The sequence below is a fragment of the Nocardiopsis sp. KDC1DS13DA1 genome (assembly GCF_055632325.1).
The window spans coordinates 1-114755 of sequence record NZ_JBVMUY010000025.1 but is presented as its reverse complement, the minus strand read 5'-3'; the positions used below and the strand labels follow the sequence as shown (position 1 = coordinate 114755).

Annotated in this window: 102 protein-coding genes and 2 tRNA genes (1 of these 104 running past the window's edge); 59 read left to right on the top strand and 45 right to left on the bottom strand. The window is 71.8% G+C overall.

Annotation, left to right across the window (positions count from 1 at the left end):
• A protein-coding gene (locus tag ACTVAJ_RS16700; RefSeq protein WP_470389088.1) for a tyrosine-type recombinase/integrase crosses the window boundary here: on the top strand, positions 1 to 577 show its end. 629 nt of this gene lie to the left of the window's left edge; 577 of the gene's 1206 nt are visible here — the last part of the coding sequence; its start codon lies beyond the left edge, outside the window; it ends in the stop codon at positions 575 to 577.
• Between the two features lie 142 nt (positions 578 to 719).
• On the opposite strand, the gene ACTVAJ_RS16695 is transcribed toward ACTVAJ_RS16700, so the two are convergent.
• The 4 genes from ACTVAJ_RS16695 to ACTVAJ_RS16680 form a co-directional block, all read right to left on the bottom strand.
• A tRNA-Ser gene (locus ACTVAJ_RS16695) sits at positions 720 to 804 on the bottom strand.
• A 10-nt stretch (positions 805 to 814) separates the two neighbouring features.
• Positions 815 to 1297 (bottom strand): nucleoside deaminase, encoded by a 483-nt coding sequence (locus ACTVAJ_RS16690; RefSeq protein ID WP_470389087.1) that lies wholly within the window; start codon positions 1295 to 1297, stop codon positions 815 to 817.
• A gap of 4 nt (positions 1298 to 1301) precedes the next feature.
• Positions 1302 to 1787 (bottom strand): tRNA adenosine deaminase-associated protein, encoded by a 486-nt coding sequence (locus tag ACTVAJ_RS16685; protein ID WP_470389086.1) that lies wholly within the window; start codon positions 1785 to 1787, stop codon positions 1302 to 1304.
• Positions 1788 to 1829: 42 nt separating this feature from the next.
• Positions 1830 to 2330, bottom strand: a complete 501-nt coding sequence (locus ACTVAJ_RS16680; protein WP_470389085.1) for a tRNA adenosine deaminase-associated protein — start codon at positions 2328 to 2330, stop codon at positions 1830 to 1832.
• A 325-nt stretch (positions 2331 to 2655) separates the two neighbouring features.
• On the opposite strand from ACTVAJ_RS16680, the gene upp reads away from it, so the two are divergent.
• From upp to abc-f, 6 genes are all read left to right on the top strand, one after another.
• Positions 2656 to 3309, top strand: coding sequence for a uracil phosphoribosyltransferase (upp, locus tag ACTVAJ_RS16675; RefSeq protein WP_470389084.1), 654 nt, complete (start codon positions 2656 to 2658; stop codon positions 3307 to 3309).
• A gap of 414 nt (positions 3310 to 3723) precedes the next feature.
• Positions 3724 to 3966, top strand: a complete 243-nt coding sequence (locus tag ACTVAJ_RS16670) for a hypothetical protein (protein WP_470389083.1) — start codon at positions 3724 to 3726, stop codon at positions 3964 to 3966.
• Positions 3967 to 4180: 214 nt separating this feature from the next.
• The gene (locus ACTVAJ_RS16665) at positions 4181 to 4345 is read left to right on the top strand and encodes a hypothetical protein (RefSeq protein ID WP_170293704.1); all 165 of its coding nucleotides are present in this window, start codon (positions 4181 to 4183) and stop codon (positions 4343 to 4345) included.
• Positions 4346 to 4366: 21 nt separating this feature from the next.
• The gene (locus ACTVAJ_RS16660; protein ID WP_470389082.1) at positions 4367 to 4876 is read left to right on the top strand and encodes a PH domain-containing protein; all 510 of its coding nucleotides are present in this window, start codon (positions 4367 to 4369) and stop codon (positions 4874 to 4876) included.
• 360 nt (positions 4877 to 5236) lie between these two features.
• The gene (locus ACTVAJ_RS16655) at positions 5237 to 5461 is read left to right on the top strand and encodes a hypothetical protein (protein WP_470389081.1); all 225 of its coding nucleotides are present in this window, start codon (positions 5237 to 5239) and stop codon (positions 5459 to 5461) included.
• Positions 5462 to 6008: 547 nt separating this feature from the next.
• Positions 6009 to 7673 carry a ribosomal protection-like ABC-F family protein gene (abc-f, locus tag ACTVAJ_RS16650; protein ID WP_470389080.1) on the top strand — a complete coding sequence of 555 codons (1665 nt, stop codon included), beginning with the start codon at positions 6009 to 6011 and terminating at the stop codon, positions 7671 to 7673.
• A 130-nt stretch (positions 7674 to 7803) separates the two neighbouring features.
• Here abc-f and dnaB read toward each other — a convergent pair whose 3' ends face one another.
• Complete coding sequence (gene dnaB, locus ACTVAJ_RS16645; protein ID WP_470389079.1) at positions 7804 to 10242, bottom strand: replicative DNA helicase; 2439 nt, start codon at positions 10240 to 10242, stop codon at positions 7804 to 7806.
• A gap of 348 nt (positions 10243 to 10590) precedes the next feature.
• On the opposite strand from dnaB, the gene ACTVAJ_RS16640 reads away from it, so the two are divergent.
• Positions 10591 to 11940 carry an MATE family efflux transporter gene (locus ACTVAJ_RS16640; RefSeq protein ID WP_470389078.1) on the top strand — a complete coding sequence of 450 codons (1350 nt, stop codon included), beginning with the start codon at positions 10591 to 10593 and terminating at the stop codon, positions 11938 to 11940.
• Positions 11941 to 12401: 461 nt separating this feature from the next.
• Here ACTVAJ_RS16640 and ACTVAJ_RS16635 read toward each other — a convergent pair whose 3' ends face one another.
• From ACTVAJ_RS16635 to ACTVAJ_RS16610, 6 genes are all read right to left on the bottom strand, one after another.
• Positions 12402 to 13235 carry a peptidoglycan recognition protein family protein gene (locus tag ACTVAJ_RS16635; protein WP_470389077.1) on the bottom strand — a complete coding sequence of 278 codons (834 nt, stop codon included), beginning with the start codon at positions 13233 to 13235 and terminating at the stop codon, positions 12402 to 12404.
• A gap of 201 nt (positions 13236 to 13436) precedes the next feature.
• On the bottom strand, positions 13437 to 13883 hold the full coding sequence (rplI, locus tag ACTVAJ_RS16630; RefSeq protein ID WP_470389076.1) for a 50S ribosomal protein L9: 447 nt from the start codon (positions 13881 to 13883) through the stop codon (positions 13437 to 13439).
• Positions 13884 to 13911: 28 nt separating this feature from the next.
• Positions 13912 to 14148, bottom strand: a complete 237-nt coding sequence (gene rpsR, locus ACTVAJ_RS16625) for a 30S ribosomal protein S18 (protein ID WP_013155832.1) — start codon at positions 14146 to 14148, stop codon at positions 13912 to 13914.
• Between the two features lie 111 nt (positions 14149 to 14259).
• A complete protein-coding gene (locus tag ACTVAJ_RS16620; RefSeq protein WP_470389075.1) occupies positions 14260 to 14841 on the bottom strand; it encodes a single-stranded DNA-binding protein in 582 nt (193 codons plus the stop codon).
• A 118-nt stretch (positions 14842 to 14959) separates the two neighbouring features.
• A complete protein-coding gene (gene rpsF / locus ACTVAJ_RS16615; protein ID WP_470389074.1) occupies positions 14960 to 15250 on the bottom strand; it encodes a 30S ribosomal protein S6 in 291 nt (96 codons plus the stop codon).
• A gap of 273 nt (positions 15251 to 15523) precedes the next feature.
• Positions 15524 to 18475, bottom strand: a complete 2952-nt coding sequence (locus tag ACTVAJ_RS16610) for a transglycosylase domain-containing protein (RefSeq protein WP_470389073.1) — start codon at positions 18473 to 18475, stop codon at positions 15524 to 15526.
• Positions 18476 to 19269: 794 nt separating this feature from the next.
• Between ACTVAJ_RS16610 and ACTVAJ_RS16605 the strand changes: the two genes are divergently transcribed.
• Positions 19270 to 20349: an inositol-3-phosphate synthase gene (locus ACTVAJ_RS16605; protein ID WP_470389072.1), complete on the top strand. Its 1080-nt coding sequence runs from the start codon at positions 19270 to 19272 to the stop codon at positions 20347 to 20349.
• A gap of 135 nt (positions 20350 to 20484) precedes the next feature.
• Entirely contained in the window at positions 20485 to 21789 is a 1305-nt protein-coding gene (locus ACTVAJ_RS16600) for an MFS transporter (protein ID WP_470389071.1), read from the top strand.
• Positions 21790 to 21910: 121 nt separating this feature from the next.
• Here ACTVAJ_RS16600 and ACTVAJ_RS16595 read toward each other — a convergent pair whose 3' ends face one another.
• Positions 21911 to 22477 (bottom strand): dihydrofolate reductase family protein, encoded by a 567-nt coding sequence (locus tag ACTVAJ_RS16595; protein WP_470389070.1) that lies wholly within the window; start codon positions 22475 to 22477, stop codon positions 21911 to 21913.
• 172 nt (positions 22478 to 22649) lie between these two features.
• Here ACTVAJ_RS16595 and ACTVAJ_RS16590 point away from each other — a divergent pair, with 172 nt between their 5' ends.
• Positions 22650 to 23291, top strand: a complete 642-nt coding sequence (locus tag ACTVAJ_RS16590) for a LysE family translocator (RefSeq protein WP_470389069.1) — start codon at positions 22650 to 22652, stop codon at positions 23289 to 23291.
• Between the two features lie 24 nt (positions 23292 to 23315).
• Here ACTVAJ_RS16590 and ACTVAJ_RS16585 read toward each other — a convergent pair whose 3' ends face one another.
• The gene (locus ACTVAJ_RS16585; RefSeq protein WP_470389068.1) at positions 23316 to 23786 is read right to left on the bottom strand and encodes an Lrp/AsnC family transcriptional regulator; all 471 of its coding nucleotides are present in this window, start codon (positions 23784 to 23786) and stop codon (positions 23316 to 23318) included.
• Positions 23787 to 23880: 94 nt separating this feature from the next.
• Here ACTVAJ_RS16585 and ACTVAJ_RS16580 point away from each other — a divergent pair, with 94 nt between their 5' ends.
• Positions 23881 to 24357 carry a rhodanese-like domain-containing protein gene (locus ACTVAJ_RS16580; protein WP_470389067.1) on the top strand — a complete coding sequence of 159 codons (477 nt, stop codon included), beginning with the start codon at positions 23881 to 23883 and terminating at the stop codon, positions 24355 to 24357.
• 112 nt (positions 24358 to 24469) lie between these two features.
• Positions 24470 to 25195 carry a class I SAM-dependent methyltransferase gene (locus ACTVAJ_RS16575; RefSeq protein WP_470389066.1) on the top strand — a complete coding sequence of 242 codons (726 nt, stop codon included), beginning with the start codon at positions 24470 to 24472 and terminating at the stop codon, positions 25193 to 25195.
• Between the two features lie 344 nt (positions 25196 to 25539).
• On the opposite strand, the gene ACTVAJ_RS16570 is transcribed toward ACTVAJ_RS16575, so the two are convergent.
• The gene (locus ACTVAJ_RS16570; RefSeq protein WP_470389065.1) at positions 25540 to 27057 is read right to left on the bottom strand and encodes a CCA tRNA nucleotidyltransferase; all 1518 of its coding nucleotides are present in this window, start codon (positions 27055 to 27057) and stop codon (positions 25540 to 25542) included.
• 276 nt (positions 27058 to 27333) lie between these two features.
• Here ACTVAJ_RS16570 and ACTVAJ_RS16565 point away from each other — a divergent pair, with 276 nt between their 5' ends.
• The 6 genes from ACTVAJ_RS16565 (at position 27334) to ACTVAJ_RS16540 (ending at position 37160) form a co-directional block, all read left to right on the top strand.
• Positions 27334 to 29802 (top strand): DUF6049 family protein, encoded by a 2469-nt coding sequence (locus ACTVAJ_RS16565; RefSeq protein ID WP_470389181.1) that lies wholly within the window; start codon positions 27334 to 27336, stop codon positions 29800 to 29802.
• 157 nt (positions 29803 to 29959) lie between these two features.
• Positions 29960 to 31822 carry a murein biosynthesis integral membrane protein MurJ gene (gene murJ / locus ACTVAJ_RS16560; protein WP_470389064.1) on the top strand — a complete coding sequence of 621 codons (1863 nt, stop codon included), beginning with the start codon at positions 29960 to 29962 and terminating at the stop codon, positions 31820 to 31822.
• A gap of 148 nt (positions 31823 to 31970) precedes the next feature.
• Positions 31971 to 33767 (top strand): murein biosynthesis integral membrane protein MurJ, encoded by a 1797-nt coding sequence (murJ, locus tag ACTVAJ_RS16555; RefSeq protein WP_470389180.1) that lies wholly within the window; start codon positions 31971 to 31973, stop codon positions 33765 to 33767.
• Between the two features lie 282 nt (positions 33768 to 34049).
• Positions 34050 to 35615 (top strand): hypothetical protein, encoded by a 1566-nt coding sequence (locus tag ACTVAJ_RS16550; protein WP_470389063.1) that lies wholly within the window; start codon positions 34050 to 34052, stop codon positions 35613 to 35615.
• A gap of 25 nt (positions 35616 to 35640) precedes the next feature.
• Positions 35641 to 36267 carry an RNA polymerase sigma factor SigM gene (gene sigM, locus ACTVAJ_RS16545; RefSeq protein ID WP_470389062.1) on the top strand — a complete coding sequence of 209 codons (627 nt, stop codon included), beginning with the start codon at positions 35641 to 35643 and terminating at the stop codon, positions 36265 to 36267.
• Positions 36264 to 37160: an anti-sigma factor family protein gene (locus tag ACTVAJ_RS16540; protein WP_470389061.1), complete on the top strand. Its 897-nt coding sequence runs from the start codon at positions 36264 to 36266 to the stop codon at positions 37158 to 37160. Before sigM ends, ACTVAJ_RS16540 begins: the two co-directional genes overlap by 4 nt.
• A 20-nt stretch (positions 37161 to 37180) precedes the next feature.
• Here ACTVAJ_RS16540 and ACTVAJ_RS16535 read toward each other — a convergent pair whose 3' ends face one another.
• Entirely contained in the window at positions 37181 to 37864 is a 684-nt protein-coding gene (locus ACTVAJ_RS16535) for a response regulator (RefSeq protein ID WP_470389060.1), read from the bottom strand.
• On the bottom strand, positions 37861 to 39018 hold the full coding sequence (locus ACTVAJ_RS16530; RefSeq protein ID WP_470389059.1) for a sensor histidine kinase: 1158 nt from the start codon (positions 39016 to 39018) through the stop codon (positions 37861 to 37863). Before ACTVAJ_RS16530 ends, ACTVAJ_RS16535 begins: the two co-directional genes overlap by 4 nt.
• Before the next feature lie 490 nt (positions 39019 to 39508).
• Here ACTVAJ_RS16530 and trxB point away from each other — a divergent pair, with 490 nt between their 5' ends.
• Both trxB and trxA read left to right on the top strand, forming a co-directional pair.
• Complete coding sequence (gene trxB, locus ACTVAJ_RS16525) at positions 39509 to 40441, top strand: thioredoxin-disulfide reductase (protein ID WP_470389058.1); 933 nt, start codon at positions 39509 to 39511, stop codon at positions 40439 to 40441.
• 47 nt (positions 40442 to 40488) lie between these two features.
• A complete protein-coding gene (gene trxA / locus ACTVAJ_RS16520; RefSeq protein WP_470389057.1) occupies positions 40489 to 40812 on the top strand; it encodes a thioredoxin in 324 nt (107 codons plus the stop codon).
• Positions 40813 to 41012: 200 nt separating this feature from the next.
• Here trxA and ACTVAJ_RS16515 read toward each other — a convergent pair whose 3' ends face one another.
• From ACTVAJ_RS16515 to rpmH, 8 genes are all read right to left on the bottom strand, one after another.
• Entirely contained in the window at positions 41013 to 41924 is a 912-nt protein-coding gene (locus ACTVAJ_RS16515; RefSeq protein WP_470389056.1) for a ParB/RepB/Spo0J family partition protein, read from the bottom strand.
• Between the two features lie 63 nt (positions 41925 to 41987).
• Positions 41988 to 42812, bottom strand: a complete 825-nt coding sequence (locus ACTVAJ_RS16510; protein WP_470389055.1) for a ParA family protein — start codon at positions 42810 to 42812, stop codon at positions 41988 to 41990.
• Between the two features lie 209 nt (positions 42813 to 43021).
• Complete coding sequence (rsmG, locus tag ACTVAJ_RS16505; RefSeq protein ID WP_470389054.1) at positions 43022 to 43750, bottom strand: 16S rRNA (guanine(527)-N(7))-methyltransferase RsmG; 729 nt, start codon at positions 43748 to 43750, stop codon at positions 43022 to 43024.
• 335 nt (positions 43751 to 44085) lie between these two features.
• Positions 44086 to 44574, bottom strand: a complete 489-nt coding sequence (locus ACTVAJ_RS16500; RefSeq protein WP_470389053.1) for a Jag family protein — start codon at positions 44572 to 44574, stop codon at positions 44086 to 44088.
• A gap of 140 nt (positions 44575 to 44714) precedes the next feature.
• Positions 44715 to 45662: a membrane protein insertase YidC gene (yidC, locus tag ACTVAJ_RS16495; protein ID WP_470389052.1), complete on the bottom strand. Its 948-nt coding sequence runs from the start codon at positions 45660 to 45662 to the stop codon at positions 44715 to 44717.
• 28 nt (positions 45663 to 45690) lie between these two features.
• Positions 45691 to 46005 carry a membrane protein insertion efficiency factor YidD gene (yidD, locus tag ACTVAJ_RS16490; RefSeq protein WP_470389051.1) on the bottom strand — a complete coding sequence of 105 codons (315 nt, stop codon included), beginning with the start codon at positions 46003 to 46005 and terminating at the stop codon, positions 45691 to 45693.
• A complete protein-coding gene (gene rnpA, locus ACTVAJ_RS16485) occupies positions 46002 to 46475 on the bottom strand; it encodes a ribonuclease P protein component (RefSeq protein ID WP_470389050.1) in 474 nt (157 codons plus the stop codon). Before rnpA ends, yidD begins: the two co-directional genes overlap by 4 nt.
• Positions 46476 to 46572: 97 nt before the next feature.
• The gene (gene rpmH, locus ACTVAJ_RS16480; RefSeq protein WP_013155858.1) at positions 46573 to 46716 is read right to left on the bottom strand and encodes a 50S ribosomal protein L34; all 144 of its coding nucleotides are present in this window, start codon (positions 46714 to 46716) and stop codon (positions 46573 to 46575) included.
• A gap of 763 nt (positions 46717 to 47479) precedes the next feature.
• Here rpmH and dnaA point away from each other — a divergent pair.
• The 10 genes from dnaA (at position 47480) to ACTVAJ_RS16430 (ending at position 61425) form a co-directional block, all read left to right on the top strand.
• Positions 47480 to 49402: a chromosomal replication initiator protein DnaA gene (gene dnaA, locus ACTVAJ_RS16475; protein ID WP_470389049.1), complete on the top strand. Its 1923-nt coding sequence runs from the start codon at positions 47480 to 47482 to the stop codon at positions 49400 to 49402.
• A gap of 1059 nt (positions 49403 to 50461) precedes the next feature.
• Positions 50462 to 51601, top strand: a complete 1140-nt coding sequence (gene dnaN, locus ACTVAJ_RS16470; RefSeq protein ID WP_470389048.1) for a DNA polymerase III subunit beta — start codon at positions 50462 to 50464, stop codon at positions 51599 to 51601.
• Positions 51602 to 51706: 105 nt separating this feature from the next.
• On the top strand, positions 51707 to 52612 hold the full coding sequence (gene gnd, locus ACTVAJ_RS16465; RefSeq protein ID WP_470389047.1) for a phosphogluconate dehydrogenase (NAD(+)-dependent, decarboxylating): 906 nt from the start codon (positions 51707 to 51709) through the stop codon (positions 52610 to 52612).
• Positions 52613 to 52717: 105 nt separating this feature from the next.
• On the top strand, positions 52718 to 53851 hold the full coding sequence (gene recF / locus ACTVAJ_RS16460; protein WP_470389046.1) for a DNA replication/repair protein RecF: 1134 nt from the start codon (positions 52718 to 52720) through the stop codon (positions 53849 to 53851).
• Positions 53852 to 53867: 16 nt separating this feature from the next.
• Positions 53868 to 54374, top strand: coding sequence for a DciA family protein (locus tag ACTVAJ_RS16455; RefSeq protein ID WP_470389045.1), 507 nt, complete (start codon positions 53868 to 53870; stop codon positions 54372 to 54374).
• Positions 54375 to 54859: 485 nt separating this feature from the next.
• Complete coding sequence (gyrB, locus tag ACTVAJ_RS16450; RefSeq protein WP_470389044.1) at positions 54860 to 56797, top strand: DNA topoisomerase (ATP-hydrolyzing) subunit B; 1938 nt, start codon at positions 54860 to 54862, stop codon at positions 56795 to 56797.
• An 88-nt stretch (positions 56798 to 56885) separates the two neighbouring features.
• Positions 56886 to 59468: a DNA gyrase subunit A gene (gene gyrA / locus ACTVAJ_RS16445; RefSeq protein WP_470389043.1), complete on the top strand. Its 2583-nt coding sequence runs from the start codon at positions 56886 to 56888 to the stop codon at positions 59466 to 59468.
• 110 nt (positions 59469 to 59578) lie between these two features.
• A complete protein-coding gene (locus tag ACTVAJ_RS16440; RefSeq protein WP_470389042.1) occupies positions 59579 to 60382 on the top strand; it encodes a DUF3566 domain-containing protein in 804 nt (267 codons plus the stop codon).
• A 195-nt stretch (positions 60383 to 60577) separates the two neighbouring features.
• A tRNA-Ile gene (locus tag ACTVAJ_RS16435) sits at positions 60578 to 60651 on the top strand.
• A 150-nt stretch (positions 60652 to 60801) separates the two neighbouring features.
• Positions 60802 to 61425 (top strand): glyoxalase, encoded by a 624-nt coding sequence (locus ACTVAJ_RS16430; RefSeq protein ID WP_470389041.1) that lies wholly within the window; start codon positions 60802 to 60804, stop codon positions 61423 to 61425.
• 49 nt (positions 61426 to 61474) lie between these two features.
• Here the strand turns inward: ACTVAJ_RS16430 and ACTVAJ_RS16425 are convergent, their stop codons facing one another.
• On the bottom strand, positions 61475 to 62368 hold the full coding sequence (locus ACTVAJ_RS16425) for a sigma-70 family RNA polymerase sigma factor (RefSeq protein WP_470389040.1): 894 nt from the start codon (positions 62366 to 62368) through the stop codon (positions 61475 to 61477).
• A 107-nt stretch (positions 62369 to 62475) separates the two neighbouring features.
• Here ACTVAJ_RS16425 and ACTVAJ_RS16420 point away from each other — a divergent pair, with 107 nt between their 5' ends.
• The 5 genes from ACTVAJ_RS16420 to ACTVAJ_RS16400 all read left to right on the top strand — a co-directional run bounded on the left by ACTVAJ_RS16420 (position 62476) and on the right by ACTVAJ_RS16400 (position 66584).
• Positions 62476 to 63786 carry an FAD-binding oxidoreductase gene (locus tag ACTVAJ_RS16420; protein WP_470389039.1) on the top strand — a complete coding sequence of 437 codons (1311 nt, stop codon included), beginning with the start codon at positions 62476 to 62478 and terminating at the stop codon, positions 63784 to 63786.
• 222 nt (positions 63787 to 64008) lie between these two features.
• A complete protein-coding gene (locus tag ACTVAJ_RS16415) occupies positions 64009 to 64956 on the top strand; it encodes a helix-turn-helix domain-containing protein (RefSeq protein ID WP_470389038.1) in 948 nt (315 codons plus the stop codon).
• Positions 64953 to 65510 (top strand): dihydrofolate reductase family protein, encoded by a 558-nt coding sequence (locus tag ACTVAJ_RS16410; protein ID WP_470389037.1) that lies wholly within the window; start codon positions 64953 to 64955, stop codon positions 65508 to 65510. Before ACTVAJ_RS16415 ends, ACTVAJ_RS16410 begins: the two co-directional genes overlap by 4 nt.
• A 118-nt stretch (positions 65511 to 65628) precedes the next feature.
• A complete protein-coding gene (locus ACTVAJ_RS16405) occupies positions 65629 to 66039 on the top strand; it encodes a VOC family protein (protein ID WP_470389036.1) in 411 nt (136 codons plus the stop codon).
• A gap of 80 nt (positions 66040 to 66119) precedes the next feature.
• On the top strand, positions 66120 to 66584 hold the full coding sequence (locus ACTVAJ_RS16400; protein WP_470389035.1) for a helix-turn-helix transcriptional regulator: 465 nt from the start codon (positions 66120 to 66122) through the stop codon (positions 66582 to 66584).
• Positions 66585 to 66729: 145 nt separating this feature from the next.
• Here the strand turns inward: ACTVAJ_RS16400 and ACTVAJ_RS16395 are convergent, their stop codons facing one another.
• A complete protein-coding gene (locus ACTVAJ_RS16395; RefSeq protein ID WP_470389034.1) occupies positions 66730 to 67512 on the bottom strand; it encodes an SGNH/GDSL hydrolase family protein in 783 nt (260 codons plus the stop codon).
• Positions 67513 to 67908: 396 nt separating this feature from the next.
• On the opposite strand from ACTVAJ_RS16395, the gene ACTVAJ_RS16390 reads away from it, so the two are divergent.
• The 4 genes from ACTVAJ_RS16390 (at position 67909) to ACTVAJ_RS16375 (ending at position 72884) form a co-directional block, all read left to right on the top strand.
• The gene (locus tag ACTVAJ_RS16390; RefSeq protein ID WP_470389033.1) at positions 67909 to 68625 is read left to right on the top strand and encodes a polysaccharide deacetylase family protein; all 717 of its coding nucleotides are present in this window, start codon (positions 67909 to 67911) and stop codon (positions 68623 to 68625) included.
• Positions 68626 to 68852: 227 nt separating this feature from the next.
• Positions 68853 to 70844, top strand: a complete 1992-nt coding sequence (locus tag ACTVAJ_RS16385) for a serine hydrolase domain-containing protein (protein ID WP_470389032.1) — start codon at positions 68853 to 68855, stop codon at positions 70842 to 70844.
• Positions 70845 to 70884: 40 nt separating this feature from the next.
• Positions 70885 to 72231, top strand: a complete 1347-nt coding sequence (locus tag ACTVAJ_RS16380) for a sensor histidine kinase (protein WP_470389031.1) — start codon at positions 70885 to 70887, stop codon at positions 72229 to 72231.
• Complete coding sequence (locus tag ACTVAJ_RS16375) at positions 72228 to 72884, top strand: response regulator (RefSeq protein WP_470389030.1); 657 nt, start codon at positions 72228 to 72230, stop codon at positions 72882 to 72884. Before ACTVAJ_RS16380 ends, ACTVAJ_RS16375 begins: the two co-directional genes overlap by 4 nt.
• An 86-nt stretch (positions 72885 to 72970) precedes the next feature.
• Here the strand turns inward: ACTVAJ_RS16375 and ACTVAJ_RS16370 are convergent, their stop codons facing one another.
• Both ACTVAJ_RS16370 and ACTVAJ_RS16365 read right to left on the bottom strand, forming a co-directional pair.
• Positions 72971 to 73666, bottom strand: a complete 696-nt coding sequence (locus ACTVAJ_RS16370; RefSeq protein ID WP_470389029.1) for an HD domain-containing protein — start codon at positions 73664 to 73666, stop codon at positions 72971 to 72973.
• 398 nt (positions 73667 to 74064) lie between these two features.
• Positions 74065 to 74505 (bottom strand): MarR family winged helix-turn-helix transcriptional regulator, encoded by a 441-nt coding sequence (locus tag ACTVAJ_RS16365; protein ID WP_470389028.1) that lies wholly within the window; start codon positions 74503 to 74505, stop codon positions 74065 to 74067.
• Positions 74506 to 74795: 290 nt separating this feature from the next.
• On the opposite strand from ACTVAJ_RS16365, the gene ACTVAJ_RS16360 reads away from it, so the two are divergent.
• Genes ACTVAJ_RS16360 through ACTVAJ_RS16350 form a run of 3 tightly spaced genes read left to right on the top strand, consistent with a single transcriptional unit; the run spans position 74796 to position 78007 of the window.
• Positions 74796 to 75701 (top strand): VTC domain-containing protein, encoded by a 906-nt coding sequence (locus ACTVAJ_RS16360; RefSeq protein WP_470389027.1) that lies wholly within the window; start codon positions 74796 to 74798, stop codon positions 75699 to 75701.
• Positions 75702 to 75725: 24 nt separating this feature from the next.
• The gene (locus tag ACTVAJ_RS16355) at positions 75726 to 76412 is read left to right on the top strand and encodes a DUF4956 domain-containing protein (protein WP_470389026.1); all 687 of its coding nucleotides are present in this window, start codon (positions 75726 to 75728) and stop codon (positions 76410 to 76412) included.
• A 5-nt stretch (positions 76413 to 76417) separates the two neighbouring features.
• Complete coding sequence (locus ACTVAJ_RS16350; RefSeq protein WP_470389025.1) at positions 76418 to 78007, top strand: CotH kinase family protein; 1590 nt, start codon at positions 76418 to 76420, stop codon at positions 78005 to 78007.
• 80 nt (positions 78008 to 78087) lie between these two features.
• On the opposite strand, the gene ACTVAJ_RS16345 is transcribed toward ACTVAJ_RS16350, so the two are convergent.
• Together ACTVAJ_RS16345 and ACTVAJ_RS16340 are read right to left on the bottom strand one after the other, a co-directional pair.
• Entirely contained in the window at positions 78088 to 79317 is a 1230-nt protein-coding gene (locus ACTVAJ_RS16345) for a glycosyltransferase family 4 protein (RefSeq protein WP_470389024.1), read from the bottom strand.
• On the bottom strand, positions 79314 to 80135 hold the full coding sequence (locus ACTVAJ_RS16340; protein WP_470389023.1) for a hypothetical protein: 822 nt from the start codon (positions 80133 to 80135) through the stop codon (positions 79314 to 79316). The genes ACTVAJ_RS16345 and ACTVAJ_RS16340 overlap by 4 nt, the downstream gene beginning before the upstream one ends.
• A gap of 429 nt (positions 80136 to 80564) precedes the next feature.
• Here ACTVAJ_RS16340 and ACTVAJ_RS16335 point away from each other — a divergent pair, with 429 nt between their 5' ends.
• The gene (locus ACTVAJ_RS16335; protein ID WP_470389022.1) at positions 80565 to 81923 is read left to right on the top strand and encodes an MFS transporter; all 1359 of its coding nucleotides are present in this window, start codon (positions 80565 to 80567) and stop codon (positions 81921 to 81923) included.
• A gap of 209 nt (positions 81924 to 82132) precedes the next feature.
• A complete protein-coding gene (locus ACTVAJ_RS16330; RefSeq protein WP_470389021.1) occupies positions 82133 to 83824 on the top strand; it encodes a hypothetical protein in 1692 nt (563 codons plus the stop codon).
• 24 nt (positions 83825 to 83848) lie between these two features.
• Here the strand turns inward: ACTVAJ_RS16330 and ACTVAJ_RS16325 are convergent, their stop codons facing one another.
• Positions 83849 to 84346 (bottom strand): phosphoribosyltransferase, encoded by a 498-nt coding sequence (locus ACTVAJ_RS16325; protein ID WP_470389020.1) that lies wholly within the window; start codon positions 84344 to 84346, stop codon positions 83849 to 83851.
• A 288-nt stretch (positions 84347 to 84634) separates the two neighbouring features.
• On the opposite strand from ACTVAJ_RS16325, the gene pdhA reads away from it, so the two are divergent.
• Genes pdhA through ACTVAJ_RS16310 form a run of 3 tightly spaced genes read left to right on the top strand, consistent with a single transcriptional unit; the run spans position 84635 to position 88093 of the window.
• Positions 84635 to 85720 (top strand): pyruvate dehydrogenase (acetyl-transferring) E1 component subunit alpha, encoded by a 1086-nt coding sequence (pdhA, locus tag ACTVAJ_RS16320; protein WP_470389019.1) that lies wholly within the window; start codon positions 84635 to 84637, stop codon positions 85718 to 85720.
• A 1-nt stretch (position 85721) separates the two neighbouring features.
• Positions 85722 to 86714 (top strand): alpha-ketoacid dehydrogenase subunit beta, encoded by a 993-nt coding sequence (locus ACTVAJ_RS16315; protein ID WP_470389018.1) that lies wholly within the window; start codon positions 85722 to 85724, stop codon positions 86712 to 86714.
• Positions 86711 to 88093: a dihydrolipoamide acetyltransferase family protein gene (locus ACTVAJ_RS16310; protein ID WP_470389017.1), complete on the top strand. Its 1383-nt coding sequence runs from the start codon at positions 86711 to 86713 to the stop codon at positions 88091 to 88093. Before ACTVAJ_RS16315 ends, ACTVAJ_RS16310 begins: the two co-directional genes overlap by 4 nt.
• A gap of 152 nt (positions 88094 to 88245) precedes the next feature.
• On the opposite strand, the gene ACTVAJ_RS16305 is transcribed toward ACTVAJ_RS16310, so the two are convergent.
• Positions 88246 to 88620 carry a MerR family transcriptional regulator gene (locus ACTVAJ_RS16305; RefSeq protein ID WP_470389016.1) on the bottom strand — a complete coding sequence of 125 codons (375 nt, stop codon included), beginning with the start codon at positions 88618 to 88620 and terminating at the stop codon, positions 88246 to 88248.
• A 65-nt stretch (positions 88621 to 88685) separates the two neighbouring features.
• On the opposite strand from ACTVAJ_RS16305, the gene ACTVAJ_RS16300 reads away from it, so the two are divergent.
• Positions 88686 to 89903 (top strand): MFS transporter, encoded by a 1218-nt coding sequence (locus tag ACTVAJ_RS16300; protein ID WP_470389015.1) that lies wholly within the window; start codon positions 88686 to 88688, stop codon positions 89901 to 89903.
• A gap of 89 nt (positions 89904 to 89992) precedes the next feature.
• Here the strand turns inward: ACTVAJ_RS16300 and paaZ are convergent, their stop codons facing one another.
• The 3 genes from paaZ to ACTVAJ_RS16285 all read right to left on the bottom strand — a co-directional run bounded on the left by paaZ (position 89993) and on the right by ACTVAJ_RS16285 (position 93797).
• Positions 89993 to 92026 (bottom strand): phenylacetic acid degradation bifunctional protein PaaZ, encoded by a 2034-nt coding sequence (gene paaZ, locus ACTVAJ_RS16295; RefSeq protein WP_470389014.1) that lies wholly within the window; start codon positions 92024 to 92026, stop codon positions 89993 to 89995.
• Between the two features lie 220 nt (positions 92027 to 92246).
• A complete protein-coding gene (locus ACTVAJ_RS16290; protein WP_470389013.1) occupies positions 92247 to 92768 on the bottom strand; it encodes a YbaK/EbsC family protein in 522 nt (173 codons plus the stop codon).
• Between the two features lie 63 nt (positions 92769 to 92831).
• Positions 92832 to 93797: an ADP-ribosylglycohydrolase family protein gene (locus tag ACTVAJ_RS16285; RefSeq protein ID WP_470389012.1), complete on the bottom strand. Its 966-nt coding sequence runs from the start codon at positions 93795 to 93797 to the stop codon at positions 92832 to 92834.
• A gap of 116 nt (positions 93798 to 93913) precedes the next feature.
• Here ACTVAJ_RS16285 and ACTVAJ_RS16280 point away from each other — a divergent pair, with 116 nt between their 5' ends.
• From ACTVAJ_RS16280 to ACTVAJ_RS16250, 7 genes are all read left to right on the top strand, one after another.
• Positions 93914 to 95371 (top strand): PASTA domain-containing protein, encoded by a 1458-nt coding sequence (locus ACTVAJ_RS16280; RefSeq protein ID WP_470389011.1) that lies wholly within the window; start codon positions 93914 to 93916, stop codon positions 95369 to 95371.
• A 373-nt stretch (positions 95372 to 95744) separates the two neighbouring features.
• On the top strand, positions 95745 to 96917 hold the full coding sequence (locus tag ACTVAJ_RS16275; protein ID WP_470389010.1) for a substrate-binding domain-containing protein: 1173 nt from the start codon (positions 95745 to 95747) through the stop codon (positions 96915 to 96917).
• 138 nt (positions 96918 to 97055) lie between these two features.
• Positions 97056 to 97913, top strand: a complete 858-nt coding sequence (locus tag ACTVAJ_RS16270) for an ABC transporter ATP-binding protein (protein WP_470389009.1) — start codon at positions 97056 to 97058, stop codon at positions 97911 to 97913.
• Entirely contained in the window at positions 97910 to 98653 is a 744-nt protein-coding gene (locus ACTVAJ_RS16265; protein WP_470389008.1) for an ABC transporter ATP-binding protein, read from the top strand. The genes ACTVAJ_RS16270 and ACTVAJ_RS16265 overlap by 4 nt, the downstream gene beginning before the upstream one ends.
• Entirely contained in the window at positions 98650 to 99549 is a 900-nt protein-coding gene (locus ACTVAJ_RS16260) for a branched-chain amino acid ABC transporter permease (RefSeq protein ID WP_470389007.1), read from the top strand. Before ACTVAJ_RS16265 ends, ACTVAJ_RS16260 begins: the two co-directional genes overlap by 4 nt.
• Positions 99549 to 100688: a branched-chain amino acid ABC transporter permease gene (locus ACTVAJ_RS16255; RefSeq protein ID WP_470389006.1), complete on the top strand. Its 1140-nt coding sequence runs from the start codon at positions 99549 to 99551 to the stop codon at positions 100686 to 100688. The genes ACTVAJ_RS16260 and ACTVAJ_RS16255 overlap by 1 nt, the downstream gene beginning before the upstream one ends.
• Positions 100685 to 101608: an alpha/beta fold hydrolase gene (locus ACTVAJ_RS16250; protein WP_470389005.1), complete on the top strand. Its 924-nt coding sequence runs from the start codon at positions 100685 to 100687 to the stop codon at positions 101606 to 101608. The genes ACTVAJ_RS16255 and ACTVAJ_RS16250 overlap by 4 nt, the downstream gene beginning before the upstream one ends.
• Here the strand turns inward: ACTVAJ_RS16250 and ACTVAJ_RS16245 are convergent.
• Together ACTVAJ_RS16245 and ACTVAJ_RS16240 are read right to left on the bottom strand one after the other, a co-directional pair.
• Complete coding sequence (locus tag ACTVAJ_RS16245) at positions 101534 to 103591, bottom strand: helix-turn-helix domain-containing protein (RefSeq protein ID WP_470389004.1); 2058 nt, start codon at positions 103589 to 103591, stop codon at positions 101534 to 101536. The genes ACTVAJ_RS16250 and ACTVAJ_RS16245 overlap by 75 nt on opposite strands.
• The gene (locus tag ACTVAJ_RS16240; RefSeq protein ID WP_470389003.1) at positions 103576 to 104403 is read right to left on the bottom strand and encodes a 3-hydroxybutyrate dehydrogenase; all 828 of its coding nucleotides are present in this window, start codon (positions 104401 to 104403) and stop codon (positions 103576 to 103578) included. The genes ACTVAJ_RS16245 and ACTVAJ_RS16240 overlap by 16 nt, the downstream gene beginning before the upstream one ends.
• A 233-nt stretch (positions 104404 to 104636) precedes the next feature.
• Between ACTVAJ_RS16240 and ACTVAJ_RS16235 the strand changes: the two genes are divergently transcribed.
• Positions 104637 to 105629 carry an extracellular catalytic domain type 1 short-chain-length polyhydroxyalkanoate depolymerase gene (locus ACTVAJ_RS16235; protein WP_470389002.1) on the top strand — a complete coding sequence of 331 codons (993 nt, stop codon included), beginning with the start codon at positions 104637 to 104639 and terminating at the stop codon, positions 105627 to 105629.
• 15 nt (positions 105630 to 105644) lie between these two features.
• Here ACTVAJ_RS16235 and ACTVAJ_RS16230 read toward each other — a convergent pair whose 3' ends face one another.
• The 5 genes from ACTVAJ_RS16230 to sigK form a co-directional block, all read right to left on the bottom strand.
• Positions 105645 to 105878, bottom strand: coding sequence for a hypothetical protein (locus tag ACTVAJ_RS16230; protein WP_470389001.1), 234 nt, complete (start codon positions 105876 to 105878; stop codon positions 105645 to 105647).
• 203 nt (positions 105879 to 106081) lie between these two features.
• Positions 106082 to 106579, bottom strand: a complete 498-nt coding sequence (locus ACTVAJ_RS16225; protein ID WP_470389000.1) for a MarR family winged helix-turn-helix transcriptional regulator — start codon at positions 106577 to 106579, stop codon at positions 106082 to 106084.
• 90 nt (positions 106580 to 106669) lie between these two features.
• Positions 106670 to 108310 carry an AMP-binding protein gene (locus ACTVAJ_RS16220; protein ID WP_470388999.1) on the bottom strand — a complete coding sequence of 547 codons (1641 nt, stop codon included), beginning with the start codon at positions 108308 to 108310 and terminating at the stop codon, positions 106670 to 106672.
• A gap of 213 nt (positions 108311 to 108523) precedes the next feature.
• On the bottom strand, positions 108524 to 109330 hold the full coding sequence (locus tag ACTVAJ_RS16215; protein ID WP_470388998.1) for an anti-sigma factor: 807 nt from the start codon (positions 109328 to 109330) through the stop codon (positions 108524 to 108526).
• Positions 109327 to 109923 carry an ECF RNA polymerase sigma factor SigK gene (gene sigK / locus ACTVAJ_RS16210; RefSeq protein WP_470389179.1) on the bottom strand — a complete coding sequence of 199 codons (597 nt, stop codon included), beginning with the start codon at positions 109921 to 109923 and terminating at the stop codon, positions 109327 to 109329. Before sigK ends, ACTVAJ_RS16215 begins: the two co-directional genes overlap by 4 nt.
• 154 nt (positions 109924 to 110077) lie before the next feature.
• Here sigK and ACTVAJ_RS16205 point away from each other — a divergent pair, with 154 nt between their 5' ends.
• Both ACTVAJ_RS16205 and ACTVAJ_RS16200 read left to right on the top strand, forming a co-directional pair.
• Positions 110078 to 111703 carry a molybdopterin-dependent oxidoreductase gene (locus ACTVAJ_RS16205; protein WP_470388997.1) on the top strand — a complete coding sequence of 542 codons (1626 nt, stop codon included), beginning with the start codon at positions 110078 to 110080 and terminating at the stop codon, positions 111701 to 111703.
• A 97-nt stretch (positions 111704 to 111800) separates the two neighbouring features.
• On the top strand, positions 111801 to 112118 hold the full coding sequence (locus tag ACTVAJ_RS16200; protein WP_470388996.1) for a hypothetical protein: 318 nt from the start codon (positions 111801 to 111803) through the stop codon (positions 112116 to 112118).
• Positions 112119 to 112203: 85 nt separating this feature from the next.
• On the opposite strand, the gene ACTVAJ_RS16195 is transcribed toward ACTVAJ_RS16200, so the two are convergent.
• The 3 genes from ACTVAJ_RS16195 to ACTVAJ_RS16185 form a co-directional block, all read right to left on the bottom strand.
• On the bottom strand, positions 112204 to 112887 hold the full coding sequence (locus tag ACTVAJ_RS16195) for a hypothetical protein (protein WP_470388995.1): 684 nt from the start codon (positions 112885 to 112887) through the stop codon (positions 112204 to 112206).
• 174 nt (positions 112888 to 113061) lie between these two features.
• Complete coding sequence (locus tag ACTVAJ_RS16190; RefSeq protein WP_470389178.1) at positions 113062 to 113418, bottom strand: DUF6114 domain-containing protein; 357 nt, start codon at positions 113416 to 113418, stop codon at positions 113062 to 113064.
• A gap of 47 nt (positions 113419 to 113465) precedes the next feature.
• On the bottom strand, positions 113466 to 114131 hold the full coding sequence (locus ACTVAJ_RS16185) for a DUF6230 family protein (RefSeq protein WP_470388994.1): 666 nt from the start codon (positions 114129 to 114131) through the stop codon (positions 113466 to 113468).
• Positions 114132 to 114755: the final 624 nt, after the last annotated feature.

Below are 114755 nucleotides of genomic sequence, written 5' to 3'. Positions count from 1 at the left end.
CTACGACCAGGTGGCGGCAGGCGCTCGGATCAATCGACCGCTCATCCTCCTGCTCTCCTACACGGGCCTGCGCTTCAACGAGGCCGCCGCCCTCCGCGTCGGCAGGGTGGATCTGAAGGGGCGCCGGATCCGGATCACGACCGCCTTCGCTGAGGTGGAAGGCACGTTGGTCGAGCAGTCTCCCAAGACGGGCAAGAGCCGCACGGTCCCCATCCCGCCGTCCCTGGTCCCCGAGCTGGCGCCCCTGGTCGACGGGCGGCCGGATGACGCCCTGGTGTTCGCCACCAAGCGGGGTGCGCCCCTACGCCTGCGCAACTGGCGACGGCGCGAGTTCGACAAGGCCGTGAGGGACGCTGAGTTCGACGGTCTGGGCCTGACTCCGCACAAGCTGCGCCACACCGCCGCGTCGCTCGCCATCGCAGCCGGGGCGGACGTGAAGGTCGTGCAAGCCATGCTCGGCCACGCCACCGCGACCATGACCCTCGACCGGTACGGGCACCTGTTCCCCGACCGCCTGGACGAGGTCGCCGAAGCGATGGACGCCGCCCGGGTCCTGGCGCTCGCCCCCGCCGCGTGACCCCGGATCCGGGAACCGACCCCGGACACGCGAAAGGCCGGTTGCTCCGAACCATGTGCACTGAATGTGCACCGGCCCGGACCAACCGGCCTTCGCTACCTCTACCGGCCCTACGCTCACCTGCGTGAACGTCGGCCTCGTGCGGTGGAGGAGGGATTTGAACCCTCGAAGGGTTGCCCCTTACCCGCTTTCGAGGCGGGCGCCATCGGCCACTAGGCGACTCCACCGAGAGGAACTCTACCGGATACGGCGGCGTGCGAAAAACCGGGAGAGCAGATCGGAGCACCGTTCGGCGACATCCTCGCTGACCAGATCCGGCGGAAGAACCTCCGGACGGTGGTTGAGCCGGGGGTCGCGCACCACGTCCCACACCGACCCGACCGCCCCCGCCTTGGCGTCACGCGCCCCGTAGACCAGCCCGTCCACCCGCGACAGCACCAGTGCCCCCGCGCACATCGTGCACGGCTCCAGTGTGACGACCAGCGTGCAGCCGCTCAGCCGCCACTCACCGCGCGCACGCGCCGCGGCCCGGAGCGCCAACACCTCGGCGTGCGCCGTGGGGTCCCCGGTCGCCTCACGCTCGTTGTGGCCCGCGCCCAGGACGGAGCCGTCGGCGTCGAGCACCACGGCGCCCACGGGGACGTCATCCGTCTCCAGGGCCCGTTCGCCCTCCGCGATCGCCAACCGCAGCGCGGCGTCCGCGGCCTCCCTGGCGATCACCCGGTCACAACCGCATGCCGTCGAGGAGGTCGCCGAACCCGGCGCGCTCGGCCACGACCGCCAGCACGTCGCTCGGCAGGACGCCCCCTCCGGTGGACAGCGAGCGGAGCTCGTCCTCGGTCACCCCGAGGTCGGTGAGCAGGTCGCCGTCCCCGGTCGGCACCGGGTTGGGGCGTGCCCCCGCGCTCTCCGGCGGCTGGGGTTCGACGAGTCCGCCCGTCTCGGCCAGCACCATCGCCAGCGGGTGGTCGTGCACCACCCGGGCGTCGGACAGGTAGACCCGGGGGTCACCGCTCTCCTCGGCCCGAACGATGGCGAACCACTCGTCATCGGCCTCCAGGAGCAGGAGAGCGAGGTCGCTCCCCCGCTCGACCGCGAAGTCGATCATCAGGTCCGTGACGTCGTCGATCAGGTCCACGGCCCCGAGATCCACCTCGGTTCCCCGCCACGCCTTCCCGTTGGGAGCGAAGACAGCTGCGAAGGTCGACACCTCGTGCTCTCCTGTTCTCCGTGGTGGTCCTCCCGGTCTGCCCTACCCCATACCGTCCAGGACACGCTGGAAGGACTGCGCGAATCCCAGGCGTTCGGACACGCTGGCCAGCACCTCGTCCGGATAGAGGTCGAGGTCTCCGGCGAGTGCGCCCAGTTCCATCTCGTCCAACCCCAGGTCGGAGACGATCGACAGGTCACCGGCGGGCAGCACCTGGTCGAGATCGTCGTCGTCGGGCAGGTCGATGTCCAGGTAGTCGAGCACGTCGCGCGCCACCTGCCAGTCGACCGAGGCGGTCACGTCCGAGAGGAACAGCGAGACCTCCTCGCCGTAGACCCGGGCGATGATGAAGAAGTCGTCTCCGACCGCCACGAGCCCGAGGGAACCGCTGATGCTCGGCTGCTGTCGGAGCGCGTGGAGCAGACCCTTGAGGTCGTGTGTGAGGGCCACCGGGAGCAGGTCGACGTCCCAGCAGTCCTCTTCCCTGTACGCGACGGCCGCGAAGTCACCCGAGTCGTCGTCGCCATGATCGAGCACTGTCATCGTCACCCCAACCCGGCTGGTGTATCGGTGCGGGCGAAGGAACGCCCGACCGCCCGTGCGAGTGCCATGGTAACGATCACTTCCGTTCCGGGGTCGCCCTTGTCACCCGTCAACGCGCCCCACGTTCTCACGAGAACCGGTTCCCCGCTCACCCGTCGGTGCCCTGCGCCCGACCCAGACCGCGTTTCGGGTGCGGCCGGCGGCCGCGAAGGGCGACGGGGCCGGCGATCGGATCCCCGTCCGGGGTGGTACGCACGGTTAGACTCGGGCTGACCGAAACCTCCCCAACCATCATCCCGTTATCCCAGCTCAACCGGAGAACGCTTTGGAAACCCTGGTCGTCGACCACCCCTTGGTCGCGCACAAGCTGACCACCCTGCGCGACGTGCGGACCGACTCCCCGACCTTCCGGCGCCTGACCGACGAGCTGGTGACCCTGCTCGCCTACGAGGCGACACGGGACGTGCGGGTGACCGACGTCACCATCCGGACTCCGCTCGTGGAGACCACGGGGGTGCAGCTGTCGCGCCCCACGCCGCTCGTGGTGCCCATCCTCCGGGCCGGCCTGGGCATGCTCGACGGCATGACCCGCCTGCTGCCGACGGCCGAGGTGGGCTTCCTGGGCATGGCGCGCGACGAGGAGACCCTCCAGCCCGCCACGTACGCCGACCGCCTGCCGCAGGACCTGTCCGGACGGCAGTGCTACGTGCTCGACCCGATGCTGGCCACGGGCGGCACACTGGCGGCGGCACTCAAGCTGCTGGTGGACCGCGGCGCCGACCACATCACCGCGATCTGCCTGCTCTCCGCCCCCGAGGGCCTCCGGGCCGTGGAGCGCAAGCTGACCGAAACCCTCGACCCCGACCACGGCGCGACCCTGCGCGTGGTGACGGCGGCGGTGGACGAACGCCTCGACGAGAACGGCTTCATCCTTCCCGGTCTGGGCGATGCCGGGGACCGACTGTACGGCTGCGCCTGACCTCGGAGCCCACGGACCACACACGCCGCACAAGGTGTCAGCACCCAGCCGGACCACCGGTTGGGTGCTTTTTGGTTCTTTTAGGCATGGAGTGAATGAACAGCCGAAAATCGGGCAGAGACACCATGGCGCCGCGTCACCCCTGCTGGTGATCGAGCGTCACGCAACCGACGACACGGCTTTGCGTCAGCCGAATTCGTTTTGAGATGGGAACGTGACAGATGAGAGTGATCATGGTTCCTGACTGCCAGTAACCTCCGCGACCTCCCGCCCGAAACCATCAACCGGGCAAGGTCCGACCACCGCTCTCACCGCCCGTTTCCGACGGACGGTTCACGCACCCCCACGGCGACTACCCAAAGCCCCCGGCCGACCACGCTTTGCCATCCACCCCCACGACCCTCAAGGAGTGAGATGCCCGAGACCTCCGCCTCCACGACCACCCAGCTCACCCTGGACCCGCACTACGGCCCCGTTGTCAGCCGGCTGGCGTCGGAGTTCTCGGGGGTGCACCACACCGCGACCGTCAACCGCTGTGTGGACGCGGCCAGACACGGGGCCCAGGACGTGACCGGCTCGGCCACACCCGACCTCGTGGAACGGATCGCCCGGCAGCACCTCCAGGTCCTGGCCCTGGCCTTCGCCGAACAGCGCTAGGGGCTGCCGCCCCGGCCCGGCTCCGCGGCGACACCTGTTCCGGACCGTCAACCCCAGGGTTACCAACACCACCGGAACCGGACAGAGCCCGCAAGTGTCGAACGGCCGACATACCGCCACGCCGAGGGTGCGCTCCAGGCTTTACGGGCATGATTGTCGATGGAACAATCACTGCTGGGTCGGTGGGTCAGGTGGATTCCAAAGGGAGTCAGTCGTGGCGAAGTTGAAGAAATGGGGCGGCTACGCGCTCATCGGTTTCGTGGCGTTTTATCTGCTCACGCAACCGGAAAGCGCCGCCGGAGTGATCCAGAGCGCCCTGGGCGGCCTGATGGGCGGCGCGGAGTCCATGTCCCGCTTCGTCAACGCACTGCTGCCGTAGTGGGGAGTTGGGTCGGGTTCCATGCGGCTCGTAGCGTCGAGTAACAGCGCTCCTGCGTCGGTCAACCGCTACCTCCTGCCACACGAGCAGGACGTGGTGACCATCAGGCGCCATCCCGCGGTCCTCATCGGACCGGTCGGAGCCGTCCTCGGCGCACTGATCGCCGCGGGGATCCTCAGCAACACGTCGATCGCCGCCAACAGCGCGGCACTGGCAATCATCTGGTGGCTGTGGCTGCTGGTGCTGGTGTGGTTCGTCTGGCGCGTCGCCGAGTGGTCCGTCGACTACTTCGTCATCACGTCGGCCCGTCTGCTGCTGACGACGGGGCTGATCACACGGCAGGTCAACATGATGCCGCTGGGCAAGGTCACCGACATGAGGTTCGAGCGGACCCTGCTGGGACGCTTCCTCGGCTACGGCACCTTCGTGATGGAGTCCGCGGGTCAGGACCAGGCGTTGAGCAAGATCAACTTCATTCCCTACCCGGAACAGCTCTACCTGGAGGTCGTGGGGCTGATCTTCAAGGAGTAGCCCGAACACACCAGAGGAAGACGTCTGGCACCCACCGTCGCGGTGGGTGCCCTTCGCGTTTTCCGGGCCCCTCCACCCTCCCCGACCCGTGCGGCGCCGCCGGTTCGACCTTTGTTCACCTTCTGTTCACCTTGCTTCGGCGCCACAGTCCCCTATCTCACATCGCCGCCCCCAGGACACCGGCGAGAACCGGCGGAAACCCCTCCCGAGCTGGCATGACGCGGCGGCGGCAGATCGAACCGGCACCGCCGCACGGAGCAGCAGGACCCTCCGGGCAGGCCTCCACAACGAATAAGAATTGACTCTTAGGTGAACATAGGGTTAACTCGTTCCATCTGATACGGAAACGAGGAGGGTCTCATGGCACGCAGGACAGAACGTGCGCCGCACCCCGCTCGCTCCACGACCAGCCGCCGGCGCACGCGCACCGCGCCCGGGACCCGACAGCGCCTGACGAGCAGGCCCACGTGCGTCCCACAGCCGCGCGAGGACGCCGACACCACCACGTCGCGACACCCGATCATGCACTGGGTGCTGGTCACCGACGAGAACGGCCGGACCCGCCCCGAGGCGCGCTGGCTCTGACGAGCCCGCCCCGGGAACCAGGCGGACACGACCGCCGACCGGACCACGAACGCGCGAAGGGCCGCCCCTCGGGGCGGCCCTTCGTCGTGCCGGAACGTGATCCGCCCCCGCACGCGCCACCCGGACCCGCCCCTCCACGGGGCGGCGAAGCGCTTTGTCGACAAATCGGCTTAGCCGTTAATGGAGATTTGACTGTCCTGAAGTGGACCGAGAGAGCCCTCCAGAGAGTGACACCCGTCTCACTCCCCTCGCGTTGACGCCAAACGAGACGAGACGTATCGTCTTGCGTCATGAGGCTGATCTAGTTCCCGACATCCCGCGCCAGACGCCCACGTTCCGAGCACGTACGCACGCTGTCCAGCGGTGCGGCTCCGTCGGCGTCGTCGAACCGCGGTCGGTCGGGGAGGCCTCAGCGATCTCGTCGCCTCGGACCCACACACACCTGTGGTGATCGTGTGCTCCTGTCCGAAACCCCGTCGCACGGGCATCCCCACCGATCCGCGGCCCCGCCCGTACCAGGCCCACACCACGGATCAGGAGGCCCGTCTTGCCCACCGCCCCACACCCGGCCACATCCCAGCTCCGCCTCACCGAGGTCACCAGGCGGTACGGGGACCACATGGTCCTCGACCGCGCGAACCTCACCATCAGCCCGGGCGAACGCGTCGGCGTCATCGGCGACAACGGCTCGGGCAAGAGCACGCTCCTGCGGCTGCTCGCCGGGGTGGAGGAACCCGACAACGGGGAGCTCGCCGTCAGCGCACCGGGCGGTGTCGGATACCTGCCGCAGACCCTGGACGGAGTCTGCGGCGGGGTCTGGACCGGAACCGTCGCGGACGCCGTCGACTCCGCGCTGTCCGTCCTGCGCGACCTGGAGTCACGCATCCGCGACGCGGAGGCCGCGCTCGGCTCCGCCACCCCCGACGCGTTGGCGGCCTACGGCGACCTCGTCGCCGAGTTCGAGGCGCGCGGAGGCTACGACGCCGACGCCCGCGTCGACGCGGGCCTCCACGGACTGGGGCTGCCCGGCCTGGAACGCGACCGCCCGTTGCGTACGCTCTCCGGCGGGGAGCGCTCGCGACTGGCCCTGGCCGCGATGCTGGCGGCCTCACCCGAGCTCCTGCTGCTCGACGAGCCCACCAACGACCTCGACGACCGAGCGGTCGCCTGGCTGGAGGCGCGGCTCCGACGGCACCGGGGCACGGTCGTGGCCGTCACACACGACCGCGCCTTCCTGGCGGGGGTGACCACCACCGTCCTGGAGGTCGACCACGACACGCGTCGGCTCCACCGGTACGGCAACGGCTACGACGGCTTCCTCACCGCCAAGGCCGCCGCGAGGGCCCGGTGGATCCGCGAGTACGAGGAGTGGACGGCGCACGTCGCCCGCCAGCGCCGGCTCGCGGACACCAACGCCCAGCGCCTCGACGGTATCCCCCGCAGGATGGCCAAGGCCGCCTTCGGGCACGGCGCGTTCAGGCTCCGGGGCCGCGACCACGGAGCCCGGAGCCGGATCCGCATCGCGAAGGAGCGGCTGCACCGGTTGGCGGAGAACCCGGTGGCGCCGCCGCCGGTACCGCTCAGGATGACCGCCGACCTCACCGCCGCCGAGCCGGGCGGCGCTCCCGCCGCCGTCCTGGAGGGGGTGTCGGTCGGCCAGCGGATCCACGTGCCGCGCCTGGAGCTGACCCGGGGAGAGCGTGTCCTGGTCACCGGGCCGAACGGAGCGGGCAAGAGCACGCTCCTGCGGTTGCTGGCCGGGGAACTGTCCCCCGACGCGGGGACGGTGACCGTACCCGGACACGTCGGCCACCTGCGGCAGGACGAGGTGCCCGCGGCCGCCGCCACCACGGTCCTGGGCGCCTACGCGTCGGGGCGCCCGGGCCACCCGGACGAGTACCGGGACGAACTCGCCGCACTCGGGCTCCTGCGCCCGGAGGACCTGGACCGACCGGCCGCAGAGCTCTCCGTCGGGCAGCGGCGCCGGATCGAGGTGGCCCGGCTGGCGTCGGACGCCCACGACCTGCTGCTGCTGGACGAGCCGACCAACCACCTCTCCCCCGGACTGGTGGAGGACCTGGAGGAGGCGCTCACCCGCTACACCGGGGCGCTGGTGGTCGTCACGCACGACCGCCGGACGCGTTCCCGCTTCACCGGGCGGCGGCTGGAACTCCGGGAGGGGGCGATCATCGGCGACTCTCACTCGGAGTAATGTCGACGTGACTCTTTGTCGATAAATCGGCTTGGCTATAAATCGAGACAGAGACCAGCCGATATCCCGGGGGCGTGACCCGGCCGGACCGCCTCGCCCGGAACCCGACCGGGCCCCGGCCTGCGGGCTCCTACCCGGGCGCCATGTCGACGAAGCGACTGTAGTGGCCCTGGAAGGCCACGGTCACGTCGGCGGTGGGGCCGTTGCGGTGCTTGGCCACGATGATGTCCGCCTCGCCCGCCCGCGGGGACTCCTGGTCGTAGGCGTCCTCGCGGTACAGGAGGATCACCATGTCCGCATCCTGCTCGATCGACCCGGACTCGCGCAGGTCGGACACCTGCGGGCGCTTGTCCGTCCTCTGCTCGGGACCGCGGTTGAGCTGCGAGAGCGCGATGACCGGAACCTCCAGCTCCTTGGCCAGGAGCTTGAGGGACCGGGACATCTCGGAGACCTCCTGCTGACGGCTCTCCACCCGGCCCGGCGTGGACATCAGCTGGAGGTAGTCGACCACGACGAGCTTGAGGTCGTGCTGCTGCTTGAGCCGCCGGCACTTGGCCCGGATCTCCATCATCGACATGTTCGGCGAGTCGTCGATGAACAGCGGGGCGCTGGCCACCTCGCCCATCCGGCGGGCCAGGCGGGTCCAGTCGTCGTCGGTCATCTGACCCGAGCGCATGGTGTGCAGGGCCACGCGCGCCTCGGCCGAGAGCAGGCGCATGACGATCTCGTTGCGCCCCATCTCCAGGCTGAAGAAGACCGAGGTCATGTCGTGTTTGATCGACGCCGCCCGGGCGAAGTCCAGGGCCAGGGTCGAGTTGTGGGTGGGGATCATGGACCTGGTCGCCAGGAACAGGTGATCCGGGTGGTCCACCTGGATGCAGCGGACCGGGACGCTCTCCACCCGGCGCACGTCGGTGATGAACCTGGAGTCGGTCCGACGGTACCGTCGTCCCTCGCCCCGCTCGCGGTGCGCCGCCCGCCTGCGTTCGGTCCCGAAGACCCCGCGTCGGGAAGCGAACGTGATCGTGTGGCGGGCGGAGGAGCGCTCACCGCGTCCACCGACCCGCCTGGCGAACATCCCCGTGCGACAACCGAGGCTGTGCGCCAGCTCGCGGAAACCGTTCGCGAGGCGCTCGTCGGTGACGGAGAACTGCACCGCACCGTCGGCGTCCACACCGCCGCCGCCGTCCAGCAGCCCGGCCAGGAGGGCCCGGCGTTGCCGCAGCGAAGCGCGCAGGTACACGTCCGGGATGTGCCTGTCACCGAGGACACCGATCGTGCGGAGGAGGGCCGCGACGCTGCCGTGGTCGGCGCACGTTCGTTCGACGGATGCGGGGTCCTCCTCCGGCAGGAACACCCCGTAGGTGGTTCCGGTGGACCCCACCGGCTTGGTCACCAGGCCCTCGGCCTCGATATTGACGAGGACCTCGGGGTCGGCGGTGGTGACGCGCGCCGCCGCCGAGACTCCGCCGCCCAACCACACCCCCAGGAAGTACGGCGGAAGCGGCAGCTCCCTCTCCGGAAGGTCCAGGGGGGCGGCGTTGGACACCGAGTGGTTCGGTCCCCGGTCGGCTGTCTCCGGGCGCAGCGTCCGCTCGATCTCCCGGGTCGTGCGCACGGCGGGCAGCACACGGGAGGTCGCCTCACCCCGGCTCCGCGCCTCCTGCGCGGCCCGTCGGGAGGCCCGTGTGTCCGTCAACCACTGGTGCTCGGCATCGGCGACGACCGTCGTTCCGTCGTCGAACGTGACCTCGTAGCACGGCCGGTCGACCATCACGTCGGTGGCGGCGACCACCCGGGTGGGCGTGCCGTCGGCGGCGAGCACCTCGTCTCCGACCTCCACCTGGCCCATCGTGGCCCACCCCTGGGGGGTGGGGACCGGGGTGTCCAGCGCCAGGGCCTTACCCATGGCCGGACGGGCGGCGATGATGATCATCTGGCCGGGGTGGAGGCCGTTGGTCAGGGCGTCGAAGTCGGCGAAGCCCGTGGGCACACCGGTGAGCGTGCCGTCCTGGGCGCCGATCGCCTCGATCTCGTCCAGGGCCCCGGGCATGACGTCGCCGAGGATGACGTAGTCCTCGCCCGTGCGTTTCTCCGCGACCTTGTACACCTCGGCCTGGGCGTGGTCCACGAGGTCGTCCACCTCGCCGTCCCCCGCGTACCCGATCTGGGCGATCCGGGTGCCGACCTCGACCAGGCGGCGCAGGACGGCGCGGTCGGAGACGATCTTGGCGTAGTAGCCCGCGTTGGCGGCGGTCGGAATGGCCTCGGTCAGCGTGTGCAGGTAGGTGGCGCCGCCGACGCGGGTGGCCTCGCCGCGCTTGGTCAGTTCGGCGTTGACGGAGATGGCGTCGACCGGTTCACCGCGGGAGAAGAGGTCCACGACGCAGTCGTAGATGATCTGGTGCGCCGGGCGGTAGAAGTCCGCGGACCGGATGATCTCCACGACCTGGGTGATGGCGTCCTTGGAGAGCAGCATGCCGCCGAGCACACTCTGCTCCGCCTGGATGTCGTGCGGGGGTGTGCGCTCGTATCCGCCTGTCTCGGGCGGTGGCTCGGCAACACTCACGAACTCTCTCCCAGGGACGTGCCTCGTGTCGGGTCCGGACGCGGACCGACCTCTCCAGCATGCCGTATGGCCGGGAGCGGGGACGCCGCGGAGCGGGTTGTGTACCCGTCCTTTACCACCGTCTCCGGGGCCCTGCGGGGCATCCGGGGCAGAGGTTGTGCACATCACCTGTGGATAACTATCCCCACATCCATACATACCGGCTTCCACCTGCGAAAACACAGCGTCGCCCCAGACGTGAAAGATGTCTCACGACCCCCGTTTCCACAAGTTATCCACAGGCTTCGGAGGGGTTGTGGACAACCTCTCAACGGCCATCGAACGCCTGTCCGGTACTGTGGCGGGGTCATGCCGAAACTCCTCTCGGCGGCCCCGTTCCGCCACCGCCACGACCGCGAGATCCTCGCTCTGGCGATCCCCACCTTCTTCGCCCTCGTCAGCGAGCCGCTGTTCCTGCTGACCGACACGGCGATCGTCGGCACCCTGGGGACCCACGCGCTCGGCGCGCTGGGGGTGGCGGGCCAGGTGCTCCTCACACTGGTCGCCGTGTGCGTCTTCCTCGCCTACGGCACGACCGCGGCGGTCGCCCGGAGGTTCGGCGCGGGGGACGTGTCCGGGGGCGTCCGGGACGGCGTCGACGGCCTCTGGCTGGCGATCCTGCTCGGCGCGGCCGCCGTCGCGATCGGTTGGCCGCTCGGGCCGGTGCTCGTCGACCTGCTGGGCGCCTCGGCGGACGTCCGCCCGTACGCGCTCACCTACCTGCGGATCAGTCTGCTGAGTACACCGTTCCTGCTGATCGTCATGGCGGGGACCGGAGTTCTGCGCGGGCTCCAGGACGCCCGGACGCCCCTGGTGGTCGCGGTCGCGTCGTACGTGGGGAACGCGGCGCTGTGCGCGGTGTTCGTGCTGGTGCTCGACTGGGGGATCGCGGGTTCGGCCTGGTCGACGGTGATCGCGCAGGGGGGCGGGGCGTTCTGGTACGTGGCGACGATCGCCCGCGCCGCACGTCGCGAGCGTGTGTCCCTGGCACCCTGCCTGGGCGGGCTGCGCTCCGCCGCCTCGGCCGGGTTCGCACTGTTCCTACGCAGCGTGTCGATGCGGGTGGTGGCCCTGGTGACCACGGCCGTCGCCGCGCGGCTCGGCGACGAGCCGATCGCCGCCCACCAGGTCGGCTACAACGTGTGGGCGCTGCTCGTGTTCGCGATGGACGCGATCGCCATCGCCGGTCAGTCGATCGTCGGCCGGTACCTGGGGGCCGGGGACGTGCCCGGCACCCGCGACGCGACCCGGCGCATGGTCGAGTGGGGTGTCCTGCTCGGACTGGTGTTCATGGTGCTGGTGTTCGCCGTGCTGCCCTGGGCCCCGATCCCGTTCACCGCCGACCCCGAGGTTCGCGCCCTCATCACGGCCACGCTCGTGATCGCCGCCCTCCTGCAACCCCTGAGCGGGGTGACCATGGTCCTGGACGGCGTGCTCATGGGCGCCGGGGACCAGCGCTACCTGGCGTGGGCGTCACTCTGGACGATGCTGGCCTTCCTGCCGTTCGCCCTGCTGCTGCCCCGTCTGGCCAACGATGACCTGTGGGGGCTGGTCGGCCTGTGGACGGCGTTCGCGGTGTGGATCCTCGCCCGCGCGGTCACACTCGGCGTCCGTGCACGCGGCACGGCCTGGCTGGTCACCGGAGCGACCCGCCGCTGAGGCCCGGTGAGGAACCCCGCGCGCCCGGTGCAAGGGTCAGGTTCCGGACGCGCGGGTGTCCACCCTCCTTTGTAGCCGCCCCGCGGGACGTTTCCGAACGGACCCGGACCACGTGCACCGACCGCCGTCATCAGGTCGGCGGGACCGCACGGGGTGTTCCGGGCCGCCCGGCGCGATCGCTCCGCCCAGGTTCCGCTCCCGCGGGCGGCGAGGAGGGGGAACCCGCGCTCGGCCGCGGGGAGGCCGCTCATCGCCCGGGGCTCCCGTGGGGCTCCCTGCCACCGCGGGTACACGTGCCCGTCGACACCGGCTCCGGGTCCTCGGCCCGCCCGGGTGAGTCCACCCCGTATCCACACGTCGACAAGGCGACGAAGCGCGATCACCACAAGTCGACGAGCGCCGGGAGCCCGGGGTGGGGGATGTCCCCGGCCCCCGAAGGGTCCGCCCGGTTCAGGGGGCGGTCAGGCGGGCACGTCGAGCTCCCCCAGGGCCGGACCGTGGTAGAAGGGCATGGCCCGCTCCCCGCTGGGGGTCGGCGGGTAGCTGGGCAGCTCCTCCAGCGTCAGTTCGGTACCGGCGACGCGGCTCAGGTGCCGCAGCTTCTCCCGCAGGCTGGACGCCACGTCCCTGCGCAGTTCGGGCAGCATCGAGTACAGCTTGTCGCCCGGGCACGCGGTCGAGTTGAAGTCCCGGTGGCCGACGATCGCGTCGGCCGGGTTGAGCTGGTAGACCAGACACAGCCAGGTACACGTCTCCACCAACGCCTCCATCAGCTTCCCCGGCGGTTTGGCCGAGCTGTAGAGGCCCTCGTTCTCGATGCCGACCGTGTGCGAGTTGTGGTTGGCGGTGTGCGCCCCGATCACGTGTCCGCCGTCCCAGATCGACGGGAGCGACCTGTCCCGCCCCTCCATGATGTAGCCGCCCCGGCTGATCGTCAGCTGCTGACCGGTGTCGTTCCACCCGTTGTTGTCCATGTGGTGGCGCTGGATCGCCCGGGACAGCGCCGCGGCGTGCGACTTCGACATGTCGGACGTGTTCGGTGTGGCCGTGTGGTGCACGACGATGTGGGTCGGCGGGTGGTCGAGGATGTCGACCGGCGCCTTGGGCCGCCGGGCGCCCCAGTCGGACCGCTTGTACACCTTGGGCCGCACCGCGGCGATGGCCGTGTCCGTCGCGGACACGGCCATCGTTCCCCCGAGCAGTACTCCCCCGGTGGCCAGGGCGGCCCCTCGGAGCATGGTTCTGCGGTCCACGAACGGTGGATGGCCAGGGGTGGGTCGTCTGTGAACGGACATGGTTCGGTGTCCTCTCCGTGCGGGGTGTCACTATGCGTGATACCAACACAGAGAACACGATAAGTTACAATGAGTAACCAAAGAGTGCGTTCCGGTTCCTTGGCGTGTCTCGGGAAAACCACGCGTGACACGTTCACGAAAACGCGGATGCCCCGCCTCTCCGATGGAGAAGCGGGGCACCGACGAGTCGGACGGATCGGCTCAGATGCCGACGACGTCCAGCTTGATCTGCGCGGAGACCTCGGAGTGCAGGCGAACCTGGACCTTGTGGGCACCGGCGGACTTGATCGGGTTCTTGATCTCGATCCGGCGCTTGTCCAGCTCGGGACCGCCGGAGGCCTTCACGGCCTCGACGATGTCCGCGGGCTTGACGGCACCGAACAGACGACCGCCCTCACCGGCGCGCTGCTTGAGACGCACGGTGAGCGCACCGACCTGGCCGGCGACCTGACGGGCCTCGTCCAGGCTGCGGATGTCCCGCGCCGAACGCGCCCGCTGGATCAGGTCGATCTGCTTCTGACCGCCGCGCGTCCACCGGATGGCGAACCCGCGGGGCAGCAGGTAGTTGCGGCCGTAGCCGTTCTTCACCTCGACGACGTCGCCGGGGGCTCCGAGACCGTTGACCTCGTGGGTCAGGATCAGCTTCACGACAAAAACCTCCCTCGGAAAATCCCGGCTAGCGAGCGGTGCTGGTGTAGGGCAGCAGGGCCACCTCGCGCGCGTTCTTGATCGCGGTCGCGACGTCGCGCTGGTGCTGGGTGCAGTTACCCGTGACGCGGCGGGCGCGGATCTTGCCGCGCTCGGAGATGAACTTACGGAGAAGCGTGGTGTCCTTGTAGTCGATGTAGGACTGCTTCTCCTGGCAGAAAAGGCAAACCTTCTTCTTGGGCTTGCGAGCCGCCGGCTTGGCCATCGTGGTGCTCCTTCGCAAGAGCCCCGGGGTCCTCCCGGGGATGGTCTGTGACAAGTGCATGGTGACTCGGTGCCCTCGGGCGGGCACCGGGCCGGGTGCGGGTGCGGACGGTTAGAACGGCGGTTCGTCGGAGAAGCCTCCGCCGCCGCCACCACCGAAACCGCCACCGCCGTTGGTCGCCCACGGATCGTCGGCCGGCGGACGGCCGCCCTGGCCGCCCTGCTGGCCGCCGCCGAAGCCGCCGCCCTGGTTCCCGTAGCCGCCGCCCTGGGGCTGGCCGCCACCGAAACCGCCACCGCCTCCGCCGCCGAAGCCGCCACCGCCCTGGCGCTGCGTCTTGGTCACCTTGGCGGTGGCGCTGCGCAGGGCCGGGCCGACCTCGTCGACGTCGATCTCGAAGACGGTCCGCTTCTCGCCCTCACGGGTCTCGTACGAGCGCTGCTTCAGCCTGCCCTGCACGATGACGCGCATGCCGCGCTGAAGGGACTCGGCCACGTTCTCCGCGTACTGCCGCCAGACGGTGCAGGTGAGGAACATGGACTCGCCGTCCTTCCACTCACCCGACTGACGGTCGAAGGTGCGCGGCGTGGACGCCACACGGAAGTTGGCGACCGCGGCTCCGCTGGGCGTGAAGCGCAGTTCAGGGTCGTCGACGAGGTTGCCGACGAGCGTGATCTGGGTTTCGCCTGCCATGGATCGGCTCCGGTTCGAGATAGTCGGATCAGGCGGGGTCGCCTGCTCCCCCGATCATCCGTGCCGGTAGTGACACAACGGACGTTTCGGGGCGGGGGGCGCGGGCGTGGACGCCCTGTTAGTGGACCTCGGGCCGGAGGACCTTGGTCCGCAGGACGGACTCGTTGATGCCGAGCTGGCGGTCCAGCTCCTTGACCGTGGCCGGCTTGGCCGTGAGGTCGATGACGGCGTAGATGCCCTCGGCGTTCTTGTCGATGTCGTAGGCGAGACGGCGCTTGCCCCAGATGTCGACCTTCTCGACCGAGCCACCGTCGTTGCGGACGACGGCGAGGAAGTTCTCCAGCGACGGGGCGACGGTGCGCTCGTCGAGGCCGGGCTCGAGGATGACCATGATTTCGTAACGACGCATAGGCGTACGTTCCTCCTCTGGACTGTTGCGGCCATGGAATCTCCATGGCAGGAGGTCAGGAGTCCGGGATCGGTGCCGCTCGCGGGAGCGGGGCACCACGCGGACTCTGAGCCATACGGGAGCCAAGATTACCAGCCGGCACGGACCGGATCGGCGGTGTCGTGGATACCTGTGGACAAGTCGACAAGGAGGCATGGCGGGACCGCGGACACGCGAAGGGCCGGTGCGCGGCGTCGCCGCGCACCGGCCCTCGGTCATGGCCGGACGGTCCGGTCAGTCCTCCCGTGAGGGCAGGATCATGGCGTTGTTGCCGCCACCGCCGCCGTTACCCCCTCCGCCATCCCCGGGGGAGGGGTCGGCCGTGGGGTCCTCGGTCGGGTCCGGGCAGTTCCAGTCGAGGGGACCACTGCAGTCGTCGGTCGGATCGCCCGAGGGGTCGGGTTCCTGGCAGGTGAGGTCCCCGACCGGGCAGTCGCCCGGATCACCGGGGTCCGGGCAGTCCGGGTTGCCGTTCCCGTTCCCGTTGCCGTTTCCGGGCTGGTCCGGGTCGCAGACGTCGTCGTTGCTCGGGTCGTCCGAGGGGTCCTCCGACGGGTCGTCACAGTCCGGGTTGCCGTTCCCGTTCCCGTTGCCGTTCCCGGGCTGGTCCGGGTCGCACGGGTCATCGCTCGGGCTCGGGCTCGGGCTGGGCGCGAAGTTCTGGGTCTCACCGACGTTCGCGCGCTGCGGGAAGTCCTGGACCTCCATCTCCGCCATCGCGTTGTCCATGAAGTGCTTCCACACCAGGGCGGAGGTGGTGCCACCGAAGGTGGCGCTGTTGGGGATGCCCTCGAAGGCCAACTGCCCGCCGTCGAGCCGACTCAGGCTGACCGCTGTGGTCACCTGCGGCGTGTACCCGACGAACCACGTCGACACCGCGTTGCTCGACGTACCCGTCTTGCCCGCCACCGGGCGGCCGTCGGCGAGGGCGGCGCGGCTGCCACCACCGGCCTCGACCACCTGGCGCATCGCGTAGGTGGCGTCGGCGGCGATGGCGGAGCTGATCTCCTCGCTGCCCTGGAGCGCCTCCTCGAACTCCGCGTTCGGCTCCAGCGGGTTCCCGTCACCGTCGCGCACCTCGACGACCATGTGCGCGGGGATGCTGGTGCCCTCGTTGGCGATGGTCGAGTAGGCGTTGGCCTGGTCGTACGTGCTCACGAGGTGGGTGCCCAGGGCGATGAGCGGGGAGGTGGTGGAGGTCTCCGTGTGGCCCGGGTTCACGCCCAGGTCGATCGCCGTCGCCTCGACGTTCTCGGCACCGACCACCTCTGCCGCGTGCACGTAGCTGGTGTTGATGGAGTCGGCCGTGGACTCGATCAGGTTGACCGGGCCGCGGCCCTCCAAGTTGGAGTTGTTCACCTCGCCCACGCCCGCGAACGTCTGCGGCGAGTCGCCGTTGAACGTGGTCTCCAGGCCGATGCCCTGCTTGAGTGCGGTCACGAGCACGTAGGGCTTGTAGGACGACCCGGCCTGGGTGCGGTGGGTCAGGGAGTTCTCCGGGTCCGTCACCACGTCGTCCCCGCCGTGGAACGCGAGGATCCGACCACTCTCGTTGTCGATCGCGGTCAGACCCTCCATGAGCACCGGCTGCTCGAACCCGGACACGGGCGGGAGCGCCTCGTCGAAGGCCAACCGCGCCGCGTCCATGAGGTCGGAGTCGAGCGACGTCTGCACCTGGTAGCCCCCGGTGGCGAGGTCCTGGGCGGTGACCGGGTAGTTGTCGACGACCTCGTTCACCACCTCCTGGCGGACGTAGCCGAACTTGGGGTCGTTGGTCTCCGAGCTTGCCTCGGGGTTGTACTCGATCCGCTCGGGGATCTCCAGGGCCATGGCCTCGTCCTGGGGCAGGCCCCTTTCGCCGCCCGTCGCCTCGTACATCTCCGCGAGCTGACCCTGCATGTAGGGCCAGCGTTCGGTGGTGAGGTACCTGGCCCAGAAGTCGTCGCTGCCCTCCTGGACGTTCTCGAACCTGCTGGGCTGCTGGATGATGAGGCCCAGGAACGCGCCCTCGGCGGGGGTGAGCTCGTCGAGCTCCTTGCCGAAGTACCGTTCGGCGGCCATCTGGATACCCGAGGCACCGCGACCGAAGTAGATCGTGTTCAGGTAGGTCGTGAGGATCTCGTCCTTGGGGACCTGCTGGTCCAGCTTGATCGCGATGAAGATCTCTTTGATCTTGCGGCTGATCGTCTGTTCCGTGCTGAGCTCGTTGCTGTAGTAGTTGCGCGCCATCTGCTGGGTGATGGTGGAGCCGCCGCCCGCGGAACCTCCCGTCACGACGGCACGGCCGATACCCACGATGTTGATGCCGGGGTCCTCGTAGTAGCCGGCCTGCTCGGCGGCGAGCACACCGTTGATGACCGTCTGGGGGATCTCGTCCCTCGTCACCATGATCCGCTGGACCTCACCGGTGGTCACCGCGACCTCCCCGGGCTCGTCCCCCTCACCCGCCCAGAGGATCTGGGTGGCCGAGGGGGGCTCCTCCGCCGCCGCCTCCAACTCCTGGTAGTCGGGTGCCATCGAGTACAGGACCGCGAAGGCGGCCACGCCGCCGATGATCATCAGTCCGCAGAAGGCCAGCAGCGGCTTCCAGGTCTTGGACCAGGCCCGCTTGATCCACGGGCGATCGTCGGGCTCCTCCTCGCGCCCGCGACGACGGCCACCACCGCCGCCGCCGCGCCCGCCGGAACCGCGACCGCCGCGGCCGGGACCGCGGCCACCGCCCTCCGAGCGCGCACCGTGCTCGGGGGCACGGGGGTCACGCGGCCCGTCCGCGCGCCGACGACCGCCGGCGGCACCCGCGGCACCTCCGGCCGCGGCCGCTCCCTCCGGACGACGACGGGGCCGCTCGCCCTCGGGGCGGCGGCGCGGACGGTCCCCGTCCTCCGGGGGCCTGCGCCGGGGCCGCCCGCCGCCCTCCGGGGGGCGGCGGCGCTGCCCCTCGGGGGGCCGCCTGCGGGGACCGCCCTCCGCGCGCGCCGCGTCGGGCTGGGGCCGGGGCCGCCGGGGCCGCTCGGCCGGGCCGTCACCGAAGAAGCCGCCCTCGTCGTCAGGGCGTCGACGTCCGCCCGCGCGTCCGTCCGGAGGCGGGCCGTCCGCCCTGCGCCGTCCACCGCCTCGTGGACCGTCGCCCGGGCCCTCGGCCCTGCGACGGCCGCCATCGGCATTCCGTCGTCGTTCGGTACTCACGTGGTCCTCGATTGCCTCTCACGGCCGATCGGCCTGACGATTCCTGGGTGGAACGGGGGGCGGTCCCCCTGGGGGATCAGTGGTCCGCGACCTGTCCGCGGTGACCGGCGCGGGATCGACCCGATCGGCCGGCCCCGCCGGATGCGCCTGTCGTCGAAGGCTTGTTGGAAGGACGCCCGAACGCGCGCGCGGGTTTTCAACAGGTCGCGATGACGTTGGCCGCTGCTTCCTCCTGATCGTTGGCCTGCGTGGGCTGAGCCCCGTGCCGGTGCCCTACTCCGACAGGACGCCGCCGCGGCGGGGACGGGGTCCGGGGCGCTACTGGCCGCGCACGCAAATCACAGGTCACGTTAGAGCGATGGAACGGTATAGCACAACCTACGCGCGAGGGTAACGTGCTCGACGGAACGGACGAACACGTCATGGGCCGAACCCGCCGAACGGCCAGTTCGGGGCGGGAGCGCGCGGACGCGGCGACCGGGTGTGAGATTCCGCGCGGATCCGCCGCCCGGGCGGCGGCGTGACCGGGGCGGGGAGGGCGCGCGTCACCGCGTGTCACCGGGATGACATGCGGTTCCGTTGGCGGGCGAGGATAGAGTCATTGCTGAACAAACCAGCCAGACATACATGTTCTCCCCGGGCCCGCGTGCCGTGTACGGGAACAGAACCGCCGTGTGCGCTGCTGACCACATACGGATAACGGACGCGGGACAACGGTCTCCGGCCACGGCCGGGGCGGTTCCGCCTCGTGCGCTGTGGAATCCATGTTCGCGGAGAAGAAGGAGCAAGGACCAATGGGTTCGGTACGTGTAGCCGTCGTGGGCGTCGGCAACTGTGCGGCGTCGCTCGTCCAGGGCGTGCATTACTACAAGGACGCAAACCCGGAGTCCCGGGTACCCGGCCTGATGCACGTCCAGTTCGGCCCGTACCACGTGCGTGACATCGAGTTCGTCGCGGCCTTCGACGTGGACGCGAAGAAGGTCGGTCACGACCTGGCCGACGCCATCGTGGCCAGCGAGAACAACACGATCAAGATCTGCGACGTCCCGCCGACCGGCGTGACCGTCATGCGCGGCCCGACCTACGACGGTCTCGGCAAGTACTACCGCGAGATGGTCCAGGAGTCCCCCGAGGACGCCGTGGACGTGGTCGCGGCGCTCAAGGCCAGCAAGGCCGACGTGCTGGTGTCCTACCTCCCCGTGGGTTCGGAGGAGGCCGGCAAGTTCTACGCCCAGTGCGCGATCGACGCGGGCGTGGCCTTCGTCAACGCCCTGCCGGTGTTCATCGCCTCCGACCCCGAGTGGGCGGAGAAGTTCGCCGAGGCGGGCGTCCCGATCATCGGTGACGACATCAAGTCGCAGATCGGCGCGACCATCACCCACCGCGTGCTGTCCAAGCTGTTCGAGGACCGCGGCGTCATCGTCGACCGGACCTACCAGCTCAACTTCGGCGGCAACATGGACTTCAAGAACATGTTGGAGCGCGAGCGCCTGGAGTCGAAGAAGGTCTCCAAGACCCAGTCCGTCACCTCGCAGATCCCGCACGAGCTCAACGCCGGGGCCGTGCACATCGGCCCGTCGGACCACGTGCCGTGGCTGGACGACCGCAAGTGGGCCTACATCCGTCTGGAGGGCCGCGCGTTCGGCGACGTCCCGCTGAACCTGGAGTACAAGCTGGAGGTCTGGGACTCCCCCAACTCCGCGGGCATCATCATCGACGCGGTCCGCGCCGCGAAGATCGCCAAGGACCGCGGGATCGGCGGCCCGATCCTGGAGCCGTCCTCCTACTTCATGAAGTCCCCGCCCGTGCAGTACAGCGACAGCGAGGCGCACGACGCGGTCGAGCGCTTCATCGCGGGTGACGGCGAGAGCTGACCCGTGTGCCCGGGGCCCCGAGGGCCCCGGGCCAGCACCGGCCGTCCCGGTCCCCCGCCCGGCCTCGGCCCACCCGCCGCCCGAACGGCACCCCCTGAGGTGACCGGCCCCCGCGACGGAACCTACGCTGAACGCGTGTCCTTCTTCGGTGATCTGCGCGTGGTCCTACGGGGACCGAGGTTCCGCCGGCTGTTCGGCACCCGTCTGGTCTCGCAGTTCTCCGACGGGGTCTACCAGGCCGGGCTGGCGGGGTTCGTCTTCTTCAACCCCGAGCAGCACACGAGCGCGGGCGCCGTCGCGGCGGCCTTCGCGGTGCTGCTCCTGCCCTTCTCCGTGGCCGCCCCGTTCGCCGGCGTCCTCATCGACCGGTGGCCGCGCCGCCAGGTGCTGTTCCTGTCCTCGCTGGCCAAGGCGGCCCTCGCCGCGCTGACGGCCGTGCTGGTGTCGGACGGTGAGGGACCCTCGTTCTTCGTCGCGGCGCTGCTGGTGCTGAGCGTCAACCGCTTCTTCCTGTCCGGGCTCTCCGCCGGGCTGCCGTACGTGGTGCCCCGGGACAAGCTGATGATGGCCAACGCGGTCACCCCGACCAGCGGGACCGTCGCGAGCTTCCTGGGCGCGGGGGCGGGCGCCGCGATCGGCCTGGTCGGCGGTGAGGCGGCGCTGGGCACCGGGCTGATCCTGTTCGCCGCCGCACTGGGCTTCGTCGGCGCGGCCGGGGTGTCGCTCACCCTGGGGTACGGGGAGCTCGGCCCCCACCTGGAACGCGAGCCGGAGGCCGTGCGGGCGGCCGTCGCCAGCGTGATGCGCGGGATGGTCGACGGACTCCGGCACGTGTGGCACCGGCCCGCGCCCAGGGACGGCCTGCTGACGATCGGCGGGCACAGGGTCCTGTTCGGCATCGCCACGCTGGTCACGCTGCTGCTGTACAACAACACGTTCACCACGGGCGGTGTCGCCGGGCTGGCGGGCTTCTCCGTGGCGATGGGGCTGTCGGCGCTGGGGTTCTTCCTGGGTGCGGTGGCCACCCCGTGGGCGACCGCGCGGATGAGCCCGAGCGCGTGGATCTCCCTGCTGCTGGCGGTCGCGGCCGTGACCCTGGTGGTCTTCGGCCTCCCGTTCTCCCCCGCGCTGTTCCCCGTGGCCGCGTTCGTCCTGGGTCTGGTCTCCCAGGGGGTGAAGGTCACGGTCGACACGTTGGTTCAGCGACATGTCGACGACGCGTACCGGGGCCGGGTGTTCTCCGTCTACGACGTGCTGTTCAACGCGACGTTCGTCCTGGGCGCCGCGCTCACCGCCGGGCTGGTGCCGCGGTCCGGGGTGAGCGTTCCCGTGGTGGCCGGCGTCGCCGCCGCGTACCTGGCGATGGCGGCCGCCTGGGCGGCCCGGGCGCGGTGGACCGCGGTCCCGGAGGAGGACGGGGTGTCGGGGCGGGCCGCCTGAGACGGGTGCCCGCCCCGTTTCCGGACCGGTGGGCGACGACGCGGGAGGGCGCCCCGAAGGCGTCGGTCGAGGGTGGTGGCCCACCCGCCGCGCGCGACGCCCCGTGGGCGACGGGCGGGCGCTAGCGGACGACGTCGAAGACCTGCTTCTGCACGCCGTTGGCGTACACCTCGTGCTCGACCAGCGCCAGCTTCTGGGCGTCCTTGTCGGTCCCGCTGAACAGCCGCCTGCCCGCACCGAGCAGCACCGGGAACACCAGCAGGTGGTAGCGGTCGACCAGTCCGGCGTCGGCGAGGGCCCCGCCCAGGGTGGCGCTGCCGTGGACGATGATCGGTCCGCCCTCGCCCTTCCTGAGCTCGGCGACGTCGTCGACCGAACGCAGGATCGAGGCGGGCCAGCGCGGGTCCTCCTCGGCCAGCGTCGTGGAGACCACGTACCGGGGCATGGCGTTGTACCCGGCGAACTCCTCCGTCATCGTCGGCCAGACCGGCGCGAACGCCTCGTAGCTGCGACGGCCGAGGAGCAGCGCCGTGGCCTCCTCCTGCTCCCGGGTCTTGATCCCGTAGGCGGCCGGATCCATCTCGACGCTCTTCACGGTCCAGCCGGTGTTGCGGTAACCAGGCTCACCGCCGGGGGCCTCCATGACTCCGTCGACGGACACGAACGCGGTGACGATCAGGGGGCGCATCTGCGGTCTCCTCAGACTCTTCCGTGTACTGCCTTCATCATTGCGTCGAACGGCACCGCCCGGAATCGACACCCCTCCCGAACTTTTTTCCGAACGGTTCCGCGACCCCCGGTCGGGGCGGCGGCTACGCTTCCGGACAACACCCCCCGGGAGACCGGAAACGGAGGCACCCGTGCCCACCCTGCCCACCCTCCTCGCCTTCACCGCCGCCTCGGTCCTGCTCGTCGTCATCCCCGGACCGAGCGTGCTCTTCGTCGTCGGCCGCGCGATCGCCCACGGGCGCGGTGTCGCCGTCCTCTCGGTACTCGGGAACGCGCTCGGGGGCCTGGTCCTCGTGCTGGCGGTCGCCCTCGGCGTGGGGGCGCTGGTGACGGCGTTCGCCCCGCTGTTCACCGCGGTGAAGCTGGTCGGTGCCGCCTACCTCGTCCACCTCGGGGTCCAGACCATCCGGCACCGGAGGGCGGCCGCCGACGCCCTCGACGGACCGGCGGCGGGACCGCTGTCCCGTACGCGCTCGCTGTGGGACGGTTGCGTGGTCGGGCTGACCAACCCCAAGACCCTGGTCTTCTTCGTCGCCGCCCTCCCCCAGTTCGCCGACCCCTCGCTCGGTCCGGTCGCGCCGCAGATCGCCCTGTTCGGCGCGCTCTTCCTGCTGACCGCCGTGGCCTCGGACACCTGTTACGGGCTGCTCGCGGGCACGGTGCGCGGGTGGTTCGCCGCCCGGCCGCGGCGGATGGAGGTCACCGGGACGGTGTCGGGGGCGCTGATGATCGGTGTCGGGGCGCAGTTCGCCCTGACCGGCCGCCGGACCTGACGCGCCCCGCAGGCCGGTCCGCGCTCACCGCGTCCGGTCCGCCCCCGTACCCCCGATCGGGGACCGGCCCGCGACGGGGCTGGAGTAGACGACGTTGGTGGTGACCGGTCCCAGGGCGGCGACCCTGCCGACCACCTCCTCCAGGTGGCGCATGGAGCGGGCGACCACCTTCATCAGGTAGCAGTCCTCTCCCGTGACGTGGTGGGCCTCGGTGATCTCGGGGGTGGTGGCGAGGAGGTCGTGGTAGGGCCCGCGGTTGCCGACGGGGTAGCGGAGCCGGACGAAGGCCAGGACGCGGAACCCGAGCCGTTCCGGATCGACGTCGGCGGTGTAGCCGGTGATGACGCCGTCCTCCTCCATGCGGCGCACCCGTTCGGTGACGGCGCTGGCCGACATGGACACCGCCCGGGCCAGGTCGGCGTAGGTCGCCCGGCCGTCCTTCCGGAGGGCCCGCAGAAGGCGCAGATCGGTCTCGTCCAGTGATGCGTCGGCCATGTCCCATACATACCGTGGTTCCCACGGCCGCTTCCACCCGAAGCCGTGGTTTCTCCCTGTTCGGGGCCAGCCCACCCTCCGTAATGTCGTGGGCATGACGACACGCACCTCCACCAGCCCCGTCCTGCACACGGCCCCCGCCGACTCCGCGACCGCGGCGGCGCACTTCGCGGCCCGCCTGTCCCTGTACACCGACGTCGCCGACGTCCACGCGGCCCTGGAGGGGACCGACCCCGGGTTCGTCCTCGTCGACACCAGGAACGCGACCGCCTGGGAGCAGGGGCACGTACCGGGCGCGGTGCACCTGCCCCATCCGCGGATCGCCGACGAGGCGGCGGACCTCATCGACCCCGCGCTCCCGGTGGTGACCTACTGCTGGGGTCCCGCCTGCGACGGAGCCGCCCGGGGTGCGCTCGCCCTGGCCACCCTCGGCTACCGCGTCAAGGAGATGGTCGGCGGCATGGAGTACTGGGTCCGCGAGGGCCTGCCCGTCGAGACCGCCCGGGGTGTGGCGCGCCGCCCGGCCGATCCCCTGGTCGTCCCCGCCGGGGCTCCCTCCTGCTCCTGCTGAGCCACCCGACCGCCCGCGCCCACCCCGCAACACCATCTCCGGGTAATGATTCGATCACCTCATGTAGTGTCCCCGGAAAGGGAACTCGCCCAGGAACAGGGGATGGTGCGCGATGGCCGGCGGTTACGGACTCGGGAACCCGACGAGCGCCTTCGGCGCCCGAGGGGTGGCCAAACGCGTGGGAGCCGTGTCCCGGCACCTGCCGGCCTACGGTGACCGGCTGCTGGACGTGGGATGCGGGAACGGCGCCTACACGGTCGAACTCGCCCGGGGGTACGTACGGGTGGACGCCGTCGACGTGGAGCCGGAGCGGCTGAACGCCTTCACGGAGCGGATCGCGGGGAGCGGGGTCGAGCACCGGATCGGCGTGCACAAGATGTCCGCCGACGCCCTCGCCTTCGAGGCCAACACCTTCGACCGGGTCACCGCGTTCGAGGTACTGGAACACCTGGAGGACCTGGAGGGGGGCCTGGCGGAGATCCACCGGGTGCTCAAGCCCGGCGGGGCGTTCTCCCTGACCACGCCCAACCGCTGGTTCCCCTTCGAGACCCACGGGGTGCTGTGGGGCGGGCGGCGGCGTTCGGCGCTGACCGCCCCGTTCCTGCCGTGGGTCCGCCCTCTGCACGACCGTATGTCCGACGCGCGCGCGTTCACCACGCAGGAGATGGGCCGGCTGCTGCGCGGCGCGGGCCTGCGGGTGCGGGCGATCGACTACGTCATGCCGCCGTTCGACCGCAGGCCCCGGGTGCTCCAGACGGCCTCCGACTCCCTGGAGGGCACGCCGCTGCGGGTGTTCGGGATGGCGATGGCGGTGACCGCGGTCAAGCCGGGACGCTAGGCGGTGTTGGTTTGGGGCCTCCGCTGCGCTTCGGCCCGTGTTCGGATGCCCCGAAGGCAGGGATTCTTCCTCCTCGGCCACGCCTGCCGCTCGTACCTCGCTACGCGGCTCGCCTCGTCGTGCACAACCCCGCCGGCACCCGAACGTTGGTTTGGGGCCTCCGCCGCGCTTCGGCCCGTGTTCGGATGCCCCGAAGGCAGAGATTCTTCCTCCTCGGCCACGCCTGCCGCTCGTACCTCGCTACGCGGCTCGCCTCGTCGTGCACAACCCCGCCGGCACCCGAACGCTGGTTTGGGGCCTCCGCCGCGCTCCGGGCGCCGGCTCCGCCCCGGCCCGGGCCGCTGCTACTGACCCGTGTCCCGGTCCAGGTGCTCGGTCGCCCAGGCGCGCAGCTCGGCGGTCGCGTCCTCCTTGGACATCGGCCCGTTCTCCAGGCGCAGTTCCAGCAGGAACCGGTAGGCGCGGCCGACGACGGGGCCCGGCCCGACGTCCAGGATCCGCTGGATCTCGTTGCCGTCGAGGTCCGGGCGGATCCTGTCGAGCTCCTCCTGCTCGGCGAGCTCGGAGATCCGGCGCTCGATGTCGTCGTAGGAGCGCGAGAGCGCGGCGGCCTTGCGGCGGTTGCGGGTGGTGCAGTCGGCGCGGGTGAGGATGTGCAGCCGCTCCAGCTGGTCACCCGCGTCGCGGGCGTACCGGCGCACGGCCGAGTCCGTCCACTCGCCCTTGCCGTACCCGTGGAACCGCAGGTGCAGCGCGACCAGGGTGCAGACGTCCGACACCACGTCCTTGGGAAAGCGCAGCGCGGTGAGCCGCTTGCGGCTCATCGACGCGCCGACCACCTCGTGGTGGTGGAACGTGACCCGGTTCCCCGACTCGAAGGCCCGCGTCTTGGGCTTGCCGACGTCGTGCAGCAGGGCGGCCAGCCGCAGGACGAGGTCGGGCGCGTGGCCGCGCCGCTTCTCCAGGTCGATGGCCTGGTCGAGGACGGTGAGCGAGTGCTCGTAGACATCCTTGTGCCGGTGGTGCTCGTCGATCTCCAGCTGCATCCTGGGCACCTCGGGCAGCACGTACCGGGCGATGCCGAGGTCGACCATGAGCTCGATCCCGCGCCGCGGGTTCGGGCTGAGCATGAGCTTGACCAACTCGTCCTTGATCCGCTCGGCCGAGACGATGGTGAGCCGGTCCGCCATGCCCCGCGCGGCCTCGGCCACCTCGGGGGCGAGCGTGAAGCCGAGCTGGGCGGCGAAGCGGACCGCGCGCATGATGCGCAGCGGGTCGTCGCTGAAGGAGTCCTCCGGACGCCCCGGGGTCCGCAGCACACCGGCGCGGAGGTCGGCGAGCCCCCCGAAGGGGTCGACGAACTCCCGGCCGGGCAACCGCACCGCCATGGCGTTGACGGTGAAGTCCCTGCGCAGCAGGTCGTCGTGGATGTCGGTGCCGTAGTTGACGTCCGGCTTGCGCGACTTGGGTGAGTAGGACTCGCTGCGGTAGGTGGTGACCTCCAGCTGCAACCCGCGCTTGCGCAGCCCGACCGTGCCGAACTCGATGCCCACCGTCCACACGGAGTCGGCCCAGCCGTCGATGATCTCCAGGATCCGCTGGGGCACGGCGTCGGTGGTGAGGTCGACGTCGTTGGAGGTCCTGCCGAGGAGTGCGTCGCGCACCGGCCCGCCCACGACGGCGAGCTGCTGGTCGTGCGCGCAGAAACGGTCGCCGAGTTCACCGGAGACGGGCTGGATCGAGTCGACCAGCGCGGTGATCGCCGCCCGCTGCTCGCCGGTCAGCGTGTCCGCGGCGGGTTCCGCCGGGGCCTCCGGGCGCCGGGCGGTGTCGTTCTCACTCGAAAACTCTGTGTTCGGCACACCACGCAGGTTAGGGCATGTTCCGTGGGACCATTCCCCTTCTCGGAACTCCCGGGGCCCTCGGGGGGAGCGCCGGACGGCCCCAAACGGTATCTTCGGGTTCGGTGGTGGGACGATCCGTCGGCCTCACGTCCCTCCGCCCCGAGTCCGCCGCGTGCGCCGTGCGGGCACCGAGACCGATCCCGCCCCACGCCGTGTCCCCGGCGGGACGGCCACCTGGACCCGAATCAGGAAACCGGTCAAGCGTTGCGTCGATTTGCCTCCGCTGCCGCGGTCATGGTCATGACCGCCGGTCTGCTTCCGACACCGGCCGCGCTCTCGCCCGCGCAGGCGGAACCCGAGAACGACGAGTCGGCCGAGCCGCTCGTCGTCGAGCGCCTCACCCCGGACGCCGTCGACTCCGACAGCACCCTCCGGGTCTCCGGAGTGGTGACCAACACCACCGCGGACGGTGTCGAGGACGTCACCGTCCGGATGCGCTACTCCCGGCACCCGTTCAGCGACCGCGACGAGCTGGACGAGTTCGCGTCGAGCACGGGCTGGCAGCCCAACGCCCCCGGGCCGGACGAGGACGTGGCCGACTCCCTGGCACCGGACGGCAGCGAGGAGTTCTCGCTCAGCGTCCCCGTCGAGGACCTGGACCTGTCGTCCTACGGCGTGTACCCGCTGGTGATCGAGGCGCTCGACGGCGACGGCGAACGTCTGGGCGCCCAGTACACCTTCCTCCCCTTCACCGGTGGGGAGGACGACGACGTCCCCTCGGTGGACATCGCGTGGGTGTGGCCCCTCATGGCCGGCCCCCAGCGCGCCGATGACGACACCTTCCTCAGCGGCGAACTCTCGGAGGAGGTCCGCGAGGACGGCCGCCTGGGCCGCCTGCTGGAGGCGGGCGCGCAGAGCGACCTGGCCTTCGAGGCGGGCGACGAGGACCTGGTCGAGCTGCTCGGGCTGGACGAGGAGCCGACGGAGCCCACCCCCGAACCGGAGGCGACCGCCGAGGCCACCGCCGAACCCTCCGACGCGGAGCCGACCGGGGACGAACCGACCGGGGAGGCGTCCGAGGAGCCCGCGGACGACGGCGGTGAGACGGACGCGGAGGCCGACGGCGGGGAGGCGGACGCGGAGCCGGACGACGCCGGGGGCGTCCCGGTCGCCTGGGCCGTGGACCCCGCGACCCTGGACGACGTCGTTCGCCTGGCCCGGGAGCCCCACGACGTCCTGGGCGATCCGCTCGCGGTCTCCGACGGGTCCGACCCCGAGCGTGAGGAGCGCCCCGCCGACCTCGCCGCACAGGTGTGGCTGCGCGAGGCCAGGGCGGCCCTGGCCGGGGACACCGTCGTGGCCACCCCCTACGCCGCCGCGGACCTGGCGTCCCTGCTGCGCAACGACCTGGTCTCCGACGCCGAGGCCTCGCTCGGGATCGGCCGCGACGCGGTCCTGCGCGCGCTGGGCCGGACCGCCGACGCGTCGTTCGCGCTCCCCGCCGACGGCCTCATGGACGACGCGGTGTACGAGTTCCTGGCCGCGCACGGAGCCCACCGGTTCCTGGTGGACGAGTCGGCCAAGCCCGCGGCGTCCTCGCTGTCCACCACCCCGACCGCCCAGGCCGCGCTGCGCCAGGTCGAGGACGGCCCCGAGGAGGACCCGTTCGCGCTGGTCGCCGACGAGGGCCTGGCCGACGTGCTGGCCATGCCGTCCCGGGGTCCGGGCGAGGCCGAACTCGCGCTCCAGCGGTTCGCCGCCGAGACCGCGATGATCGCCGGGGAGAACGCCGGGGGCGAACGGGTCGTGGTGGCCTACCCCGGGCCCGACTGGAACCCGAGCGACGAGCTGGCCACCGGGGTGCTGGAGGCCAGCGACTCCTTGCCGTGGCTGAGGCCCGAGCGGCTGGAGGACGTCGAGCTGGCCGACCCCGACGACCGTGAGACGACCCGTCGGCCGCTCACGTACCCGGACGACGCCTACTCGGACGAGCTCAGCTCCACCTACCTGGGGCAGATCGCGGACGTCAGCCGCGAGGTGCGCCTGTTCAACAGCATCCTGGTGGACGACGGCGACCCGTTCCGCCCGGCGATCCTGCGGATGGAGTCGGTCCGCTGGCGTGACCGGGAGGCGCTGGCGGGGGTCACGCGGACGCTGGTCTCGGGGTCGGTCCAAAAGCATCTGGACGACGCCCGGATCATTCCCGGCGAGCCGGTCACCCTGGCCAGCAGCACGGGCATCACCGGCATCCTCGTGGCCAACGACCTGGAGGACGAGACGATCCGCGTCCGCCTCTCCGTGTACTCGGAGAACTCCGAGCGGCTGAGCATCGGCGAGTACTCGGACGAGTTCGAGATCGCCCCCGGCGCGAAGACGACGGTGTACATTCCGCTGACGGCCAGGATCAACGGCCGCACGGAGCTGAACGCGAGCCTCCAGAACGGGGCGGGCGAACCGATCAGCGCCCAGACGACCGTGGTGCCGGTCAACGCCACGGGCCTGGGCACCCAGGCACTGCTCATCAGCGGTATCGGCCTGCTGATCCTCGTCGCGGCCCTGGCCCCGCGCGCGGTGCGCAAGTGGATGCGCCGGCAGACCGGCCGCGGTGCGAAGGACGCGCCGGACGGGGGCGGGACGGCCGAGGAACGGGCCCCCGCGGAGGAGGACTCCGCGCGGGGGGCGGACGCGCCCGCTGACGAGACCTCCACCGACGCCACCGGTCACACTGGTAACGACGCGGACGGGAACGGCGCGACGAAGTGACATGTTCCCTCACCGACAGGTCGTCATGTCGACACGGCCACACGTCCGCCTGTCGGCACGCGCGGCGCTGAGCCGCCCCGCACGGCCCGGTCGGCGCGCGCCTCGCGGCGCCGCCTCCGGGCCCTCCCCGGTCGTACGAAAGGAAGCCTGATCCACGGTGGTCACCGACTCCCCGAACGGCGGCGGACAGCCCGCCGACCGTCCCCCCCACTACCAGCCGCGCCACCGTCGGGGCCCCCTCCCCGGTGAGGGTCCGCTCCGTCCGGGCGGCGGCCCCTCACCCACGTTCGAGGAGGGGGAACTGCCCGAGCCGCTCCCCGCGGCGGACGACCCCCGTGCGCCGGAGGGTGCCGGAGCGGGCGGTTCGGGGTCGGACGCGGGCTCGGGATCGGACTCGGGTTCCGGCGGCGGGATGATGCGGTCCAGCGCGATCATGGCCGTGGGCACCATGGCCTCCCGGATCACCGGGTTCGCGCGCACCATCGTGCTGGGCGCGGCGATCGGCACCCACCTGCTCGGGGACGCCTACAACACGGCGCACACGATCCCGTTCATCCTCAACGACCTGCTCATCGGCGGCCTGATGGCGAGCGTCATCGTGCCGTTCCTGGTCAAGCGCCGCAAGCGCGACGCCGACGGCGGCAAGGCCACCGAGGACCGGCTGTTCACCACCACGCTGCTGGCGCTGCTGCTGCTCACCACGGTCGCGGTGCTGGCCGCCGAGTTCCTCATCTGGATGTACGGCTCGCGGTTCACCGAGGCGCAGTTCGACGACTCGGTGTTCCTGGCGCGGTACCTGCTGACGCAGATCTTCTTCGTGGGCATGAGCGGCCTGCTCAGCGCCATGCTCAACACCCGGAACCGGTTCGGCGCGCCGGTGTGGGCGCCCGTGCTCAACAACCTGGTGATCATGGCGGTCGGCGGGATGTTCCTGTGGGCGGCCGGGCCGGGCAGCGAACCGCCGGTCCCGGACGCCCAGCTGACCCTGCTCGGCGCGGGCACGGCGGCGGGCATGGCCCTCCAGGCGCTGGTGCTGTTCGTCGCGCTGCGCCGCACCGGGTACCGCTGGCGGCCCCGTCTGGACCTGCGCGGCAGCGGCCTGGGCGAGGCCCTGCGCACCGCCGGGTGGATGATGCTGTACACGCTGCTCACCCAGGCCGGTCTGTGGATCACGACCAACATCGCCAACGCCGCCAACGTGGCCGGGATCGAGCAGGGGCGCGACGTCGGTGCGGGTATCACCGCCTACAACCTGGCCTACCAGCTCTTCCAGCTCCCGTACGCGATCATCGCGGTCTCGCTGATCACGGTGCTGCTGCCCCGGATGAGCGCCCACGCGGAGGACCGCGACTGGGCGGCGGTGCGCTCCGACTTCTCCCGGACGCTGCGGATCTCGTCGTTCGTCCTGGTGCCCATGGCCTTCGCGATCGCGATGTACGCCGTCCCGCTGTCGGTCCTGGCCTTCGCCCGGGGATCGATCTCGGTGGCCGACGCCAGCAACATCGGCCAGATCCTCATGGTCATGGCGCTGGGGCTGGTGCCGTTCACGGTCTTCCAGCTCATGCTGCGCGTGTTCTTCGCCCTCGGCGACACCCGCACCCCGGCGATGATCGCCATCGCCAACCTGGCCGTGCACAGCGCCCTCGCGCTGACCTCCTACCTGCTCCTGCCGCCCGACCGCGTGGTCGTCGGCGTGGCCGCCGGGTTCATGTTCTCGTTCGTGTCCGGCCTGACCATCGCGGGCAACGTGCTGAGCCGCCGCCTCGGGGGGCTTGACGGGAGGCACACGATTGGCACATTGTTGCGCCTGCACGTGGCCGTCGTCCCGAGCATCGCCGCCGGACTCGGCGTGCTGTGGCTCTTCGACGCCTACGTCGGCCCCGGCCTCGCCAGCTACCTCGGCGCCCCCGCCGCGGGGTGCCTCCTGGGAGCGGTCCTGTTCCTGGGGTCGGCCAGGCTGCTGCGGGTACCGGAGCTCTCCTCGGCCGTGGAACTGATCCGGGGCCGGCTGCGTCGATGACCCCGTACACGTCCGTCCGGCACTGACCCCGCCGGGCCCGGAACGCCCCCGAGAGAAGGACAGTCCGACGGTGCCCAGCGACCATCCCAGAGAGCGGGCGCGCGCCCCCGAGACCGGCCCGGACGCGCGTGAGGACCACCGTCGGCACATGGTGATGCCGGAGGACGTGCTCGACGCCTACGAGCGCGAGGAACCGGACACCGAACCGGAGGCCGGACTGGCGACGGTCCGGGACCCGAGCGACATCGGTGACGTGGGTACCGCCGACCGCGCCGGTCTGGAGGACGGCGACGAGATCGGCGGTACCGCGCACACCGCACCGGGCAACGTCGCCCGGTCGAGCGCGATCATGGCGGTCGGCACGATCTGCTCGCGTGCGACGGGGTTCGTCCGCACGATCGTGCTGGCGGCGGCCATCGGCACCCAGCTGCTGGGCGACGCCTACCAGGTCTCGGGCATGGTCCCGTACATGGTCTACGACCTGCTCGTCGGCGGGCTGCTGGCGAGCGTGTTCGTGCCGTTCCTGGTCAAGCGGCGCAAGCTGGACGCGGACGGCGGCGACCGGACCGAGCAGCGGCTCGTCACGCTCATGCTGCTGGGCCTGTTCGTGATCACTCTGGTGTCGGTACTGGTCGCGGAGTGGTTCATCCGGATCTACGCGGGCGGGTTCGCCGGCGCGCAGTACGACGTCTCGGTGATCCTCGCCCGGTACCTGGTCCTGCAGATCTTCTTCATCGGGGCGAGCGGCCTGGCGAGCGCCATGCTCAACGCCCGGCACAGGTTCGGCGCCCCGATGTGGGCGCCGGTGGTGAACAACCTGGTCATCATCGGAGTCTGCCTGTGGTTCCTGTCCATCGCCGGTCCGGGCAGCACGCCCGAGGACATGCTCGCCGACCCGTCCCGGCTCGCCCTGCTGGGCCTGGGCACCGCGCTGGGCCAGGTGGTCCAGGCGGCCGTACTGGTGTGGGCGCTGGCCTCGGCGGGGTTCCGCTGGCGACCGCGGCTGGACCTGCGGGGCTCCGGCATGGGCGAGGCGGCCGGGGCCGCGTCGTGGATGATGCTCTACATCGTCGTGGCCCAGGCCGGAGCACTGGTCTCCACGAACGTGGCCACGCGGGCGGGCGCGGCCGCGGCCGGGCTCGGGTACGAGACCGGCTCGGGCATCGCCGCCTACAAGTTCGCGTCCATGCTGTTCCAACTGCCGTACGCGATCATCGCCGTGTCGGTGATCACCGCGCTCCTGCCGCGTATGAGCGAGCACGTCGCCGCGGGCCGCAGGGACCAGGTCCGCTCGGACTTCTCCCGGGGTTTCCGGCTGTCGTCGGTGCTCATCGTCCCGATCTCGGTGGCGATGCTGGTCTTCGCCGTCCCGTTCTGCGTGATGATCTACGCGCAGGGCAGCACCAGCGCGGGGGACGCGGAGGCGATCGGGCGCATCCTGATGGTCTTCGTCGTGATGCTGATCCCGTTCACGCTCTTCCAGCTCCAGATGCGGGTGTTCTACGCCCTGGGCGACACCCGCACCCCGGCGCTGGTGTCGATCCCGGCGGAGATCGCGCACGCGACCACGGCGTTCGCGCTGCTGTGGTGGATGGAGCCGCAGCACGTCGTCCTGTGGCTTCCGGTGCCGTACGGTCTCTACTACGTCATCGGCGCGATCATCATGTGGGGCCTGCTCCACCGGCGGCTCAACGGCCTGGACGGCCGCCGCACGGCGCTGGTCCTGGTCAAGCTGCACCTCGCCACCGTCCCCGCGGCCCTGCTCGGCTGGGCGATGATCCACGTGTTCCGGGGGCTTCCCGGTGACGCGTGGCCCGCCCTGGCCGCGATGGCCGCAGGTGGGGCGGGGGGCGCCGTCCTGTTCGTCCTCACCGCGAGAATCCTGAAAGTGACCGAAGTCACATCCTTCCTCAATTTGCTGAAAACCCGACTGCGACGTCGCTGATCACCAGGAATGGATGACGTTGGGTAGTCGAGCACCCGATCACCCGAGAAGGTGAACAGTGCCCCCTTGTCCTCCAAAGATGCTGTTCAAGCGTCCTAGCATGGACTCGCATCGCTCAATCGACATACCAACTTCCGACCGAGCTGCCCGAAGGGAGGCTGGGGACAGCAAGCAGGGCCGACACCCCCACACGCGACACACCCCCGAACCGGCACGCACCGCGTCCCGCGGCGCGGCGGTGGCGCGCGTGAACACTCGGCACTGGCGCCCGTCACTCCCATCATGAGCACCTTTCTCATCGAGCCCGGGGCGAAGCTGGCCAACCGGTACCGACTCGACCACGTCGTGAGCGAGACCGGTGGCGCGACCCGCTGGAAGGCCACCGACGAGACCCTCGCCCGCCCCGTCGGCGTGTGGACCTTCGCCGACGGCTTCCCCCGCACGTCCGAGGTCGTGCGCGCCGCACGCGCCACCAGTCGTATCCCCGACGCCCGCGTCACACAGGTCTTCGACGCCGACGACACCGCCCCCACCCCCTACGTCGTCGAGGAGTGGGTCACCGGCTCCTCCCTGGCCGACCTCATCGCCCAGGGGCCCATGGAGCCCGAGCGCGCCGCCGGTCTGGTCGCCGAGGCGGCCGAGGCGATCGCCGCCGCGCACGCGGGCGGTCTGCACCACCTGTGCCTCACCCCCGCCAAGCTCATGTGGAGCAGCGGCGGCGCGGTGAAGGTGGTCGGAATCGGTGTGGACGCCGCCCTGATGGGCGCGAACGTCGCCGACCCCGGTGCCGTCGACGCCCAGGGGCTGGGCAGTCTCCTGTACGCCGCGCTCACCGGCCACTGGCCCGGCGGACCGCAGGACGGCCTGCCCGCAGCGCCCCAGGGGCCCGCGGGCCCCTATCCGCCCACGCAGATCCGGACCGGGATCACCGAACCCCTCGCCACCATCACCACCCGGGCGGCCCTGCCGCACCTGGCCGGACAGATGGTGCCCGGCGCACCGATCACCTCGCCCGCCGCCCTGTGCGCCGAGCTGGCCGAGGTGCCCCGGCTCATCCCGCTCCCCGTCACCCCGACCGAGTCCGCACCGCCGCCCGAGCCGGGCACGTCCCGCCGGACGGGCGAGTTCGAGCCGACGGGTCCGCGCCGCAGCGCCCGGAGCGGGTCGTCACGGGCCGCGGAGCGCTCCGCCCAGGGCCGGGCCGCCGAGCGCCGCCAGCCCACCCGGATGGAGGAACGCGACGCGCGCGCCCAGGGATCGCTCCGCAAGGTCCTCATCGGCGTCGCCGCGCTGGTGGTGTTCGCGGGCGTGGTCGTGGGCGCGTGGACGGTCGGGTCGATGTTCAGTCCCGACGACGACCAGCCGCAGCCGGATGACCAGGCCTCCGAGGACACGTCGGGCGGCCCGGAGCTGGTGGCGCTGGACATCACTGGTTCGCGCGGTCTCAACCCGCACGGCAACACCGACGAGCACACCGAGAACACGCCCAGGGCCTGGGACGGAGACCCGTCGACCGAGTGGAACACCCAGGGCTACCGCGATCCGCTGGACATGATCAAGCCCGGCGTCGGACTCCAGCTCAACCTCGGCGACGTCCACGAGATCCACGCGGTCGACCTCAACCTGAGCGGCAGCGGCTACGAGTTCGAGATCCGGGTCGGTGACGCCGACGGCGATTCGGAGAACGACTACGAGACCGTCGCCGCGGGCAGCGGCGAGTCCCAGCTGGTCGAACTCGACGAGGCCGAGTCCGGACAATACGTCCTCATCTGGTTCACGGCTCTTCCGCAGAACGGGAGCGACTACCGTGGAACGGTCAACGAGGTCGAGGTCCGAGGCGTGGCCTAGGTACGGAGATACGTGAGCTGAACTGATGGACGCGGTCCGGGAACTCCCCGACAAGGAGTTGTTGACGAGGCACACTCAGGGTGACGACCAGGCCTTCGGGGTTCTGGTACACCGTCACCGTGAGCGTCTTTGGGCTGTGTCCGTCCGGATGATGGGCGATCCCGAGGAGGCGTCGGACGCCCTCCAGGACGCCTTCCTGTCCGCCTTCCGCGCCGCCGACCGCTTCCGCGGCGAGGCCCAGGTGAGCACCTGGCTGCACCGGATCGTGGTCAACGCCTGCCACGACCGCCTGCGGCGCCGCAAGGTGCGCCCGGCCACCCCGACCGAGGACGACACCCTCGACGTGATGTCCAACGAGCGCCTCGGCCGTCTGGGCGGGCCGCCCGACCACGCGTCGCAGACCGAGTCGCGGCTCGACGTGCAGGCCGCGCTGGAGCAGCTGCCACTGGACCAGCGCCTGGCGCTCACCCTGGTGGACATGCTCGGCTACCGCGTGGAGGAGGCCGCCCGGATCCTCGACGTGGCGACGGGGACGGTCAAGAGCAGATGTGCGCGGGGGCGCGCGAAACTTCTTCCCTCTCTGGCTCATCTAAGGAACCCTCAGCCTCCGCGAGACGTCACATCAGGGAGAGGAGGTGCCAACCCATCGTGACGCCCCACCCGGACGCGGAGGCACTCGCCTTCCTCGCCGAGGACCTGCTCGACCCCTCCGAGGAACGCACCGTCACCGCTCACATCGAGACCTGCGCCACGTGTGCCGCCACCCTGGACGAACTCACGGGCGTTTCCCGCATCCTCGCCGCCGCACCGGTTCCCGATCTGCCACAGGACGTCGCCGACCTCCTCGACCAGCGCATCGCGGACGCCGCGCGTGAACGCGCCGAGCGAGGACCCGTCACCGGACCGGCCGGTCCGGCACCGGCGCAGACCCCCACCGCCGACGGCAACAACGTGGTCTCCCTGACCGCGGCGCGCCGCAGGCGCTCCTCCGGCGGTCTGCCCCGGCTCCTGGTCGCGGCCGCCGCCGCGGTCTTCGTCGTCGGCGGCGGTGCCGCCGTCGTCAACGGAACGCTCTCCGACGGCCAGGGCCCCGCACAGGCCACCGAACCGCTGTTCGAGGCGGAGGACTCCCCCGGGGACGGGGAGGCCGCCCTGGCCTACGCGCCGCGACTGGTGCGCAGCGGGACGGTCTACACCGACGCCGCGCTCGACGGACAGGCGAGCCGGACGCTCGAACGCTCCGCCGTCGGCGGTGCCGGGGAGCAACCGGAGGGCGAGGTCACCGGTGCGGAGGCTCCGCTGACGGAGCAGTCCGCCACCCCCGCCGTCGAGCAGTGCTCCGTCCTGCTGGAGGAGGAGTTCGGGGTCCAGGTCGACCTGGTCGACGACGCCTTCTACGGCGACGGCACCGAGCCCGCCTGGGTCCTGTACGCACCCGTGCCGGACAGCGACCGTGTCGACGTGTTCGTGGTCGACCCGCGCTGCGCCCAGAGCGGCGACGCCGGGGCCGGCGTGCTGGCCCGAACCACCGTCGACGCCCGCTGACACCCGCCCCCTGCCCCGGGTCAGCCCCCGTTCCCCGGACGGACCAGCCCGCTCTCGTAGGCGATCACCACCAGGCCGACCCGGTCGCGGGCTCCCAGTTTGGACAGCACCCGCCCCACGTGGGTGCGGGCGGTCGCGGGGCTCAGGTGCAGCTCCGCCCCGATCTCCTGGTTGGACATGCCCCGCCCGACCAGGGCCAGGACCTCGCGCTCGCGGCCGGTGAGCACGTCCAGCCGTGCCGACGCCTCGGGGGCCGCCGCGGTGTCGGAGAGCCGCTCGATCACCCGGCGGGTGACGCCCGGCGACAGCAGCGCCTCACCCCGGGCGACGGTGCGCACCGCCTCCCTGAGCTCGCGCGGTTCGGCGTCCTTGAGCAGGAAGCCGGAGGCGCCCAGCCGCAGGGCGGTGAAGACGTTGTCGTCCTCCCCGAAGGTGGTGAGCACGACCACCCGGCTGTCGACCCGTCGATCCGTCGACGTGTCGACACGTCGCCTCTCCAGCTCCCGCAGGACGGCGAGCCCGTCCAGGGACGGCATCTGGAGGTCGAGCAGGACCACGTCCGGCCGCAGTCGGCCGATGTCGGCGAGGGCGGCACGACCGTCTCCGGACTCCCCCACCACCTCGATGCCCTCGTCCCGTTCCAGGAGTGAACGCACCCCCGCGCGGACGAGGGGCTGGTCGTCGACGAGCAGGACGCGGATCACCGGCCGCCTCCGAGCGGGAGCCGGGCACGCACCCGGAACCCTCCCCCCGGCCCGGAACCGGCCTCCACCGCCCCGCCGACCATGCGGACCCGCTCCCGCATGCCCGCCAGTCCGCTGCCCTGGGCCGGGCCGTCGGCCCGGCCCCCGCCGTCGTCGGTCACCAGCACGTCCAATGCTCCGTCCTCACGTGTGAACACCACCCGGGCCCGGGTCGCCCCCGCGTGCCGGAGCGTGTTGGTCAGCGCCTCCTGGACGACCCGGAAGGCGGTCGCGTCGATCATGCCCGGGACCTCGCCCGGCCCCGGGGCGCCCTCCACCCCCACCCCGACCCCGGCCGCCCGGACGGACGCCACGAGGTCGTCCAGGCGGGCGAGGGAGGCCACGCGCCCCCCGTCGGGGTCGCCGTCCCGCAGCGCGCGCACGGCGGCGCGCATCTCGCCGAGGGCGTCGCGGGACGCCTGGCGGACGTGGCCCAGTTCGGCGCGGGCCCCGTCGACGTCCGCCGGGACGTCGTCGAGCGCCTCGGCGGCCACGGCCGCGTGCAGGGAGACCACGCTGAGGTGGTGGCCGACCGCGTCGTGCAGGTCGCGGGCGATCCGGGCGCGTTCGAGCGCCACGACCTCCGCCGCCTCCGCCGCACGCGCCTGCGCGTCCAGGGCCGCGATCCGCGCCCGTTGCCGTTCCGCCCGGTACCGCTGCCACCGGACGTGCCCGAGGGCGGTGGCGGCGCCCATGATCGCCACGCTGGAGGACAGTTCGTACCCCAGTAGGTAGGCGGGGTCCGTTCCCTGACCGAGCCGGGCCAGGGTGGAGACGAGCAGGAGTCCGGCGGCCGACCCCGCGGACCAGGCGGTGCGCCCCGCCTCGGCCGCGGAGTACAGGGCCGCCGCGGCGGGCACGGCCAGGCCGATGGTCGGCAGGTCGAGGACGTAGTTGGCGACGATGAGCACCGACGTGCCCAGCACGACCGGGACCGGCCACCGCCTGCGGACGAGCATGAGCCCGCCCAGGAGCGCGGCCGGCGCGTACGCGAGGGGCGTGAGGTTACCGGTTCCGGTGACGTCGGCCCCGGCCGCGATCGCCACCACGGCGAAGACCACGAACCCGAGGAGGGCGTCGACGATCACGTCCTGGCGAGCGGACCGACGTGTCATGCGGCGATTCTACGGAGCGGCACACCGCCGGGACCGTGTCCCGCGGACTCGGACGGGTGGGCGTCGCGCACCACCCGACGTACGCGTACGGACGTAGGCGGCCGGGTCCGCGGGGGACGCCCGCCAGGCGTCACCGGACTGCTCCACGGCGATTCCGCGGCCGTGCTCAGCGCGGCCCCGACCCCCGTGCCGAGCGGTTCGCCCGGGGGCCGACGAACCAGGCGGGGGCGTTCCCGGGCACCCTCGCCGTCGGCGCGCTCCGGGGGCGTTGGCCGGACTGGTCGCGCTCGGGCCGGACCGGCTGCCCGGCCTCCGCCCGGGCTGACGCGGGCACACGCGGACCGGGACCCCTCACACATACCCCACCCCCGTACGCTGCGGCGATGTCCGAGTGGGAATGCGGGGCGCCTACCATCGGTTGTGACTAACCGACTTTCCCCTGGGGTCACGTCCGTGGCCGGGGCAGCGACTGTGTGAAGGGCCTACGAGCGTGAGTGACGTCCGCAATGTCATCATCATCGGTTCCGGTCCCGCGGGGTACACCGCGGCCGTCTACGCCGCGCGCGCCGAACTGCGCCCCCTGGTGTTCGAGGGCTCCATCACCGCGGGCGGCGCGCTCATGAACACCACCGACGTCGAGAACTTCCCCGGGTTCCCCGACGGCATCATGGGTCCCGACCTGATGGACAACCTCCGCAAGCAGGCGGAGCGCTTCGGTGCCGAGCTGGTTCCCGACGACGTCACCGAGGTCGACCTGACCAAGCCGGTCAAGGAGGTCGTCGCGGGCGGCGAGACCTTCCTCGCCCACACGGTGATCCTGGCCACCGGCTCCGGCTACCGCGAGCTGGGCGTGCCCGGCGAGAAGGAGCTGTCCGGGCGCGGCACCTCGTGGTGCGCCACCTGCGACGGCTTCTTCTTCCGCGACCAGGACATCGCGGTCGTCGGCGGCGGCGACACCGCCATGGAGGAGGCCCTCTTCCTGACCCGCTTCGCCAGGTCGGTGACGGTGGTCCACCGCCGCGACGAGCTGCGGGCCAGCAAGATCATGGCCGAGCGCGCCCAGGCCAACGAGAAGATCTCGTTCGTGTGGAACACCGAGGTCGTCGAGGTGCTCGGGGACAAGAGCGTCACCGGCCTGAAGGTCCGCGACAACCAGACCGACCAGACCAGCACGCTCGACGTCACCGGCGTCTTCATCGCGATCGGCCACGACCCGCGCGTCGAGCTGTTCAACAAGCAGGTCGAGCTGGACGAAGAGGGCTACGTCAAGGTCGGGTCCCCGTCCACGCGCACCAACCTGAACGGCGTCTTCGCCGCCGGCGACGTGGTCGACCACCAGTACCGCCAGGCGATCACGGCCGCCGGGACCGGCTGCGCCGCCGCCCTGGACGCCGAGCGCCACCTCGCCGAGATGGGCAACTGAACCCCGGCACCGCAACCGCCCCCGGTCGGATCGAACCAAGGAGCACCATGTCCACTCTCAAGCACGTCACCGACGCGTCCTTCAAGGACGACGTCCTGGCCAGTGAGAAGCCCGTCCTCGTCGACTTCTGGGCGAGCTGGTGCGGCCCCTGCAAGCAGATGGAGCCCGTCCTGGAGAAGCTGGCGGCGACGCACGGCGACAAGATCGAGGTCGTCAAGCTCAACACCGAGCAGAACGCCGACACTCCCCGCGAGTACAACGTCCTCTCGCTGCCGACGATGAACCTCTACAAGGACGGCGAGGTCGTCAAGCAGATCATCGGGGCCAAGCCGCTGCGCCTGCTGGAGAAGGAGCTGGCCGACTTCCTGTAAACCGGTCAGGCACGACGGAAGGCCCCCAGATTCGCACTGGGGGCCTTCCGTCGTCACGGACGCCCGCAGGTGCCCACCGCACCGTCCTGGGGGCCACACGGCCACCACACACCCCGGGAGGCCCCCGAACAGTCCGCCGCCCCGTGCGCGGACTCGGCGTCCGGACGGGGCGGCGGGCGGTGTTTCACGTGAAACAGCGGTCAGGGCTCGCGGGAGTCCATCTGGCCGATGATGCGCTCCAGGTCCTCCATCGTCGCGAACTCCACGACGATCTTGCCCTTCTTCCTGCCCAGGTCGACCTTGACCGTGGTGTCCAGGCGGTCGGCGAGGCGGCTGACCCACTCCTCCACCTGGGGCGGGGTGGACTCACGCCTCGGGGTGAGCCGGGGCCGCCTCTCCTGCGGCTCGTCGAAGTCCTCCCCCAGCTTGACGATCTCCTCCAGCGAGCGGACGGACAGCCCCTCCTCCACGACCCGCTGGGCGAGCCGCTCCTGGCGTTCGGAGTCGTCAACGCTGAGGAGCGCGCGGGCGTGCCCGGCACTGAGCACCTTGGCCGCGACGCGCTTCTGCACCTTCGGCGGCAGGTTCAGCAGGCGCAGCGTGTTGGAGATGTGCGAACGGGAACGGCCGATCCGCTCGGCCAGGTCGTCGTGGGTGGCGCCGAAGTCGTCCAGCAGCTGCTGGTAGGCGGCCGCCTCCTCCAGGGCGTCGAGCTCCTGGCGGTGCAGGTTCTCCAGGAGGGCGTCACGGAGCAGTTCGTCGTCGCCGGTGGCACGGACGATCGCGGGGATCCGGTCGAGACCGGCCTGCTTGCTCGCGCGCCACCGGCGCTCCCCCATGATCAGCTCGTACCGGGGCACGCCCGTCTCGTCCTTGAGCTTGCGGACGACGACGGGCTGGAGCACCCCCACCTCCTGGATGGAGTCGCGCAGCTCCTCCAGCGCCTGGTCGTCGAAGCGCTCCCTGGGCTGGCGCGGGTTGGGGGTGATCGCGCCGAGCTCGATCTCCTCCAGGTACGTCCCGTCGGAGAGCCCCTTCGCTCCCGGAACGGCGGGTCCCTGCGGAATGAGCGTTCCCAGTCCCCTGCCCAGTCCGCGCCGCTGCTGACTCACCGGCAACTCCTTCCCTCCTCGAACACATCGGCGCCCCGGCTCCGGGCCGGGGCGGCACCGTCGTCAGCCGCCGAGTCCCGGCGCGCGGTGCGCGATCTCCCGGGCGGCCTCCAGGTAGGCCACCGCACCGGTGGACCCGGGGTCGTAGGTCATCACGGACTGGCCGTAGCTGGGCGCCTCGGACACACGGACGCTACGCGGCACCAGCGTCGAGAGCACCAGGTCACCGAAGTGCGAGCGCACCTCGTCCGCGACCTGCTGCGAGAGCCGGGTCCGGCCGTCGTACATCGTCAGCACGACGGTGCTGATCGCCAGCCCCGGGTTCAGGTGGGACTGGACGAGTTCGACGTTGCGGAGCAGCTGCCCCACACCCTCCAGAGCGTAGTACTCGCACTGGATCGGAATCATGACCTCGTCGCACGCCACCATCGCGTTGACCGTGAGCAGTCCGAGCGACGGCGGGCAGTCGATGAGGATGTAGTCGAGCTCCGAGGTGTCGTAGGCGTCGAGCGCACGCCGGAGCCGCGCCTCGCGGGCGACGAGGGAGACCAGCTCGATCTCCGCCCCCGCCAGGTCGATGGTGGCCGGGGCGCACCACAGGTTCGGGATGTCCGGCGCGGCCTGCGCGAGCTTGCGGAGCTCCTCGTCCTCCACCAGGCAGTGGTAGATGGACCGGGTCTGGTTGTCGCGCTCCATGCCGAGCGCGGTGGAGGCGTTTCCCTGGGGGTCGAGGTCGACCACCAGGACGCGCTGCCCGTGCATCGCCAGAGCGGCCGCGATGTTGACCGTCGTCGTGGTCTTGCCGACGCCGCCCTTCTGGTTGGCGACGCTGATCACGCGACAGGACTTCGGCCGGGGCCAGACGTCGTCGTGCCCGCGAACCGCCATCGCGGCGCGCGCCGCGCGTGCCAGGGGCGTGTCGGGGACGTCCGTTCCGCCGGGGGCGGGGGCGCCGCCGGCCCATGTTTCACGTGAAACACGACTCTGGTCGTCGGGGGCGGTTTCACGTGAAACACCGAGCAGGTCCCCGTAGGCACCCGCGGGGGTCTCACGTGAAACACCGTCGTGGTCGGCTGGGTTCTGGGGCACGAATGAGTTCACCTCTTCCGTCCGCGCTTCTTCTTGCCGCCCCGCCCTTTCCTGGGTCCCGCTGACGGGGGCGGACCACCCTCGGATGTCACCGTGACGCGAACGACCGTGGTAGCGGGATCGACTTTACCCCGGCCCACCCTGATCACATCGCACTCACTCGGGCGCAGTTTGACAACGTCGTCACGCGCGGCGGCCAACTCCGCCTCGGCCTGCTCTCCCTTGAGCGCCAGCAGACTCCCGCCCTTGCGCAGGAGCGGCAGCGCCCACCCGGCGAGTCGGGGCAGCGGAGCCACGGCGCGGGCCGTGACGAAATCGGTGTACAGATCCCCATGCGCCTCCTCGGCGCGCCCCCGCCGCACCACGACGTTGGTCAGGCCGAGGGTCTCGACCGCCTCGTTCAGGAACACCGTCCGCCTCAGGAGCGGTTCCAGGAGCGTCACCCTGATGTCGGGCCGGAGCAGCGCCAGCACCAGACCGGGCAGTCCGGCCCCCGAACCGATGTCGACCACCTCCGCCCCCTCCGGGAGCAACTCCTCCACGACGGCGCAGTTGATGAGATGCCGCTCCCAGAGGCGGGGCACCTCCCGCGGGCCGATCAGTCCCCGACGCACACCGCCGTCGGCGAGAAGTTCGGCGTAGCGCCGTGCCTTCGGCAGCGTGTCACCGAAGACCGCCTCCGCCTCGATCGGCGGGGCGGGCGGCACAGCGCCGGGCTCCTCAGCGCCCGAGGTCATCGGTCACCACCTGTCGGAACTCGTCCATCATCGCTTCCAAGACCGGGCCCGCCCCCCGGGTCCGCCGCGGCGTGTCGGCCGACGGCTCCCCCCGGCACCCCGCGCGCTGTCGGCGCACGGCGGGACGGCCCCTCATGATCCTACGGTTGTGGGACACCATGGTTTCACGTGAAACATGCGCGCATCCCAGGGTGCCCCCCGGCCGCGGCCCGGCGGCCGAGTGCCACCGGACGCTTTGTCGACCCGTCGACGTGTCGCCCCCGCACATGACGAGGGGGCGATGTTTCACGTGAAACATCGCCCCCAGCGTTCCCGGCCGGAGCGGGAGGACGTGGTCAGTCGGCGGGGTGGACCACCACGTAGCGGTGGGGCTCCTCGCCCTCCGACTCGCTCCGCAGGCCGGCCGCGGCGACGGCGTCGTGCACCACCTTGCGCTCGAACGGCGTCATCGGCTCCAGCGGCTGGATCTCGCCGCTCTTCTTCACCTTCTCCGCCGCGTCGGCACCGATGCGGGTGAGCACCCTGCGGCGCTCCTCGCGGTAGCCGCCGATGTCGAGCATCAGCTTGCTCCGCTCCCCCGTGGCCCGGTGGACGGCGAGGCGGGTCAGCTCCTGAAGCGCCTCCAGGACCTCGCCGTGGTCGCCGATCAGCTCGTCGAGCGTCGCACCCACGACCGAGACCATCGCACGGTCGCCCTCGACGTCCATGTCGATGTCGCCATCGAAGTCCGCGATGTCGAGGAGTCCCTCGACGTAGTCCGCGGCGATGTCGCCCTCGTTCTCCAGGGCCTCGACGTCGATCTCGGACTCGGGTGCCTCAGCCACCGCTACTCCACCGCTCTCTTCCTCACTACGTCCCACAGCGTTCCCGTCTCCTCATCATTCACGCCCTGACCGTCGTACGCCTCAGGGGCTGTGTCGCCTGCGCACTTCGAAGACCCTCCGCGGCCGACGTGGCGACGTCCCTAGTGGGACCCGCCGCCACCGCGCTTGGAGCGCGACTGCTTCTTCGGCTGCTTGCGTTCGATCTTAGGCTGTTCCTTCGGCTCCGGCGCGGATTCGGCGGCCTTCTTCCGGCCGAGCATGCCCTTGGCCGGACCGTTCGAGGGGGTCCCGCCGGGCTTGGCGCCCTCGTCGCCGGAACCGGGGGTCGGCTGGTTCCGGTACAGGAAGTGCTGCTGCACCATCGTCCAGACGTTGGAGGTGACCCAGTAGACCAGCACACCCACCGGCATCATGAGGCCGAAGAGCCCGAACAGGGGCGCCATGTACATCATGATCTTCTGCGTCTGCATCATCGGGTTGTCCGGCATCTGCGCGGTGCTGCGCTTGATGCTCTGACGCATGGTGAGGAAGGTCGTCGTGCCCATGATGACGCACGCGATCGCGATGACGACCTTGGCCATCACGGGGTTGGAGGACCCCAGGGCGAGCAGCTCCTCGGTGGAGCTGTTGAACTGGGCGGCGATCGGCGCCTCGATGATCAGCGCGTGGCGGGCGCTCTCGGCCAGCTCCTCGGAGAAGCCGTACTGGGCGTTGCCCTCGGCGACGCTGCGCAGGACGCTGAAGAGGGCGAAGAAGACCGGCATCTGCAGGAGGAGCGGAAGGCAACCCATGATCGGGTTGGTGCCGCTCTCCTGGTAGAGCTTCATCGACTCGCGGTTCAGGCGCTCCCGGTCGTGCTTGTAGCGCTCCCGGAGCTTCATGATCTTCGGCTGGATCTCCTGCATCTTCCGCTGCGTGTTCATCTGCTTGACGAACAGCGGAACCATGAGGAGCCGCATGAGTACGGTGAGCAGCAGGATGGACAGGCCCCACGCCCACCCGCTGTCGGAATTGAGACCGACGAAGGTCAGACCCTCATGGATCCTGGCCAACGTCCAGCCGACGATGTTGTAAAGCCAGTCGAGCACCGGCCAACTCCTATTTGCCTCGGTTCAGCTACTGGTCCCCGGGAGCGGGTCCGGTGCCTCCGGCTCCGCCCGCCGACTCCTCGGCCCCGGTGTGCCGTCGCCCCTTCGGCGGCGGAACAGGGTCGAGGCCCCCCGGGTTGAAGGGGTGGCAGCGGGCGATGCGCCGGGTTCCCAGCCACAACCCCCGCAGGGCCCCGTGCACGCGCAGCGCCTCGACGGCGTACGCACTGCACGAGGGGTAGAAACGGCAGACCGGGGGGAAGAGCGGGCTGATGAAGCGCTGATAGCCCCGGATCGGGAGGATCAGCAGCCGCGCGAAAGCCGTCGGTCTGTGCTCGGTCATCGGCCCGTCCGTTCTCCGCCCTCGTCCGGGCGGCGCCCGGGCACCGTCCCGTTCCCCGTCGGCACGGCCGCCGACGCGGGCGATCCGCCTCGGCCCCGCCGGCGGCGGGACGTCCCTCGGGGCCGCAGCGCCGCGGCGATCGCACTGTCGAGTTGCGTGTCCAGTTCCGCCTGCCGCACCGTGGCGGCGGCGGGCTTGGCACGCACTACCAGCAGGCTACCGTTTGGCAGAACGGCCAACCGGGTCCGCATCACGTGACGCAGGCGGCGCTGGACGCGCTTGCGGACCACCGCTCCCCCGACCGCCTTGCTCACGACGAAGCCGACGCGCGGCGGATCGGCGGGTTCGGGGCCGTCTGCCGGAGGAGGGAGGTAGACCACGGCCACGGCCCCGCGTGAGGCACGGCGTCCCGCACGCATGACGGAGCCGAACTCGGAGCTACGGCGCATCCGGTTCCGCGACGACAGCATGGACACTCCCTCCGGCCCTCGGGCCTCGTCCCACGACAAAGGGACCGGCCGGCGAGAAGGCCGGACCGGTCCCGAGGAACTTGGGGCTGAGCGTGGCCTAGTGGCTCACGGTCAGCGCGGCGCGCCCCTTGCGACGACGCGAGGCGATGATGGCGCGACCGGCGCGCGTACGCATGCGCAGCCGGAAGCCGTGGACCTTCGCGCGACGCCGGTTGTTCGGCTGGTACGTACGCTTGCTCACTGCTGGCTCCAGGGGCGTGTCAGGAAAGTACTACGACAGACCCCCAAGCATATGCGGGGCCTCACGGTGCATGAGCCGAGGCCGCGCCGTCGTGTGGGCACGGGCGCAGACAGATCATCGGCATAAGCATAAAGAAGATACGACCAGGTCGGGTCGGGGTCAAATCAGACGGCGCACCGCGCCCCTCGCCGCCCTCCCGGGGCGTGGCCCGACCGTGGCGCGGACCACGCCCGGACCACGCCCCGGGAGACGGCCCGCGCCCTGTGGACAACGAGTTGTCCACAGGGCGCGGCTCGTCCACATCGGACCCACCCTGTGGATAACCTCAACCTGTGGATAACTCGCCCTCCACCCTCCGCCAGCCGCCCCACCAGCCCGAACGATCCGATTTACACAGCTTGTGAGCTGGGATTTGTGGATAACCCGACACTGTGCACAGGGATCTGCCATCCTGTGGATAAACCTGTGTACAACTTGTGGACAACGGCCTCCGGCTGTGGATACCGAGGCACAAGCGCTCTCGGTCCCCATGAGCGGGATCCGGCTTGTCCACAGGCCGGAGAACGGCTGCCGCCCCGGCAGTCCACACCTCCTCCTGCCCCGGCACCCCCGGAGGGGGAGGACAATGGAAGTTCGTTCCGCGCGCCCGCGAGGGGTTCGCGCGGACCCATGACCGACGACCCCCAGGGTCCACCGTCCCCTCCTGCTCCAATCCGCACCGCACAGATCCGCACCGAAGGGACAGCAACCATGGCAGGTCACCGTGGCTGACGCACAGGTCAACCTCGCAGTGGTCTGGTCCAGCGTGCTGGACGGGATCGACAACGACTCCCTGCCCGCGCACCAGCGCGCCTGGCTGCCCCAGACCCGTCCGCTGGGTCTGATCGAGGACACCGCGCTCATCGCCGCACCCAACGAGTTCACCAAGAAGGTGCTGGAGACGCGGCTCTACCCGGCGATCAGCCGGGCGCTCTCCGCCCACCTCGGCCGGGACATCCGGGTCGCGGTCACGGTCGATCCCACGGCGGTGCCGACCCCGCCGCCCTCACCCGCGGCTCCGCCCCCCGAGGCGACCGGACGCCACTCGCGCCCGGAACCGGCCCCGGCACCGCCCCCCGCCCCGGCCCGACCGCGCCCCGAACCGGGACCGGTCACCTCGCCGTACCGCGCCCCCGGGTCCGCGCCGGACGGCGGCCCGAACCGGGGGGACGTACTCGGCCCCACACCCCCCTCGGAGGCCACTCCCACCGTCCCCGGGGCTCCCGTGAACGGGACCCCTCCGCCGGGCGGACACGCTCCCGTACCCGCCGTCCCCGAGCCGGATCCCCGCCCGGCGTGGCAGTCCACCGGATGGGAGCAGCCCCCGCAGCAGCCCTCGTGGCAGCAGACGACCTGGGACGAGGGGGTGTGGGACCAGCCGAACCGCTGGGAGACACCCCAGCCCGAGGCCGCTCCCCAGGCCCCCGCCGTGCCGGACTCCCCCGGGGGCCCCGCCGCTCCGCGGGTGTCCCCGGTGCCCGCGGAGCAGCGGCCCGCGCCCGAGGCCGAGGCTCCCCCGGAGGCCCCTGGCGGGAAGGGCGCGGGCGAGGCCCCCCAGGACGCGCCGGGCGCTCCCCCGGGGCGCTCCCCCGGAGTGCCGATGAGCGAGCACGCGCGGCTGAACCCGAAGTACACCTTCGACACGTTCGTCATCGGTTCCAGCAACCGGTTCGCCCACGCGGCGTCGGTCGCCGCCGCCGAGGCTCCCGCGAAGGCCTACAACCCCCTCTTCATCCACGGCGGTTCCGGGCTGGGCAAGACCCACCTCCTGCACGCCATCGGGCACTACACGCAACGGCTCTACGAGGGGTCGCGCGTGCGCTACGTCAGCTCGGAGGAGTTCACCAACGAGTTCATCAACTCGATCCGGGACGGCAAGGCGGACGGCTTCCGCCGCCGGTACCGGGACATCGACGTGCTCCTGGTGGACGACATCCAGTTCCTGGAGAACAAGGAGCAGACGCAGGAGGAGTTCTTCCACACCTTCAACACGCTGCACAACTCCGACAAGCAGATCGTCATCTCCAGTGACCGGCCGCCCAGGCAGCTGACCACGCTGGAGGACCGGATGCGCAGCCGGTTCGAGTGGGGACTGCTCACCGACGTCCAGCCGCCGGAGCTGGAGACCCGGATCGCCATCCTGCGGAAGAAGGCCGCCCAGGAGGGGCTCGCCGCGCCTCCGGAGGTCCTGGAGTTCATCGCCAGCAAGATCTCCACCAACATCAGGGAGCTGGAGGGGGCGCTGATCCGCGTCACCGCCTTCGCCAGCCTCAACAGGCAGTCGGTCGACCTCGACCTGACCGGCCAGGTCCTGCGCGACCTCGTCCCCAGTACCGAGGTCCCCGAGATCACGGCGGGGGCGATCATGTCCCAGACGGCCGCCTACTTCGGTCTGAGCGTCGACGACCTGTGCGGAACCTCCCGCTCCCGTGTCCTGGTGACCGCCCGGCAGATCGCGATGTACCTGTGCAGGGAGCTCACCGACCTGTCCCTGCCCAAGATCGGGCAGCAGTTCGGCGGCCGGGACCACACGACGGTCATGCACGCCGACCGCAAGGTCCGTGCGCTGATGGCCGAGCGGCGGTCCATCTACAACCAGGTGCACGAGCTCACGAGCCGGATCAAGGACCAGCCCCCGCTCGCCTGAGCCGGGGAGACGACGCTTCGGGGGCGGTCCGCGTCGGCGGGCCGCCCCCGAAGCGTTGCTCCTCCCCTCCCCTCTCCCCTCCAGCCGGTCCGGCCGCCCGCCACCGCCCCGACCGGGGTTATCCACAGGTTCTGGGGACAACCGCCGCCACGGGACGGGTTCGGCGCGCGATCCGCCCGATGGCACCGCTCCGTCCGCTGTCGCACGGTTTCCCCGGCCACGCCGGGCTTGTCGTCTCTGTTGCGCTGCCCACACACGGGGCGCGGGCGCCCTCACCAGGGCTTTCCACCCTCATCCACACGGACGCGCGCCGGGGGCTGTGGACAAACCTGTGCACAACCTGTTCGTCCTGGTTCGCGAGGTCTGCACGGGGGCACGGAAAAAAAGTTCTCGACTTTCTTGGCCGAGTTATCCACAGGAGGGGGGTCAAATCTGTGGACAACCATGTGGATAACCTGTGGACAAGTGGCTTCGAGTTGTGGGTAACCGGGGGTGCGCCTGTGGACACGTTGCCCGACCATCGGGTCACCGAACCACCGTCTGCTGTGGACAACCCGGGGGAAAACTGTGGACACGGCTGTGGACAGAGTGTGGACAACCTGTGGGCGACTTCGTTCGTCCACAGGACGCCCGAGTTACCCACAGGGTCATCCACAGCGCCTGTGGACAAAAAATGCTGGGTTGACCTGCAGGAACAGGGGTTATCCACACTATCCACAGCCCCTACTACTACTGCGCACCTTCATTAACCCAGATGTGGCTTCACAACAGCTCCGCGGAAAATCTGTGGACAACTCGCCGATCGGCGAGCGACGGAGGGCCATCACCGAGTCGTCAGCGACAGCGGTGGAATCCGGGTAACGTGTGGTCTCGCCCCTGTCCGCCGCCGCCCGATCGGAGCGGTGGTCCCATGGGAGCCGAGGCCGCCCCGGTGGTGCCGGCGCACCCGCTCGCCGCGACGGTCGCCCACCCGCGTCGGAGCCTCGGTCGACCCACCCACGAGCTGCAACGTTGAGGCTTCGACCGGCCCTGTCGGTCGTGCGGAAAGTGAGTCGGAAAGTGAAGTTCCGGGTCGAACGCGACGTACTGGCCGACGCAGTCGCCTGGACCGCGCGCACACTCCCGACGCGCCCCTCGGTCCCGGTGCTCGTCGGCGTCCTGCTCGACGCAGGTGAGTTCGACGGCCGCCAGCAGGTGCGGCTGTCCGGCTTCGACTACGAGGTCTCCACCCAGGCCGCGATCGACGTCGAGGTCGAGGAGCCCGGCACGGTCCTGGTCCCCGGCAAGCTCCTGGCCGAGATCACCCGCAACCTTCCTCCACAGCCTGTGGAGATCTCCACCGACGGCACCAAGGCCGTCGTGACCTGTGGCAGCGCCAAGTTCACGCTGACCACCATGCCGGTCGAGGACTACCCGACCCTGCCCGAGATGCCGGGGGTGAGCGGCACCGTCGGCAGTGACGCCTTCGCCGCCGCCGTCAGCCAGGTCGCCGTCGCCGCGGGCCGCGACGACACCCTGCCGATGCTCACCGGCGTGCGGGTCGAGATCGAGGGCGAGACCATCACGCTCGCCTCCACCGACCGCTACCGCCTGGCCGTGCGCGAGCTGACCTGGAAGCCGGAGAACCCCGAGCTGTCCGCCGTCGCGCTCGTCCCCGCCAAGACGCTGCACGACACCGCCAAGTCGCTCACCTCGGGCGCCGAGGTGTCGATCGCGCTCTCCAGCGGCGAGACCGGCGACGGCATGATCGGTTTCGAGGGCGGCGGCCGCCGTACCACGTCCCGGCTCCTGGACGGCGAGTTCCCCAAGTACCGCGCGCTCCTGCCGGACAGCTTCAACACCGTCGCCGAGGTCAGCCGCTCCGAGTTCGTCGAGGCCGTCAAACGCGTGTCCCTGGTCGCTGAGCGCAACACCCCGCTCCGGCTGGCCTTCAGCCCCGGCCGCCTGGTCCTGGAGGCCGGGACCGGCGAGGACGCCCAGGCCGTCGAGGTCCTGGAGGCCGACCTGGAGGGCGAGGACATCCAGATCGCGTTCAACTCCGGCTTCCTGCTCGACGGGCTCGGCGCCATCGGCACCGACACCGCGCGCCTGAACTTCACCACCTCGACCAAACCGGCGATCCTCACCGGCAAGCCCGCGGAGGAGGGGGCGGACCCCGAGTACCGCTACCTGATCATGCCGGTGCGCCTGTCCGGCTGATCCGGCACCGGTTCGATTGACTTGCGTCTGCCGCACCGCGTCCGCGCCCAGCGCCCGGACCGGCCGGCGCCAACGTGTCCACAGGCGGCGAAGGGGAGCACTGCCATGCAGCTCGGAATGATCGGTCTCGGCAAGATGGGCGGCAACATGGCCGCCCGGATCCGGGAGAAGGGCCACGAGGTCGTCGGCTACGACGTGTCCTCCGACGAGCGGGACGTGACGAGCCTGGCCGAGTTGGTCGACCGGCTCGACGCGCCGCGCGTCGTGTGGGTGATGGTCCCCTCCGGCGATCCGACCGCCGCGACCATCAACGAGCTCGGCGGCCTCCTCCAGGAGGGCGACCTCGTCATCGAGGGCGGCAACTCCCACTACGTCGACGACCGTGCCCGCGCCGAGCAGCTGGGCGCCAAGGGCGTCGGCTACCTCGACGTCGGCGTCAGCGGCGGCGTCTGGGGCCGCCAGAACGGCTACGGCATCATGGTCGGCGGCCCGGCGGTGGACGTCGAGCGCGCCCGGCCGCTCTTCGAGGCCCTCACCCCCGACGCGGGCGGCGGTTTCGTGCACGCGGGCGCGGTCGGCGCGGGCCACTTCGTCAAGATGGTCCACAACGGCATCGAGTACGGCATGATGCAGTCCTTCGCCGAGGGCTACGAGCTCATGGCCGCCTCCGGGATCGTCGACGACGTCCCCGGCACCTTCGAGAGCTGGCGCGAGGGCACGGTCGTCCGCTCGTGGCTGCTCGACCTGCTCAGCCGTGCCCTGGAGGAGGACCCGGACCTCTCCGAGCTGCGCGGCTACGCCCAGGACTCCGGTGAGGGGCGCTGGACGGTCCAGGCCGCCGTCGACCACGCCGTCCCCGCGCCCGCGATCACCGCCGCGCTCTACGCCCGCTTCTCCTCGCGCCAGGACGACAGCCCGGCGATGAAGGTCGTGGCCGCGCTGCGCAACCAGTTCGGCGGTCACGCCGTGACCAAGTCCGACCCGGACCCCCGCACCCCCTCCAGGGACTGACGCTCCGCCCCGAGGACGCCCGAGGCCGTCGCCGACCGACTTCCTCCGGCGTCCCGGGGCCTTCGCGTCCCCTGACCCGCGCCACCGTCCCCGGAGGAGGGCCGGATGTACGTTTCCCACCTGCAACTGGTCGACTTCCGGTCCTACGAGGACGTACTGCTGGAACTGTCCCCCGGCGTGAGCGTGTTCGTCGGGGCCAACGGCCAGGGCAAGACCAACCTCGTCGAGGCGATCGGCTACGTGGCCGCGCTCGGCAGCCACCGGGTCTCCTCGGACACCCCGCTCATCCGGCAGGACGCGCCCCGGGCGATCATCCGGGCCAAGGTCGTGCGCGAGGAGCGCTCGATGGTCGTGGACCTGGAGCTCAACCCGGGCCGCGCCAACCGGGCCCGGATCAACCAGTCCGCCGCCGGCCGGCCCCGCGACGTCCTGGGGATCCTGCGCACCGTCCTGTTCGCCCCCGAGGACCTGGCCCTGGTCAAGGGCGACCCCGGCGAGCGGCGACGCTTCCTCGACGACCTGCTCGTGGCGCGCGCGCCGCGGATGGCGGGTGTGCGTTCCGACTACGACCGGGTGCTCAAGCAGCGCAACGCCCTGCTCAAGTCGGCGTCCGGACGGATGTTCCGGCAGCGCTCGGAACCGGACCTGAGCACCCTGGAGGTCTGGGACACCCACCTGGCGGAGGCCGGGGCCGAACTGTTGGCGGCGCGGTTGGCGCTCGTGGCGGAGCTGCGGCCGCGGATCGCGGAGGCCTACGCGGGGCTGACCGACTCCGGCGGCCCGGCCGTTCCCTCCTACCGCTGCTCGGCGGACCCCGAGGGGGGCGAGCCGGACGCCGACCGTCCACAGCTTGTGGACATCCTCCGGTCCGCCCTCGGTCGGGCGCGGGACCGCGAACTCCAACGGGGGGTCAGCCTCGTCGGTCCGCACCGCGACGACCTCCACCTCCAGCTCGGCGGCCTGCCGGCGAAGGGGTACGCGAGCCAGGGGGAGTCCTGGTCCTACGCCCTGTCGCTGAAACTCGCCGCGTTCGACCTGCTCAGAGCGGACGGGGACGATCCGGTCCTCATTCTCGACGACGTGTTCGCCGAACTCGACGGTGAGCGTCGCCGACGGCTGGCCGAGCGTGTGCGCGACGCCGAACAGGTGCTGGTGACCGCGGCGGTGCCCGACGACATCCCCAAGGAGCTGGACGGCGTCCGGTTCGCGGTGGGCGAGGGGGCGGTCGGGCGTGAGTGACGTTCGTCCACAGCCTGTGGACAGCAGTCGGCGGTCGGCGGCGGGCCCCGCCGCGCACGCCCCCGAGGGGGCCCCTGCCGCCGTCCCGGCCGCCCCGGCCGTCTCCGGCGCAGACCTCGCCCGGCAGGCGCTCGCCCGTGCCCGGGCCGAGGCCCGGGACCGCGGGGCGACGCCCCGCGGAGCGCCGCGGTCCCGCAAGCGTGGCCGGATCCGGTCACGCAACGAGCCCCAGTTGTTCGGTGACGCCGTGCGGACGTGGTTGATCGAGCACGGGTGGCAGGAGCAGGTGGCGATCGGCGGGGTGTTCGGCCGATGGTCGGACATCGTTGGCGAGTTCAACGCCCAGAGGCTCCGCCCGGAGAGCTATTCGGACGGCGAGCTCGTCGTGGTGGCCGATTCGCCGACGATGGCAGCCCAGGCTCGATCGATGGTGCGTGATCTCATGCGCCGCCTGAACGAGGAGCTCGGCGAGGGGACCGTCGTCTCCATCAAGGTGCGTGGGCCCGGCTTCCGCCGCCGCTGAGACCCCCTCGCGGAGTCGCGTCCGACCGGCCGGTCCCCGCAGGACCGGACAGAGCGGGAGGTTTTCGCAGGTCGGAGTGCTGGTGTGTCGGTGTGAGCCGGAGAACGGGGACCCGACGGGGCGGGGGCGGCCCGCCGGACGCGGTCGGGGGGCGGTCGCCCAGCGGCCACTGAACCGCTCCGGAACTTGCGTGGAGGCCCACCCGCGTGTAGGGACTCGGCTCCCTCCCTGAACGTTCGTTGTCGGGCGGCACAGCGCCGTGAATGCTCCTTTGTCACATGGCGCGGGGTATCATGGAGGCGGTTCTTCAGATGCCTGTAGCCGGTCCCACGCCCCCAGGAGAGGGTGGGCGGACGGCCCGTACGGTGATGTGGTGATCCCCCTGGTGTCGCGGTACGCCGACCCCTTCGGTCACCACCCGGCGGGCTGACCGTCGTCCGCTCGGCCGCGGCCGGCAGGCGTCCTCAGCAGGAGGGTGTTCCCACTTGGCCTACGACGCTCGATCAATCACGGTTCTCGAGGGGCTTGAGGCAGTACGCAAGCGCCCAGGGATGTACATCGGTTCCACCGGTGAGCGGGGCCTGCACCACCTGGTCTACGAGGTGGTCGACAACTCCGTCGACGAGGCGCTGGCGGGGCACGCCAACGCCATCGAGGTGACCCTGATGGCCGACGGCGGCGTGCGTGTGGCCGACAACGGCCGCGGCATCCCCACCGACCTCCACCCCGTGGAGAAGCGCCCGGCGGTCGAGGTCGTGTTGACCACGCTGCACGCGGGCGGCAAGTTCGACGGAAAGTCGTACGCGGTCTCCGGCGGTCTGCACGGTGTGGGCGTCTCCGTCGTCAACGCGCTGTCCACCGCCCTGGACGTGGAGATCCGCAAGGACGGGCACGTGTGGACGCAGCACTACGAGATGACCGCGCCCACCGGTGAACTCGTCAGGGGCGAGCAGACCGACGAGACCGGCACCCAGATCACCTTCTGGCCGGACGGCGGCATCTTCGAGACCACGGTCTTCAACTTCGAGACCCTCGCCCGCCGGATGCAGGAGATGGCCTTCCTCAACAAGGGGCTGTCCATCACCATCCGCGACGAGCGGCCGGAGCACACCGACGGCGGCCCGTCGGTCAACACCTTCCACTACGACGAGGGCCTGTCCGACTACGTCCGGCACATCAACGCCAAGAAGGAGCCGGCGCACGCGTCGATCATCTCCTTCGACGAGGACGCCGACGGCATCTCGGTCGAGATCGCCATGCAGTGGAACCAGTCCTACACCTCGTCCGTGCACACCTTCGCCAACACGATCAACACGGCGGCGGGCGGCACCCACGAGGAGGGTTTCCGCTCCGCGCTGACCACCCTGGTCAACCGGTACGCGCGGGACCAGAAACTGCTGAGGGAGAAGGACGACAACCTCACCGGCGACGACATCCGCGAGGGCCTGACCGCGATCATCTCGGTCAAGCTGGGCGACCCGCAGTTCGAGGGCCAGACCAAGACCAAGCTCGGTAACACCGAGGCCAAGTCCTTCGTCCAGAGGGTCACCAACGAGCACCTGCGCGACTGGTTCGAGCGCAACCCGGGCGAGGCCAAGGACATCGTGTCCAAGGCCAGCCAGGCCGCCCGCGCCCGCGTCGCGGCCCGTCAGGCCCGCGACCTCACCCGCCGCAAGACCCTGCTGGAGTCCACCTCCCTGCCCGGCAAGCTGTCCGACTGCCAGTCGACCAACCCGGAGGAGTGCGAGCTCTACATCGTGGAGGGCGACTCCGCGGGCGGTTCCGCCAAGGGCGGCCGCGACCCGCACCACCAGGCGATCCTGCCGATCCGGGGCAAGATCCTCAACGTGGAGAAGTCGCGGATCGACCGCATCCTCAAGAACAACGAGGTCCAGGCGATCATCACCGCCCTGGGTACCGGCATCCACGAGGACTTCGACGCCGGCAAGCTGCGGTACCACAAGATCATCCTCATGGCCGACGCCGACGTCGACGGCCAGCACATCCGCACCCTGCTGCTCACCCTGCTGTTCCGCTTCATGAAGCCGCTGGTCGAGGCGGGCAACGTCTATCTCGCCTCGCCGCCGCTGTACAAGATCAAGTGGGACCAGCGCGGCAGCGACGCGGGGTACGCCTTCTCCGACGCCGAGCGCGACCGGGTCATCGAGGCCGGGATCGCCGCCGGGAAGAAGGACCCGCGACCGCGCGACATGGTGCAGCGGTTCAAGGGTCTGGGCGAGATGAACGCCAACGAGCTGTGGGACACCACCATGGACCCCGAACGCCGGCTGTTGCTCCAGGTCAGCCTGGAGGACGCGGCCCAGGCCGACGAGATGTTCAGCGTGCTCATGGGCGAGGACGTCGAGTCCCGGCGCTCCTTCATCCAGCGCAACGCCAAGGACGTCCGTTTCCTGGACATCTAGTCCGCACCGCCCGGGTCGCGTCCCCCGCGGACGGCGGCCGGGCGGGAGAACCACGCTCAACGAAGCTTCGTAGAAGGGATCGACATCCGTGACGGATGCGAACAACCCGGACTCCCCCGAGGGTGCGGACTCCGCCGTTGAGGCCCCGGTGAGGGATCGGATCGAGCCGGTCGACATCCAGGTCGAGATGCAGCGCAGCTACCTCGACTACGCGATGTCGGTCATCGTCGGCCGCGCCCTGCCCGACGTGCGCGACGGTCTCAAGCCGGTCCACCAGCGCGTGCTCTACGCGATGTACGACGGCGGGTTCCGGCCCGACCGCGGGTTCTTCAAGTGCGCCCGCGTCGTCGGCGACGTGATGGGCAACTACCACCCGCACGGCGACAGTGCGATCTACGACACCCTGGTGCGCCTGGCCCAGTGGTGGTCGATGCGCATGCCGCTGGTCGACCCGAACGGCAACTTCGGCTCCCCGGGCAACGACCCGGCCGCCGCCATGCGCTACACCGAGTGCAAGCTCGCGCCGCTGGCCATGGAGATGCTCCGGGACATCGACAAGGAGACCGTCGACTTCCGGCCCAACTACGACGGCCGTTCCTCCGAGCCCGTCGTCCTCCCGGCCCGGTTCCCGAACCTGCTGGTCAACGGTTCGTCGGGGATCGCGGTCGGTATGGCGACCAACATCCCGCCGCACAACCTGCGCGAGGTCGCCGACGGCGTCAACTGGTACCTGGAGAACCCGGACACCGACGACGAGGCGCTGCTGGACGCGCTCATCGAGCGGGTCAAGGGCCCGGACTTCCCCACGCGCGGCCTCATCGTGGGCAAGCGGGGGATCGAGGAGGCCTACCGGACCGGGCGCGGTTCCATCACCATGCGCGCGGTCGTGGAGGTCGAGGAGGACAGCCGCGGGCGCCAGACGCTGGTGGTCACCGAGCTGCCCTACCAGGTCAACCCGGACAACCTGGCGCTGAAGATCGCCGACCTGGTCAAGGACGGCAAGGTCAGCGGTATCGCCGACGTGCGGGACGAGAGCAGCGGCCGGACCGGCCAGCGCCTGGTCATCGTCCTCAAGCGCGACGCCGTCGCCAAGGTGGTGCTCAACAACCTCTACAAGCACACCCAGCTCCAGGAGACCTTCGGCGCGAACATGCTCGCGCTGGTCGACGGGGTGCCGCGGACCCTGCGCCTGGACCAGATGATCCGGCACTGGGTCAAGCACCAGATCGAGGTCATCGTCCGCCGGACGCGCTATCTGCTGCGCAAGGCCGAGGAGCGGGCGCACATCCTGCGCGCGCTGCTGCGGGCGATGGACCGCATCGACGAGGTCATCAACCTCATCCGCGCCAGCGCCTCCGCCGACGAGGCGCGCACGGGTCTCATGGGCCTGCTGGAGATCGACGACATCCAGGCCCGCGCCATCCTGGACATGCAGCTGCGCAAGCTGGCCGCGCTGGAGCGCAACCAGCTCACCTCGGAGTACGACGAGCTGATGGCGCAGATCGCGGACTACAACGACATCCTCACCTCGGACCCGCGCCAGCGGTCCATCGTCCGCGAGGAGCTCGCCGAGATCGTCGAGAAGTACGGCGACGAGCGGCGCACGCACATCATCCCGTTCGAGGGTGACATGCGGATGGAGGACTTCATCGCCGAGGAGGACGTGGTCGTCACGATCTCCCGCGGCGGGTACGCCAAGCGCACGCGGATCGACAACTACCGGGCCCAGAAGCGCGGCGGCAAGGGCGTGCGCGGCGCCCAGCTCAAGCAGGACGACATCGTCCAGCACTTCTTCGTCACCACCACCCACCACTGGATCCTGTGCTTCACCAACCAGGGCCGGGTGTACCGGACGAAGGCCTACGAGCTGCCGGAGGCCGCCAGGGACGCGCGCGGTCAGCACGTGGCGAACCTGCTGCCGTTCCAACCGGGTGAGGAGATCGCGCAGATCATGGCTCTGCGCGACTACGAGGCCGCCCCGTACCTGGTGCTCGCCACCCGTGAGGGCCTGGTGAAGAAGTCGCGCCTGGCGGACTTCGACTCGGCCCGGGCGGCGGGGATCATCGCGATCAACCTGCGCGAGGACGACGAGCTGATCGCCGCGCGCCTGGTCTTCCCCGACGACGACCTGCTGCTGATCTCCAGCGACGCCCAGGCGATCCGGTTCTCGGCCTCCGACGAGTCGCTGCGGCCGATGGGCCGCGCGACCAGCGGTGTGATCGGCATGCGCTTCATGGCGGGCGACTACCTCCTGAGCATGGACGTCATCCGCCCCGGAGACGGGTCCTCCGACGTCCTGGTGGCCACGGAGAACGGCTACGCCAAGCGCACCCCGGCCGACCAGTACCCCGTACAGAACCGGGGCGGCAAGGGCGTTCTGACGGCCAAGGTCGTGGAGGCCCGCGGCAAGCTGGTCGGGGCGATGATGGTGGACCCCGAGGTGGACGAGATCTTCGCGATCACGTCCGCGGGCGGGGTGATCCGCACCGGGGCCGCCGAGGTCAAGCAGTCCGGCCGCACCACCATGGGCGTGCGCCTGATGAACCTCGACAAGGGCAACAAGATCGTGGCCGTGGCGCGCAACGCCGAGGCCGGTGAGGACGCCGGCGAGGACGGGTCCGACGACACGGCCGAGGGCGCGGTGACCGGGGAGGGAAACCCCGAAGCCTAGACTGCGCGTTAGGTCCTTTTGATCCCGTGGGGTTCCGTCCGTGAACCCCACGGGACCCTGTTCTTCGCGGCATTCACCCGTCTCAACGAAAGTCCAGCGGTAACGTTTCTATGTCTGACAACCAGCGGAACACCCCCACGAACGAATCCGAAGCGGACACGGCGGTGACCGCCGAAGACGAGGCAGCGGAGAAGGACACGGTCGAGGCGACCGGGTCGGAGCCGACGGACACGGAGACCACCGAGGCGACCACCACCGAGGACGGGGAGTCCGAGGCGGGCGGGGACGCCGAGGAGGACCCGGAGAAGGCCTCCGGTGAGAAGGTCTCCGCAACGGAGAGCGCCGGAACGGAGGGCACCGACGACGCCGGTTCGGCGGCGTCCGAGCGGTCGGCCCCGACCTTCGCGGCCGCGGATCAGGACTCCGACGAGGGTTCCGTGGCGGACCGCGCGGAGGCGGGAGAGACGCCAGTGACCGATTCCAAGGCCACGGCCCCCGAGGGGCCGGGTGCCGTGAAGGCGACGATGTCGAGCCGCAAGGCGCACCTGACGGTCTCCCGCGTGGAGCCGTGGTCGGTGATGAAGTTCAGCTTCGTCGTGTCCCTGGTGTGCTTCATCATCCTGTTCGTCGCGGTCGGGGTGATCTACGCGACCCTGTCCATGCTCGGCGTCTTCGACGAGGTCACCAGCATGATGGAGGCCCTCCTGGAGGGCAACGACGGCGGCGGTGAGGGCGAACTCGGCCTGGACCCGGCCGCGTGGTTCTCCCCGGGCCGCGTCCTGGGCTACACGGGTGTGATCGGGGCACTGAACATCGTGCTGATCACCGCCCTGTCCACGGTGGGCGCGATGGTGTACAACCTGGTCGCCGACCTGGTCGGGGGCGTGGACGTCACGCTGACCGAGGCCGAGTAGGGCTTCGGCGGATCCGGCCCCGGGCGCTGCGCCCGGGGCCTTTCCGCGCCCGGGGCACGCACCGGTCCGAGCACTTGGGAAACCCGGTAAAATGGGAGGTGAAGAGGGACGCGGTCGCCCGTGTCCCTCCCGCTTCCGCGTCACCGTCCGGTTCGCCCCGCGCACCGGGATGCGGTAGAGTTCCTCGAGGAACGAGGGCGTATAGCTCAGTCGGTTAGAGCGCATCCCTGATAAGGATGAGGCCCCAGGTTCAAGTCCTGGTACGCCCACCGAAGAAAAGACCCACCGGTTCTCCGGTGGGTCTTTTGCGTGCGGCGGCAAGGTACGGCGATCACCGTTCGGACGGACCCGCCACGGCGTCCGCGACCGGTCAGGAATCGAGAAGCGCCGGTCACGGGGCCGGAACTAGCGTCAGAGCCATGACTTCGACTGAGTTCGTCACCCTCGACGTGGCCGACACCGCGGCCGCCCACGACTTCTACCGCGCCTTCGGTGTGGACACCCGGATCCGCCTCCGGACCGCGCAGGAACCCAGCTCCGGATTCCGCGGGTTCACCCTGGCGCTCACCGTGTCCCAGCCGGCCGACGTCGACGCCTTCGTCGACGCGGCCGTGGGGGCCGGGGCCACGACGCTGAAGCCCGCCGTGAAGTCGCTCTGGGGCTACGGCGGTGTCGTCCAGGCGCCGGACGGGGCGATCTGGAAGGTCGCGACCTCGGCGAAGAAGGACACCGGGCCCGCCACCAGGAAGATCGACGACTTCGTGCTCCTGCTGGGCGTCGCGGACATGAGCGCGAGCAAGCGGTTCTACGTCGACCGGGGCCTGGAGGTGGCGAGGAGTTTCGGCCGCGCCTACGTCGAGTTCGCCCCGGGCCCGGGTGCGGTCACGTTGGCGCTGTACCGGCGCCGGGCCCTGGCCAAGGAGCTCGGGGTCCCGGTCGAGGGCACCGGGTCGCACCGGTGCACGATCGGCGGCGCCGACGCGCCCTTCACCGACCCGGACGGGTTCGCGTGGGAGACCGCCGCGGCGGCCGCACCCCGGTGAACCGACCGGCGGGCCACCAAGCCCCGCCGCCCCGGGCCGGGGCCGCCGTTCAGCCCCGGCCTCCCCCCTCCAGGACCGTCAGGTCGATCCGGGCCAGGCGTACGGGGTCGGCCAGGACGTCGATCCGCGCGACCAGACCGTCCACCACGGTGAAGCCCATGACGGAGAACGGACGGCCCGCGTCGTTGAGCACGACGACCCCGGCACCCCCGTTGACCAGGGCGGGCAGGACGAACTCGGCGGGACGCGCGTAGCTGATCGCCGACCGGGCCACGGCCTCGGCGCCGTGTTCCACGGTGGCCGGACGCAGCGTGCCCCAGTCCGCGGTGGTCACCACCCGCGGGTCCAGGACCCGCAGGAGGGCCTCGAAGTCGCCGCCGCGCGCGGCGGAGAGGAAGGCGTCGACCACCCGCCGCTGCCGGACCGGGTCGGGGTCCGGGCTCGGCGCGACCCCCCGGACCCGGCGGCGGGCGCGGCTGGCCAGTTGCCGCGCGGCGGCGGGGGTGCGGTCGACGATCGGGGCGATCTCGGTGAAGGGCACGGCGAACATGTCGTGCAGCACGAACGCCAGACGTTCGGCGGGCGGCAGCGTGTCCAGGACGACGAGGAGGGCCAGGCCCACCGAGTCGGCCATGAGGGCTTCGTGCTCGGGCCCCGACCGTTCGGCGGGGGTGACGACCGGGTCCGGGACGTGGGCACCCACCGGCTCCTCCCGGCGCGAGGTGCGTGAGCGCAGCATGTCCAGACACACCCGGCCCACCACCGTGGTCAGCCAGCCGGGCAGGTTGTCGATCTCCTCCGCGTCGGTGCGGCCCAGCCGGATCCACGTCTCCTGGACGGCGTCGTCGGCCTCGGCGAGTGAGCCCAGCATCCGGTAGGCGACCGAGCGCAGGCGCCCCCGCTGTTCCTCGAACCGCGTCGCCAGAGATTCCTTCGTGTCCACCCGTCACACCTTTCCCTCGCGATCCGTCAATGGGGTGACGAACCGAACGGAGCCGTCGTGACCGGCCCCGCTCACACCCAGGCGCGCACCATCCGAGGAGCTTGCACGTGACAACCCCGAACAATCTTCGCACCACCGTCCGCGGCCGCGTCCTCATGGCCGGGGACGAGGGCTTCGACGCGGCCCGTACTCCGTGGAACCTGGCGGTGCGCCAGCCGGTCGCCGCCGTGGTGGAGGCTGTCGACGCCGATGACGTGGCCGCGGTGGTCCGCTTCGCCCGGGCCGCCGGGTTCGCGGTGTCGGCCCAGCCCAGCGGGCACGGCGCCTCGGGCAACGCGGACGGGGTGATCCTGCTGCGCACGGGTGCCCTGGACGAGGTGGCGGTGGACCCGTCCCGCCGCACCGCCCGGGTGGGGGCGGGTGCGACCTGGGGCCGGGTGCAGGCCGCGGCCGGGCCGCACGGGCTGACCGGAATGGCGGGCAGCTCCCCGGGCGTGAGCGTGGTCGGCTACACCCTGGGCGGTGGCGTCAGCTGGTTCGGCCGCCGCTTCGGCTGGGCGTCCGACAGCGTCACCGCGTTCGAGGTGGTGGACGCCGAGGGCGCCCGCGGCCGGGTCACGGCCCAGTCCGACCCCGACCTGTTCTGGGCGCTGCGCGGCGGTGGCGGTGACTACGCCTTGGTGACCGCCGTGGAGTTCGACCTGCATCCGGCTCCCGCGCTCCACGGCGGTCGGATGGTGTGGCCCGGTCACCTGGCCGGGGAGGTCCTGGACGCCTACCGGCGGGTCACCGCGACGGCTCCGCGGGAGCTCAGCGCGTGGTTCACCCGGCTCCAGGTGCCCGGGGGCGAGGCGGTGGCCGTGGTCGACGTCGCCCACCTGGGCGGCGCGGCCGAGGCCGAGGAGCTGCTGCGGCCCCTGGAGGGGGCCGGTGCCCCGCTGTCCGACTCGCGCGGGACGCTCTCCCCCGCCGATCTGGGCACGATCACCTCCGATCCGCTGGATCCCGCACCGGGCGTCTCCCGGTCCGAACTGCTCACCGACCTGGACGACCGGGTCGCCAAGGTGTTGCTGGACACCCCCGTCGCGCCACTGCTGCTCGCCCAGATCCGGCATCTGGGCGGGGCGCTGGCCGACCCCTCGGACAGCCCGCAGGGGCCGATGGCGGAGCCGTACGCGCTGTACATGTTCGGTGTCCCCGGCTCCCCCGGGGCCGAGGCGGGTGTCCGCGCCCGCCAGGAGGAGTTCGCCGCGGCGCTCGCGCCGTACGTGAGCGGGCGCACGCCCTTCACACTGCTGGGGGCGGGCGGGTCGGCGGCGTCCGCGTTCGCCCCCGACGCGCTGGAGCGCCTGCGCGGGGTCAAGCGGCGCCGCGACCCGCACGGGGTGATCCGGAGCAACCACCCCGTGCTGGGCTGAATCCGGCGGCACCGGCGGGTTGCCGGCGCGCACACCCGTCCGCCTCCCGCGCCGGTGAGGAACGGGAGGCGCCTCCCGAGGTCGATGAGTCGATCCGACGACGAGTCGACAAGGGGACAGGTCCACCGGACGGGGGCCTCCCCCACCGCGGCCGCCCCCGCCCGCCGCCACAGGGCAAGATCGGTCAAGCGGCGACGGGTACCGCGCGAACATACTGGTCGCATGACCGTTCCCACCGGCGAACCGCCCTCCGGGCGCGACCGTCTGCGCGAACTCCTCGACGCGGTCCTGGACGAGGACAGCACGCGTCTGTCGGACATGGCGGACCGCGCCCACTCCTCGCCGTTCCACTTCAGCCGGAGGCTCGCCCGGGACACCGGGGAGTCACCGGTGGCACTGCGCCGCCGGGTCCTGCTGGAGCGGGCCGCCTGGCAGATCGGCCAGGGCACCAGCGTCACCGACGCCGCCTTCACCGCCGGATACGGGTCGGTGGAGGGGTTCACGCGCGCCTTCGCGCGGGCCTTCGGCCACCCGCCCAGCGCCACCACCGCGGGGAGCGGGCGGTGGCTGCCCTCGCCGAACGGCATCCACTTCCACCCGCCGCTCCACCTGTGGGTGGAGGGGAACCCGAGGAGGCGACCGGCCATGGACCTGACCGCCCTGCAGATCCACCACGACGTGGACGACACGGCGTTCCTCATCCGCCTGGCCGCGGACCTGCCCGAGGCGGACTACCGGAGGGTCTGGGCCCCCGGACGCACCGTCCTGTCCTGGGACGGCCCGGAGGAGTCCGTGGCCGCCACCCTGGAGCACCTGGTGCGGACCAAGGAGGTCTGGCTCGCCTCGATCGAGGGCTCGGACTTCCCCGAACGGGGGGCCGACGACCCGGGGTCGCTGCGCTCCCGTCACGAGGAGGCGGGCGCGCGCTGGATCGCGGTCGTGGACGGTATCGGCCGCCGGGACGCCTGGGGCGACCGGCTCGTCGACGCCCTGTGCGATCCGCCGGAGAGCTTCGTGCTCGGCGGGGTCGTGGCGCACGTCCTGACGTACTCGGCGCACCGCAGGCAGGCCGTCCGGCACATGCTGCGGTCGGCCGGGGCCGAGGTCGACCACGGCGACCCGCTGGAATGGCTGCACCACCGCAACGAACGACGAGGGGACACACCGTGAGGACCGTCTACAACACCGCCACCAGTCTCGACGGGTTCATCGCCGACCGGGACAACTCCCTGGAGTGGCTGTTCTCGGTCGAGGGGGCCGAGGCGGGAGCGGAGGGCGGCGAGGCCCTCAGCGACACCGAGGACTTCATCGACAACGCGGGCGCGATCGTGATGGGGGCGACCACCTACGAGTGGGTCCGGGAGCACACGGACGGCGAGCCCTGGCCCTACCAGGCGCCCAGCTGGGTCCTCACCCACCGCGACCTTCCCCGGGTCGAGGGGGACCTGCGCTTCGCCAGCGCCGACACCGACCAGGAGCTGCGGAACCTGCACCAGGAGATGGCCGAGGCCGCGGACGGGCGCGACGTGTGGGTGGTCGGCGGCGGCCGACTGGCCGCCGACCTGGCCCGGCTGGGCCTGCTCGACGAGGTCGTCGTGTCCGTCGCCCCGGTCAGCCTGGGCGGCGGTGCCCCCCTGCTGGACGGGCGGGTGCGGCTGCGCGCCCTGGAGGCCGGGCTCAAGGGGCCCTTCGCCTGCCTGCGGTACGAGGTCGTCCGCGGCTGAGGCCGGGGTGCGGGGCCACCACCGGGGGCGCGTGGGGCGAGGGCGGGGGCGGGGCGCTCGGGAACACGGTCAGGAATCGAGAAGCACAGGTCAGGGTGGGATCCCTAGGCTGATCGCCATGGACATCACCATTCACACGACCGTTCTTCCGCACGACGACCCGGACGCGTCCCTGGCCTTCTACCGCGACGTCCTCGGCTTCGAGGTCCGCAACGACGTCGGACAGGGCAGGATGCGCTGGGTCACCGTGGGGCCCGCCGGTCAGCCCGGTACGTCCATCCTCCTGGCGCCTCCGGCGGCCGACCCCGGCATCACCGAGGACGAGCGCCGCACCATCGCCGAGATGATGGCCAAGGGCACCTACGGCTGGATCCTGTTGGCCACCCCGGACCTCGACGGCACCTTCGAGAAGGTGCAGGCCCGCGACGCGGAGGTCGTCCAGGAGCCGACCGAGCAGCCGTACGGAGTCCGCGACTGCGCCTTCCGCGATCCGGCGGGCAACCTGGTCCGCGTCCAGGAGGTGCGCTGAGCCGCACGCTCCCTCCCGCGGCGCGCTCTGGCCAGGGCGGCCCGGGCACACCTCCCACCACGACGAGAAGGAGTTCTTCCATGTGTCACCCCTCGTGGGGACGCGCACGCGCGGAGGCGCAGCGTCTGGGCGACCTCGCGCGGCTGCGCCGCGTCCGCGACCGGATCGACCGCGAGTACGCGCAGCCGCTGAACGTCGAGGAGCTCGCGCGCGGCGCGCACATGTCCGCCGGGCACCTCAGCCGCCAGTTCCGCCTGGCCTACGGCGAGTCACCGTACGCGTACCTCATGACCAGGCGCGTCGAGCGGGCGAAGGCGTTGCTGCGGCGGGGCACCCTCAGCGTCACCGAGGTCTGCTTCGCGGTGGGCTGCTCGTCGCTGGGCACGTTCAGCACGCGCTTCACCGAACTGGTCGGCATGTCGCCCAGCGCCTACCGCGGGCGGGTGTCGGGTGCCGAGGCGCAGATGCCGCCGTGCGTGGCCAAACAGGTGACCAGACCGGTCAGGAGCCGGGAGGGGCGGGCCCGGAGCGCGCAACCGGCGTGACCGCCGCGGCGTCCGTCGGGCCCGACGGACGCCGCGGGGACCTGTCGGGTGTTCCGGCGCCCGTAGGCCGGAGCACGTCCTCACCGGTGCCGGGTCCCGCGGACGGGTCGGGACCGGTGGGGACGCCGTGTGTCCTGCGTCGTCCCTAGCCGACGGCTCCGGTCAGAACGGGCAGGTAACCGGAGTCGTGACCGCTGCCGTTCGGGTGGTAGGAGCTGGTCAGCGGCCAGGTGGGACCGTGGATCCAGGGCGAGGGGGCGCAGATGCGCCTGCCCTCGAAGGCGGGGCTCACGTCGGCGAAGGCGAACCCGTGGGCGCTCGCCCTGTCGCTGATCGCCGCGTTGAGGGTGTCGGCGGTGGCGTTGATGCGTTCCCGGCGCTCGACGCTGATCGCGCCGAAGCAGCTCGTCGTCTCGTACAGGCGGGGGTAGCCCAGCACCACCACGTACGCCGACGGGGCTCCCGCGCGGATGTCCGTGTAGAGCAGGTCCAGCTCGCCGGGCAGGTTCTGGGCGATGTACAGCTCGGCGTCGTCCAGGGCGGAGAAGCAGTCCTGGTCCGTTCCGGTCCTGCAGGCCAGAACGACGTCGACGAATCCGGCGTCGTTTCCTCCGCTGGTGACGCTGACCAGGGTGGTCTGGGAGGACAGGGAGCCGAGCTGGTCACTGCGCACGCTCGCGGACGTCGCGCCGCTGCAGGCGTCGAAGCTGAAGGACTGGACGGCGTTCCGCTCGGCCCAGAGCGCGGGGTAGGCCCGGGAGGACCGCTGGCAGTAGTACGAGAGGTCGTAGGATCCCGCGCCCGTGCCCGAGGAGTAGGAGTCCCCGAGGGCGACGTAGTGGACGTTGGACTCGGCGTTCGCGGCGAGGGGGGCGCAGACGAGCAGCAGGAGGGTGCAGAGCAGTACGTAACAGGAGCGACGGATCATCAGCGGGGCCTTTCACCGCACGGCGTGCGTGCGTGGGGGTGTGAAGGGTGAGGGGGATGGGTGCGATGGGGGGTCCATCACTCCAGAGAAGATAGATCCGTGTGCTCCGCGTCACCATGGCCGACGGGATAGAAGTTACTTACTGGTCAGTACATCGACACGCGGGTGTCATCCGCTCCGGGGTCGGCGGGTGCGGACACCGCTCCCCTTCCGGTGTTCCGCCCGCGTGCCGTTCGGTGTCGCGCGTCCGGTGCGGCCCGCCGTGTCGCACCGTCTCCTCCTCCCCGGGTGCCCGCTGCCGTTGACACCGGATCCGGGATCCGCCTATGTTCCTCGCGGTAATTGTTAACAAAGTTTTCTGAAAAATCCGCGTGCAGCACGGCTGAGGAGGCCTGTGTGACGAAGAGGATCGGACACCCCCCGGCAGCGGCCCGCCTCCTGGCGGCCCTGTTCTCCGTCGGACTCGTCCTGTGCGCCGGGGGACCGGCGTACGCGCGCTCCGCCGGGGCGGTCAGCCCGGAGATCGTCGACTCGACCCAGAGGGACGGCAGGGCCCTCGCCCTCACCTTCGACGACGGACCCCACCCGGACCACACCCCCCGACTGCTCGACGTCCTGGACGAACACGGCGTCAGGGCCGTGTTCTGCGTGCTGGGCGACCAGGCGCTGCGGTACCCGGAACTCGTCCGCGAGATCGTGGACGGGGGCCACACGCTCTGCAACCACACGATGAGCCACGCCGACGTCAGCGATTGGTCCCCCGAACGGGTCCGCGACGAGCTGCTGGCCACCAACGCCGCGATCCACGCGGCGGCGCCGAACGCCCGCATCCGCTACTTCCGCGCTCCTTTCGGCGCCTGGGGGCGGTCGCCCGAGGTGGCGGCCGAGCTGGGTATGCGGCCTTTGGGCTGGCGGGTGGACGTCATGGACTGGTCCACCCCCGGCACCGGCGTGCTGGTCGACCGGCTCCGGGCGGCCGTCACGCCGACCTCGGTGGTCCTCCTGCACGACGGCGGCGGCGACCGGAGCCAGACCGTCGCCGCCGTGGACCTGTTCGTTCCGGAGCTGCAGTCCCAGGGCTGGCGCTTCACCCGGCCCGCCTGGGGCTGGTAGGACCCCGCCGGGAGCGCCCGTGTCCGTACCCGGGGCGCGGACGCGGGCGCCGCCGCGGCGCGGGATGTCGAGACGTCGCTTCGGCGACGGGTCGACAAGGCGACATGTCCGCCGAACGGGGGCTCCGCCTCCTCCGAAGGTCGTAGCCGGGATGCCGATCCGCGCCCGATGTGCCCGGCCGGTCCGGTTCGCGACGCTGGGGTCACCCCACCGGAAGGAGAGGGACCGTGATCCCCACAGCCCCGCCCCCGCGCCGCCGCCGACGTCCCGCCGCCGCACTGGCGGCCTCGACCGGCGTCCTCGCCGTCATGGCCGCCGGCTGCTCCGCCCCCGCGGCCGACGGCCTCCCCGCTCCCGCGACCCCCGTGCCCGCCACCGCCGACCTCACCGCGCGGGACGTCGACACCTGGCTCGACGGCCTGGTCCCCGCCGCGCTCGACGACACCGGCATCCCCGGTGCGGTCGTCTCGGTCGTCCACGACGGCGAACTCCTCACCGCCCGCGGCTACGGGTACGCCGACACCGGTGCCGACGGCGGCGAACCCGTCCCGGTCGACCCCGAGGACACGCTGTTCCGCGTCGGCTCGGTCTCCAAGCTGCTCACCGCGACCGCCGTGATGACGCTGGTCGAGGACGGGACCCTGGACCTGGACACCGGCCTGGACGAGTACCTCGACTTCACGGTCCCCACCGGGTTCGACGACCCCGTCACCCTGCGGCACCTGCTCTCGCACACCCCCGGGTTCGAGGAGCGCATCAGGGGGATGATCCGCTTCGACGGCCCCGACCCCGACCTCCGGCGCTTTCTGGCGGAGGACCCGCCCGCGCAGGTCTATCCGCCCGGCACCGTTCCCGCCTACTCCAACTACGGCAACGCGCTCGCGGGCTACGTCGTCGAACACGTCACCGGGGTCCCCTTCGAGGAGTACGTGGAGCGGGAGGTGCTGGAGCCCCTCGGCATGGACTCCTCCACCTTCTCCCAGCCGCTCCCCGAGGACCTGCGCGGACGCCTGGCGAACGGGTACACGGACGACACCGGGCCGGCCGGGCGCTTCGAACTCGTCGACGACTCGCCCGCGGGAGCGCTGACCACGTCCGCCCCGGACATGGCCCGCTTCATGCTCGCCCACCTGGGCGAGGCCGACCCGGACACGGCCCCGCTCACCCCCGGGACCCTCGACCTCATGCACTCCCCCGCGCTGGACGCCGACACGCTGGGCACACTCGCCGAGGGCCCGCGCATGACCCTGGGGTTCTTCGAGGAGGGCCGCGACGGCCGCCGCGCCCTCGGGCACGGCGGCGACACCGCCTACTTCCACGCCCACGTGCGGATCCAGCCCGACCACGGCACCGGGATCTTCGTGGCGCTCAACGGCGGGGGTTACGAGGGCGCCGACAGCATCCGCCTGCGGGAGGCGGTCGTGGACGGGTTCGCCGACCGCTACCTGCCGGGCGGGTCGCAGACCCCGGCGGGAACGGACACGGCCGCGGAGCACGCGGCGATGGCCGAGGGCGTCTACACGCAGTCCAGAACGATGCACAGCACCTTCCTGTCGGTGTTCGACCTCCTCGTCCAGACCCGGGTCCAGGACCGGGGGGACGGCACGATCCTGGTGAGCCCGGGGCCGGAGACCGGGAACCCCGCGGTCTACGAGGAGGTCGAGCCGTGGGTGTGGCGCGAGGTCGGCGGGCGGGGAACGCTCACCATGCGCGAGTCCGACGGCCGGATGGAGGCGATCGCGTTCGGCCCGGCGTTCACCCTCCTGCGCGCCGAGCCCTCCCAGAGCGCCTCGCTGGTGCTGCCGCTCCTGCTGTCGTCCGTCGCGGTCCTGTTGGTCACGGTGCTCTCCTGGCCGGTCGGAGCGCTGCTGCGCCGCCGGACGTCCCGCCCCCGCCGGGACGGGACCGGACGCACGGCCCGGGTGCTCACGCGCGCCGGCGCTGCCGCCGCGCTGACGGCTCTGGCCGGATGGACCGCGGTGGTCGTCATGCTCCTGGGACTGCGGGACATGCCTGAGGCCGTCCTGCGCGGACTCCAGGCGCTGCAGTTGCTGGGGGGCCTCGCCGTCCTCCCCGCGGCCTGGGCGCTGGTGGACGGGGTCCGCCGCCGCGCCGGGTGGCGGCGCCTGGTGGGAGCCGCGCTGGTCCTGGCGGCGCTGCTCTGCGTGCAGTGGTTCGCGTTCTCGTACGGTCTGGTCGCGGTCGACGTGTCGTACTGATCCCGGCATCATGCTCAGGACACAACGGACGGGAGGACCGGTGACGAACGACGACGAACCGGTGCGGGCGGTGCCGGTCTCCGCGTCCGCCGCCGCGGCCGCCCTGGTCGAGGGGGCGCTCAACCGCCTGGGGCTGCGCGGGGAGAGGAGCCGCGACGTCGCTCTGGCGGTGGTGCTGGCCGTGGTCTCGGTCGGACTGGCGGGGCTCATGCTGGCGTCGCTGGAACACCTGGACGGCGTCGCGGTGCCGGCGGCCACCTGGGTCTCCCTCTCGGTGGTGTTCGGCGCCCAGTCCCTGGCGGTGTGCGTGCGCCGCCGGTACCCCGTCGCCTGCCTCCTGGGCGTGACGGCGTTCCAGGTCCTGACGGTGGCGCTGCTTCCGGTCGAGGTCGGTCTCCAGGGGCCGGCGCTGTTCGTCGCCGCCTACACCTGCGGGACCCGGCTCAGACCCGGGCGGCTCGTGGCGGTCGTCACTGCCGCGACCCTGCTGCACTGGGTCGTCGGAAGCCTGGTCATGGAGAGGCTGGCGCCCCGGGTCCACCTTCCGTGGACCGCGGAGATCCCCCTGACCGCGTCGGTGGGGTTGCTGGTCACGGGGATCCCGGTGTTCGTGGTGCCGGCGCTCGTCGGCGCCTACGTGGGGACGCGGCGTCGCTATGTCGACCTGTTGCGGATCCGCGCCGCCGAGGAGGCCCGCGCCCAACGGGAGCGCGTGGAGGCGGCGGTCCGGGCCGAGCGCGCCGGGATGGCCCGCGAGCTGCACGACATCGCCGCCCACCACCTGTCCGGCATGGTCGTGCAGGCGGGGGCCGCCGAACGGCTGGTCGGCCGCGACGACGAGGCCGCCCGGCGGGCGATGGCGTGGGTGCGCTCCCAGGGCAGGGAGACCCTGGAGAGCCTGCGCCTGGTCGTGGGGGCGCTACGCGACCCCGACGAGGAGACCGGGGGCCTGCACCACCGGGGCGAACCGGGCGCCCGGGGGGCTCCGGTTCCGGGGCTGGCCGCACTGGACCGGCTCGTGGCGGCCGAACGCGACCTGGGCGCCGTCGTCGACCTCGTCCGTGAGGGGGAGGCCCACGACCTGCCGCCGATCGCCGACGTCACCGCCTACCGGGTGGTCCAGGAGTCGCTGTCCAACGCCCGCGACCACGCGGCCGGAGCACGGGTCCGGCTCCTGGTCCGCCACGAGCCCGAGCGCGTGGTCCTGGACATCGAGAACGACCCGGGCGGCGCACGGGCGACGGACCGGGAGCACCGCGGGCTGGGCGTGCTCGGTATGCGGGAGCGCGCCCAGGTCGTGGGCGCGGCACTGGAGGTCGGGCCGGTCGGGTCCGGTGGTTGGCGGGTGCGCTGGGAGATGCCGGTGGAGCGGAGGAGCGAACGGTGATCAGGGTGCTGCTGGTGGACGACCAGTCCATCGTCCGGACGGGCTTCCGGGTGATCCTCGACCTGGCCGACGGCATCGAGGTGGTCGGCGAGTGCGGGGACGGGCCCACGGCGGTGGAGGCGGCCGCACGCCTCATGCCCGACGTCGTCTGCATGGACGTGCGCATGCCCGGCGGGGACGGCCTGTCCGCGACCCGGGAGATCCTCGAACGGCTCGGGAGCCGGGCGCCGGAGGTCCTCGTCGTCACCACGTTCGACCTGGACGAGTACGTGTTCGGCGCGCTGGAGGCGGGTGCGAGCGGTTTCGTGCTCAAGGACACCGACCCCGACGACCTGGTCGACGCGGTGCGCCGCCTCTCCCGTGGGCAGGGGCTGGTGGACCAGGCGGTGACCCGGAGGGTGATGACCGAGTTCGCCCGGCGCAGGCCACCGAGCGGGGCCGACGCCGACGCGCTGGATCTGCTCACCGCCCGCGAGGCCGACATCGTGCGTGCGCTGGCCAGGGGGATGTCCAACGCCGAGATCGCCCGGGAGCTGTTCATCGAGACGAGCACGGTGAAGTCGCACCTGGGGCGGGCCATGGCCAAGATCGGCACCCGCGACCGGCTCCAGACGGTCGTGTGGGCGTACCGCACGGGGGTCGCCCGCCCCTGAACCGGCGGGGCGCCCCGGGCCGGAGCCGAACACGGCGTCCGGGATCCGCCGGGGCGCCCCGGTCTGACCCGGCGGGACCGCGCCGCTCAGGCGGAGGGCGGGTAGCCCTCGTAGTCGTTCCAGGTGGGCTCGGCGGTCATCAGTTCGCGCCAGGTGGGCCACCGCTCCCCCGTCCGCTGGCGGACGAGCTCCCCCGCGAAGGTGAACGGCGGTGCCTTGTGCGGCTTGGCGAGCGCCTGGTCGACGATCGTGTCGTACAGCACCGCCGACCCGTGCAGACGGGGCAGCACGGCGTGGATCCGCTCCACCTCGGCGTCCGGGAGCGGGGGGCCGCCCGGGCCGAGGGGGCCCAGGTCGAACCCGGCTCCGGCGGTCACCAGGGCGATCTCGGGCCGCTTGCGGGTGGCGATGTGGGGACTCAGGTGGAGCGCGATCGCGTCCCAGACCACCTCCACCCGGTCGTCGGCGAGCCCCCGGGCGGAGAGGAACTCGGCGGCCAGGTCGGCGCCGTCGACGTCGAAGGTCTGGTCCCGGTTCCCCTCGTCGCTGAGGCCGACGTCGTGCAGCACGCAGCCGAGGTAGAGGAGTTCGTCGTCGTAGTCGTGCCCGGGGCGCAGCCCCCGGTGCTCACCGAGGAAGCGCCCGTGGAGGTAGGTGCGCACGCTGTGGTTGAAGACCGCCGGGTGCTCGGAGTCGCGGGCGAAGCGTGTCGCGCCCAGCGCCAGGTCGGTGTCGGGAAGGCCCAGGCCGTCGTACTCGGGCATGGGGTCGGTCGTGGTCATCGGGGTCGGCCTCCGTGGGTTCGCGGACGGGGTGGTGGTCAGGCGTGGTCGCCGGGCCGGACGATCATGAGCACGACGACGGCCGCCCACACGAGGTCGAAGAAGCCGGTGATCATCGAGAGCCTGTCCAGCGCCCCCGTGTCGCCCAGTTCCGCCGGGGCCCGCCGCTGGCGGGGTCGCCGGTCCGGCCACCGGCGCGTACCTCGGAAACAGGCCCGCGGCGACGGCGACTCCCCCGACGAACACGATGCCCGCCAGGACGTGGGCCGACAGCAGGACGTTGTCCACAGGTACTCCTTCCAACCTTCAGGTTGCCTGAAGCCTACCCCGAGCTTCAGTCATGTTGAAGGTGGGGTGGGGAAGGGCCCGGGCCCGCTCCGCGCCCGCGGGGAACGGCGTCAGTCGCCCGCGGCGAACGCCCTCCGGACGGTGCGCGCGATCTCCTGGGGAACCGGATCCGCCTCCGGCCCGAACATCCGCTCGTCCACGCCGACGATCACCTCGTGCGCCCGGCCGAGCAGCGCGGCCCCCTCCGTGGTCAACTCGATCTCCGACGCGGACCCGGCGCGGGCGGTGAGGTCGCGCACCAGCCCGGCGGACTGGAGCGCCCTGATCCCGGTGTGCACGCTCTGCACCGTGACCCCGCCCATCCGGGCGAGTTCACTGAACGACGCCCCCGGCAGGCTGGCGACGTGGCCGAGCAGCGCGAGCCGCGCGACGGTCAGGTCCAGCGGCGCGAGGGCGGTGTTGAGTTCGGCCTCGACGCGGCGCGCCAGGGTCAGCACGATGATGGAGGGGCTCGTCACCGGCGGTTCGGGGCGGGTGTTGTCGGTGCTCACCGTTCCAGTCTCCCCCACGGCGGGCACCCCGGCCCCACCGTGATCCGTTCCGGGGCCCGCCGCGGCCGTGTCGACGGGTCGATGCGTCGACTCCCCGACGAATCACCATGTCGACACCGGCCGAGAGCCCGGGGCCTGTTCTCACCCGACTCCAACCTTGGGCCGGGACCCGCCTCCCACCTGGGGATCTCCCCCGTGCTCCCAGGAAACTCCCAGGAAGTTCTCCCCCCGGTCACACACATGTCGACTTGTGTCCCTCTCGACGTCATCACGAGAGGAGGGCACCCGACGTGCGACCACCACGAGCCCCGAGGAGCGCCGGACCCGCCGCAGGCGCCGCCGACACCGGTCACCGGCTGCGGACGTCGAGCGGCCTGCACGCGTTCAACCGGTACGAACTCAAGTACCTGGTCCCCGTGTCCCGGGTGGCCGACGTGCGCGCCGAACTCGCCGCCCGCATGAGCCCCGACCGGAACGGCGGCGGCCGGGGGTACGGGGTCTGGAGCCTCTACTACGACACCCGGTCGCTGCGCTTCTACCACGAGAAGATCGAGGGGCTGCGCTTCCGCCGCAAGCTGCGCGTCCGCCGCTACGGCGAGGTCGGGGCGGCCCCGGAGGACACGCCCGTGTCGGTGGAGATCAAGCAGCGGGTCAACCGCGTCACGCAGAAGCGCCGCGTGCTCCTCCCCTACGACCTGGCCAGGGACCTGTGCGACCGGCGCGTCCGGATCGAGCACGCCGGGGCCGACCAGACCTTCGTCGACGAGGTCCTCGACCTGGTCCACCGACTCGACCTGCGCCCCACCGCCATGACCGGGTACCGCCGCGAGCCCTACGTCGGCGACGGCGCCGACCTCGGCCTGCGCGTGACCCTCGACCACCGGGTCCGCGGCCGCGACCGCGACTTCGACCTGCGGGCGGAGGCGGAGAGCCGCTACATCGTCGCCCCCCACCTCGTGGTCATGGAGGTCAAGGCCAACGAACGCGCGCCCTACTGGGTGACGGACATGGCCGCGCGGCTCGACCTCCAGGTCGAACGGATCTCCAAGTACTGCCAGAGCGTGGAGGCCTTCGGCATGGCTCCGCGCTCGGTCTTCCACGTCCCGGAGGGGGACGGGGACGGACACGGCCCCGCCTCCGCGCGGCACGGGTCCGTCGACGACACCGGGCACGCCCTCCACACCCTCCACTCCTGACCGCACCGACCCCGAGAGCACACCATGAACCTCGACTTCGGCATCACCGACCTGTCCGGCACCTTCAGCGTCACGGACGTGGTCCTCGCACTCTCGCTGGCCTTCGTGACCAGCCTCGTGGTGGCCTGGACCTACCGCTCCACGCACCGCAACATCTCCTACAGCCAGAGCTACGTCCACACCCTGGTGATCCTGGGCATGCTCGTCGCCCTGATCATGCTGGTGGTCGGCTCCAACATCGCCCGGGCGTTCGCCCTGGTCGGGGCGTTGTCCGTGGTCCGCTTCCGCAACGCGATCAAGGAGACCCGCGACGTCGGGTTCATCTTCCTGGTCATGGGCGTGGGGATGGCCTGCGGAACCCGCTTCTACACGCTGGCGGTCATCGCCACCCTGGTCATCTGCGCGGTCATCGTGCTCATGCACCGCTTCAACTGGTTCGCACTGAACGTCCAGCGCCAGGTGGTCAAGGTGCAGGTCCCCGCGGACGGCACCGACTACGAGCCCGCGGTCGACGACGTCCTCGTCCGGTGCACCGACGAGTACGAGCTGATCAGTACGGAGACCGTGCGCGGCGGCGCCCTGATCGAGCTGGCCTACACGGCGCGCCTGAAGAAGGGTGTCCGTGCGGGTGACGTGATCGAGCGGCTGCGCGCGTTCAACTCCGGCCAGAAGGCCACCGTCCTGACCGGATACGACCAGACGGACCTGTGATCGCGATGGCCGACGACGTGAGAGCCCTCCGCAGGAGGCAGAGCCGGTTCCGGCACCGGATCCCCGTACGCGTCCGCCAGCACGGGAGGTCCGCGGCGGCCGTGCTCGTGGCCCTGGCCGTCCTCGTCCTGGCCTTCGGCGGGGCGAGGGTCCGTCCCTACGTCACGTCCGAGCTGGCCTCGGCGGACACCGTGACCAGCGACATCGAGGGCACCGCGGACCTGTTCGGCGGCGGGGGGCACAGCATCGAGGTGACCTTCGACGAGACCGAGTACGAGGAGATGCTGGAGACCTTCCGCGAGGAGGGCGAGAAGGAGTACGTCCGGGCGGACGTCGTCATCGACGGGACCGCGGTCACCGACGTCGGGCTCCGGCTCAAGGGCAACTCGACCCTGATGAGCCTGCGCCGGGACGGCGGCGACGGTGAGGGGGCGGGGGAGGGCGCGGACACCGGTCGGGGCGGTGGGACGAACATGATCAGCCTGTCCGACGACCGGCCCGAGACACTCCCCTGGCTGATCAGCTTCGACGAGTTCGCCGAGGGCCGCGCCTACCAGGGGCACACCGAGATCGCGCTGCGCCCGGCGACCTCGACGTCGGACACCGCGCTCAACGAGGCCCTGGCCCTGGAGCTGACGGCCGCTGACGGGCAGACCACGCAGGACTACTCGTTCACCTCCGTCACGGTCAACGGCGGGGAGTCGGCGGTCCGCATCCTCCTGGACGCGCCCGACGCCGTGTGGGCGGACTCCCTCGGCGAGGGTGTCCTCTACAAGGGCAGGGCCGAGGGGTCCCTGGAGTACCTGGGCGATGACCCCACCGACTACGAGGACGCCTTCAAGCAGATCAACGACGAGGGAGGGTACGACCTCCAGCCGGTCATGGACCTGTTGGAGTTCGTCGCCGAGGCGGACGACGAGGAGTTCGCCCGGGAACTCGACACCCGCCTGGACACCGCGGCCTTCGCCCGCTACCTGGCCCTCCAGGACCTCATCTCCAACGGAGACGCCATGGACGGCCCGGGCAACAACTACTACCTCTGGTACGACACCGAGGAGGAACGGTTCACCGTGCTGTCCTGGGACCTGAACCTGGCCTTCTCGGGGATGGGCATGGGGCCCGGCGCGGGGCGGGCCGCGGAGGACGGTACGGGTGGGGCCGCAGGAGAGCGGACGCCCGGGGGCGGGCAGGTGCCCCAGGGGATGTCCCCGCCCGAGGGGACGGAGATGCCCGGGGGCGGGCAGATGCCCGAGGGGATGGAGCCGCCCGAAGGCACGGAGATGCCCGAGGGGATGGAGCCGCCCGGCGGTATGGGCGGTCGCGGCAGCGGCGAACTCAAGGAGCGGTTCCTGGCCGACGCCGACTTCGAGGCGCTCTACCAGCAGGCCTACACGGAGCTGTACGAGGGCCTGATCGCGAGCGGTACCGCCGACGCGCTGCTGGAGGACATCGTGGCCGGGGCCGAGGCCGCGGGGGACGAGGGCGCGGCCGAGGAGGGCGAACGGCTGGCGGAGTCGGTCGCCGCGGTCGCGCAGACCCCGCAGGACTCCGCGACCGGGGCCGCACCGGATCCGGGTACGGCCGCCGGGGACTGAGGTCCCGGCCGCCGTACCCGGAACGCCGCCGCGTGCCGGCCGCCTCCGTGTCGGGCGGAGGCGGCCGGCGCGCAGCCGGTTCAGGCGACGACCTCACGTGGCCGTGCCGGGCGGACGCGCCGTGACCGCAGCCCGGACTCCTTGGCGGCGAGCCGCTCGGCCAGGAAGGCGTTCCAGCGGTCGATGACGGGCTCCATGGCATAGGAGGCGGCCGACCGGAGCGCCTCCTCCCCCATACGCATCCGCTCGTCCCGGTTCTCGACCAGGCGCAGCAGACCGGCGGCGAGCGCGTCCACGTCCTGGTCGGGGACGAGCAGGCCGTTGCGTCCGTCCTCGATGATCTCCCCCGGTCCGTGCGGGCAGTCGAAACTGACCGCGGGGACGCCCACCGAGAATCCCTCGATGATCGTCATCCCGAACCCCTCCACGCGGGAGCTGACCGCCAGTAGCGAGGCCTTCGCCAGCTCCCCGGTGAGGTCCCTGGTCCGGCCCATCAGCGTGACCTGGTTGCTCAGTCCCAGCTCGACGATCTTCCTGCGCAGCTGCTTGTCCAGCTTCCCGCCGCCGTAGATGCGCAGCCGCCACTCGGGGTGCTTGCGCGCGACGACCGCGAACGCCTCCATGAGCTTGGGGTACTGCTTGACGGGCGCCATGCGTCCCGCCCCCACGATGATCGGGTTGTCCTGCGTCGACCGGGGGTAGTCGCGGGTGGGCAGGGGGTTGGGCACCGCGGCCAGCCACTCCGGTGCGGCGCCGAGCAGGTCGCGGTAGGCCGACCGGTCCGCCTCCGTCAGGACGGTCATCCCGTCGAGCCGGGGATAGACGTGCGCGATGGCCTCGCGCAGCTCGTCGGCGTGGTCCGCCAGGTTGACGTGCTCCTGGCCGATGGCGAGGACACGGTCCGGCGCCCACCGGGAGAGGAGGAGGTTGAGGCCGGGGCGGGTGCCGATGACGACGTCGGCCCGGGTCTCCCGCAGGTAGCGGCGGAGCGCGGACAGCGACCGGGCGGTGAAGACGCTCGCCCGCCCGGCCTCCGTCCCGGTGACGAGCTGGGGGATGGAGTTCCCGCGGTAGCGGAGCTCGGCCAGGCCGGGCAGCCCGAACGGGGTTTTCTCGGCGGCGTCCCCGGTGGTGGACAGGCCGCGCAGCTCCACCCCCTCGGGGAGGGTGAAGAACGGGGCGTCGGTGTGCCGCACCAGGCTGACGATCTCCACCTCGTGGTGGGCGGACAGCCCCTCGGCGAGGTTGTAGACGGTGCGTACCGTTCCGCCCATCGCGTAGCCGTTGGCGATGAGGAAGGCGATTCTCACGCGGAGGCACCCTTCCGCTCGGTCGCCAGGAGGGAGAACTCGTCCCTGACGGTGTAGTAGGGCCGGATCCGTACGGCGGTGCTCCCGTTACCGCCGTACCCGTCCATGTCCACCCCGGCGAAGACGACCTTGCCCTTCTTGCCGACGACGTCGTCGGCGTGTGAGGCGAGGCGCAGTTCCTCCCCGCCGTCGGGTCCCCTGAACCACAGGTCCCACTCGTTGTGCCTGCGCTCGGGCTCGTGCGCGTTCGCGACCGGCTCCAGCGGGATCGCGCAGCGGAACGCGTCGCCGTCGAGCGCGGCGGAAGCGGTCACGACACCGGCGAGGCCGCGCTGACGGGCGACGACCTCGCCCGTCGCGGCGCCGCCCCCGCCGGAGGTGTAGGCGAGAAAGCCCGAGACGGTGACTGTGTCGGCGCCGACCTCCACCCACTCCACCTCCGCGTACGGGGTGACGCTGGCCGTCACGAGCCGCAACCGTCCGGCGGGGTCGCGGATCGTGCGCATGTCGCGTGTGCGCTGTCGGCGGACGTAGTCGAACCTGTCGTTGAGGCTGAGCCCGGAGTCGCGGGTCAGGACCGGGACCGGGCGCCCCGAACGGTCGATCGACACCACGTCCCAGGTCCCGTCCTCCAACGGGAGGCCGGCCAGTCGGGCGCGGAGGAACCTGCCCTCCCGCTCGACCTCCGGGACCGGGACCGCCTCGTCGTCCGTCTCGCTCCGCAGCAGGGCCAGACCGCCCCCGGTGTCCTCCTCCTCGGCCGGGAGCCGCAGCTCCAGCACGTCCGCGGCGTCGATCCGACTGAGTTCCGCGTGCAATGGTCCTCCCCAAGAATCTCGGCGGGCCCGCAGGGTGACGGCACCCTGCGGGCGTCCCACACCGCTGTGGCTCACTCCCGGAGAGCGGGGATGGAGTGATGCATGGCAATAGTGGCAAATGGGATGTTTTGTTTACCTAAGCGTTCTATTGCTGTTAACCCAGCCATCGGTTCCGTCCGGAGCCGACCTTCTTCGGGGCCACTGCCCTGAGCAGGGCATTCTCCGGAGCGGTGGCACGGAGGCCCCGAGTGCTCACCGACCGTTCGGTCAGTTCATGTGCTTCGAGCTGCGAAAAAGCCCACCCCGGTCAAAAAGTGGATTGCGTCACATGGGATGGTGTCCTGGGACTCGTCCGGTGCACGCCGGACACGGGTCCGACGGCCAGACCCGGCCCCGAGCGGGCCGGTTGAGAGCAAACGGAGTTCCCCCATGGCATCTTCCGACCCCCAGGTCGCACCAACGGGCCTCGCCACCGAACAGCGTGAGAGACGCCGCGTCCTCGCCGGAACGATGGTCGGCACCACCATCGAGTGGTACGACTTCTTCATCTACGCGCAGGCGGCCGGTATCGTCCTCGCCCCGCTGTTCCTCGCCCCGCTGTCCGAGGCCAACCCCGGAACCGCCCAGGTCCTGTCCTTCGCCACCATCGGCATCTCGTTCCTCTTCCGCCCCCTGGGCGCCGTCGTCGCGGGGTTCCTCGGCGACCGGCTCGGCCGGAAGCGGGTCCTGGTCGGCACCCTGGTGATGATGGGCCTGTCCACCTGCCTCATCGGTGTGCTGCCCACCTACGCGCAGGTGGGTGTGGTCGCCCCCGTCCTGCTCATCACCCTGCGCGTCCTCCAGGGGTTCTCCGCGGGCGGTGAGTGGGGCGGCGCCGCACTCATGTCGGTCGAGCACGCGCCGGCCACCAGGCGGGGGCTCTTCGGCGCCTACCCGCAGATCGGCGTGCCCTGCGGGATGATCCTCGCGACCTTCGTGGTCTGGCTGATCACCGCGGTCATCGGCGCCGACGCCTTCGCGGAGTGGGGCTGGCGCATCCCCTTCCTCCTGTCCTTCCTGCTCATCATCGTCGGCCACCTGATCCGCAAGTCCGTCGAGGAGTCCCCCGTCTTCCGGTCGATGCGGGAGCTCAGCGCCACCGCGGCCACCCCGCTGCGTCGGCTCTTCCGGGACAACACCCGCGAGGTGGTCCTGTCCGCCCTGATCTTCCTGGCCAACAACGCCGCCGGGTACCTGGTCATCGCCTTCATCGCCACCTACGCGTCCCGCCCCGAGTCGGAGCTCGGCCTGGGGATGGAGCGCGGTCCCGTGCTGCTGGCGACCGTGCTGGCCTCGTTCGGCTGGCTCGTGTCCACCCTGTACGGCGGGTGGCTCAGCGACCGGATCGGCCGGGTGCGCACCTTCCAGATCGGCTACGTCATGCTGGCGGTCTGGTCGGTGCCGATGTGGCTGCTCATCGACACGCGGAGCATCGTCGTCTACGCCGCCGCGGTCTTCGTGTTCACTCTCGGCATGGGTCTGAGCTACGGGCCGCAGGCGGCGCTGTACGCGGAGATGTTCCCCGCCGCGATCCGTTACTCGGGCGTCTCGATCGGCTACGCGGTGGGCGCGATCATCGGCGGCGCGTTCGCCCCGATGATCGCGGAGCTGCTGCTGGAGCGGTTCCACGCCTCGTGGACCATCGGCGCCTACATCGTGGTGGCCTCGGTGATCTCCCTCGTCGCGGTGTCACTCGTCAGGGAGCCCAAGGGCGTCGACCTGCACGTGGGCGACCAGACGCCGGAGTGAGACGGTCCGCCCCCGGGACGGGGCGGCGGCCGCGGGACGGCCGCCGCCCCGTCGTCATGTCGACTGGTCGCCATGTCGCTGCGTCGCCATGTCGTGGTCTCGCCATGTCGTCTTCCGCCCGCGTCCGCCCGCAGCCCCGGAACAGGCGTCCGACGCGTGATGTTTCACGTGGAACCGGAGTGCGCGGCGCTCCCGCACGGAGAGGACCGATGATGCGGTTCCACCGACCCGGACTGCCGTCCGACCTGCCGACGCCGACCGACCTGTGGGCCAGGGTCGGGGCGCTCGCGGTGGTGTGCGCGGGCGGTACCGACGAGCCGAGGGAGTGCGAGGCGGTCGACGGCGCCCTGGTGGTCGACAGCGGGGGCGACGGATTCCGCCTGGCCCTGGTCGAGGGCGGGCGGGCCGCTCTGGTCGGCGACGACCACGAGAGTTCTCCTGCGGGCGGGCGCCGACGCCCCGTGGACCCGTTCGAGGGCGCCCCCGACTGGCTTCCGTGGGACTGGTTGGGCCGTGCGTGCCCGACCGGGGCGGACTTCGCCTACTGGTGGGACGGGCAGTGGTCACGGGTGGCCTACCCCGACGACTGGGACGACGACGGACTGGCGGGCGCCGTCGGCTGGTTCGCCGACCGGGAGGCCACCGTCGACGAGATCGCCGACCTGGTGGCCGAACTCTCCGACGGGCGGACGGGCCGCGACCCGGTCCGCGGCCTCGTGTGTCGGGCTGAGGCGCGGACCGTCGACGCGGCGACCGTGGCCGCCGTGCTCGCCGCGGTGGACGGCGCCGACCCGGACCGCGCCCTGGACACCGCCCGGTTCCTGGGGCTGACCGGAGGCGGGGCCCCCGAACTCGCCGCCGGCCGGGGCGGTCCCGCCTCGGGCGGGTTTTCACCGGTCGGGGCGGACGAGTGGGGGCTGCTCGTCGGTGACGCCATGCGTTCCGGGGCGGAACGGCCCCGGCCCGAACCCGATCCCGCCGCGGCCGCCGCCCTCGTCGACCGGATCCGAAGCCGTGTGCTGGACGGGGACGACGCGTGTGTGCTCGTGTTCGGCGCCCTCCGCCCCTGGACCCTGGCGCGGGAGGGCGGCGGAGAGCCGCCCGCGCCCACCGGCGTCCCGGGGCTGATGCTGCGGTTGCGGGAGGCCGAGGCCGACCCGGAACACGGCCGGTGGCTGTTCCTCCGGGCGACCGTCACCCGGGACGGGGCGCGCCTGGAGCGCGCCCACGACCACTGGCCCTCCTGGGGCGCGGGTGACCCCACGGGCATGGTGGCGGACCTGGCCGGTCTGCGCGCGGAGATGGCGGACCGCTCACCGCGATGGCGCCCCGCCTGGGCGGATCTGCTGGACGAGCGGGCGCTCCTTGCGCCCCCGTGGCCCGGGCCGCCCGGGACGCCCAGCGTCCCGCCCCTCCGGCTGGGGCCGGGCGAACGCGCGGCGCTCATCGACGACGTCGCCGCCCTCCTGGGCGGGTCCGTGGAGGGGGAGTGGTCGCGGCTCACACTCGTCTACCGGGCCCTGGTCGGCTACGCGGGCGGGACACTGACGGTGTCCGGGCCGGAGGGGGAGCGCCGGACCGGCCCGCCGCCCGGGGTGCGCCCGGCGATGGCCGCCCTGCGGTCGGCCTCCTACGCGCCGGGGCGGGGCACGTGGTTCCGGGTGGAACTCGCGCTGGAGCGCTCCTCCGGCTGGCGGATCACCTACGACCGCGACGGTGAGCCGGACTTCGCCCTTCCGCCACCGGCCCTCAGCTACGCGCTGGACGCGCGGTACTTCCCCAGGGATCCGGTGCACACGCCGCCCTGGCTGGGCGAACGCCTGCGCGCCGCCCGGGACCGAGGTGGCCGTACCGCGGTCGCCGACAGCATCGCCCGGGACTCCGACGCGCCGCGGGCCTGACGGCCACGGGTGCGCCCCGGGCGCTCAGGCGTCGCGGACCTGGTCCTCGCGGGTGATGACCGGAGGCTGCACGGACCAGGGGAAGTTGATCCACCGGTCGGTGTGCCGCCACACGTACTCGCACTTGACGAGGGACTGGGGCTTCTCGTAGATCACCGCGCTGCGCACGTCGGCGACGTGCTCGGCGCAGAAGTCGTGCACGAGCTTGAGCGTCTTGCCGGTGTCGGCGACGTCGTCGGCGACCAGCACCCTCTTGCTGCTCAGGTCCACGACGTTGGGCACCGGCGGCAGTACGACGGGCATGTCGAGCGTGGTGCCCACGCCCGTGTAGAACTCGACGTTCATCACGTGGAGGTTCTTGACGTCGAGCGCGTACCCCAGGCCGCCCGCGACGAACAGCCCCCCGCGCGCGATCGACAGGATGATGTCCGGCTCGAATCCGTCGTCGGCGATGGTCTGCGCCAGCTCGCGCATCGCGGTGCCGAAGAGTTCGTAGGTCAGGTTCTCGCGCTCGTCGCTCACGGGTCTCCCCCTGCGTCCCGGTCGGGTGGATGGTGCCGGGGTCCGCGCAGGTGGGGCCGCCACGGCACCGACCCACCCTACGCCGCACGCATCACCGCCTCTCATGGGAAGTGACCCCGGCCACTCGTCCACCAGGCCTGGTGCTCCAGGTCACATGTCTGGACGAAATGCTCACAAAATGGGTCATCTCTCTGACATCTTCTTGAGTTTTTCCGTGCACTGGCGAACATATGGCCACAAAGACCACCATGTCTCTGTACACCTCACCCCGAGCCTGGAGGTTGGAGCATGGCTGGTGGCCAGGACCTTCTCCCCTCCGAGCAGCCGCTGCGGCTGCTCGACGAGACCGGGCGCCGCGTGACCGGCGCGGCCCTGCCGTTCCCCGACACGGACCGCCTCCTCGACGCGTACGCCTCCCTGGTGGTCGGCCGCCGCGTCAACGACCAGGCCGGGGCCCTCGTCCGCCAGGGGCGCCTGGCCGTCTACCCCTCCTCACACGGGCAGGAGGCCTGCCAGACCGGCGCCGCCCTCGCCCTGGCCGACGGCGACTGGCTCTTCCCCACCTACCGCGACACCGCCGCGGTCATCGCGCGCGGCGTGGACCCGGTCGAGGTCCTCACCCTCCTCAAGGGCGACTGGCACGCGGGGTACGACCCCTACGCCCACCGGGTCGCCCCACAGGCCACCCCGCTGGCCACCCAGCTCCTGCACGCCGTCGGCGTCGCCCACGCGGCCCGCCTGCGCGGCGAGGACACCGTCGTCATGGCGCTGTGCGGGGACGGCGCCACCAGCGAGGGCGACTTCCACGAGGCGCTCAACTTCGCCGCGGTCTTCAGGACGCCCGTCGTCTTCTTCGTGCAGAACAACGAGTACGCGATCTCGGTCCCCCTGGCCCGGCAGACCGCCGCCCCCTCCCTCGCCCACAAGGGCGTCGGGTACGGCGTGCCCGGTCACCGGGTGGACGGCAACGACGCCGCCGCCGTCCTCTCCGTCCTCGACCGGGCGGTCGCCGCGGCCCGCTCCGGGGAGGGGCCCCAGTTGGTCGAGGCGCACACCTACCGGATGCAGGCGCACACCAACGCCGACGACGCCTCCCGCTACCGCAGCGACGAGGAGGTCGACCCGTGGGTGGCCCGCGACCCGCTGCTGCGGATGGAGGCGTTCCTGAAGCGCAAGCGGGTGCTCACCAGGGCACGACAGGCGCAGATCACCGAGCACGCCGAGGCCGTGGCCGCGGCCATGCGCGAGGGATTGGCCGAGGACACCGACCCCGAGCCCGCCGAGCTGTTCGCCCACGTGTTCTCCTCCCCCACCCCCCAGCTGGCCGAACAGGCCGCCTTCCTGGCCGACGAACTGAGCAGAGAGGGCCACTGACATGGCGACGGACCCCACCAAGCTCACCATGGCCCAGGCGCTCAACCGGGCGCTGCGCGACGCCATGGCCGAGGACGAGACCGTGTACGTCTTCGGTGAGGACGTCGGCCCGCTCGGCGGCGTCTTCCGGATCACCGACGGCCTGACCGCCGAGTTCGGCGAACAGCGCTGCTTCGACACCCCGCTCGCCGAGTCCGGCATCGTGGGCATGGCCGTGGGCATGGCGATGAACGGGATGCGCCCGGTGGTCGAGATGCAGTTCGACGCCTTCGCCTACCCGGCCTTCGAACAGATCGCCAGCCACGTCGCCAAGACCCGCAACCGCACCCGGGGCCGGGTCGGGCTGCCGATGGTCATCCGGGTCCCCTACGCGGGCGGGATCGGCGGTGTCGAGCACCACTGCGACTCCTCCGAGGCCTACTACGCGCACACACCCGGCCTGACCGTGGTCGCCCCGTCCACGGTCGCCGACGCCTACACCCTCCTCCGCGAGGCCATCGCCTCCCCGGACCCGGTGGTCTTCCTCGAACCGAAGAAGCTGTACTGGGGCAAGGAGGAGGTCGACCTCACCGTGCCCGAACCGGGCATCGGCACCGCCGTCGTCCGCCGCCCCGGCACCGACGCGACCCTCATCGCCTACGGCCCCTCGGTGCCCACCGCGCTGGAGGCCGCGGAGGCCGCCGCGCAGGAGGGCCGCAGCCTCCAGGTGGTCGACGTGCGCTCGCTCGTCCCGTTCGACGACGCGACCGTGTGCGAGGCGGTGCGCTCCACCGGCCGGGCGGTCGTGGTCGCCGAGGCGAGCGGGTACGCCAGCGTCGCCTCCGAGATCACCGCCCGGGTGACCGAGCGCTGCTTCCACTCGCTGGCCGCGCCGGTCCGCCGCGTCACCGGTTTCGACATCCCCTACCCGCCGCCGAAGCTGGAGCGCTTCCAGCTGCCCAGCGTGGACCGCATCCTGGACGCCGTCGACGACCTCCAGTGGGAGGACCAGTGAGTATCCGGACCTTCGACCTTCCCGACCTCGGCGAGGGCCTCACCGAGGCCGAGGTGGTGCGCTGGCTGGTCGCCGTCGGCGACACCGTGGCCGTGGACGCGCCCGTGGCCGAGGTGGAGACCGCGAAGTCGATCGTGGAGGTGCCGTCGCCGTTCGCCGGGACGGTCAGCGAGCTGCACGGCGAGGAGGGTGCCGTCCTCGCCGTGGGCACCCCGCTGATCAGCGTGGACGACGGTGTGGCGGCCGAGGCCGCGGCGCCCTCGCCGGAGACCGCCCCGGAGGCGGCGGCCGGGGCCTCGCCGGAGGGTGAGCGCTACCGGGAGGAGGAACGCGCCGGGACCGGTTCGGGCAACGTACTCATCGGCTACGGGACCCCCGAGCAGCAGGCGACCGGGCGCCGCCGCAGGCCGCGCAACCGCCCGCCCGGTCGGCCGGCCTCCCCGTCCGCCCCAGCTCCGGTGTCCGCCGCGCGACCGCCGCTGGTGACCTCACCGCTGGTCCGCCAGATGGCGCGCGAGGCCGGGCTGGCGATCTCCTCGGTCGCCGGCAGCGGCCCCGGCGGGCTGATCACCCGGGCCGACGTGCGCGCCGCGATCGAGGCGGCCGCCGCCGCGGCCACCCCGCCTCCGGCCGCCCCGGCCCCGTCGGCTCCCGCCGTCCCCGCCGGGAACGGCGCCACCGACCCGCGCACCGGACTGGCCGAGTCCCGGCGCGTCCCGATGAGCGGTTTCCGCAGGGCCGTCGCCGACTCCCTGTCCCGCAGCCGCAGGGAGATCCCCGAGGCCACCGTCTGGGTCGACGTCGACGCCACCGAACTGGTCCGTCTGCGCCGGTCCGACCCCGAGGGGCCCGGCCTGCTCTCCTACGTGGCGCGCTTCGTCCTCGCGGGACTGCGCGCCCACCCCGAGCTCAACGGCCTGGTCGACACCGAACGCGGCGAACTGGTCCAGTACGACGGCGTGAACCTGGGCCTGGCCGTCCAGAGCGACCGGGGCCTGGTCGCGCCCGCCGTCCTGGGCGCGCACCGGATGACCACGGCCGAACTCGACGGGGAGATCCGGCGGCTCACCGCCGCCGCCCGCGAGGGGAGGGCCACCCCGGCGGAGATGACCGGCGGAACGTTCACCCTGAACAACTACGGTTCGCTGCGGGTGGACGGCAGCGCCGCGATCATCAACCACCCGCAGGTCGCCATCCTCGGGCTGGGGCGGATCATGGACCGGCCGTGGATCGTGGACGGCGAGCTGACCGCCCGCAAGATCACCCAGCTGTCCTTCGCCTTCGACCACCGCGTGTGCGACGGCGGCACGGCGGCGGGCTTCATGCGCGTGGTCGCCGACGCCATGGAGAACCCCGCGAGGGCCATCGCCCGCCTGTAGCGCGGGCACCGACCGAGCGCCCCGGGGAGTCGGCACCCCGGGGCGCTCCTGTGCCGGCTGGTGGAGACATGGTGACGAGGCGTCCTGTCGACGTGTCGACCCGCCGTTCGTACGGGGCCGTCCACACGGCCCCAACCGCCGCGCCGGTCCGCTCACCCCCGCGGCGGGTCGCCGTCGCGCACGACCTCCAGGTACTCGGAGATCGCGTCCCTGTTCCTGGACAGGCACGCGATGCGCTGGTCCATACGGTCGCGCTCGTGTTCGAGCAGCGCGATCATCTCCGGGGTGGCGTCGGGGAAGTGGATGGCTCTGGGCCGGTCCAGGCACGGGAGGATCTGACGGATCAGCCGGGTGGGGAGCCCGGCGTCGAGCAGTCCCCTGATCTGGAGGACGCGGTCCACGAGCCGGGGGTCGTAGTCGCGGTAGCCGTTGGGCAGGCGCCGGGGCCGGATCAGGTCCTGTTCCTCGTAGTACCTGAGCAGCCGCCGCGGGGTGTGGGTCCGTTCGGACAGCTCACCGATGCGCACGTGTGCGACCTCACTCTCCGCCGGATTGACCTTCACATCAATGTGAGGGTCTGAGCATACGCGGTATGCGAAGCGACACCACCCCCACCGCGGGGTCCCGGACCCCGGCGCAGGGCGACCGCCTCCCCCTGGCCGCCCTGCTGGCCCTGGCCACCACCGTCTTCATCACCGCCCTCACCGAGACCCTGCCCGCCGGGGTGCTGCCCGCGATGGGCGCCGACCTCGCCGTCAGCGAGGCCGCCATGGGCCAGTCCGTGACGGTCTACGCGCTCGGCACGGCGCTCACGGCGATCCCGCTGACCGCGGCCACGGCGCGATGGCCGCGCAAACGGCTGCTGCTGACGGCCGTCGTGGCGTTCGCGCTCGCCAACACCGTCACGGCGGCCTCCACCGACTACCTCCTCACCATGGCGGCCCGGTTCACCGCCGGGGTGGCCGCCGGACTGGCCTGGGCGATGCTGGCGGGCTACGCGCGCCGCATGGTGCCCGACCACCTTCAGGGCAGGGCGATCGCGCTCGTCATGGCGGGCATCCCGGTCGCGCTGTCCCTGGGCGTGCCCGCGGGTACGTTCCTCGGCGCCGTCGCGGGCTGGCGGCTGGCCTTCGCCCTGATGACCGTGCTCACCGTCGTCCTCGTCGGGTGGATCCTCGCCCTCGTCCCCGACCGGCCCGGCCGGGAACCGGGCGCCCGGACCCCCGTGGCGCGTACCCTCGCCCTCCCCGGGGTGGTGCCGGTCCTGTTCGTCACCCTGGTCTTCGTGCTCGCGCACACCATCCTCTACACCTACGTGGCCGCGTTCCTGGGCGGTGTCGGCCTGGGCGACTCCGTCGACCTCGTCCTGCTCCTGTTCGGCGCGTCCTCACTCGTGGGCATCTGGGCCGTCGGCGCGCACATCGACCGCAGGCCGCGCGCGCTCACCGTGGCCAGCGTCCTCCTGGTCGCCGCCGCAGCCACCGTTCTGGCGGCCCTGTCCGGCGGGGCCGTGCCGGTGTACGCCGCCGTGGTGCTGTGGGGGCTGGGCTGGGGCGGCGTCCCCACCCTCCTCCAGACCGCGGTGGCCGACGCGGGCGGCGAGGCCGCCGACACCGCGCAGTCCATGCTCGTCACCCTGTGGAACGTGGCGATGGCGGGCGGTGGAGTGGCGGGTGGCGTGCTGCTCGCCCGTCTCGGACCGCTGGCCCTGCCGTGGAGCCTGCCGGTACTCCTGGCCCCGGTGCTGGTCGTGGTGCTGGCCGCCCGCGCCCACGGGTTTCCCGCCCGGCGCGCCGGCGCGGGAGGCTGACCCCGGCGGTGCCCGAAGGCGGCGGCGCCCCGCCACCGTGGAGACACGGTGGCGGGGCGCCCTGTCGACATGCCGATCCGGCTACACGTCTACTCGTCGCCCTTGGCGACCAGGGTGAGCACGTCGTAGGTGGCGACCGGCTCGTCGCGCTCGTTCGTGACCAGCGCGTCCCAGCGGACCTCGCCGTAGTCGGCGTTCGAGCGCGGGGTGATCTGCTTGGCGGTCAACTGGACGCTGATGGTCTCCCCCTCCTTGACCGGGGTGAGGAAGCGCAGGTTGTCCACGCCGAAGTTGGCCAGCACCGGGCCCGGGTCCGGGTCGACGAACAGCCCTGCCGCCAGCGAGACCACCAGGTAGCCGTGGGCCACGATCCCGCCGAACAGCGGGTTGGCCGCGGCCGCCTCCTCGTCGGTGTGCGCGTAGAAGGTGTCCCCGGTGAACTCCGCGAAGTGGTCGATGTCCTTCCGGGTGACCGTCCGCTCGGCGGAGGAGATCGTGTCGCCGATCCGCAGCTCCGCGAGGTTCTTCCGGAACGGGTGCACCTGCCCGACGTCACGCCTGGAACCGGTGGTCCAGTGCCCGGTGATCGCGGTCGCCATGTCCGGCGAGGCCTGGATCGCCGTGCGCTGCATGTGGTGCTTGACGCCGCGCACGCCGCCCATCTCCTCGCCGCCGCCCGCGCGGCCCGGGCCGCCGTGCACCAGCATCGGCAGCGGAGAACCGTGCCCGGTGGACTCCTTGGCGTCGTCGCGGTCGAGCACGAGGATCCGGCCGTGCCACGGGGCCAGCCCGAGCACGACCTCACGCGCCACGTCGGGGTCGTGCGTGACGACCGAACCGACCAGGCTGCCCGTGCCGCGCGCGGCCAGTTCCACCGCCTCGGCCACCCCGTCGTAGGTGATCACGGTGCTGACGGGGCCGAACGCCTCCACCTCGTGCGGCTCGGCGGCGTCGGGGCGGGCGCGCAGCAGGATCGGCGACATGAACGCGCCCGCCTCGGCGTCCGCGCCCACGACCTCGACCTGGTCCGGGTCGCCGTGCACGACGTCGGCGGAGGCGAGCAGCGCCCGGACCGCCTTGCGCACCTCGGCCCGCTGGTCGAGCGTGGCCAGCGGGCCCATCCGCACGTCCTCGCGGTCGGCGGCGCCGACCACCACCGCGGAGAGGCGGTCGGAGACGGCCTCGGTGACGGCGTCGGCCATCGGCTCGGGGACGATCACCCGGCGGATGGCGGTGCACTTCTGCCCCGCCTTGACCGTCATCTCCGTGACGACCTGCTTGACGAACAGGTCGAACTCGGGGTCCTCGACCCGGACGTCCGGACCGAGGATCGAGCAGTTCAGCGAGTCGGCCTCGACGTTGAGTTGGACCCCGCCGCGCACGACGTTCGGGTGCTCGCGCAGCAGGGCGCCGGTCGCGGCGGAGCCGGTGAAGCCCACGATGTCCTGCGGGCCGAGGTTGTCGAGCAGCCCCCGGTGCGTGCCCACCAGGAGCTGGAGGGAGCCCTCCGGCAGCAGCCCGGACTCGACCATGCGGCGTACGACCGCCTCGGTCAGGTAGGCCGTCTGGCCCGCCGGCTTGACGATGCTGGGCATCCCGGCGAGGAAGGCGGGCGCGAGCTTCTCCAGCATGCCCCAGACGGGGAAGTTGAAGGCGTTGATCTGCACGGCCACACCCGGACGGGAGGTGTAGACGTGCTGACCGACGAAGGTGCCCTTCCGGCCCAGCGGCTCCAGGGGGCCGTCGAGGATGACCGTCGAGTTGGGCAGCTCGCGCCGCCCCTTGCTGGAGAAACTGAAGAGCGTGCCGAAGCCGCCGTCGACGTCGACCATCGTGTCGCGCCTCGTGGCGCCGGTGCGGTGGGACAGTGCGTGGAACTCGTCCTTGTGCCCGGTGAGGTACGTGGCGATTTCCTTGAGGATGAGCGCGCGCTGGTGGAACGTGAGCGCGCGCAGGGCGGGCCCGCCCACGCGGCGCGCGTGGTCGACCATCGCGGCGACGTCGGGTCCGTTGGCCGAGATCCGCGCGACGGTCTCCCCCGTGTTCGCGTCGGCCAGCGGCGCACCCTCGTCCGCGGGGGTGAACCACGATCCCAGTGCGTAGCTCTCCAGTGTGTGGGACACCTGACGGTCCTCTCCTCGGGCTGTGCGTCTCTCGGCACAGTATTACAGACCGATCGTTCAGTAAATAGCCCCTGGTGAGATGGTGTCCGAACCCGGTTCGCCCGGGGTTTTCGGACACGCGGCCCGTGTCACCGAACCGGGAGCAAGGCGCCCAAACGATGTGTCATTTTGTCGACATATCGACTTTCCGACCTGTGCCCGGGGCCCGGCGCCGGGACGGTCACCTGGTCAGCGACATGACGCGGACGCCCGGCAGCTCCCCCAGCAGCGGCCCCGGCACCAGCAGTTTGGACCGGCGGAGCCCGCTCCCCACGACCACGTCCGGTGTGTCGGCGACGGCCTCGTCCACGAGCAGCGGCCACCCCTCCGGCAGGCCGAGCGGGGTGATGCCGCCGTACTCCATACCGGTCAGCCCGGTGGCCTCCTCCATCGGGGCGAAGGAGATCTTGCGGGCGTCCAGGTGGCGGCGGACCGTCCCGTTGACGTCGGCGCGCTGGGTCGCGAGCACCACGCACGCCGCGTACGTCACCGCGCCGCCGCGCCTGGCCGCCAGCACGACGCAGTTGGCACTCGCCTCCAGAGGGACCCCGTAACGCTCACAGAACGCGGCGGTGTCCGCCAGGTCGGGGTCGATGGCGGCCACCCGGACCCGTTCCGCCAGGCCCTGGGCCGCCGCGCGCACCGGTGCGGCCAGCAGGTCCGGGTGGTCGTCGGGCGTCGTCCAGTCGATGCGGCCGAGCATGGTCGCTCCTTCGGGGTGTGCGGCAGGTCCGGCGCCATGATCCCGCACTCCGGTCCCCGGGGATCAGCCGTGTCGGCGGGTGACCGCCAGCGCCAGGTCGGCCAGCCCCTCGGCCCGGTAGCCGGGCCACCCGTGCACGGCGGACACGTACTCCCCCGGGATCGCCCCGGCACCCCACCGGGCGCCGAGCAGCGCACCGGCGATCGCCGCCACGGTGTCGGTGTCGTCCCCGGCCCGGACCGCCGCCCGCAGCGCGGGCGTGAACCCGTCCGGCTCGTGCACGACCGCGGACCACGCGGCCTGGAGGGCGCGGACGACGAACCCGTTGCCGCCGAACGCGTGCGGAGGCCGCTCCCCGGCCTCGTCCAACCACCCCGACCACGTGTCGCGCCGGTCCTCCGGCAGCAGGCCCACACCCGCGCGGACGCCGTCCAGGTCGCCGTGGACCACCGCGTGGCGCACCCCCTCGCACCACAGGACGCAGGCCTCCCCCGCCAGCGGGTCACCGTGGGTGAGGTCGCTGTACCGGCGTGCCGCCGCGGCCAGACCCCGGGGATCGTCGAGGTAGGCCAGAGCCAGCGGTCCCGTGCGCATCAGGGAGCCGTTCCCGGCGCTCGGCACACCCGCCGCGTGCAGTTCCGCCGCGCCCTCCGCCATGACCCGGGCGACGTCGTCGGCCCTCCACGCGTGCGCGGCCGCGCCCAGGACCCGCGCGGTCTGGTTGCCGATGTCGCTGGCCCCCTCGGCACGCCACCTCAGGAACGCCCGCGCGGTCGCGGCCAGCGCCTCCGGTGCGAGGGGGTCGTCGTGGTCGCGCAGGGTCTGCGCGACGCAGACCGCCATCTGGGTGTCGTCGGAGTACTCGCCCGGAGCGTAGGGGCCGAGCCCGCCGCCGACCATCTCGGGGACGAGGTCGGCGGGCAGCGGCGGCCCGAACTCGTAGGGCACGCCCAGGGCGTCACCGCAGGCGGCGCCGAGCAGGGCGCCGACGGCGCGGTCGTCGGGTGTTCCGGGGTGAGGAAGGGACACGGTGGCCTCGCAGGGGTGACAGGGGGTGTTCGGACCCGAGCCTAGTGCGTTGGCCGTGTCCGGATCCGGCCTGGTAGGGAATGATCAGTGGGGCTTCGTCCGCATAGAATCCCCTCGTGACCCCATCCCCGGACTCCCTCACCGGCACCGTGCTGCACGAACGTTTCGTCCTCGGTCCGATCCTGGACGCCGACGCGGCGGGAAGCACCCACGAGGCGCGGGATCTGACCGAGGACCGGATCGTGACCGTCAGCCTCCTGCACCCGCGACTCGCGGCCGACCCGGCCGCCGAGAAGGCCTTCCTGGACCGGGCCGGGGCGCTCGCCGCGCTGCCCCACCCCGGCCTGGCCCGGATCCTCGGCCAGGGGCGCGACGGGGAGTACGTCTACGCCGTCACCGAGCGCGTCGACGGGACGTCCGTCGCCGAGGTGCTCTCCGGATACGGGCCGCGTGCCGGATACGATCCGCACACCGCGCTGTCCATCGTCGCGGACGCCCTCTCCGTGGTGCGGGCGCTCCACGGAGCGGGCCTCGTCCACGGTGCCCTGGACGCGGACCAGGTGGTCGTGGACGGCTCCGGCGGCGTCCGGGTCACGTGCCTTCCGAAGCTGCTGGGCGCCCGGGGCGGGGCCGTCGTCGACACCCGGTCGGACGTGTACGCCGCCGGGGCCCTGCTGCACGTCCTCATGACCAACGTGAGCACGGCACAGGACGACCGCCCGCTGCACCCGTCCTCGGTCGTTCCCGGGGTGCCGCCGGACCTGGACATGCTGGTGGCCAACGCCACCGACCCCCATCCCCGCTACCGGCCCAGGGACGCGGGTCAGCTCCTCGCCCTGGTCGAGCGGGTGCTGCGGGCCATGTCCGGGGGCGGTCGGGCCGCCGACCCGGAGACCGCGGCGCCCACCGCGGGGGAGGCCGAGACAGCCCCGTTCGCCGCACCGGTGCTCGACCCGGACCCGGACACCGGTCCGGTGGCCCCGGACCCCGGTGCGCCGGAGGAGGGGGTCGCGCCGTGGCGCCGTCTCCCGGTCCTGGCCGGTGCGGGGATACTCGCGACGGTCCTGGTCGCGGCCGTGGTCTGGGCTCTGCTCCCGGAGACCGGCGAAGAGACGGGAACGGGGGGTTCCGATCTGCCCTCCCCCACCCGGTCCGCGTCGGAGGACGCTCCGGAGCCGTCCCCCTCGGCCGACCCCGACGGTGCCGGCACCGACGCCGCCGCGGTCGTCCCCTCCCTGGTCGGCATGGACCGGGCGGAGGCGGTCGCCGCCCTGGCGGAACTCGGTCTGGAGGCGCGGATCGTCGAGGAGGCCAGTGACACGGCGCCCGCCGACACCGTCGTCGAGCAGGGCGTCCCGACCGGGGAACCCGCCCCCGAGGACGGCGTCGTGACGCTCACCGTCTCCACCGGCCCCGCCGAGGACGAATCACCGGACACAGGATCCGATGAGGACGACACGGCGGACCCCGACCCCGAACCCGACACCGGAACCGGAACGGGCGGTGGCTCCGACGGCCCTGGGCGAGGCAACGGGAACGGCAACGGTCTGGGCAACGGGAACGGCAACCCCTAGACGGTGTGGTCCGGCTCCTCCGCCGCGCTCCGCCCGCCCGGCGCCCGCCCCGCCCACCAACGGACGCCCACGGCGCGGCTCCTCCTCCGGCGGAGCCCGCCGCTCGTCCCCCGCCGGGCGGCTCGCCCCGTCGCGCACCACGCCGCCGGCGCCGGAACGACACCGCCTCGGGTGACCGTTCCGGAAAGCGGTGCCCAGCCCCGGCACGGGTCTCCTCCGGACCCCCTGGCGTGCTGCGACACTGATTCCCCGACAAATGTGTGCCACAGCCACATGTGAATCGGATCACCACGGTTCTACCTTCGGGTTGGCACCCCATCCCCCCAGGTCGGGCGGGTACGTCGGGCACGCGGGTGCCGACTGGAGGAGTCCCATGCGCAAGATCCCCGTGACCGCCGCGACCGCCGTGCTCCTGGCCGCGACCGCCTGCGGTGCCCCGGGCGAGACCGCCGGAGCCGGGGAGGACGGTCCGATCCGCATCGGGATCGTCTACTCGTCCACCGGCCCCCTCGCCAGCTACGGAGAGCAGTACCGCCAGGGTTTCGAGGCCGGTCTCGACCACGCCACCAACGGCACCATGGAGATCGACGGACGCACCGTCGAGGTCGAGTTCATGGACGACGCCGGGGACCCCGCCACGGGCGTCTCCGCCGCACGGGAGCTCATCGGCACCGGACACGACATCATCGCCGGGTCCGTCTCCTCCGGCATCGCCGTCCAGATCGCCCCGCTCGCCGAGCAGAACGACATCCTCTTCGTCTCCGGACCGGCCGCGACCGACGCCATCACCGGTATCAACGACCACACGTTCCGCTCGGGCCGCCAGACCTACCAGGACATCCTCACCGCGAGCACCTTCATCGACGACCCCGACGGCGCGAACGTGGTCGTACTGGCCCAGCAGAACGCCTTCGGCCAGGCCAACGTCTCCACCGTCACCGAGGTCCTGGAAGCCGAGGGCGCCACCGTCGACAGCGTCCTCGCACCCCCGGACAGCACCGACCTGACCCCCTTCGCCGAGCAGGTCAACCAGACCGAGGCGGACCTGGTCTTCGTCGCCTGGGCGGGCGAGACCGCCTCCGCCATGTGGCAGGCCCTCGACCAGCAGGGCGTCCTCGACTCCAACGAGGTCGTCACCGGACTGGACATCAAGCCGTCCTACCCCGTCTTCGGTGAGGCGGGCGACCGCATCTCCTTCCTGGCCCACTACTTCGACGGAGCCGCCGAGACCGAGGTCGCCGAGATCATGCGCGGCACCGTCGAGGCGGCGGGCGGCGAGGTCGACCTCTTCACCCCGGACGGGTTCACCGCCGCGCAGATGGTCGTGCACGCCGCCTCCTCCGGCGCCGACACCCAGGAGCGGATCGACGCCCTGGAGGGGTGGACCTTCGACGGTGCCAAGGGCGAACTCCACGTGCGCGCCGACGACCACGCCCTCATCCAGCCCATGTACCAGGTGCGGATGGTCGGCGAGGGCGAGGACGCGCGGCCCGAGCTCATCGCGGAGATCCCCGCCGCCGACGTCGAGCCCGGGATGGCGGAGTAGGCGGTGTCCGTCTCGGGCCTCCGCCTCGCTCCGGCCCGCCCGTCGCCCGTTCCCCGCTCGCGTTCCGCCTCGCACGACCCCGGCGGCGCCCGGACGGAAGACCCCCGGACCACCGCTCCGAGAAACGGTGCACCACCCATGACTGCCGAACCCACCGAGCCCACCGAGCCCACCGGCCCCGGCGCGCCAGCCGGGGCCACCCGCCCCACCGAGCCGGGGACGGCGCCGGACGCACCCGCCGTCCCCTCCCCCTCCCCCGTCCTCGCACTGGAGGACGTCAGCTGGTCGGTCGGCGGCGCCGTCATCGTCGACCACGTCACCATGGACGTCCGCGAGGGCGAGTTCGTCGCGCTGATCGGCCCCAACGGCGCCGGAAAGACCTCACTGTTCAATCTGGTCTCCGGGCTCACCAAGCCCACGGGCGGCACCATCCGCCTCTCCGGTACCGACGTCACCCGACACGCCCCGCACCGCCGCGCCCGCCTGGGTATGGGCCGCACCTTCCAGACCTCCAGCGTCTTCGCCGACCTCACCGTCGGCGCCAACGTCGGCCTCGCCGTCCAGGCCCGGGACGGGGGGTCCCACCGGTTCTGGCGGCGGGCCGCCCCCGACGGCGGCCCCGAGACGGGGGACGTCCTGGACCTGGTCCGCCTCTCCCACCGCGTGGACGCCCTGGCCGGAGACCTCTCCCACGGCGACAAACGCAAGCTCGAACTCGCCCTCCTGCTCGCGCGCGGACCCCGGCTCATCCTCCTGGACGAGCCCATGGCCGGGGTCAGCGCCGGCGAGGTCGGCGAGCTCACCACCGTCATCCGGGACGTGCACCGCGAACGCGGCCGCTCGGTCCTCATGGTCGAACACCACATGGAGGTCCTCCTCGACATGGCCGACCGACTGGCCGTCCTGCACCACGGTGCCCTGCTCGCCCACACCGACCCCGACTCGGCCATGTCCGACCCCCGCGTCCAGGCCGCCTACCTCGGGGACGCGGCGTGACCGCCGCCGAGCCGCTCCTGGAGGCGGCCGACCTGCACGTGTGGATCGAGGGATCGCACATCCTCCAGGGGGTGTCCTTCACGATGCCGCGCCGGGGCGTCACCGCACTCCTGGGCCGCAACGGCGTCGGCAAGACCACGACGGTCAAGGCCCTGCTCGGCCTGGTCCCGCGCAGCGGGCGGGTGCGGTTCGACGGCACCGACACCACCGCGCTGCCCACGTACGCCATCGTCGCGCGCGGGATCGGCTACGTTCCCGAGGACCGCGGCGTCTTCTCGGCGCTCACCGTCGCGGAGAACCTGCGGCTGGCCGAGCGCCGCCCGGGGCGCCCCCGCTACGACCTCGTCCACGAACTCTTCCCCGAACTGCGCGAACGCGCCGCCCAACCGGCGGGCACCCTGTCCGGCGGCCAGCAGCAGATGCTCGCCATCGGCCGCGCCCTGCTCAACGACAACGCCCTGCTCGTCGTGGACGAACCCACCAAGGGCCTCGCCCCCAGGATCGTCGCGGAGGTCGCCGACGCGGTCGCCCGCGCCGCCGAACGGGTGCCGGTCCTGCTCGTCGAGCAGAACCTGGCGCTCGTCCGCCGCGTCGCCGACCGGGCGGTCGTCCTGGACGCGGGCCGCGTCATCCACACCGGGTCGGCCACCGAACTCCTCGACGACCCCGAACGCGTCCGCTCACTGCTCGGGGTGGGGCGCTCCGCCCCGGCCGCCGACACGACAGGGAGGCACACGTGAGCACCATCGTCCTCCTCACCCTCACCGGCCTCGGCCTGGGCGCCCTGTACTTCCTCATCGCCTCGGGCCTGTCCCTGATCTTCGGCCTGATGGACGTACTCAACTTCGCGCACGGCGCGTTCCTCGCCATCGGCGCCTACGGCACCTGGTGGGCGAGCGAGTACCTGCCGGGCGCGGGTCCGGACGGGGTCGGCTTCCTGCTCGCCGTGGCCTTCGGGGTCGCCGCCGGCACCCTCGCCGCCACCCTCGTCGAACTCTGCGTCATCCGCCCGCTGTACGGGCGGCACCGCGAGCAGATCCTCGCCACGGTCGGACTCAGCCTGGCCGTGCCCGCGCTGCTCCAGGCGGTCTGGGGCGCCGACCCGCTCCCCTTCCCGCGCCCCGACCTGGTGTCCGGCACCGTCGGCGTGCTCGGCGTGAACGTCCCCCGGGACCGCTTCCTGCTGATCCTCGCCGCCGTCGCCGTGTTCGCCGCGCTCTGGCTGTTCAACGCGCGGACCCGCTACGGCCTGATCGTCCGTGCGGGCGTCCAGGACCGGGCGATGGTCACCGCGCTGGGCATCGACGTTCGCAGGGCGTTCACCCTGGTGTTCGCGATCGGCGGGGCCGCCGCCGCGCTGGCGGGGGCGCTCGGCGGCCTCTACTTCGGCGTGGTCACCCCGACCCAGGGCCTGTCCCTGCTGATCTTCGCGTTCATCGTCGTCGTGATCGGCGGTACCACCTCGCTCACCGGATGCGCGGTGGCCTCCCTGGCCGTCGGCCTCATCCAGCAGTTCGCCAACTACTACACCGTCGCCGGTCTGGGCGACATCGCCGTGGTCGTCGTCCTCGCCCTGGTGCTGCTCACCCGGCAGGGCGGACTGGCCGCCAGGAAGTCCGCGGAGAGGGTGGCCTGATGACCGAGACCGACGTGACGGCCCAGGCACCGGACCGCACCGGTTCCCCCGACTCCCCGCGCCCCGCCGCCCGCGCACGGCGGCGCCCGCCGCGGTGGGCGGTCCCGGTCGCCGTACTCGTGGCGGCGCTGACCCTGCCGTTCTCGACACTGAGCCTGCCCGGGCTGTTCGAGGGCGCGCTGAACGGTCCCCCGACCCTGCACCTGCTCGCCACCTGCCTGGTCTTCGGCGGGCTGGCCACCAGCTACGACCTGCTCTACGGGCGCGTGGGGCTGCTCTCCTTCGGGCACGCCCTCTACTTCGCCTGCGGGGCCTACGCCGCCGCGCTGCTCATGTCCGCGCTGGACCTGCCGCTCGTGTGGGCGGCCGTGGTCGCCGTGGTCGGCGGCACCCTCCTGTCCCTCCTCCTCGGCGCGGTCTCGCTCCGGGTCAACGGGATCGCCCTGGCCATGGTGACGCTCGCCTTCGCCCAGGCCGGATCGATCCTCGTCGCACGCGACCCGGGCCGGGTCACCGGCGGTGAGGAGGGCCTCTCACTGGACACCGCGCACGTTCCCGACGCGTTCGTGGGCGTGGTCAACACGGTCAACCTGTACTGGGCCGCCGTCGCCTACGTCGCGGTCACCCTCGCGGTGGTGTGGTGGCTGGACGCCTCCCCGGTCGGCCGCGTCTGGCGGGGGATCCGCGCCAACGAGCAGCGCGTCTCGGTGCTGGGCGTCAACCCCTACCCCTACAAGCTGGCGGCGTTCACCGTCGGCGGCGGGCTGGCCTCCCTGGGCGGCGTCACCTACCTGCTGGTCGCCGGGGGCGTCACCCCCGTCGTCACCACCGCCGAGTTCACCCTCACCCTGCTGGTGATGGTGGCCCTGGGCGGTGCGGGCACCCGCTGGGGGCCGCTGCTGGGGGCGGCCCTGTACACCTACGCCGACCACCGGCTCCTCCAGCTCGGCGGCTCCGACGCCTTCGCCGCGCTGCCCGCCTGGATCGCCGCCCCGCTCTCACAGCCCCTGTTCGTCCTCGGCGCGCTGTTCGTCCTGATGGTGTTCTTCTTCCCCGGCGGCGTCGTCGCGCTCCCCGGGAGGATCAGGTCGGCACTGCGGGACCGCCGGGGTCCCGCACACACGAAGGAGGCAGCATGACCGAGACGCAACGCGACGCGTCCGAGGACGCCTGGACCGCCGGGGAGGAGTCCACCGTCCCCGTTCCGGGCGGCGACCTCGCCGTCACCCGCTGGGGCACGGGACCCGGAACCCCGGTCCTGGGCATCCACGGCATCACCGCCAACGGGTACGCCCTGGCCCGCCCGGCCGTCGAGCTGGACCGGCTGGGCGGGCCCCCGCTGATCGCCCCCGACCTGCGCGGCCGCGGCCGCAGCGGGCACCTGCCCGGCCCCTTCGGGCTGGGCGCCCACGTCGACGACGCCATCGCGGTCCTGGACGCCCACGGCGTGGACCGCACCGTCCTCGTCGGCCACTCGATGGGCGCCTTCGTGGCGTGCCTGGCCGCCGTCCGCCACCCCGACCGGGTCACCGGCCTGCTCCTCGTCGACGGCGGACACGGGCTCCCGGTGCCGCCCGGGGCCGACATCGAGGACGTGCTCGGCCCCGCCATGGCCCGGCTCCGCATGTCGTTCACGGACACCGACGCCTACCGGGACTTCTGGCGGAACCACCCCGCCATGGCCGGGCGGTGGAACACCTGGGTGGACCACTACGTCACCCGTGACCTCACCGGCACCGAACCCGACCTGCGCTCAGCCTGCTCGGAGGAGGCCGCGCGGGTCGACGGGGCGCAGGTCCTCACCGACCCCGAGGTGCTGGGCGCGATCCACCGCCTGCCCCGACCCGCCCGCCTGGCCTGGGCGGCGCGCGGTCTGCTCGACGAGAGCCCCGGCCTGTACACGCCCGAACGCCTGGCCGGGCTCCCCGACGACCTCGCCCTCCTGGAACTGCCCGACGACAACCACTACAGCCCGATGTTCTCCTCAACCGCCGGTCTGCTCGCCCAGGAGATCCACTCCCTGGTCCAGCAGACCGTGCAGGTGCAGGGCGAGCTGTAGCTCCAACGCGCGGTCGGGGAGCTGCCAGTCCGTCCCGATCAGCTGCCCGACCCGCTCCAGGCGTTGCGCCACCGTGTTCACGTGGATGTGCAGGTCGTCCTTGGCGCGGGACAGGTTGCCCCCGGCCGCGAAGTAGGCGCGCAGCGTCTCCACGAGCAGCGTGCCGCGCCGCTCGTCGTACTCCAGCAACGGGCCGAGGGTCGCCGCGACGAACCCCGGCACGTCCCGGTCCTGGCTCAGCAGCAGACCGGAGAACCCCAGGTCCTCCGCGGTGGCCGCGTCCCCCTCCCGGCCCAGCGCACGCAGGGTCTGCAGGCAGCGCGTCGCCTCGGTGAACGCGTCGCGGAACGACCCCGGCCCCTCCGTCGGCCCGGCCAGCCCCGCCGTCACCGGTCCGTTCGCCGCCGCGGACAGTTCCGCGACCACCCGCTGTCCCACCTCGGCGGGGTCGGTCCCGGGCAGCGCCAGCACCACCCGCCCGGACCGCTGACCGGTCAGTCCCCCGGTGGTCTCCGCGACGTGGGTCGCCGCCGACCGCACCCGGCCCGGGTCGGCGCCGGGCGCCTCCGCCACCACCAGCACGTGCGGCGCGTCCAGGTCGGCGCGGAGCAGCGCGGCACGCTGGCGCAGTGACCCCGGTTCGCGCGCGGGGATCTCCAGCAGTTCGTTGAGCAGGTCGCCGCGGACCCGGTGCTCGGTCTCGCTCACCGAGCGGCGGATGAGCAGGAGCAGGGCGGTCACCATGGCGGCGCGCTCCAGGATCCGCTGGTCGGTGTCGTCCAGCACGGCACCGCGCAGCACGAGCGTGCCCAGCGGTTCGCTCCCGGCCGCTGCCGCGGCCACCCACGTACGGCCGACCGCTCCGCCGGGACCGCCCGTCTCACTGACGGGCACCGCGCGCCCGCTGGTCAGCGACGAACGCACCGCCTCGGCGAGGTCGGCGTGGTGCGACGGGTCGCCGCCCGGCTCGGCCTCGCCGACCACGCCCTCGGGGGTGGCGGTCACCGACGCGTCCGAGGCCGTGTCGTGGATGAGCACCGAACCGCGCAGCACCTCCGCGATCGCCGCCGCCACCTCGCGCACCCCGCCCCCGCGCAGCACCAGGTCGGTCAGCCGGTCGTGCGCGGCGGCCGACCGCTCCACCGAGGCGGTGTGCCGCTGGAGCCGCTCGTTCACCGTGTGCAGCTCGTCGAGGGCGCGGCGGGTGTCGTCGATGAGGTTCGCGCTGTCGATCGCGATCGCCGCGTGCGTGGCCAGCGACGCCAGCAGCGCCACCTCCGAGTGCGCGAACGGCCGCTCGCGGCGGTTGGCCGCGAACAGCACCCCCACGTCGCGGCCGTTCATCTTCAACGGCACGCCCAGGATGGCCACCAGGCCCTCGTCGCGCACCGCGTGGTCGATGTTCTCCGCGTGGGTGAACCGCGGGTCGGCGAAGTAGTTCGCCGTGACGTAGGGCAGCGCGGTCGTGGCCACCAGCCCGCCCAGCCCCTTGCCCGAGCCGAGCCGCAGCTGCTGGAAGGACGCGGACACCGACCCCGACGTCACCCGCATGTACGTGCCGCCCGCCTCCGGATCGCTCAGCGTCAGGTACGCCACGTCCGTGCCGAGCAGGTGCCGGGCCCGCTCCACGATCGCCTGGAGGACCTGGTCCAGGCTGCGCATCCCCGCGAGGTCGTTGGCCGTCTCGAACAGGGCGCTCAGCTCGGACTCGCGGCGCTGGCGGTCCCGCATGACCGACCGCACGCGCAGCGCCGTCAGCTTCGCGCTCTCCAGCGCGGCCACGCGGGCGGGGTCGGCGCCCTCCGCGCGGGCGCGCAGCACCGGCCGCTCGTACTCGACGGTCGGGGCGTCCCGCAGGAGGAGGTCCAGGAAGGGCGCCTGGTCCACCGCGTCCGCGGGGTTCTCGGCACGCACGTGGTCGGGGTGCTCGTCCGGGGACGCGCCGTCCCCGGACGTGGGAATGGTGTTCAGCTCGCGCTCCATGCTCCGTCGACGGCCAGCGACGCGCCGTTGACGAACGACGCGTCGTCACCGCACAGGTAGACGACGAGTTCGGCGACCTCGGCCGGTTCGATCAGCCGCTTCACCGGACTCCGGGCCAACAGGACCTCCGCGGCCACCCGCTCCTCCGGGATGCCGTGCGCCGCCGCCTGTTCGGCGATCTGTCGCTCCACCAGGGGTGTGCGCACATAGCCGGGGTTCACGCAGTTGGAGGTCACCCCGTGCGCGGCGCCCTCCACGGCCACCACCTTGGAGAACCCCTCCAACCCGTGCTTGGCGGTCACGTAGGCCGACTTGTAGGCCGAGGCGCGCAGTCCGTGCACCGAGGAGATGTTCACGACGCGGCCCCACCCCCGCTCGTACATGTGCGGGAGTGCGCCGCGCACGACGCGGAACGGCGACTCGACCATGAGTCGAAGGATGAACGAGAAACGCTCCGGGGGGAAGTCCTGGACGGGGGCGACCGTCTGCACCCCCGCGTTGTTCACGACGATGTCGGCGCCGCGTCCGGCCTCCTCGGCGGCGTCCAGGTCGGTGAGGTCGATCTCGACGGGTTCGCCGACCCCCTGGTCGGCCAGTTCCGCGAGGGCCCGGCCGTCCAGGTCCGCCATCCGTACGGTGGCTCCCGTGGCGGAGAGCCGCAGCGCGCAGGCGCGGCCGATGCCGCTGGCGGCTCCGGTCACCAGAGCGGTCCTGCCGGTCAGGTCGACCCGGGCGGTGTGGGCGGCGGCGGTCGGGGCGGGGGCGCCGGGAGCGTGCCCGACCGTGCCCGACGGGGAGTCGTGCGTCGTCATGTCAGCAACGTAGGTCGGGTGTGCCGATCACGGGATGGAGCCCGACGACACACACACCATCGATGATGTGTGGCGGGCAGACATCCCTCTGGGAGGCGTTGTGGGGTCCCCACGGTGCGAGCGCCGGTGATCGTGGTCTCGTCGACATGTCGCCTGGGTCACATTCCGGGTTAGGCTCCGTGCCACGGTTCGGCCGAACCCCCCTCCCCCCACCGTCGAACCCGGAGGCTCCCATGCACTCCCCCATCCCGGCCCTCCGAACGTCCCTCGCGATGCTGCTGACGCTGCTCACCATCGCCGCGACCGTCCTCCTCGCCACCGCGCCGCGTGCCGAGGCCGCCACGCTGACCCCGGTGCCCTCCTTCGGATCCGACCCCGGAGACCTCGGCATGTACGCGTACGTACCCGAGGGTCTCCCCGACGACGCGCCCCTGGTCGTCCTCCTGCACGGCTGCGGCCAGGACGCCGCCGCCTACCACGCCCACTCCGGCTGGGCCGGGTACGCCGACACCTCCGGCTTCGCCCTCGTCTACGCCGAGCAGAACTACCTCAACAACGTCAGCCGCTGCTTCAACTGGTTCTCCCCCGGCGACGTGGCCAGGGGATCCGGCGAGGCCGCCTCCGTGCGCTCCATGGTCGGGTACGCCGTGGCCGAGTACGGGCTCGACACCGACCGGGTGTACGTGTCCGGCCTCTCCGCGGGCGGCGCGATGGCGGGTGAGCTGCTCGCCGCCTACCCCGACGTCTTCGCCGGGGGATCCGTCGTCTCCGGCGTCCCCGCGGGGTGCGCCGACAGCATGATCGGCGCGTTCACCTGCATGAACCCGGGCGTGACCCGAACCCCCGAGCAGTGGGGCGACCAGGTGCGCGCCAAGAACCCCGACTGGACCGGCCCGTGGCCGCGCGTCGCGGTCTGGCACGGCACCGCCGACTACACGGTCGCCCCCGCCAACGCGGACGCGAGCGTCGCGCAGTGGACCAACGTCGCGGGTGTGTCCGGAGAGCCCGACCGCACCGAGACGATCGGCGGTGCGACCACGGCGGCCTACCACGGAGGCGGACCCACGACGGCGGCCGTCGCCCGGTACACGGTGTCCGGGATGGGGCACGGCGTTCCCGTCGAGCCCTCCACCGGCTGCGGAAGCGCGGGCGCGTACTTCCTCGACACCGTCTGCTCGACCGGCCACACGGTCGCGTTCTGGGGTATCGGCGGCCCGGTGGGCTGACTCCCGGCCGGACCGTCAGAGCGTGCTCTCGCCCCTGGCCAGGCTGCCGAAGTGGGCGACCGTGGCGCCCAGCGCGAAGTGTGCCGCCTGGTGCTCGGTCATCGGTACGACACCGGCGGAGATCTGCACCCGGAAGGGGAACTCGTCCTCGGGGCGGATGCGGAAGTCGTCGATCACCCCCTGGGACAGGAGCATGGTCAGGGCCTCCCGGACCTGTCCGCTGCGGTTGTCCGACGCCCAGATCGACATGTCACCAAGGTAACGCAGCCGACCTCCCCGGTTACGGGGTTCCGGTCGATCGCGGGTCCGGCCGGGGTGAGGACACGTGTGCGGGTGGGCGCGGCGGCCCACCCGCACACATGGGACGGCGGGCACGACCCCCGTGGTGCCCGCCTCCGCCGTCGTCCGCGTCCGCGGCCGTCCCCCGGGCCGCGGACGCGGTGACGGGGATCTCAGGAGTGCCGTTCGGAGGGGTCCGGGGCGTGGTCGAGCACGTTGCCCCTCAGCCGGCCCAGGGACATGCGCGTGGCCTCGAACTCGCCCTCGGGGAGCGCGATGGCCCGGCCGATCGCCTCGGGGATGCCCTCGACCAGGTCGCGCAACCGCACCCCCTCGTCGGTGGCGGTGACGCGGACGGTCCGCTCGTCCCGGGGATCGCGGCCGCGGTGGAGCAGGCCCCGCGACTCCAGACGCTTGAGCATCGGGGTGAGGGTGCCGTAGTCGAGTTGCAGGACGGAACCGATCTCCTTGACGGAGCAGTCACCCCGCTCCCACAGCAGCATCATCACCAGGTACTGGGGATAGGTCAGCCCCAACGGGTCGAGGAGGGGCCGGTAGAGGTTGGTGACGGCCCGCGCGGCGGTGTACAGCGCGAAGCACATCTGCTCGTCGACGGGAGGCAGGGGGGAACCGGCCTCGGGGGCAGGGGTTCGGTCCGACACCGGACACATGGTAGTTACCGCGTGGGCGATGTCAAAGTTTTCGATGTCCTCGTGCACGAGGTGTCCCCCGGTTCCGGGGCGGAACCGGGGGACACACCGTCACTGCCGGGGAGGGTCCGTCGGCAGGTACCGCTTCATCACCTTGCCGGCGGGGTTGCGCGGCAGTTCGTCCAACAGGACCACGTCGCGCGGCACGGAGAACCGGCCGAGCTCCCGCCGCACCACCATCCGGACCTCGTTCGGGTCCACCTCCGAGCCCTCGCGCGCCACGACGAACGCCGCGAAGCGGTGCCCGAACTCCTCGTCCGGCACACCCGTCACCGCGACCTCGCTCACCGAGGGCAGCGTCAGGATCGACTCCTCCACGGGGCGGGGGAAGACGTTCTCCCCACCCGAGATGATCATGTCGTCGTCGCGCCCGGCGACGTGCAGCAACCCCGCGGCGTCGACGTGCCCCCGGTCGCCGGTCTCCATGAGCCCGTGCACACTGCGTTTGTTCGCGCCGTTGGTGTACCCGTCGAACAGCATCTCGTTGCCGACGAAGATCGACCCCTCCGTCCCCCGGGGCACCTCCTCGCCGTCCGCGTCGAGGATCGCCACCCGCGTGCCCAGGGGAGGCCGCCCCGCCGTGCCCGGCGCGCTCCGCATGTCCTCCGGGGTCGCGATGGTCGCCCACGACACCTCGGTCGACCCGTACAGGTTGTAGAGGACGTCCCCGAACGCGTCCATGAACTCCGTGATCAGGCGCGGACTCATCGCCGAGCCGCTGCACGCCACGATCCGCAGCGACGAGGTGTCGTACCTCGCGCACACCTCCGCGGGCAGGTCCATGATCCTCCGCAGCATCACCGGGGCCGCGACCAGCGCCGTGCAGCGCTCCTCCGCCACGGCCCGCAACGCGTCCTCCGGGTCGAACCGGCGGCGCGTGACCAGCGTCGCGCGCAGGGACATCCCCAACTGGACACCGGCCAGGCCCCACGTGTGGAAGAACGGAGCCGAGACCAGGACGCGGTCCGACGAGTCCAGCGGGATCCGGGACAGCACGGACGCCGCGTCCCGCGGCCCCCTCGGCGTCGGCCGGCGCGCGCCCTTCGGCGTGCCCGTCGTTCCCGACGTCAGGACGATCAGCCTGCCCGGACGCTTCGGCGGCGCCGGGTCGGCCGCCGTGTCCTCCTCCGCGCTCCACGGAACCTGGAGGCCCCCGGCCGGAGCGTCCCCCCAGGCCCGCACACGGGGGACGTCGTCGGGCACCTCCGCGCACTGGTCCTCGAACTCGTCGTCGACGATGAGCAGCGACACCGCGTTGGCCACCGACGCGGCGGCCAACTGCCCCGGGGACAGCCCCGTGTTCAACAGGACGGAGTCGGCTCCCAGACGGCCGCAGGCGATCATCGCCTGCACGAACGCGCTGTGGTTGCGGCACAGCACACCCACCCGCGCGCCCTCGCCCACACCCAGGCGGTGCAGTGCGCGGGCGAGGGCCCGGCCGCGCAGGTTCATCTCCCGGAACGTGGCCGAACCTCGTTCGTCGACCACGGCCACGTGGTCGGGGACGCGCTCGTTCGCGGCGGCGTAGGCGCCGGCCACCGTCGAGCCCCAGGTACGCAGGGCACGGAGCTGCCGGACGATCCGGTCGGGGCGCCCCGGGGTGATCACCCCGGCGCGGACGAGGACCCGTACCGTGCTCAGGGTCCGGCGCAGGGGGGAGGTGTCGGACGGGCTTCCGGCGTTGGACGCCATGATGTCTCCGAAGGGTCAGGGACGGGCGAAGCGGTCCGCGCCTCACCGGAGAGCCTTCGCCGCCCGACTCCCCGGAGTACTGCGACGGTAGGCGACGGGCCACCGGTTTTTCTTTGTCCCGGAGTGCGTGTCCGGCCATGCCGGTTTGTCACTCCGGGACAGATCGACGGGTGCTCCGCGGGGTGTCCGGGCTCCGACCGTCCGGAGAGCGGGTCAGAGGTCGAACTTCATGGGCTGCTCGCTCGGTTCGGGCATGCCCCCCTCCGGTTCCAGGGACACCCCCACCTGGACGGGGGAGCCCATGTCGTGCGCCATCCCGGAGTAGCGCCCGTCCGACGACAGCGAGAGCATCCCGGCCGACCGCATGCCGTCCTCGTCGACGTACCACATCTGGTAGGCCATCCCCGTGGGCGCGTCCGGCAGCCCCTCCACGACGAGCATGAGCGCGTCCATCTCGTAGGAGGTGAAGGCCGTGGCCCGGGCGCCGTCCCCCAGCGGTCCCTCGTGCATGTGGGTGTCCGGTGCGGCGAGCAGGGCCTCGACCTCGGCGTGGTGCCGCTGACTCTCCTCCATGCTGCGGCCCGTGGACAGCAGCGTGACCCCGAGCGTGACCGCGACCAGCGCGCACGCCGCCGCCACGAGCCACGGCAGCTGGGCGCGCCACCACCGGGCGGGGCCGCGCACCACCGCGGCGGTGCTCCCGTCCCCGCCCCGGTCCTCGTTCTCACTCCCTTGGTCGGGGCCGCCCTCCGCCGGCGCCGTCCCGTCCGTCTCCGTGAGGGACGGGAGGGGAGCCTGACGGGTCCGCCGCGCCTGGGCGCTGATCCGCGCCCACAACTCCTCCGGTGGCCGGGCGGCCTCCGCGTAGGCCAGTCTGACCAGAGTCTCCCGGAACTCCGCCAGGTCGCGTCGGCAGTCCTCGCATCCGGGCAGGTGCCGCTCCACGGCGGCGCGCTCCTCCGGCTCCAGCGCGTCCACCGCGTATCCGGCGATCAGGCCGTGGACGTCCATGTCGTTCATGCGGCCACCCCCAGGCAGTCACGGAGCCGGATCAGGCCGTCGCGCAGGCGCCCCTTCAACGTGGTCAGCGGGACCTTGAGGAGGTCGGCCGCCTCCCGCTGCGTGTAGCCCGTGTAGTAGGTGAGCCGGACGGCGTCGCGTTGCAGTTCGGTGAGCCGACGCAGACACCGCCGCACCTTCTCCCGCTCAAGGCTGCTCTCGACGTGCCGCTCCACACCGTCGGCGGGCGTCGACTCCGGTTCCAGACGTCCGGCGGCGGCCGCGCGCTCCGTCGCGGCCTCCTCCGACCGCACCCGGTCGACCGCCCTGCGGTGGGCGATCACCATCACCCAGGAACGGACGCTCCCGCGTGCGGGGTCGAAGCGGGAACAGAGCCGCCACACCTCCAGGAACACCTCTTGGGCCACCTCCTCGGACTGCGCCTCGTCCAGGAGGACCCGGCGCACCACACCGAACACCGGCCCGCACAGTTCCCGGTAGACCCGCTCGAACGCGGCGAGGTCGCCCACCGCCGTCCTGCGGAGCAGATCGGTCAGCTCCTCGTTCGAGGGAACCGATCCTCCGACGGGCCTCCCCGCGCCATCCGTCCCGATGTCTCTCACCCGTTCCACGGTCACCGTCCTCCCACCTGCCGTTTCCCGGTATTCGGTGTGGGGTCCGGTAAGGCGACGTCCCGGCCGGGACATGTTTACCGGTTCGTGATCATATTGCACGTCTCCCCGGACGGAGCGGCTCCGAACCCAGGGCATGTTCGACACCACCCGCACCACCGGATCCGTACCGGGAGCGATCGCCGGCCTGGTCGCGACCGGTGCCGCGCTCGCGACGGCCGAGGTCGTCGGCGCCCTGCTGGCCAGACCCTCGTCGACCCCGGTCCTGGCGGTGGGCGACGCCGTCGTCGACCTCACCCCGCAGCCGGTGAAGCAGTTCGCGGTCGACACCTTCGGGACGGCCGACAAGATCGCCCTCTTCGTCGGTATGGGCGTGATCCTGGCGGGTGCGGCGGCGCTGCTGGGTGCGGCCGCGGCCCGGCGGCGACGGATCGGCTTCGCGGGGATCGCGGTGTTCGGCGCGATCGGCCTCGCCGCGGCTCTCACCCGGCCCGGGAGCGGTGCACTCGACGCGCTGCCGACCCTCGCCGGGGCGGTCGCCTGCGGCGGGGTCCTCGTCTGGCTCCTCGGGGTGGCGTCGCGACCGGCGCCGTCCACCGGGGAGGAGACCGTGTCCGACGCCGGGCTGTCCCGGCCGGACACGGAGGAACCCCTCGGGGCGGAGGGGCCCCGAGGGTTCGACCGCAGGAGGTTCACCCTGCTCGCGGGTGCCGCCGCGGTCGCCTCGGCGGGCGCGGGGACGGCCGCCGGGCTGCTGGCGTCGACCGGCGGACGGGCGGGGCTCGCGCCGGAGGACGTCACCCTCCCCCGGCCCGCCTTCCCGGCCGCCCCGGTCCCCGACGGCGCGGACCTGGAGATCGACGGCCTGGCCTCCTTCCTCACTCCCAACGACGACTTCTACCGGATCGACACCGCCCTCTCCGTGCCGCGTGTGGACGCCTCCGCCTGGTCGCTCCGTATCCACGGGCTGGGCGCGCGCGAGCGGGTGTACACCTTCGCGGACCTGCTCGCCCGGGACGACCTCACAGAACGCGACATCACCCTGGCCTGCGTCTCCAACCCGATCGGCGGAGACTACGTGGGCAACGCGCGCTGGATCGGCGTGCCGCTCGCCACCCTCCTGGAGGAGGCGGGAGTGCGCCCGCCCGGGGACGGCGGCCCCGCGGACCAGCTCGTGTCGCGCTCCGAGGACGGCATGACCATCGGCACCCCCGTGGCCGACGTGATGGACGGACGCGACGCCCTCATCGCCGTCGGTATGAACGGACGGCCCCTCCCCCGCGACCACGGGTTCCCCGCGCGCATGGTGGTGCCCGGCCTGTACGGATACGTGTCGGCCTGCAAGTGGATCGTCGACATCGAACTGACCACCTTCGACGCCTTCGACGCCTACTGGGTCCCGAGGGGCTGGTCGGCCCGGGGGCCGATCAAGACGCAGTCCCGGATCGACACACCCCGCGAACGCGCGACGGTACCCGCCGGAACGGTCATGATCGCGGGTGTGGCCTGGGCACAGTACACCGGGATCGACCGGGTGGAGGTCCGCGTGGACGACGGCGAGTGGCGTGCGGCCGCGCTGGCCGACGAGGACACGGCCGACACCTGGCGCCAGTGGGCCTACGAGTGGGACGCGGAGCCGGGTGAGCACCGGATCTTTGTGCGTGCCACCGACAGGGACGGTGCGACGCAGACGTCGGACCGGGCCGCCGTGGCCCCCGACGGCGCGACCGGCCACCACACGGTCGAGGTGACCGTCGCCTGACGGCGCGCCCTCGGACGTGGACACAAGCCCCCGGGAGCCCGTGGACGGGGTTCCGGGACGGATGACGGATCAGCACAGGAAAAGGAAAGAGCCCACCATGACCGCACGCAACACCCTGCGCCGCCTCCTCGTGGCCGGAGCCATCAGTGCCACCGCCGCCCTCTCCCTGGCCGCGTGCAACGACACGGCGAGCGACGAGCCCACCGTGGAGAGCGAGGAGATGGACGAGGGGACCGAGGACGGCATGGAGGAGGACTCCATGGAGGACGAGTCCATGGACGACGGGACCATGGATGACATGGACGAGTCCACGGAGGGAGACTCCATGGACGGTGACATGACCGAGGACGACGGCATGGAGGACTCCATGGACGACTCCACCGACTCCATGGACGACATGGACGACGAGAACTGACCGCTCACCCGGTGAGCCCGGCCCACGCGGGCCGGGCTCCGCGGGGACACGGATCGGATCCCGTGTCCCCGTCAGCCGTCCGGTGTCAGCCGGTCACGGTGATCGGTGCCGTCGGGTCATCGGTGTTGGTGACCTCGTAGGTGGCGGTGAAACCGGACTCGGTCGCCTCCGTCGGGCAGCCGAAGCCGCCCTCGACGACGGTCGGCGCGGTGGTGTCGAACACCAGCGTCGAGGCCGGGTCACCGTTGGTCCACGTGCCCGTGATGCCGACGTCGGCGTTCGGGCTCACCGTGGCGGTGCACGACGCGAGGCCGCTCGTGGTCACCACGATGCCCCCGGCCGGGACCACCATCGTGCCCACGGACGGGGAACCGTGCTGCATCGACATCTGCCACACCGGGTCGACCACGTCGACGGTGGCGGAGACGAACGTGACGTTGGTGGAGCAGTTCGTGAAGTCCGGCGCGTTGATCGGACCGGAGACCGGACCGGCCGGGTTGTGGTTGTCGGGGGCGTCGGGAACCAGGTTGTTGCCGCCTCCGGGGGAGGTCGACGAAGTGTCGCAGGTGATCTCGACGTTCCCGGCGGTGAAGACGGCGCTGCCGGAGAGCGACGCCTCGAAGGCGGCCCCGGCCGGCTCGACGGTGGTGGAGGCCGCCTGCGCGGCCAGGGCGGTGCCGCCCCAGGCGAGGCTGAGGACTCCGGCGGATGCCGCCGCGGAGGCGACGAGGCAGGAGCGGGTGCGGGATCTCGGTCGCGGAACCGACATGATGACTCCTTGTGTGGTGGCCGGGCGCCACACACGAGCGACGCCCAGCGGTACTGGGGATGCGCGCCGATGTAGGTCGATGGGACTTGCCGGACGGGGCCGGGGACGCACGGGTCGGTGCCCACGCGCCCCCGGGGCCTTGTGTGTGGCCGGAGGAACGGGAGACGGGGGTCATCAGCGCCTGCGGGGCGGGCGCGCGACGGGACGCCAGGCGAAGGCGAGTCCGCCGCCGACCAGGGCCAGCAGGGTGCCGACGAGCAGACCGCCGAGGTTCGACAGGATGAGCGCGCCCAGGCCGAGGAACCCGGCCAGCGATCCGGTGATGACGTGCTGGTTCGGGGTGAACCACGTGACCAGGCCGAGCAGGACGAGCATCCCGCCGAACAGCAGCGACGAGACTCCGCCGACACCTGTCTGGACCATCAGCTCCAGCGGCATGACGACGAACGAGGCCAGCACGGCGCCGGACGCGATGATCAGCAGCCCGCCCGCGAAGGGGCGGCGTTTGCGCCAGTCACGCCAGGCACCCAGGACACGTGTGCCCCTTCCGGCGCTGCGGGAGCCCCGACGCGTTCCCCTCAGAAGCACTCGTCGTCCCCGAGCCGCAGGCTGAGACTCAGACCGGAGAGCCGGAAGGTTCCGGCGCTGGCCGCGCGGGCGGTCTGCTCCAGGCCCTCGACGTGGATGGTGTCCGACTGCATGCCGAAGGTGTCCTGGAAGCCCTGCGCTCCCTCCGGCCCCTTGTCGAGCGTTGAGGCGTCCCGCCCGATCTCGATGTTCTCGAACACCGCGTTGCCGTCCATCTGGGACATGTCGATCATCAGGTTGCTGGCCTCGACCGGTGTTCCCTGGTCTCCTGCGGTGAGCGTGAGCGAGATGGTGCCGATGATCGGGAACTCGGTGAGCACCGACTGGCAGAGGTTGTGGATCTCCGCCTCACGGATTCCGGCGACCGCGGCGGGCACGGCCTCACCGCGGGCGGTCTGGTTCAGCCACCCGTACTGCACGAAGCCCTCGCCGTGCAGCTCGTCGGCGGAGATCTTGAAGTCCTGACCGGAGACCGTGAACGACGCGGCGAGCGCGCCCTCGGCCATGGCCACGACGATGCCGCCGACCGCCGCGGTGGCGGGCAGGGCGAACAGTGCGAAGCGCTTCCAGCTGGTGTGGCTCTCGGGGACCGTGTCGGTGGAGTCGGCAGGCGGCGTCAGTGGCTCGTCGACGGGTTCGGGGGATGCGATGTCCATGCGCGTAGTTCCTCGGGTACGGGACCGCGCTGCGCCTGCCGTCCCCCCGAACATCCGGCACGCGGTCTGGTCTGGATCCTCCCCGTGGATCGGGGCGGTGCCTCACTGGAAGCTGTTGCATCCAGCAATGCTGCACATGATGTGACGCGAAGTCCCTTATTTCAAGGGTGTTTCAGCAAGTTTCCGAGTCTCGTTCGGCTTCTGCAGAGAGGCACTTCGAGAACGTGTTTCAGTTGGAGGCGGCGTGGACGGAGGGGGAGAGGGTGGCCTGCCGTGGTGTCGTGTGCGCCCTGAGGTTCGGGGGCGTCGGCCGGTTTCCGGTGAGAAGGTGACCGCCGACACGGCGGGTTCGGTTTGCCTGGACTCTGGCCGGGGGGTAATGTTCTCCGAGTCGCCGCGGGACGGTGAGCGGCCCTCAGGGCCGACTCGGAACCGGGCCGCGATCCGAACTCCCTTCACTGAACCGACTGGTTCGAGCATGCGCTCGGAGCGGGTAAGCTCGGTGAGCGCTCCAGAAACGATCAATTGCGGTCGGGAATGGCGCGGGATGTAGGATAAAGTGACACAAGCGGGCGCTTTACCCCGTTCGGTTGATCCGAAACCGCCGATTTGGCGGGACACGGA

Bases quoted from the DNA above. Each gene is read 5' to 3' on its own strand.
- ACTVAJ_RS16350 (WP_470389025.1), top strand. From the start codon at position 76,418: ATGGCCGACGACGTGAGAGCCCTCCGCAGGAGGCAGAGCCGGTTCCGG.
- ACTVAJ_RS16355 (WP_470389026.1), top strand. From the start codon at position 75,726: ATGAACCTCGACTTCGGCATCACCGACCTGTCCGGCACCTTCAGCGTC.
- ACTVAJ_RS16660 (WP_470389082.1), top strand. From the start codon at position 4,367: ATGCGGCTCGTAGCGTCGAGTAACAGCGCTCCTGCGTCGGTCAACCGC.
- ACTVAJ_RS16300 (WP_470389015.1), top strand. From the start codon at position 88,686: ATGCGAAGCGACACCACCCCCACCGCGGGGTCCCGGACCCCGGCGCAG.
- rpsR (WP_013155832.1), bottom strand. From the start codon at position 14,148: ATGGCCAAGCCGGCGGCTCGCAAGCCCAAGAAGAAGGTTTGCCTTTTC.
- ACTVAJ_RS16575 (WP_470389066.1), top strand. From the start codon at position 24,470: ATGGCCGGCGGTTACGGACTCGGGAACCCGACGAGCGCCTTCGGCGCC.
- ACTVAJ_RS16635 (WP_470389077.1), bottom strand. From the start codon at position 13,235: ATGTCCGTTCACAGACGACCCACCCCTGGCCATCCACCGTTCGTGGAC.
- ACTVAJ_RS16215 (WP_470388998.1), bottom strand. From the start codon at position 109,330: ATGAACGACATGGACGTCCACGGCCTGATCGCCGGATACGCGGTGGAC.
- ACTVAJ_RS16585 (WP_470389068.1), bottom strand. From the start codon at position 23,786: ATGGCCGACGCATCACTGGACGAGACCGATCTGCGCCTTCTGCGGGCC.
- ACTVAJ_RS16440 (WP_470389042.1), top strand. From the start codon at position 59,579: ATGTCTGACAACCAGCGGAACACCCCCACGAACGAATCCGAAGCGGAC.
- ACTVAJ_RS16185 (WP_470388994.1), bottom strand. From the start codon at position 114,131: ATGGACATCGCATCCCCCGAACCCGTCGACGAGCCACTGACGCCGCCT.
- ACTVAJ_RS16550 (WP_470389063.1), top strand. From the start codon at position 34,050: ATGAGCACCTTTCTCATCGAGCCCGGGGCGAAGCTGGCCAACCGGTAC.
- ACTVAJ_RS16395 (WP_470389034.1), bottom strand. From the start codon at position 67,512: ATGATCCGTCGCTCCTGTTACGTACTGCTCTGCACCCTCCTGCTGCTC.
- ACTVAJ_RS16275 (WP_470389010.1), top strand. From the start codon at position 95,745: ATGCGCAAGATCCCCGTGACCGCCGCGACCGCCGTGCTCCTGGCCGCG.
- ACTVAJ_RS16330 (WP_470389021.1), top strand. From the start codon at position 82,133: ATGATGCGGTTCCACCGACCCGGACTGCCGTCCGACCTGCCGACGCCG.
- sigM (WP_470389062.1), top strand. From the start codon at position 35,641: ATGGACGCGGTCCGGGAACTCCCCGACAAGGAGTTGTTGACGAGGCAC.
- ACTVAJ_RS16250 (WP_470389005.1), top strand. From the start codon at position 100,685: ATGACCGAGACGCAACGCGACGCGTCCGAGGACGCCTGGACCGCCGGG.
- murJ (WP_470389180.1), top strand. From the start codon at position 31,971: ATGGTGATGCCGGAGGACGTGCTCGACGCCTACGAGCGCGAGGAACCG.
- rsmG (WP_470389054.1), bottom strand. From the start codon at position 43,750: ATGACCTCGGGCGCTGAGGAGCCCGGCGCTGTGCCGCCCGCCCCGCCG.
- ACTVAJ_RS16230 (WP_470389001.1), bottom strand. From the start codon at position 105,878: ATGTCGATCTGGGCGTCGGACAACCGCAGCGGACAGGTCCGGGAGGCC.
- ACTVAJ_RS16640 (WP_470389078.1), top strand. From the start codon at position 10,591: ATGCCGAAACTCCTCTCGGCGGCCCCGTTCCGCCACCGCCACGACCGC.
- ACTVAJ_RS16290 (WP_470389013.1), bottom strand. From the start codon at position 92,768: ATGCTCGGCCGCATCGACTGGACGACGCCCGACGACCACCCGGACCTG.
- ACTVAJ_RS16335 (WP_470389022.1), top strand. From the start codon at position 80,565: ATGGCATCTTCCGACCCCCAGGTCGCACCAACGGGCCTCGCCACCGAA.
- recF (WP_470389046.1), top strand. From the start codon at position 52,718: ATGTACGTTTCCCACCTGCAACTGGTCGACTTCCGGTCCTACGAGGAC.
- rnpA (WP_470389050.1), bottom strand. From the start codon at position 46,475: ATGCTGTCGTCGCGGAACCGGATGCGCCGTAGCTCCGAGTTCGGCTCC.
- ACTVAJ_RS16255 (WP_470389006.1), top strand. From the start codon at position 99,549: ATGACCGAGACCGACGTGACGGCCCAGGCACCGGACCGCACCGGTTCC.
- ACTVAJ_RS16245 (WP_470389004.1), bottom strand. From the start codon at position 103,591: ATGGAGCGCGAGCTGAACACCATTCCCACGTCCGGGGACGGCGCGTCC.
- ACTVAJ_RS16205 (WP_470388997.1), top strand. From the start codon at position 110,078: ATGTTCGACACCACCCGCACCACCGGATCCGTACCGGGAGCGATCGCC.
- ACTVAJ_RS16565 (WP_470389181.1), top strand. From the start codon at position 27,334: ATGGTCATGACCGCCGGTCTGCTTCCGACACCGGCCGCGCTCTCGCCC.
- ACTVAJ_RS16430 (WP_470389041.1), top strand. From the start codon at position 60,802: ATGACTTCGACTGAGTTCGTCACCCTCGACGTGGCCGACACCGCGGCC.
- ACTVAJ_RS16370 (WP_470389029.1), bottom strand. From the start codon at position 73,666: ATGACCACGACCGACCCCATGCCCGAGTACGACGGCCTGGGCCTTCCC.
- ACTVAJ_RS16195 (WP_470388995.1), bottom strand. From the start codon at position 112,887: ATGTCGGTTCCGCGACCGAGATCCCGCACCCGCTCCTGCCTCGTCGCC.
- ACTVAJ_RS16580 (WP_470389067.1), top strand. From the start codon at position 23,881: ATGACGACACGCACCTCCACCAGCCCCGTCCTGCACACGGCCCCCGCC.
- ACTVAJ_RS16400 (WP_470389035.1), top strand. From the start codon at position 66,120: ATGTGTCACCCCTCGTGGGGACGCGCACGCGCGGAGGCGCAGCGTCTG.
- ACTVAJ_RS16415 (WP_470389038.1), top strand. From the start codon at position 64,009: ATGACCGTTCCCACCGGCGAACCGCCCTCCGGGCGCGACCGTCTGCGC.
- yidD (WP_470389051.1), bottom strand. From the start codon at position 46,005: ATGACCGAGCACAGACCGACGGCTTTCGCGCGGCTGCTGATCCTCCCG.
- gnd (WP_470389047.1), top strand. From the start codon at position 51,707: ATGCAGCTCGGAATGATCGGTCTCGGCAAGATGGGCGGCAACATGGCC.
- ACTVAJ_RS16595 (WP_470389070.1), bottom strand. From the start codon at position 22,477: ATGCGCCCCCTGATCGTCACCGCGTTCGTGTCCGTCGACGGAGTCATG.
- trxA (WP_470389057.1), top strand. From the start codon at position 40,489: ATGTCCACTCTCAAGCACGTCACCGACGCGTCCTTCAAGGACGACGTC.
- ACTVAJ_RS16225 (WP_470389000.1), bottom strand. From the start codon at position 106,579: ATGTGTCCGGTGTCGGACCGAACCCCTGCCCCCGAGGCCGGTTCCCCC.
- ACTVAJ_RS16235 (WP_470389002.1), top strand. From the start codon at position 104,637: ATGCACTCCCCCATCCCGGCCCTCCGAACGTCCCTCGCGATGCTGCTG.
- ACTVAJ_RS16240 (WP_470389003.1), bottom strand. From the start codon at position 104,403: ATGACGACGCACGACTCCCCGTCGGGCACGGTCGGGCACGCTCCCGGC.
- ACTVAJ_RS16200 (WP_470388996.1), top strand. From the start codon at position 111,801: ATGACCGCACGCAACACCCTGCGCCGCCTCCTCGTGGCCGGAGCCATC.
- pdhA (WP_470389019.1), top strand. From the start codon at position 84,635: ATGGCTGGTGGCCAGGACCTTCTCCCCTCCGAGCAGCCGCTGCGGCTG.
- ACTVAJ_RS16605 (WP_470389072.1), top strand. From the start codon at position 19,270: ATGGGTTCGGTACGTGTAGCCGTCGTGGGCGTCGGCAACTGTGCGGCG.
- ACTVAJ_RS16315 (WP_470389018.1), top strand. From the start codon at position 85,722: ATGGCGACGGACCCCACCAAGCTCACCATGGCCCAGGCGCTCAACCGG.
- ACTVAJ_RS16680 (WP_470389085.1), bottom strand. From the start codon at position 2,330: ATGACAGTGCTCGATCATGGCGACGACGACTCGGGTGACTTCGCGGCC.
- ACTVAJ_RS16530 (WP_470389059.1), bottom strand. From the start codon at position 39,018: ATGACACGTCGGTCCGCTCGCCAGGACGTGATCGTCGACGCCCTCCTC.
- ACTVAJ_RS16620 (WP_470389075.1), bottom strand. From the start codon at position 14,841: ATGGCAGGCGAAACCCAGATCACGCTCGTCGGCAACCTCGTCGACGAC.
- ACTVAJ_RS16405 (WP_470389036.1), top strand. From the start codon at position 65,629: ATGGACATCACCATTCACACGACCGTTCTTCCGCACGACGACCCGGAC.
- rpsF (WP_470389074.1), bottom strand. From the start codon at position 15,250: ATGCGTCGTTACGAAATCATGGTCATCCTCGAGCCCGGCCTCGACGAG.
- ACTVAJ_RS16510 (WP_470389055.1), bottom strand. From the start codon at position 42,812: ATGGCGGTTCGCGGGCACGACGACGTCTGGCCCCGGCCGAAGTCCTGT.
- ACTVAJ_RS16220 (WP_470388999.1), bottom strand. From the start codon at position 108,310: ATGGCGTCCAACGCCGGAAGCCCGTCCGACACCTCCCCCCTGCGCCGG.
- ACTVAJ_RS16670 (WP_470389083.1), top strand. From the start codon at position 3,724: ATGCCCGAGACCTCCGCCTCCACGACCACCCAGCTCACCCTGGACCCG.
- ACTVAJ_RS16655 (WP_470389081.1), top strand. From the start codon at position 5,237: ATGGCACGCAGGACAGAACGTGCGCCGCACCCCGCTCGCTCCACGACC.
- ACTVAJ_RS16270 (WP_470389009.1), top strand. From the start codon at position 97,056: ATGACTGCCGAACCCACCGAGCCCACCGAGCCCACCGGCCCCGGCGCG.